This is a genomic window from Sphingobium sp. 22B, from assembly GCF_001580035.1.
Taxonomy (GTDB): Bacteria; Pseudomonadota; Alphaproteobacteria; order Sphingomonadales; family Sphingomonadaceae; genus Sphingobium; species Sphingobium fuliginis.
Window position 1 is genome coordinate 1 of record NZ_LTAB01000004.1, and the last position, 115343, is coordinate 115343.

The following is a 115343-nucleotide window of genomic DNA, read 5'->3' on the forward strand; positions in this document are numbered from 1 at the left end:
AGAGGTGGCCGGGTTGGTCTGAACAGGGATCGGCACTTGATAAGTGGATCGTCTGCCGGTTCTTTGCTCGCACTGCCGATATGGGGCGTCATGTAGGGAGGGCGTAGCCCGACCGGAGTGACGCCCCATATCGGCGGCCAAATTAGCTTCGCTGGCCTTTGGCTCATGCTGCCATCGCCAGCGGCAGGTTGTCAAAATATGCCTGGTCCGGGGTCCGGGCACCAAGGCTCGAATGCGGCCTCCTTGCGTTGTAAAAGTTCAGATAACGACCGATCGATACCCGGGCTTCGCTGACCGCGGCGTAGGCGCGGAGGTAAACCTCCTCGTATTTCACCGAGCGCCACAGGCGCTCGACCACCACATTGTCGCGCCATGCGCCCCGTCCGTCCATGCTGATGGCGATTTCCTCCCGGTGCAGCACGCTGGTGAAGGCGAGCGAAGTGAACTGACTGCCTTGGTCGGTGTTGAAAATCTCCGGTTTTCCGAAGCGCGCGAGCGCTTCCTCCAATGCTTCGACACAGAAGTCGGCCTCCATCGTGATCGACACCCGCCAAGCCAGGACCTTCCGGCTGAACCAATCGACGATGGCCACGAGATAGACGAACCCCCTCGCCATCGGGATGTAGCTGATGTCCGTCGCCCAGACCTGGTTGGGCCGCACAATCGGCAGTTTGCGCAGCAGGTAGGGGTAGATCTTGTGCCCTGGCATCGGCTTCGATGTGTTCGGGCGACGGTAAATCGCCTCGATCGCCATCTTCTTCATCAGCGTGGCGACATGCTGGCGGCCGATCCCGATGCCTTCCTGCCGCAGCAGATCGCGCAGCATCCGACTGCCTGCGAATGGAAATTCGAGGTGCAACTCGTCGATGCGCCGCATGATCGTTAGATCCGCCGCCGAGACCGGCCTGGGCAGGTAATAGACGCTCCCCCGGCTGATCCCCAGTTCCCGCGCCTGCCGGGCCAGCGGCAAACTGTGCGAACGGTCGATCATCGTTTTGCGCTCGGCAACAGACCGGCCTTCCCGAGCGCGCCGGCCAAAAAATCATTCGCCAGCGTCAACTCGCCGATCTTGGCGTGCAGCGTCTTCACGTCGACCGGCGGTTCGCCCGTTTCCGACGCGTTGCCCGAACCAAACACGCCTGCTGCGCCCTCCAGCAACTGGCTACGCCACGTCGTGATCTGGTTCGGATGCACGTCAAATTGCTGCGCCAACTCGGCCAGCGTCTTCTCGCCCTTCACGGCAGCCAATGCCACCTTCGCCTTGAAAGCCGGGCTGTGGTTCCGGCGGGGTCGTTTGCTCATCTCTGCTCCTGTCTCGCGGCCATCCTGGCCGCCGTCAGGCAGAAAATCCACTTAGCTCACTGTCCAGTTTTGCCAGGCCACCTCTGACCGTTTGCTCATCTCTGCTCCTGTCTCGCGGCCATCCTGGCCGCCGTCAGGCAGAAAATCCACTTAGCTCACTGTCCAGTTTTGCCAGGCCACCTCTGAAGAGAGAAGAGGGGGAGGGGCATGAGCAGGAGAAATGCTTATGTCCCTCATTGCGCACAAACCATCCCAGGAACTCGTCGATCTGGTCCAGGCCCTTGGTGGCAGGTGGCACGGTCCCATTGCCATGTGCCGGTGCCCGGCCCATGCCGACAATGATCCGAGTCTATCCCTTCGGCAGGGCGATCGGGGTATATTGGTCACCTGCTTTGCCGGCTGCACCCGTGAGGACGTTCTTCGAGAATTGACCCGGGTTCGCATCACCCAGCGCGGAACGCCACCTGAAACGACAAGCCGGGCTGGCACCGGCAACGCCGTTCGCGTCTGGAACGAGGCCGTGGACGTTCGTAACACGCTTGGCGAACGCCATCTGGCGCGGCGTCACTTCACCACGATTCCGCCGGATGTCCGCTATCATCCGCGCTGTCCCTATTTGCCCAAACCTCACACCCAGTTCCTACCCGCTTTGCTGGTCGCAGTTCGCGAGCGACGGCAACTGACGGCGATTCAGCGAATATTCCTCGACCCGGAAACGGCTGACTACACACACAAGGCGATGCTGGGAACGCCCCGGCACGGTGCGTGGCAGGGTGGATATCCTCGCCGGATTCTGGGGATTGCCGAAGGCTTCGAAGACGCCCGCGCCTTCACATTGCTGCGCAACATTCCCTGCTGGGCGTCCCTCGGCGCGCGCCGATTTGATCAGCTGATCATCCCTGATCATGTCGAGATCCTGATGCTCGCCCACGATAATGATCCTGAGGGCCTCCGTGCCGCCAACGTGGCCGCTCAGCGCTATGCTCGGCCGCGTCTCGCTATCCACCATGCTCCGCCGTCCGTGAATTTCGGTGATTGGGCCGAGCTTCTCGCCGCCCGCATGGAGCAGGGGGCGAACCTTCCTGGCTGATACGGTCCGGGACAGGAAAGGGGAGGGGGATCGGGAGAAGGTGCAGCTGCCAGGAGGGCAGCCAACCTTCGGAGATCTTCATGACCGACCTGTTCGAGGCAACCGCCCGCGCCGACCGCGAGGCCGCTGACTTGCTTTGTCGCCATCTTGACGGCAATGAACCGATAACACGTCGCCACCTCAATGATGCCATGGTGCAGGCCTTCGGCGGAAGCGATGCCGACGGCCGCTGGACCCAGCGCGACAGCTTCGAGATCCTTGAACATGCGCTGGCGCTGCATCTGGTGCGGCAACCGACGCCGCCATCATCGCTGACCGAGGTGCGAGCCGCCATCACCTTGGTTGACCGCTTGCCCACCCAGACGGTGCGCAGCGAGCAACAGATTGCCTGGCAGCAATTCTCCACCCCCGTCGATATCGCTGCGCTGGCTGTGGTGCTCGCAGATGTGCAGCACGATGACATCATCCTGGAACCCAGCGCGGGCAACGGCCTACTGATCGCCCAGTGCGGTCCACATGAATCGTTGCACCTCAACGAACTGGATCCAGCCCGCCGCGCGCGGCTCGCCTCCGCATTCCCTCATGCCAGCATCACCGGCCATGACGGGGCGACGCTCAATTCCACCCTCGCATCAATCGAGCGGCCGACGCTCGTTCTCATGAATCCGCCTTTCGCGCGCTCGTTTGGACGCGGTGCCGATGACTATGCCGCCGTTCGTCATCTCCAGGCCGCGCTCAGGATGCTTCGCCCAGGTGGAAGACTCGTCACTATCATGCCCGACTGGTTCAGCAACAACGGTCGGATGCGCGACCAGTTCGAAACCACCCTGCGCGATACAAGCGTGCGAACCTCGCTGCGCTTGGAAAAATGCTACACCAAGCATGGCACATCGATCGCCGTCAGGTTGTTCGTGATCGACAAAGTGCCGGGCGGCACAGTTCCATCGACGATCCAGCGGGCCTCCGTTGCGGATTTCCTAGATTGCTGCACGGTTGCTGCGCGCTCGGAGGTTCGGACCGTCACGGCCCCCGCGCCCAAACGTAGCGCGGGCATCTCCCTGTTCCGCGCGGTCAAAAGCACCAAGCCCGCGCCACGACCCTGGCATGCGCCGGTGAAAAATGATGTCCTGCCGGTCGATTACACGCCGCTCGATATCCCGGCGCCGCTGCTCGAACAGACCGGCATCTATCTTCCCTATCGGCCCAGCCGTATAGCTTTCACATCCGCCGGCGAACATCCGACCGCACTGGTGGAGTCGATCGCCATGGGGTCGATCCCGGCGCCCATCCCAAGCTACGTCCCGCATTTGCCCGAACGGACCGTCACGGAACGGCTGCTCTCCGCATCCCAGCTCGAAACCGTCGTCTATGCCGGCCACGCCTGGTCGCAATTCCAGCCGGGACGCTCCAGGCCTGACAAGGAGGGCGTTGGCCTTGTCATAGCCGAAGATGGCGACCGTTATCGCAAGGGCTTTTTCCTGGGCGACGGCACCGGGGCAGGGAAGGGGAGGCAGGTCGCCGCCTGCATCCTCGACAATTGGCTCGCCGGCCGTCGCCGCAACATCTGGGTTACCAAGAATGAGCCGCTGCTCGAAGACGCGCGCCGCGACTGGACTGCGCTCGGTGGCGTCGCAGCCGATATCCAGCCGATCAACAACTGGAAGATCGACGAGCCCATCACGCTCCAGGACGGGGTGTTGTTCGTCACCTATCCGACCCTCCGCTCGATGCGATCCGATCATAGCCGCTTGCGGCAGATCATTGAGTGGGCAGGGGCTGATTTCGAAGGCGTGATAGCCTTCGACGAAGCCCATGAGATGGGCGGCGTGGCAGGCGGGGAAGGGGCTCTTGGCGCCAAGGCTGGATCGCAACAGGGTATCTGCGGCGTCCGGCTCCAGAACCATCTTCCGCTCGCTCGCGTCCTCTATGCGTCGGCCACCGGCGCCTCCGAGGTCAACAATCTTGCTTATGCGGTGCGCCTGGGGCTGTGGGGACCAGAAACGGCCTTCGCCGATCGGGAACGGTTCATCACCGACATCCGTCAGGGCGGCATTGCGGCCATGGAATTGGTGGCGCGTGATTTGAAGGCCATGGGCCTCTACCTTTGCCGGGCGCTGAGCTTCGCCGGCGTTGAATATGATGTGCTCAAGCACAGCCTGACCCCGGCACAGATCGAGATCTACGACATCTATAGTTCGGCGTGGTCGGTCATTCATCGCAATATGGAGGCGGCGCTTGAACAGACCGGCGTTGTCGATGGCCTTGAGAACACGACCCTCAATAGCGGCGCCAATGCCGCGGCGCGGTCGCGCCTGCACAGCACGGTGCAGCGCTTCTTCGGCCAAGTGCTTCTCTCGATGAAATTGCCGACAGTGATCGCTGCGGTCGATCACCATTTGCGCGAGGGTCAATCGGTGGTGCTGCAGCTTGTGACCACGGCAGAGTCCATTCTCGATCGTCGCCTTGGAGCGCTCAGTCCTGATGAGCGGGCGGAGCTTAGTTTGGACTTGTCTCCGGTCGATTTCATGGTGGATTATCTCGAACGCGCCTTTCCAACGCGCCAAATGCGGGTCTTCACCGACGATACTGGCACCGCCCGATCGGAGCCGATGACCGATGATCATGGTAATCCTGTCTATAACCCACAGGCCGAAGCGGCGCGCGCCGGGCTCATAGAGCATATCTGCGCGCTACCGCCGATCGCGGCCGCGCTCGATGGGCTGCTGGAGCATTTCGGCCATGACCATGTCGCCGAGGTCACCGGGCGGACCAAAAGGCTGGTATCGACCGGCGGTGGCGCGCAGAAGCTGGAAAGCCGATCCACCCGCTCGTCCCAGGCCGACGCTGCGGCATTCATGGCTGGAACCAAGCGCATCCTGGTCTTTTCCGACGCCGGCGGCACCGGCCGCTCCTATCATGCTTCGCTCGACGTGGTGAACCAGGAGCAGCGCGTTCATTTCCTGCTCGAACCGGGGTGGCGCGCTGACCGGGCGATCCAAGGCCTCGGCCGAACCCACCGTACCCACCAGGCCAGCTCCCCGCTGTTCCGGCCGGTCACGACCGACTGCAAGGGCGAGTTGCGCTTCACCAGCACGATCGCCCGGCGGCTCGATAGCCTGGGTGCGCTCACGCGCGGCCAGCGCCAGACCGGCGGCCAAAACTTGTTCGACCCTGCCGACAATCTGGAGAGCGAATATGCCTGTGCCGCGCTGACCAGCTGGTTCCACCTGCTCGTGAACGGCAAACTTCAGAGCGTCAGCTTTACCGAGTTCGAGGAGCTGACCGGGCTCGAACTGACCGACAAGGACGGCATATTGAAGGAGGACCTGCCGCCGATCCAGCGCTGGCTCAATCGCTTGCTCGCGCTCCCCATCGATCTTCAGAACCGGATTTTCGACGAGTTCCTGACGCTGGTCGAAACCCGTGTCACGGCTGCGCGCGAAGCGGGGCGGCTCGATGTCGGCGTCGAAACCATGTTGGTTGATGATGCGACCATCCTTGATGATACCGTGCTGCGCACCGATCCGCTCAGCGGCGCCACCTCGCATCTTATCACCATCGAGGTTGCCCGACGCCGAACGCCCGTATCGCTGGAACGCATCCTTCGGATCGCCGATGCCGATGATGCGTCGGAGTTTCTGATCAACGGCAAGTCCGGCAAGGTGGCGCTACAGGTGCAGGCACGCTCCCTGATGGAAGAGAATGACGGTACGCCCATTCCCCGCGTCGAGCTGATGCGGCCCACCCGGCGGGAATATCAGCGCGTAGCGGACATGTTTGAAACCGCCTGGAAACCCATCTTGCGCGAGGATTTTGCCGAGCGCTGGGCGGCCGAGGCCGATGAAGCTGCGCAGACGCTGGAACGCGAGACCATCCGGATAGCGACCGGATTGCTGCTGCCCATCTGGTCAGCGCTTCCGAGCGATCATCTGATCGTCAACCGCATTGCCACGGCCGATGGCCGCTCTTGGCTGGGCCGCATGGTCTATGATGAACATGTCGCCCACCTCTACACCAAGCTAGGCGTGGATCGTGCCGACAATCTCCCGGCGGACCAGATTGCGAAATCGGTTCTGTCGGGCCGGAGCGTCGACCTTGTCCGTCCCTTCGCGATCACCGTCAAGCGGGCGATCGTGAACGGCAAGCCGCGTATCGAACTGGTCGGGGCGCCGGCGGCCCAGTTGCCTTGGCTTAAATCGTTGGGCGCCTTCACTGAAATCATCCAGTTTCGGACTCGGGTCTTTTTGCCGGTGGCCGAAGCGGAGTTGATCCTGGGGAAAATCCTCGAACCAACCTGATGCGATGAAAGGGAAGGGGGAGCGGGGAGGGTGTCCGGGCTGAACCGGACGCCAGAAGGAGTTACCCCCGTGATCGATTCCATCAAGCTCTCCAAGCTCCGCCTTTCCCCCATCAACGTCCGCAAGCGGCCCGATGATCAGCTTCAGATCCCGCAATTGGCCGCCGATATTGACGCGCGCGGCGTTCTCCAGAATCTGCTGGTCACGCCGGCGAAGAAGCCACGCGGCACCTTTGAGGTGTTCGACGGCGGCCGCCGGCTGCGCGCGCTCATGCTGCTCGCCGAACAGGGTGACATTGATGCGGGCGCCTATGATGTGCCAGTGAAGGTTCTCCAGGGCGACGAAGCGACACTCACCGAAACCTCGACCGCTGCCAATTTCCAGCAGTTGCGGATGACGCCAGCCGAAGAATGCCGGGCCTTCCAGCATTTCATCGGCACGAGCGGCGATATCGACGGGGTCGCGAAACGCTTCGGTGTCACCCGGCGCTTCGTGGAAGGCCGGCTGCGGCTCGCCTCGCTTGCCGAACCAATCTTCACCGCGCTCAGCGAAGGCGAGATTACGCTCGATATGGCTAAGGCCTTCGCTTCGACCGAAAATCGCGACAAGCAACTGCTCGTCTGGGACAGTTACAATATTTCCTACACCTCGGCCGATACCATCCGCCGTGCCATCAGCAACGAGACGATGAACGCCAGCGACGCGATCGCCATTCTCGTCGGGCACGAGCGCTACGAGGCGGAAGGCGGACGGATCGACCGCGATCTCTTCAGCGAAAATGGCGATCGCTGGATCGACCCGGAAATCGCCCACCGTCTCGCCGGCGAGATCATGGAAGCGGAAGCCGCGCGCCTGGGCGAAGAGAGCGGCCTTGCCTGGATCCGCCCGATTGCCAGCAGCTATACCCATAGCGCGGCGCATGGACTGTACCGCGTCCATCTCCCGCAGCCCGAGCTGACCCTGGAACAGGCCGAGCGTCTTCAGGCGATCGAGGTGCGCCGCGAGGAGATCGAAACCGAGCTCGAAGATGAGGATTTGGCCGAAGAAGCCTACGATACGCTCAACAGCGAAGATGACGCGCTCTTTGCCGAATGGCAGGAAATCGACAATCGCGCTCCCATCCTGCCCGACGCTTATAAGCCGTTGGTCGGCCTTTTCCTCACCCTCCAGCCCGACGGCGCGATGAAGCTCGACAGCTGCTATTATAGCGAGCAGCCCATCCGTACCGAGGCCGAGGAGGGGAGGGGCACTGGCAATGGCAGCGAGGGAACCAGCCTCTCGGGCGGGGGCGGTGCCTCCCCAGCGCCCAGCCTTCCGCCGGAAAATGTCGCGCCCGGCGGCAAGCCACTCAGCGCCCGTCTCTATGATGAACTCGCGATGCAGCGCCGCGACATATTGGCAGCGGCCCTCCTGGCTGAACCAGCGCTTGCGCTCGACTATGCAATCTTCTGCATGGTCGACGAGCGCGGTTACGGCTCGGACCCGGTCGGCTCCACTATCCGGGCCGGCAAGCCGCAGGATCCTGTTTCGGGTGCGGTGCCTGCTTCCCATGCCCGCGATTATCTTGCCGAGGCCCATGATGGCCTCAATGTCGCATGGAAGGATCACAAGTCGGTCATCGATCGCTTCGAGGCATTCCGCGCCCTGGATGATGATAGCAAGGCGGCATGGCTTGCTTTCGCGGTGGCGATGTCGCTGGAGGCCAAGGCCGGATATCGCAACGAGCAGGTGCCTCTCCACGATCGGCTCGGTACCATACTCGAAATCGACTCCGCCCATTGGTGGCGGCCGACGTCGGAAAATTATTTCGATCGCATTCCCAAGGCCTCGACGCTGGCGCTGCTCAATGAGGTTGGGGGACCGGCCGTCATGGCGCGGCATGCGACGCTCAAGAAGCCGGAGATCTCCGCGAGCTGCCATAAACTGTTCGCCGGCGAGTCGATCGTCGAACCGGAGGTGAAGGAAGCGGCTCTCGCCTGGGTTCCGGACATCATGCGCTTCCGCGACACCGCTGCCGACAGCGTCGAGCCAGCGGAATCGGTCGAGGCTCAGGACCCCGAGGCCGGCGAACGGAACGACGAAACCGGACAAGACGATGCGGTCGATGAGACCGCCGAAGAAGAAGCGGTGGATGACGCGGCTGAAGCGGCCTGATCGATCGCCCCTTCTCTCCCGACGACCCGCCGGCACGATCGACCCGTCGGCGGGTCCACGCCTCGCACCTTAGGGGAACGGCCATGGCGTCCAAGAAGACAAGCCGCGAGGTCGCGGCAGAAATCACCGCGCTCATTATCCGCAAGCTGGAAGAAGGTGTGGCGCCCTGGAAACGGCCCTGGGCTGTCACTGGCGCCGGTGGCCGGCCGCTGCGCCATTGCGGCACGCCGTACACCGGCATCAATAATCTTTATCTCTGGGCGATTGCTGACGCCTGCGGCTATCGCTCGCGCTTCTGGATGACCCGCCGGCAAGCCGAGGAGCTTGGTGGCAATGTGCGGTCCGGTGAGTCCGGTTCGCTCTCCGTCTATTATTCGGCCTTTACCAAAAGGAAGAATGATCCAGCGACCGGAGAGGAACGTGATCGCAAGTTTCGCTTCCTGCGCCACTATGTCGTTTATAATTGCGATCAGGTCGATGGCCTGCCCGACTTCTACTATCCACCGGTCCTGCCGGACACACCTATCGACCCATCGGCACGGCAGGCTGAGATCGATCGCTTCTTCAACGCCATACCCGCTGATGTCCGCCATGGCGGCAATGAAGCCTATTATAATCCGTCACGGGATTATATTCAGCTGCCCGCTCCGCGATCATTCAAGTCGATGGATTATTATGCCAGTGTTCGCGCGCATGAAAGCCTGCACTGGTCCGGTTCCGCGTCACGCCTGGCAAGAGTATTCGGCAAGAGATTTGGCGACAAGGCTTATTGCTTCGAAGAACTCGTCGCCGAAATAGGTTCAGGTCTGATTTGTGCTGATCTTGGACTGCCCCATGAACTGCATGATAGTCATGCAAGCTACGTAGGTCAATGGATTTCCGTTTTGAAAGCGGACACGACCGCGATCATCCACGCGGCGTCCAAGGCCGAGCAGGCCTTTACCTATCTGCGACAATTCAGCGAAAGCACAGATGAGGTCAATAAACCTATGCCTGCCGCTGCGGACCACCCGGCCGCGCTGGCCGCCTGATCGGGAGACACATCATGGCCCTGGAAATCTCGAAAATGCTTCACCTCTCGACGGCCCATGTTACGCCAGCTGTCGCCGAGGCCTTGGACCGTCATGTCGAAGTCGTCCATCCTCCCGGTCAGAAATCCGATCCAGGCCTATGGCAAAGTCATCTCGTGCCGAACGCTGGTCGGAATATGGTTGGTTCATCTGGGTCAAGTCGACCAGCCGTGAACTGATGCCAAAGCGGCTGCAGGAATGCCTCGCTTTTGCCGAGGGCATCGGGATAACCTGGATCAGTTCGACCGCGACTGCGAGCCGATTGCCAACCTTCCGACCTATGACTGGCCCTGACCGGCTAACATTCAACACAGGAGATAAGCCATGGGATGGCTCACCATGCCGTTCAGCTCGATGGGCGGTTACAAGACCGCGAGCGCCTATCTGGATGCTCAACTCACCTATGAACGTGAATTGGAAGATGGCACGACGCAGGGTCTTCGGGTTCTGGCTTCTTCCTGTCCAGGGAACCGCGTCTATTATGCAGCGGTGCAGTCCATCACCAACGGTATTCCGGGTGAGGTCTTCGCTGTCGTCTGTCTCGTTAAATGGAGTCCCCGCAGCCCAAGCGGTGAGAATTTCGGATATAAGGATATGAGCGAATCCGCAGGGCCGCACGAAGCAGAATGCCCCGCCGATATTCTGGGCCTGCTGACGACGACTGACAGCGAATATGCGCTCGATTGGCGCCGGCGTTGCCTTGCCCGATTGCGTCTTCGCTCCCGTGCCCTCCGCAGCGGCGACCGGGTGCGCTTGGCATCCCCATTGCGGTTCACCGACGGAGAGACACGCGATCAATTCATCGTCGAAAAGCGTGGCCGCACCATGCGCTTCCGCGACGCCCAAGGTGGCAGCCTTTGCCATATCAACCACTTCATGGATCGGCACTGGCTCATCGTGCCGACGACCCGGGTCCATAAGACGGTCTTCGGATGAAGGGGAGGCCGTCTATCCTGTTGCACCGATGAGGGAATGTCATGTTCGCCAAGGATGAACCCATCTCGCCCAAGCGCCGCGCCCTGTGCAGCCGCGAAAATGCGGAGCGCATCGCATCGCGGATCTTCGATCAGGGCTTCTGCCCCGTGAGCGTCATCCGAACCGGAGATGCGCTCCAACCCTTCAGGGTTTCGACGGCACCGTCGCAGGATGATCATGTTGAATTGCAGATGGTGTCGTGAGGCGACGCCCTTGTTCCTTCAGCCAGTCGGCATAGGAGAGCGGGCTTTGAGCAATGGCTCGAATGGCGCGCAACATTCGACGCCTGACGATCCATTTGAAGGTCCGCTGGCGTCGAGCGATGTCTGCATAGCTCAGTCCCTCGAGCCGGTTCAACAGAAAAGCCTCGCGGACCTGCACTGGCATCGTCGCCAGAACCGCCTGCCTCACGAGCAGGTCGTCATCTTCAGCATCGCCCCATGCTATGATTTCCCGCCTTCCCCGGATGCGCAACGCCTGCTCGCAATAGGCGCGGTGCCGCTGTCGCAGCGCCCGTTCCGCAGGCTCGATATTTGCGTTTTGCGAGCGACTGGGCTTCTCCCCGTCCATCACCGTCGCGACCATGGCCAGCGCTTCGGCGAGGCACGCCTGGACGGCTAAAGCATCGATGGACAGGCGGCCCGCAATTTCCGCGAAGGACAGATCATCATCTCGGCACAGCAGGAAAATCTCGCCCATCAGCGCGGGCAGATCGTTCACGGCGGCGTCGATGGCCACCAGCCTCGCCGCGTCAGGTCGGGTCTTGGCAGTCTCCCGGGGTAATGGGGAGATTGCTGATGTCCGGTGGGTGTGCGGCATCATGCCTGCACCTCACGCTGTTCGCGCCGCCAACCATTCGGGCGGCGATGGCCGGTCACATCATGGACATGGTCGAGCAGCGTGCGAAGCAATGGTGCAACCTTGCTTGTCGTGAAGCCGCCATCGTCCGGTCGCGCTTCAAATCGATGGGCATGGCCCCACTTCCAATATGGCGAAAGGACGGCTGCTAACCGCGCCATGTCCGGGCAGCCATGCCCGAAGCCGGTTGCGTTGGCATAGGCAAGCGACTTGGCGACATCGAGACGGATGTGCCGCGCATTCCATTCGTCGGAAAAGCCGATGTCGAGCAAGTAGGAGGACAGGCCCAGTTGGACGACAATGCCGGATCGATACAGCATTTCGCCGACGTCATTGCCGCAGATGCCCTGGTTCAATCCCCACAAGAAGGACTCTGCATTATGATAGCGGAACCGGCTCAGACTTCGGCCCTCCCTGGTCCGCGCAAGGGTGGCTGGCTGGTCTTCATACTGCGTGTGCAGCACGGCCAGCGCATCGCTTGCGGGCGATACGACTGCCACAACCGGGGCGGCCGTGAGTGCCCGCAAAAGATCGCGGCGTGACGGGCGGGGATCAAACTCATCCATATGCGCCTCCTTTTCCGCATCCGATGCGGTCCTTGCGGAGAAGCCGGGATGGACAGGGCACGGTCCCGGCGCTTTCCACATGATTCGCGGCGATTCCATTGCGATGGGCCAACCAGCGGATTGGCCGAATGGCAATATACGCCACCGTTTATTGCATAAACGACGTCGTATATGTAAATAAACGGTGGCGTCAATAGCTTTGGCTTGGAGATTGCAGATATGACCGTTAGCGACGAAGCAATGGGACGAAGGCCGCTTGGAATGAAGCCGACTACGGTCAGGCTATCGGAAGAGACGATCAGCCGTATCGATGCGCTGGTCGGCAACCGACGCTTCGCGCTATTTGTCCGCGAGGCGGTCGAGAATGAGTTGCGCCGCCGGGAAGAGCCGGAGAAGGCGAAGGATTAAGCCGCTTGATCGGCTGATTGAACCTGCTGGATCCGATGCAGAGTTCCGGCGGGAAGCTGCGAGGCCGGATCGACCCCGCAGCCTGAAAGTGACGCCTAGCGGCGCAACGCCTCGTCCATCCACCAGGATGGACCCTGTCGGAAATCCTCGGCCATTCCGATCATTGGTCCGTCCGGTTCATCGGCGACATAGGGCCGTTTGACCGGCATCGTCGGGATCTTCAGGCGCATCTGTTCACCCGCGACCCGCCCGCGCGGTTCGAGGAGAGTTTCGAGCCATTCGAGATCGTCGAGCATCTCGATCACCCCGCGGCCCGCCAGGCAGAAATAGATGCAGCGCTGGAAATCGTCGCAATTGTCGTTCGACAGGATCGACATCAGCTTCCGCTTTCCCGCTGCGGCGCCATCAAGGACCCACTGCGCGGCTTCCCGCAGTTCCCGCACCGAATAATAGGCGTCCTCCACCGGCATGTTGATGCAGGCGTTGGCGATCATCCGGCGCGTCGGCCGATTTTCCGCGTCGAGCGCGGCATCGCGCAGGCCAATGTCGAGATCAAAATGGCGGCGAATGTCTTTCTCAAGGCTCATGGGCACATCTCCTCGGAAAAGAACATATAGAGAACAATTCGCCGGGTCAAGCTTGGTTCGACCGGCAGAAGGAGAGGGGGAGCGAAGCCGTGAAGCAAAAAGGAGTACAACATGACGATCTTCCTACCCTCAGCCCAGCCGACCATGAGCATTTGGGGCGCCATCCAGAGCGCCGATCAGATCGCGCCCGGCATCTGGCATGTGTCGACCCCGAGCCACGGTGGCATCCTCTTGTCGGAGCAGCGGCAGGCGGCGATGCCCGATGCGCTCCGGCGCGACGAGCCCTTCTACGAGGAGGACGTTAACTGGGCGCTCGTCTATCTGGGTTTCGAGGCCGAACTGCGCCGGGTCGATCGGCCGGCCATGGGCGCGGCAATCCTGCTGGCGCACGACACCGTTCGATCCTGGCGGCCGCAGGCCTACAGTGACTTTACTGGCAAGCCAGTCACGCCCCGCGACAGTCATGTGCTGCGCGCGATCGCGGCCTATGAAGCCGTGATCGGCGAGGTCGTGGTGGTCGCCGCCTTCGGCTCTCATGCCGATTGGGTGCCGGAGGGGAAGACCGGGGTCATCGGCCGACGGGTGCTTAGCGTCGATCATCTGGGACATGCGACCTATGAGATGATCGACCATCGTGCCCTGGTCGATGCCGAGCGCTATGACAGCTGCCAGATCGTCAACAGCTTCACGGCGATCGGCGCCGAACCGTTGCCGTGACGATGGAGATCATCGTCGGGTTGCCGCATCTGGGCAAGGGGCCGATCCTCGACCGCGTGGTTGCGCTACGGCAACCGGCGCTTATTTCGGCCAACTGCCTTTCCAGATATTCCGCGAGCAAGGGATGGCGCGATTGGACGAGATGGAGAACCGGGCAGCTCGCCAACGCTCGTCCGCTGGCATCGCTTCATCTCGACAGCGCGGGTTTCGTCGCGACGGCGCGCTATGGAGCATTCCCCTGGTCGATCGCCCATTATGTGGCGCTTGCCGCCGCCTTTCCATTCCGATGGTGGGCCAGCGCCGACTATTGCGTGGAACAGGAAATTGCCGCTGACCGCGCACAGGTGCTTGAACGGCTGTCACGCACCATCGCGGCCAATTTCGAATGCTGCCGCCGCGCCGATGATCATGGTATCTTGTCGACCATGATGCCGGTGATCCAGGGCCGTCGACCCTGCGATTATGAGCGCTGCCTCGACGCGCTATGGGGATTGATCGAGCGTGCGCCGCTTATCGGTGTCGGCAGCATGTGCCGTCGCGAGGTCGCCGGACCTGAAGGGTTGATCGCGGTGGTCGAGCATCTCGACCGGATCTTGCCGCCGTCAACCCGCCTCCATCTGTTCGGCGTCAAAGGCCCGGCCATTCCCTATCTGCTTCCGTTCGGGAAGCGGATCCGCTCGATTGACAGCCAGGCCTATGGCACCAGCGCGCGTCGCGAGGCCCTGAGCCGGGGCATCTCAAAGACCGACCGCTTCGTTGCGGACCATCTTGAGACCTGGCTGGGCCGTCAGGCCGAGCGGCTTGGCGATGCGCCAAAAGCTCTGCCCATAAACGCTCCCAATATCACGGATGCCCTGCCGGCCGATGGGTGGGAAGCGGCGATCGCGCAGGCGCGGGGCGAGATCCAATCCTTGATCGAACAGGGTGAACTCGACCATGATGCGCTGGTCGAGCCTTGGATCCAAACATGGGCGGCCGAGATCTACCATAGTCGCAGGGATGCGTTCGGAGGAACGGCTATCCGCGCAGCGGCATGATGTCAGCCGTCATTATCATGTCCGTTCGCGCGCTCCCGTTTATCCTGGTCTGAACGATCCGAGGCGATCACGCGCACGCCCAACGCCTGGATGATCTGCATGACGTCAGGAGCGAGCTTCGCATCCTCCCACTCGGCTGCGCCGGACCATGGTTCCTCAGGCGAGACAGGGGTGAGCTCTCCGGACGAAAAGTCCATGAGATGGCCCGACTGAATGAAGTGATTCTGGAAGTCGCACTGATAGTCACCCAGGATCTGAACCGGGATTTGCTCATCGCCGGCCTGTCGCGCCGCAAACACCTCATGTTCACCGGCAAGGACGATATAGAGTGTTGGCAGTCGTGCGCCGCTGACGCGCATCACCTCGATGGGACCCGCGGGCCTTTCCTCGCGCCGCGCCGTGATGGCGCTGACCATGCGATTGTAGTTCCAGGGTTGCGCCAGCACATGGCGCGTTTCGACCTGTTGCGTGACCTGCCCTTCCAGCGATGTGCATTTGCCGGTGGTGGCGATCAGCGCTGCGGCCAAGCGATCGACCTGAAACGCCCCGCCGATCACCGTCAGCACGCCGGTTGAATTGAGCGCGGCGGAGCGATCATCGTCGGAGGCCAAGGGGGATACGCTGGGCAATCGCACGTCGATCGTCCCAGCCTGTATCAAATCGATCAAATTCATAACCACGGCATTGGCCCCCCGGCGCGACGCGGCGATGCTAATGTCGATCGCCCGCGCAAGCCATACTGCCGATGGGGTATGAACCGCAGAAAAACGGCTGCTGGCCCAGATCGGCAAAGAGGAGGGGGATCGAGGTGGAAGGAGCGCGCCCTGCGCTTGAAGCCGGAGACCCCATCATGAGCTACGATGTTGCCTTTCGCCACGCCCAGGCCCTTGATCCGAGCGGATGCACGACCATCGCCGCAACACTTCACGTGCTTGAAGCGGCGATCACCGATTGTCGCAACGCGGGCAAAGACATTGAGTGCGATCCTGCCGTCATTCTGTTGGCCCGCCATTTCAGCACCGTGTGCGCGAGCAAGGCCTCCGAGGCCGAGATGCGGCAGGCGTGCATGACGGAGATCGCCGCCATTCGCGGCAGCCCGACATTGCCCGTCCTTTGTCAGCGCGGCGTCGCGTATGACGCGCCGGCCAAACGCACCTTTCACGCCGAAGGGCGCCGCGCTCTGCTTCGCTTTGCCGATGCGTTGGGGCTTGCACCGGGGGCCTACAGCATTCGTTCCAACCCGGCGGGGCCGGCGGTATCGGGCGACATCACCCTGCATGGCCAAAATCTGTGGATGCAATTGTCGATCTCTCCTTTTGGCCCTGGCCATGAAATCTGCTTTCGTCGCGTGCGGGGCCGCGACGATCACATAGGAGAACGCAACCACTGGGCTTCGGTTCAGGAGCTGCTCACCCCGGACCGATTGGCTGACCGGGTTTGCCGCGACCTCAAGCTGCCCTGCTGCGCCAAGCCGCGTCTCGCCGTTTGACGGCGCCGGTCCGCCAACGCCTTCCCATCCTACGGATGATGGGGCTGCCGCGACCAGCCTGCTGGCGCATGCGACAATCAGGAACGCCACCCATGGACACCAAAAGCTTCATCGCATCCGATCCCGCCTGTTGGATCAGCCGAGGCCGAACCGCCGAGCATGCGGAAATGATCGCTGCCGCTTGGCGTGCCTATCCCGACCTCCCGAACGACGCCCCTCTGGATTTGCGCATGACCCGGACGCGCGAACGGGTGGTCGCCATGCGGCCAGTTACGAACGCGATTGCGCGTCAAACCGAATGCGAACGGCAGGCCCGCAATTTCGCCTTCACGCAAGCGAAGGTGGCACGGGGTGGCGGCACGCGACTTGATCAGGCTATTCTGATCGGCCGCACGGATCATGGCTATGACTGGAACGAGGCCGTGGAATTTGCCAATGGCTGGTATGCTTTATGCCCAGCTGCGCATAAGGCGTACCAGGAACCGATATAGGCCGCATGATCGTCGAGATGGGTGGTTGGGAGACCCACATCGGCGCCAACCAGCGCTGCCGACAGTTCAGCCACCAACTCCTCGAACGCATAGGCCTGATCGCCGAAGCGCTTGCCGAAGGATCGGGCAAGCCGGTCTGGATGACCCGTCCAATGACCAGCCTCATGCGCGAGCGTGGCCGCCCATGCAGCACGCGTGTCGAACTGTTCGACGGGCGGCATCGTGATGAGGTCTGCGCGCAGGTTATAATAGGCGCGATCGCCTCCAGTCCGCAGCCGCGCCGGCAGGCGATCGACGAAGCGTTGTGCCCGCGCACCGAGCCGGTCGCCCGGTGGGACGAGCGATAGCGGTTCTGGATAGAAATCGGACGGCAGCGCGTCGATCTGGTCTGCATTGAAGACCGCATAGGACCGCATCACCCGGCGATGCTCATCGACCAGCTCGCCGGGACGTTCGCTGGAATCGACCTTCTTCGAATAGGCCTTGTAGAAGATTGCAAATTGCGCCTGCTCACCGGCACGGACCTGCCCGCCAAGGGTCTGCGCCTGGCGGTAGGTCATCCAATGCCGTGACCGATAGCCGCATTGCTCGGCAGCCAGCCACAGCCAAAAGGTGTTCATGCCGCGATACGGCTCGCCATTGGCCCGCAGCGGACGCCCCTGCGCCGCACACGAACGCCAGGGCCGCACCCAGGGTCGCACACCGGCCTCGAGCCGGTCGATGATGGCGCACGTGATGGTCTCGGCCGGCGAGGGCCGGCCCGATGATCGAGTCATGGTGGATACTCCACGAAAGAGCGGCGGCCAGCGCCGCCGATGAAGGACTGCGGGCGACGCAAGAGCGCCGCCGGCCATTACGCGTTGGTCTCAGGCCGCCTCGTCGAGGTCATCAGCATCGCCATCGGGGGCGATCTCCCCTGCCCCGCCGTCGCTGTCGTCTTCGTCGCTGAGGAAGGCGGAATAGCTACGGAAGCTTTCGGGCTTCTCCACCGCGCCAAACCGCATCTCATCGGGCAGCCAGCAGAGCGCCTTTTCCCGGACTTCGGCCTCGACGATGCCCTGCCCGGAACAGAGCGCCGCGCAGGCATTGGCAAGGTCACCCTTCTTGGCGTCCTTGTAGCGGCCGCGCAGTACTGGCCCGCCGATCTCTTCAAGCGCTTCGAGCATGACGTCCTTCTTCACGCGTCCGAAAAAGTTCTGGGCATCGGGCCGCCACCATTGCGCGACATCAATGTCGAGCAGACGTCCGAGATGATCGTGGAAGCCGTTGCGGCGCCCGCCATCGTCGACGTTGAGCGTCGGTTCGAGCGTCTGCGCCACGACATGGGCAAGCCAATCGGCGCGCGCCTGTTCATCCAGTTGCCGGAAGGCATCGAAACGCGACGACAGCGTGTTCCCGCCTGCCCAGCTCACATCGAGCCCCTGGCGCTGTTCGGCCAGGACGTTGCTGGCCGCGCTGCCTTCGTCGCGGAAGCCGACGATCGGGAAGCTCGCGGCGGCCGCTTGCAGCGTCGAGTGGTCCCGGACATAGCCGCTGGCGAACACGGTCCGGTGCGCGATCAGGAATATCGCGAGGTCGAGCGCGAACCCCGCGTCCGAGGCGACATGGGACGCCAGGATCTGCCGCCGCTGGGTCGCGAGTTCGTCAACCAGCGTCGCGCTGAGCCGGGAGGCCGCGACCTTGCCGGACGGTGCTTCGGGTTCTGCGTCCGCGCCCGCCTGACGAATGGCGCGCTCGCTGAACATGCGGCTGTGCACCCGCGGACTGCCATCGGGCGCCAGATAGATGAAGGTGCCCAGCTGGTCCTTGATCGCATCGTCGACCATCGTGCGCGCCGCCTCGATCGCATCGAGTTCCCGCTCGATGTCGGCGAGCCGCACCGAAGCCGCCTCGGCCTCTGGTGTGCCGTCCTCAAGTTCGGTTTCCAGTTCACGGATGAGCGCATCGCCCTCATCGGAAAGACTGTCGACGCGATCCTGCTCGTCCTCGCTCAATTCGCGCAGCGCCGGATGATATTCGTAGAGCTGGCACTCCATGTCATAGGGCACATGGGTCGCGAGGACCGGTGTCACGAATGCCAGCTTCTGCTCGGCAGCGAGTATTTGTGCCGCTGCTTCGAGCTTCTGGGCGGCAAGCTGCTCGATGATCTCCACGTCGATCCAGCTCTCGTCCGCATCATCGCCGAACAGGTCGCGCTCGATCCGGCCGCCCGCACCGACATAGGCATCGCGGCCAACGAACCGCGCCTTCGCATCGGTCGCCTTCACCGTCCCATTGAGGAGCGCACGGCGGACATTGTCGGGATTGTCACCATAATAGGACCGGCTCATGCTCTCGAACACGCGCGCCTGGCGATCGACGTCGGGCGTGACGGCATAAGCCTGGGCGACCCCCAGCGTGATCTCGCCCGCCGCCAGCGCCGCGAAGACTACCGGAGCCAGTTCGGCAAGCCGGACCCGCTGCTCGACGAAGCGGGTCGTGACCCCGAAGCGTTTCGCCACATCCTCGGCGCTCGCCCCCCGGTCGAGGAAGTGCTTGAAGGCCGAGCATTCATCCGCCGGGTTCATCGCGACGCGATGGAAATTCTCGGCAAGGCTCGCTTCGGCCGATCCGGCATCATCCTCGAGCACCAGCACCTGAACCTCATGGTCCGCGGCAAGCCGGTTCGTCTCAATCAGGCGTTGGAGCGCCCGCAAGCGGCGGCCGCCCGCCTTGACGGTGAAGTGCCCCGCTTTTTTTAGCGGCGTGACCACGAGATTCTGCAACAGGCCATGCGCAGCGATATTCTCGGCCAGACTGTCGAGGTCGGCATCGCGATTGGATTTGCGGACATTATCCTTGGAGAGCGAGAGGTTCTTGACCTTCACGGACTGGATCATCGGTTGTCTCCTTCGAGGGTTGCGCCGACGTCGTCGGCCGGCTTGAGCCACTCAGGCCCACCCGGCCGAAGGCCCCCTCCCCTCTCTTCGATCGCTTGACGCTGCCGCTGCTCAGCCTGCTATCTCGCCAAGGATCTCGACGGCGCGGCTCGGTGGGACGAAGAGCCGCGTGCGGTGTTGGATGATCTCGGTGAAGCAGCCCGCCGCCTTGAGATGAGGAAGGGCGTCGGACTTCCAGTCGAGCAATTCGAGGCGTTGGTCGCCGGCGACCAAGGCCCGCTTCAGCCGGAGCGACCCGATCGGCATGATCTCGCCCGAGGTGCGAACGTGCTCGACCCGCGCGCCTAGATCGATCGCGACATGGGCGGCGATGCCGAATGCGCTGGCGATCCGCTCCACCAGCGGCGCCGGAATAAGACGCCCGAGAAGCGACTGGCCGTCATCGCTCGTCAACCGCCAGACCTGGACATGATCGTCGGGCAGCTTTCCCCAGACCGGGAGCAGCAGGCCCGTGACCAGATAGATGATCTGCGTACGCGTCTGCGCGGCCATCGCGTCGCATTCGGCCTGCCAGGCTTCGTCGAAGCTCGCGCGGTCCACGTCGGTCCAATGGGTTTCGGCGAAGAGGTCCTGCCGGTGCCGTTCGGTGCGCGTTGGACGCACCAGCTCGTAGCGGCGCACGGTCCGCCCCTCTTCGTCCGTCAGCGAGAAGGTCGGCCGGCAAATGGCGGCCTTGCCGGAACGCGGGTTGATCAACCCGCGCGCTTCCGGGTCGGCCAGAAGCCAATGCGCTCGTTCCAGAGTCAGCGGCCGATATCGTTCCTCGGTTTCGATACGCAGGATCTCGGTTTCGGCGCCGCTCACGGGATCGCGCCGGATCACCGTGCGGTCGAGGATCGAAATTCGGTCGGCCGCGATCGTTTCGACGCCAAGATCGAGGGTGCCAGCCTCGCGGGCCTTTTCCACCCGTGCTTCGATCAAGCCCAGATATTCGTCGAAGATCGCGTTCTGCAGGTCGATGCGCAGTGCCAGGATGCGGTTCAACCACCGCTGGATCGTGGGCAAGGTCTCAGTGAGCCCCCCACCCTCCCCGGCCAGGTTCAAACCGGTGAGCGACTGGAATTGATCAAAGCGCACCGATTGGAGCTTTCCCTGGAACAGTAGGCGAAACCACTGGTCGAGCGATTCCCGCGCGAAGTCGGACTCCAGATTGTCGCGGGGGTCGAAAAGTCCCTGCCCGCCGGTCTGGCGTTGGCCGCGGGTCAGGGCGCCCAAGCTGTCGAGGCGCCGGGCGATGGTCGAGATGAACCGCCGTTCGCCGCGGCAATCGGTGGAAACGGGCCGAAACAGGGGTGGGCTGGCTTGGTGGGTGCGGTGCGTGCGGCCCAGCCCCTGGATCGCCGCGTCAGCACGCCAACCGGGCTCGAGGAGATAGTGAATGCGGCGCCTCTGATTGAGCGCGTCGAGGCTGGCATGATAGCTCCGTCCCGTGCCGCCGGCGTCGGAAAAGATCAGGATACGCTTTTCGCCGCGCATGAAGCTGTCGGTCTCCGCGAGGTTCGTGCGCGCGCTGCGCCGTTCGATCCGCTGACGGCCCTCGGCATCGACGATGATCCGCCGGCTGCGACCCGTCACCTCGGCCACTGCCTCCGTCCCGAAATGCACGATGATATGATCGAGCGCCGAGCCGACCACCGGCAGCGCACAGAGTTGCTCGAGGAGCTGGTCGCGCATGGCCATCGCTTCCCGGCACAGCACGGGCTGCCCAGCCTCGTCGATCATCGGTTCCGAGCGCACCGTGCCGCTATCGTCGGTATAGGTGCGCATCTGGCGCACCGGAAAGGCCGCCGTCAGATAGTCGACCAGGAATTCGCGCGGGGACAGCTCGATGTCGAGCCAGGCGCGCTCCTCAGGGGACAGGTCGGCAAGGGCACGATCGAGCATCGCTTCCGACGTCGACACGAGCTGGACCACGGCGCAGTCGCCCCGCGCGAGATCGGCGGCGATCGCCGGGATCAGCGACGGCAGCTTCATCGACAGCAGGATCTGGCCGAAGAAGCGTTGCTTGGTCGATTCGAAGATCGACAATGCCGCGGCCTTCGCGCCGCTATTGTAGGTGGCACCGCTGAAACCGTCGGTGACGCGCGTGGCGGCGAGCGCGGCCTGCAGATTGTTGTGAATGATCGCCCAGGCATCGGCATAGGCATTGTATACGGCGATCTGTTCTTCGCTGAGCCGATGCTCGAGGATGTCATATTCGACGCCGGCGAAGCTGAGCGCCCGCGCGGCATAGAGGCCCTGCGCCTTGAGGTCGCGGGCGATCAACTCCATCGCTGCGATGCCGCCGCGGCGAAGCGATTCCACGAAGGCCCGCCGGTCGGCGAAGGCCGTCTGCGGTCCCCACAATCCGAGGCGTGTCGCATAAGCGAGGTTGCTGACGTCCGAGGCGCCCGTCGCCGAAGCGTAGAGAATCCGGGCGCGCGGAGCGAGATTTTGGAGGCGGACGCCGGCGATGCCCTGTTCGGATCCTTTCGTGGCGCCGAACCGGCCCTCGCCACCGGCCACCCCGGCCATCTCATGCGCCTCGTCGAAGACGATGACGCCGCTGAAATCCTCACCCATCCATTCGATCAGCTGGCGCAGCCGCGTGCCCCTGTCACCGCGGTTGGAGCGCAGGGTGGCATAGGTCAGGAAGAGGATCCCATCGCCCAGCGCGATCGGGGTGCCGAGCTTCCACTGGTTGAGATGCTGGATGTCGAGCGGCAAGCCGCCAAGCGCCGACCAGTCGCGCCGCGCGTCTTCGATCAGCGTCTCGCTCTTGGATATCCAGAGGTGGCGGCGGTTGCCGCGCAACCACTGGTCGAGGATGACGCCCGCCACCTGCCGCCCCTTGCCGGCGCCCGTGCCATCGCCAAGGAAAAAGCCCGTCCGATAGGCATTGCCGGCCTCTGCCGGCAACAGCGAAAGCCCCTCCTCGCTAGATACGAACCGGCCCGGAAGGTCACGCTCGAACGCCGCGCCAGCGTAGATCAGCGTTTCGAGCTGCGCGTCCGAGAGCAGGCCGTCGTCCAAGATCCTGGCCGGCAGCACGGGTTCATAAGCGACCGAGGGTGCGGCAATCGATCCCATTGCCTGCGATTCGACCAGCGCGCTTGGGTGCTCACGGGCATCGGCAATCAGCAGACGGCTCGGCCGATAGGGCAGGTAAATCCCTTGCGGTTCGCCCGCGGGCGCCGGCGCGTCGAGACGGTGATAGGCGACCGCGCGGATCGTGGGCAGGGTTACCGCCACACGCGAGCTTACGGGGCGGGTCCGCCGCGTAAGGCCCCGGAACAATCCGCTGGGGCGGGAGATCGGTTGCGGCGTGGGGGCGCACGGGGTCGCCATCGCATCGACGGCCGCGAGCGCAGCGCCGAACGTCGTACAGGTCTGGCGTGAGACGCAATCCCCTGCCCCGCCCTTTTCGAGGAGAATGAGCTGAACCGCTTGCCCGGTGCCGTGCTTGGTATAGGCATTGGGCGGCAGGTCGAGATGCAGCCGGAGATGTGCGCCCGCGGTGGCGTGCAGCCAATCCGCGTCCCCTGTCTCGATGCGATCGGGAAGAATGACGGCGCAGCGCCCGCCTGGTGCGAGGCGCAAGAGCGCGGAGCGCAGGTGGCGAAGCGCAGCGTGGCGGTCGCGCCCCCGTCCCTGGCTCCGCGAGAAGGGCGGGTTGATGAGCACGACGCTCGGCACCAGTTGCGGATCGAGCATGTCGTCGATCAATTCGCCGTCATGCGTGCTCAATGTGCCCTCGGGAAGGGCATGACGCAGCAAACGCGCGCGCCAGGCATCGATCTCATTGAGGAGAAGGCGAGCGCCGGCAAAATGACCGTGTACGGCCAAGAGCCCGGTCCCGGCCGAGGGCTCGAGTACGATATCGCTTGCCGTGATCGCGGCTGCCCTGGCGGCAAGGAAGCCGATCGGTGCCGGTGTCGAGAATTGCTGGAACGCGACCTGCGTTTCGCTACGCACGCTGTGCGTCGGAAGCGCCGCCGTCATGGCGATCAGCTGGGCGAGCCGCACATTCGCATCTGCCGGGAGTGTTGTGTTCTTCAGATGGAGTATCTGCGCGAGTTCGAGCACATCATAGGCGTCGCGCAATGACCATGAGCCATCCGCGCTCGAGCCACCGAAGGCGGAGGTCATCCCGGCAAGGAGGTCGTTACGTGCAACCGAACGGCCTTCGGACAGCCGGTCGGCTATGCCTTGAGCAGCGGTCCGGGCGGGATCATCGAGCGGCAGCGTGAGCGCGAGGGGTTGTGTGGCCATGGGGTATCTCCGGGTCTGACACCTGGCATCAGCGCCAGGTCATCAGCCTGAAGGCCCCCTCCCCTCTCAGGCCGCCTCGGTGGCCCGGCGGACACGCCAAGCATCATTCCAGTCCGCGTGCCGTTCCGGGAGGCGGAGCACCAGTTCGCGTCCATGGGCTGTGAGATGCGGCCGAGCTTTTTTGAGCATGGCGGCAGCGGCGGCACCGCGATCGCCATAGACGATGATACGCTTGACCCGTTCGGGGATGGCGACAAGCCCAAGGCGTTCGACCCCGCCCAGTGCCCAGGTCGGCGTTCCGAACCAGGCCATTGCTGAAAGGGCGTCCTCGATGCCTTCGGCAAGGCCAAGCTCCTCGTCGGCCGGCGCCAGACGAATGGCCGCGTCGCCGAGAAGGCCAAGGGCAATCTTCGGTTTTGGCAAGGGTTTGTGCAGGATGTCGGCGAGATCGAGGCAGGTCCGCTGGACGGCGACAACTCCCAGATCATTCTCGACCGCGGCGATCATCGCCGGAAAGTACCGGCGACGCTCACCGGCCCCGACGATGGTGCGCGGATTGTAGCGCAGACAACGCGGATAGGGAGGAGCAAGACCGCGTGCGGCAAGGTAATCGGCCGCTGGCGAGCCGGCTATGGGCTGGCTTGCCTTCCATAGCCGAAGCGCGAGAGCGCGATGGTCGGCCATCGCCTTCGGGCGCGGCATGGTGAGCGGCACCGCATCGTGAAGTTTCCGCCGGCGCAGGGCAGTCAGAACGTCGCGCGTATCGCAGCCAGCAAAGCAGTGGAACAAGATCGCCCGTTCGCCCAGGCGCACTGACAGGCTGGGGCCATGATCGTCATGAGCCGGGCAACGGCATTCGCCGCACGTCCCGCGCCACGTTCCGCCGAGGGCTTCGACAATGGCTTTGGCGCGATGGGAAGCAGCTAGGGGCATCAACTAATCCTTGCAAAGTGGTGGAGCGCCGCTGCCGGTTGCGCCCTCCCCTCTCCGCCAATTCAGCCAGGCATGCCCTTGGCTGCGAGGATACCGAATTCCTCGACGATGCGATCGGTTGTGTAATGGGTCACGCCGTCGCGTTCATAGGAGCTGTCCTTGAGCCGCCCGGCAATCCGCACCAGATCCCCGACTTGGGCTCGGTCGGCGATATGCTTGCGCTGGCCCTCGCTGAAGACGCTCACGCGGTTCCAGTGACTGTCTTCCTGCCATTCGTCATCGTCACCCTTGCGGCGGTAATTCGCGCAGACCGACAGCAGGGTGACTTTCGGTCGCGCATCGATTTCGCCGATCCGGCCGATGATCTCGAACTTGGCGAAGTTGATCATGCACCCTCCATTCGTGACGTCCTTTGGTGAGGAAGCCTATCGTGGACGGCCAACTTCGCGTATCCCTCCAGGCAGGGGGATTGAAGGTTTGCTTCAAGCGCAGCGCCAATCTCTTTCTCAAAATAAAAATATCAAAACGCCGCTGCTCGCAGCGGAAGCTTTTCCGATTCAAAAGGATTCAGATTCGGGAAGCCGAAAGCCCAGCGTTTCTGCGGGCTTGAGCAAGCCTATCCTGACCGGACGGGGGATTTTGCCTGCCCTTGTGGGGGCTCATTCCTGACCGATCGGGGGATGCAACCTGACCGGTTGGGGCTTTCCTGACCGCATGGGGGCCAGGCTCTGTTGGGCGCGATTCGCTCGTCATATCGCTCGTCAGGGACGTTCTTCGCCCTCCCCGCGGCCGTTTGCGAGGGTCAGATCGCTTTGAAACGCGACTCGGCGTACTTCCTTGTGTTTTGTCGTTTCGGGGTGAAGTTCCATCCTGACCTCTTGGGGGCCGAAACCGCCGTCTATCCTGCCCTGACTTGACGCAAGAGGACAGGTCAGGCAGATTTTCTTCCACGCCGGACGAATCGGTCCAGACTTCATGGCATGGATGACGAACAAGCCCTAGACCACGCTGTAACGCCCTCCCCCGCCGGTGATGATGCTTCTCCGGGGCGGGCGATGCGGGTGGCTGCCGCCCTGCAGGCCAAGGGCGGCGACGAGTTCGCCAAGCCCGGCAGCATCGTTGAGGTCAAGTTCGTCAAAGGCCAGTCGCTGAGCCTGACCGCTTCGCGTTTGCTTGCGCTGATGATTTTGACTGCGGGCGGTGATGCCTGGGAGGACCGCCCGCACAAGATGCGAAAGGCGGATATTCGCCGCGGCCACAAGGGCAATGAGCGCATCTCGGATATGCTCGAGGAACTGCATCGCACGCTTTTTGCGGTCGATGATAAGTCCTGGCGCGGCAAGAAGGCGACGCTGCGCTTTTCTCTGATCTCATCATCGCGCGAAGAAGTGGAGGACGAGGAGGGCGCTGAGGCAGGGTGGATCGAGTGGGAGTTCACGCCCGACGCTCGGAAACTGATTCAGGAATCGGAGACCTATGCGGTCCTGAACCGGCAGGCGGTGCTCGGCTTTCGGTCGACCTATGCGCTAAAGCTGTACGAGATCGGGGCATTGCGGTTGCATCGACGCCAGTCGCTATGGAAGGGCGACATGACGGCACTGCGTGCGCTGCTCGGCATCGCGCCAGACGTTTACAAGGACTTTGCGCAGCTGCGCCGCAAGGTTCTCGAAAAGGCGAAGGCCGAAATCGACCAGCTCGCTCATTTCCGTGTGGAGTGGCGGGAAATCCGTCAGGGTCGAACCGTCACCGAGATCGAATTTCGTTTTGAGCCAAAGGATGCGCCTGAGCAGATAGCGACCGTGGATGAAATTGCCCGACACTCTGCGGGGAGGAAGGCGAGGCGCGAGGACGAGGTCGAGACTGTGGCCGTCGAAGCCGTCACGCAGGCGGCGGTGGCGGCCTTGGTGTCAAAGGATAAGACTGGGGCAGGGGAGGTTACCTTCCCAAACGGCACGATCCGATTTGGGTCGGACACGCTCGCGGCCATTGGCCGTTCGGCCGGCGGTGGTTGGGACATCGACCTGATTGCCGACGCCTATCGCGCGCAGATGGGTGAGAGGCTGGCGAAGCTGAAGGGCGCCAAGCTGATCGCGTCCTGGACCGGCTTTTGCGAGAGCTTCCTGGCGCGGCGCGGGCGCCCTTGAGCCGAAATTGCACCGGTGCAATTTCAGGGTGGCTAGCCCCCAAGAGGTCAGGTTGTAGGCGTGCGCACGAAAGGCTGGCGACGCAATTCGAGGCAATTGGGCCGACCGGGCCTACTCACTTGCGAAAATAAGCCTTTCATTGACCTAAAAGTGCAAATTGAGCTATGGCCCCTACAGTTTCGCAAGGGGGCCTATCTTGGCTGCATCACTCGATATTGAGGGCACGCAGGATCTGCTGTCCGTCTCAACGCTTGCACAACGGACCAGCTCTGTTCTCGAGCGGCTCCGCGACTCTGCGCGTAGCGCCCGGGCGGACGAACGGCGCGAGCCCACCTTCCCGATCGGTAAAGCGGCCGAACTGGTCGGCCGGACCGCGGCGGCCATTCGCGAGGCCGAGAAGGACGGCCGCTTGCCGCCGCCTCCGCGAACCGAAAATAATCGGCGCGTCGGTTATACCCTGGCGCAGCTCAACGACATGCGGGGATTGTTCGGCACCCGGCCCTGGCGGGCTGCCACCGACCCCTGTTGCGTCATCGCGGTGCAGAACTTCAAGGGCGGGGTCGGGAAATCGACCCTATCGGTGCACTTGGCTCAATATCTCGCGATCAAGGGCTATCGGGTGGCTCTCATAGATTGCGACAGCCAGGCGTCGGCAACGACGCTCTTCGGCTATGTTCCCGACCTCGACCTGACCGAGGAGGACACGCTCTATCCGTTCCTGCGGCACGACGACATGGAGTCGCTCGACTATGCCTTGCGCAAGACCCACTTCGACGGTCTGGAGCTTGTCCCGGCCAATCTGCGGCTCTTCCAGTCGGAATATGAAATCGCGGCGCGCATGGCGCGGGGGCAGGGGAACCTGATCGACCGCATGGCGCAAGGCATTGCGAGCATTGCCGATCGGTTCGATGTCGTCGTTCTCGATCCGCCGCCTGCGCTCGGTGCGATCTCGCTTTCGGTGCTGCGTGCGGCCAATGCACTGGTCGTGCCAGTGCCGCCGACGGTGATGGACTTCTCGTCGACTGCAGCCTTCCTCGCCATGCTCGACGAGACCATCGAGACCCTGGCTGATCGCGGCTTGGCCCCGTCGCTGCAGTTTCTGCGCTTCGTGGCCTCCAAGGTCGACGAGAACAAGTCGATGCAGAAGGAATTGCTGAACCTGATGCGGACCCTTTTCGGCCACGCGATCGTGCGCACACCGCTCAAGGATTCGGCGGAAATCGACAATGCGACGGCGCGGCTGATGACGGTCTATGAGCTTGACGGACCTGTCACCAGTTCGGCGGTGCGCAACCGCTGCCTCGCCTATCTCGACGGCGTGAACAGTGAAATCGAGGTCGACATCCGGTCGATGTGGCCCAGCCATCTGGCGCGCTTGCGCAAGGAGGGCCTCGCCTGATGCGAGCAAAATTGCACCGGTGCAATTCCGGGTAGAAGGGGTGGATGATGAGCAAGAAAAACGCCAACTTCGCGGCTGATCTGGTCGCCGGAATCGACCCAGGGGCGCAAGCCCCAGCGGCGCGGCGCCCTGGCATCGGTGCGAGCGTCCTGGCGGGTCGAGAAAGCCGGCTCGCCGAATTGGCGACGGGCAGTGTCGTCTCACGCACCCATGAACTCGTTGATCCGGCACGTTGCCGGATGTGGGTCGGCCACAACCGCGAATATGCGCTGCTTAACGAGGAGCGGTGCGCCGATCTCATCGAAAGCATCAAGGCGCAGGGAAAACAGGAAATGCCTGCCATCGTCCGGCGGGTGAAGGACGATCCTGCTGTCGATTTCGAGGTGATCTGCGGCGCGCGCAGGCATTGGACGATCAGCTGGCTTCGTGCCCATAACTATCCGGATTTCCGCTTCCTCGTCGATATCCGTAGCCTTACCGACGAGGAGGCGTTCCGGCTTGCGGACCTGGAAAACCGGGCGCGCGATGATCTTACTGACCTGGAACGGGCGCGCGACTATTTGCGCGCCCTCGACGCCTATTACGAGGGGCGCCAGAAGGTCATGGCCGAGCGAATCAATGTGACGGAAAGCTGGCTTAGCCGTTATCTCGACCTTGCTCGGCTGCCGGCGGAACTGATGGCGGCCTTCGCCCTCCCGCAGGATCTGAGGATCAAGCATGTCACGGCGATCAAACCGCTTCTGAAACCGGAGGACCGGCGTCAGCGTGTATTTACTGAGGCGACGCGGCTCGCGGAGGCGCAGGCCAATCGCGGGATGCCGATGCCGGTTCCTGAGGTCATCCGCGCGCTCGCTCTGGCCGCCGATCCCCCCAAGAGGTCAGGTTCCCCCAAGAAGTCAGGAAAGCCGGAAACGATCGTGTCCGAAGGGGGAAAACCGCTGCTGAAAGTGGAGGCGGTGGATCGCAAGGGTCTCAAGCTAATCCTGCTTCCGCATGCCGGTGGTACGCGGGCTGAAGCGGAGGCCGCGTTGAAAGCCCTGCTCGATCAGCATTGGAGCTAGGACAATCTTCAGCGGTTCTGAGATGTGAGAGTTTTGTCTTCACATGTTAAATATGGACTGCCCAATGACTGCGGCCTTCCAGGATGACATTCGCGAGAATGAGATCATCGCGCCCCGTCGTCTGGCGGAGCGCCTGCGCTTCTCCATGGCGCATTTGGCTCGCGTTGCTCGCCTGGATCGTAAGGCCATGACTCTGTATCCCTCCGCCCCGACCGTGCAGATTAAACTGGAGGAAATAGCCCGAGTTATAACGCGAGCGGCAGAACTTGCAGGCGAAGAAGGCAAGGCGGTTATCTGGTTCAAGCATCAACCCCTTTCTGGAGTTGGGAAAACGGCTGCGGAATTGGTTGCGAATGGCGATATCGATATCGTCATGGAAGATCTCGATCGTATGGCTGCCGGGGTCTATTCCTGACAGGCGTCACTCGATGCCGAAAGGCTAGCTTGTCCGCAGGACCTTTAGGTGAATGTCTTCTTCTCGTAGACGGTGACAATCGCCCGGCCATCCCAAACGTAGCACAGGTGCCGCTCCTGTCGGCAGTTTGCGAGTAGGCGAGGGCGGAACACCGCGGCGCACTCGCCGTCGGTGTCGCGCACGCTTTGGTATACGATGCCATCCGAACCTTGCTCACGCAGGTGTCGGCCAAGCGCCTGACCGGCGGCATAGCTGTCCGGGGCATAGAGGGCAGGGCGTTCATCCCGCAGGCCGCGAATATCGTGGAGCATGGCGTCCAAGTCGACCGCGTAGACGCGCATGTCGAGTTCCTGCGCCGGTTCGTGGGTGTACGCCATGAAGCGGGTTCGGTGATGGCTCGTCTCGGCAACCGCAGTCTCGATGGTGTTGGCAGCATAGAACAACCCGAAACTGCCGTCACAGAATCGGCTGCCATCTGGATTGAGGTGGGTGAAGGCTGCCATGATTGCCGATGTCCCGGGTCCCGATACGCGGTCCTCCGATGGGACGAGCGCGAGGTCCCCGACCTCGTCGCGAAGCCGGTCGTTGGTCATCGCCTCGATCGCATAGACCGCTTCTAAATCGGCCGGATCCGCTACGTCTTCAAACAGCGATATGGGCGGGAACCGGCTTGCGACGATCCGATAGCACGGTTGCCACCGCACTTGCGTCGTCGCAATAGCATCCATCAGCCGCGCTGCGCGTCGATATATTGGCGCACCACGTAGAGATCGGCGACATTGCCCGAGGCCATCCGCTCGATCGCCGGGCGTCCGGCGAACAGCGGCGCCTCATTGGGTTTGCGTACCCATTCGTTGGCGGTACGGGGCAGGAGCATCTTCAGCCCCTTGTAGATCCCCATGACATAGGAGATGCGCTCCAGCGCATCCTTGGGAATCGCCGCGACGGCGCCGCGCTTCCAGGTCTGGAAGGTCGAGCGGCTTTCGAGCCCGAGAAGCTTCATCTGCTCGGCTTCCTTAAGGCCCCAGGCGTCGGCAATGCGGAAAAAGGTGCGCAGCGCCGGACCGCTCAGATCCTTGCGGCTAGGCGCTTTGGCGGGGACGCCGGAATGGGCAGCTGTGGCCATTGGCCATCTCCTTCTTTCTCTGTCTATGTATGATATCTGTACATAACGTCAAGAGGAGATCAGTTTTCATACACGCCTAATGCGCGCGAGGCCGCGTCAGGGATGGCCAGAACTGCCGGCGAGCAACCGGTCGATCTCGCCCATCGCCGCGTCGAACTCGGCGAGGGCCGGATGGGGGAGCGCGAGAGCGTGGTCCAGGGGTGCCGACAACCGATCCCTTCGCGGAGCTTCGGCGACCAGCAGAACCTTGCCCTTGATGCTCGCGCGCCGCGCGAGGCCCGCTGTGACTAGCGCGTCGCCGATCGCATAGGTGCCGCGCCGGCTGATCCCGAACGCCGAGGTCATCTGATCGAGCCCGAGCGGCGCAAAACCAGCGAGCAGGATCCACACCTGCGGTGCCCGCGCGCTCGAGCGCAGGTGCCCCAGCTGCTCGCGCATCAGCGCCGCGCGCCGTCGCGCTTTCGCGACCAGCTCTGCAAGCCGGGTAGCGCTGGCGTGGAGAGTTCGCGCTGAGACAATGGCGCGTTCGCCAGGCCAGAGCTGCGGCTGAAGCGTTTCGGCGGTCACCGCGCCGGGGCAGGGGAGGGCAAGCTGCCACGCGCCGCACGCGGTCAGCAGCCGCCCCAGCGAGGCATCGACCGCCCAGAGCGGTGTGCGCGGGGCGGCCTGCTCGATCGCCACCGCGCGGTTCCCAAGCGAACGGATGTGCACGGTGCGCTCCAGCAGCGCGAACAGCGGATCGGCGCGCAGCAGCGCGTACAGGTGGCCCAGACCCGCGAAGGGCAGGGGAATCTCGTCATCCGCGCCGGCCTGTTTCACCAGCGTGAGCGCTCTGCCGATCGCCTCCTCCGCCAGCGCATCTTCGGCTTGCATCGGGCGGTCGGCCCCGAAGCGAGCGGCCAGAGCGATGGTCTGCGCGGCGTCGGCAAGCGGTTCCCACGGATGATGGCTGAGTTCGCCCAGCAGGGCGCGGACCACGGCATAGGCGGAGCAGGCGGTGAGGGGCGTCTCTTGGGGGGCGCGATCGAGCCCGGCGAACCAGGCGTTGAACCGGTGTTCGGCGTCAGCAAATCCCGCCTGCGCCAAGGCCGAGAGGAGCACCTCGCGCAGCAGCCCTACGCAGAACAGCCGCTTTTCGGTATCGGTGAGGCCGGTGAGGAGCCCGTCGAGGCGGCCGAGCGCGAGCGCGCATTCCGCCTGCGCCTGGCCAAGCGCCTCGGGCGGAGCGTCGGTGTCGGCGGCGAGGGGATGGAAGCGCTCCATGCCGAATGTGTAGTGAATGCCAAAACACTGCACAACTGCTCGGAGGGTCCGTAAATGAACATGTGATAATTGCAGTTATCACATAAGCAGATTTGACCGTTCTTTATAAGGTGGGCTACAAGCGCGGCTGAGGAGCGAGGCGCGTCGTGAGCACCGAAACCGCCCGGGAAGGGCCAGAAATCCCCGTAGCGCCGCCTGAGGCTGTCCTGCCGGCCGTCAGGGCGCCGGCCGACCTTGCGTGGACGATCGTGCAGATGCGCGCCGGCGAGCGCATCACCGTCAACGAGGGCCTGATCGCCGCCTATCAGGCCGCTTCATCGCCCCATAGCATCCGTGCGCTCAAGTCCGACGTCGAGGCGTTCGATGCGTGGTGTAGGCGCAACAACCGGATCGCGCTGCCGGCCACGCCCGAGACCGTGGCCGATTATCTCGACGCGCGGGCCGGGAAGGGGAGCCGGCCGGCCTCGCTATCCCGCTACAAGGCGTCGATCGCCAAGATCCACCAGCTGCTCGAGCTCAAGGATCCGACGCCGGCGCCGCTGGTGAAGCTGCGGCTCCAGACGGTGCGCCGCGAGAAGGGGGCTGCGCAGAAGCAGGCGCGGCCGCTGCGGTTCAAGGGCCCGGTGCGCGACGTCGAGCGCGACAAGGCGCGGGGGCTCAACATCCGCGCGCTGCTCGAGAGTTGTGGCGAGGATCTGCCGGGGCTGCGTGATCGGGCGCTGCTATCGGCCGCTTATGACACCGGGCTGCGCGCCTCCGAACTGGTGGCGGTCGCCATTGAGCATATTGAGGAGGCGATCGATCCCGAAGCGCGGCTGCTGCAGATTCTGCGTCATAAGGGCGATCAAGACGGGGAGGGGGCGACCGCCTACCTCAGCCCGCGCACCGTCGCGGCGATCGCGGCGTGGACCGAAGCGGCGGGGATCACGACAGGGCCGCTGTTCCGGCGGGTGCAGGTGCGGCGCTACAAGGCGCGGGCAGCCGTGCGCGGTCGGCCGATCGACAGCATCTCGGGCCGGGAGACGTGGGATCTGCGCAAGACGCTGTCCAAGCCGGCGGTGAAGGCGCGCGTCGAATATGACATCGGCACCGTGGCGCTGCACCCGGGCTCGATCGGACCAATCTTTCGGTCGATCATCGGCCGCGCGTTCGACCGTGGCGCGCTGCCCGATTTGACGGCGGACGATCTGGCGCGGTTGCTGAAGGGGATCAGTGCGCACTCGACGCGGATCGGGCTCAATCAGGACCTGTTCGCCAGCGGGGAGGATTTGGCCGGCATCATGGACGCGCTGCGGTGGAAGTCGCCGCGGATGCCGCTCGCTTATAATCGCAATCTCGCGGCAGAGCAGGGGGCGGCGGGGCGCCTTATGGCGAAGATTGGCTAGTCATGACGGCCTAAATAGGTCTTTGGATGATGCCGTGCGACCACACGACGGCGGCAGGTAGATCGAGGGATTTGCGCAGCGGCAAGAACCGGAGAAGGGAGGCTGAGCCCCCGGGGTCTTGAGCTACAACGTTAAGCCTAAGAAACGGGCAGGGGCCTGGTAGCGCGTAGTGTATGAGCGAAGCCACCATCGCTCAAACTCATCAGCACAGTCCAATTTCGAAGAGGAAACAAGAAAGTGGTTCCGGAAACGGTATGGATCTTATCCTGTGTAAACGCTCGCGCTAAATGGCGGCGTTCTGATCGCGCTATTTGTCAGTTGCCGGGTCCGATGACGAGGCAATCGCGCGCGGCCTGAACGATGTCAGCGGTGACCTCCTCGACGCGGTTGAGGGTCATGATCCGCCGCATCTGCGCGAACAGGCGCTCCATGAGCCGGAAGTTGCCGCGCGTGATGCGGATCACGGCTGCCTGCGCTTCGATCGCGTCGAGTTGGGCCGGGTCGAAGCTGATCCCGAAATCGCCGGCGTGGGTCGCGAGCAGCAGCCGCATTTCGGTCTCGGTAAGCGGTTTGAACTCGTGGACGAAGCCGATCCGCGAGTAGAGCTGGGCATAGCGGGCGAGGCGCTTCTCCAAGCCCGGCATACCCATCAGGATCAGCCCGAAGCCGTGGCGATCGGCCATGTCGCGGAGATGTTCGAGCGACTTTATGGTCAGGCGGTCGGCCTCGTCGACGATGACGAGGGGGCAGGCGATGCGGGCGGCGTCATGGGTGATTTCGTCCTGCGAGCCGCCCGCGACCGTCAGCCGGGCATAGCCCAGCTTAATGAGGTTGAGGCCCAACACCGCGTCGATCGTCTTGGGCGTGTTGCTGACCGACACGGTGTAGAAGACGGCGCGGCAGCGAGCGACCTTTTCGCCAAGGAGCGCGGCAATGGGACGGAGCGCGGCATATTCCCCCAGGTCGGGGAAGCTGGAAAACTCGCGCGCCGATCGCGTCTTTCCGACGCCCGGCCGGCCATGACACACGCCGATATAGCGGTAGTGCGCGCAGGCTTCGGCAAACTCGACGAACCGGGCATGTTCGCGGGTCGCCAGGAACGGCTGCTCGACCAGGAACTCAATCGTCAGCGGCGTAGAGCCGGAGCCCTCGGTAGGTGGTGGGCCGGGAAGCCGTATCCTCTTGGTCGCCATCGAAGGTCTCCGTGGGGGCAGGCACCTGCTTGTCGCGCTCCTTCGCGCCGCGCCGGGCGCGCTGGATCGCGCGCAACGACGGGTGCCCAGCGTGCTCGGAGCTGAGCGCACGGCAGACGAACCGGCCCTGGTGGTAGACGTGGATCTCGGTCAGGTCGCGGGGGTCATAGACCGCCTCGACCTGCTCGCCGACGAAGGCCGCGAGCGTGGGTTCGACATAGCGCCTGCCCATCAGACGGATGCCGTCGCGCAGCACTTTACGGGGCTTGGGCACGTGCACGAGCAGCATGTCGAGCTGTTCAAGGCTGTCGGGCATTGCGGGCAGGAACCCGCCCTTCTGCCAGCGCGTGATCGGCGGTTCGCCGGTGCTGCCATGCGGGCGACGATGATAGACGCCGCACACGAACGCCTCGAAGCGGGCGCGCAGCTCGTCGAGCGTGAGCACTGGCGCCGACAGCGGCTTGCCCGCGATCAGGTGGCCGGGCAGGTCGGGCAGGAACATGTCGTTGATGGTGCGGAACAGCCGCTCGATCTTGCCGCGCCCGCGAGGACGCCCCGGCAGCGAATGGATGAGGCGGATTTTGAGGGCGATGCACGCCTGCTCGATATGCTCGGAGATGAAATCCGAGCCGTTGTCGACGTAAAGCTGTTCGGGAATGCCGCTGACGATCCATTCGGGATTGGGCTTGCGCCAGATCGCCTGCCGCAAGGCGAGCGCCGTGTTGAGGGCACTGGGGGCATCGAGGCTGAGGAAGTAACCGGCGATGGCTCGGCTGTGATCGTCAACGATGACGGTCAGCCAAGGACGCACCGGGGTTCCGGCATCATCGAGCACGAGAATGTCGAGAACGGTATGATCGGCCTGCCACATCTCGTTCGAGGTCGCGGCTTCGCGCCGATGCACTAGCTCGTGCTGGTCGCGGTAGACGGCCGGATCGGAGGCTGCGGCGATCTGGCTTGCCGGTATCGCCCTGACGACACGCGCGACGGCCGCATAGCTGGGGGTTCGGTGTCCATGCGCGATGGCGAGTTCCTGCACCTTTCGGTGAATGGCGGCGACCGGGGGTCGCGGGCGCTTGGTGGCGAGAGTGCGGGTCAGTTCGACCAGATGTTCCGGCAGGTGCAGCCTGCCCCGATCGTTGCGCGGCAGACGCGCGAGACCGGCAAGTCCTTCGGCACGGTAGCGCCCGAGCCAGCGCTGCAACGTCCGCTCGCTCAGCGTGCCGGTGCGGGCGAGGTCCGCGAGCGGGATGCCATCGGCGAGGTGCGGTTCAAGGACGCGGTAGCGCTCGATCGCCAGCGGCGGGACAAGCGCCGGATGCGTCACCGCCGACGGTCCGTGTCGCAGGTAAGGAAAACGGAGATTTGCCTGCCCATCGCCATGCGAGTCCGCTCGCGTTGCCAAACCGGCCTGTTCGACGTAAATCTACCCGGTAAAGAAAACTAGGGCAACATAGACCTGCCGATGACGACTTTCTTCCCAAACCGCGCCCGATCGGGGCGCCACCGGCCCTACGCATGAAAATCGGTTACGCCCGCGTATCGACCGCCGAGCAGAACCTGGACCTCCAGCGTGATGCGCTGAAGGCTGCCGGCTGCGAGAAGGTCATCACCGACAAGGCCTCCGGGGCGACTGCCGCTCGCCCTGGATTGGAAAAGGTGAAGGAGCTGCTTCGCGCCGGCGACACACTGGTGGTCTGGCGCCTCGACAGGCTCGGCCGCTCGCTCCGTGATCTGATCGGATGGATGACCTACCTCGACGAGGAAAAGGTCGGGCTGCTGAGCCTGCACGAGGCGATCGACACGACCACCACGTCGGGCAAGCTTACCTTCCACCTGTTCGGGGCATTGGCGGAGTTCGAGCGCAACCTGATCCGCGAGCGGACCCAGGCCGGTCTCACCGCAGCCCGCGCTCGCGGCAAGAAGGGTGGCCGGCCGGCCGCACTCGGCAAGGACAAGCGCGACCTGCCCGTCAGGCTCTACCACGAGAACACGATGCCGATCGCCAAGATTTGCTCGATGCTCGGCATCTCCAAGCCAAAACTCTACGCCTATGTGCGATCGGCCGAGACCAAGCCGGTAGCCGCGTAGCGACGCTCGCCGACAAATAGCGCGATCAGAATGCCGCCACTTAGCGCGAGCGTTTACACCGTTCGCGGTCCCGATCGGCCCAGCGTCCCCCGGAACCGTTCGTTATCGGGAAGGCATCTAAGCGGTCTGCACCATCCTTCATCTAAAGTTCTCCAAGCGCTTCTGAGGATTTTCGGGCGCACCAAAAGCACTTGCTCCTCCAGTGGCTGGAGCATGTAACCGCAATTTGCTCTCCTGCGGACGGGGGGCTGGAGGTGGCTTTTTGACGGCCCGTGTTGAAGCAATCGGTATGTCTCGACGCTCATTAGTGGCGCGGCTGGTGGCCTGTGGAACCGGCTTGGTGCTCGGTTCTCCAACGCTCGCGCGACAGACTTCCCGGTCTGCGGGCTCGTGGAACTTCGGTGCGGCTCACCTCGAATGGGAGCCGCTGGAAGTCGGCACGGGTGATACCCTCCTTGTTTCGGCACAAGTGCGCGGAGTGCCGGTGCGGGCGGTGCTCGACAGTGGCAGCGGCGCGTCGATCATGAGCACGGCGCTCGCGGCGAAGCTCGGCTTGAACGATGGTGAGCGGCGCATGATTAGCGGGCTGAGCGCCAAGGCCCCGGTGCTGCTGGTCCGCGACATCGACGTACAGCTCGCCCGCGAAACCCGTCGCTTACCCTTTGCCGTCGTTGGTGATCTGAGTTCAGTGTCGGCGGCCTTCGGACGACCGATCGATATCCTCCTCGGTGCCGATATGTTCACGGGTAGCTGCATCGCGCTCGATTTCGCGAAAAGGCGTATGGCGGTCGTCAAGTCAGGCACGTTTCTCGCCGGTCCCGACTGGCGCGCTGTCGCGCTCGGGCGCGGTGCCAAGCAGGAGCTGTTCATTCGAGCTTCCGTCTCGGGTTTGCCTCCCGTGCCCTTGATGATCGATCTTGGCAGCTCGGCCGCGCTGATGCTCTCGTCGGCCTATGCCCGCGATCAAGGGCTGTTGAACGGGAAGCTCGTCTCGACCGCGGCGATCGGCGGCGTCGATGGTGTGCGTATCAACGATGCTTTCACGATCCAGAACATCAACATCGAAGGGCTTGGCGTCTCGAACGTCCCCACACTCGGGATGAGAGCTTGGCTCTCCACCAGCACGGTTGGCAATGTCGGCCTACCGCTGATCGCTCAATTCGACGTGGTGTTCGACGTGACCGCCGGATTCGTGTGGCTCCGGCCACTCGGTCCTCGTCGTCGCCTGCCGATGCTGAAGGACCGTAGCGGCCTTGGCCTCGCAGCCTCACCAACGGCGCTCACCGTTGTTCATGTGGCGGCGAACAGTCCCGCGGAAAAGGCTGGCTGGGCGGTCGGCGACCGGATCGTGGCGGTGAACGGCCATTCGATCGATGCGAACTATACGCGTGGGGAGCTCTGGCAAGTGCGCTCCCGGCCTGCTGGCACCCTCGTAAAGCTGACGATGGCCTCGGGTGATGTGCGCGAGCTCAGGCTGGCCGATTATTATTGATCGGCTTGAGGGTGGCCTTTGCCGATCGCCTTCATGATCCGACAATCGGCCATGCGCGCCTTGGTGCAGCTCTGGCTGAGCATTGCCAACTCATCCCGCAACACCGCGAGTTGCGCCAGTCTCTCCTCCACATCCTTGAGGTGCTGAGCAGCGATAGCTGAGGCGGCACCACAATCCTGGTCCGGGTTCTGCGCCAGCCCCATCAACGAACGGATCTCGTCGACGGAGAAGCCAAGCCGGCGACCGTTGCGGATGAAGTGCAAACGCTCAATGTCACTGGCATCGTAGGTTCTGCGACCCGACGCCGTGCGAGGGGCGGATCGGAGCAACCCGATCGACTCATAAAAGCGGATCGTCGTCACCTTCGTCGAGGTCTCGCTGGCGAGCTGCCCAATCATCACCGGCTTCATCATGCCATCCTTGCTTATGCGAACGTGTCGCACATTTCGCTTGCTTCTACAGCGACTGGAGGTGGTAAGGAAGGCCGCATGAATGCTTCTACCGAAAGCTGCGGGTGCCACGGGGAGCCCGCGCGCGCGCAAACCGATCCGGCCTATCGCCGTGCGCTGCTGACCGTCGTGGTGCTCAACCTCGGCTTCGGAGTCGCCGAGCTGTTCGGCGGGTTCATCGCCGATAGCCAAGCGCTGAAAGCGGATTCCCTCGATTTTCTCGGGGACGGGTCGATCAGCCTTATCGGTCTTCTCGCGCTTGCCTGGTCCGCACGGGCGAGGGCAAAGGTCGCGCTGACGCAGGGGTTGTTTCTCGGTGCGCTTGGCGTGGGCGTAATCGGTTTCGCGATTTGGCGCGCCCTGAACGCAACCGCGCCCGATGCCGAACTGATGGGCACAATCGGCGTTGTCGCGCTCGCGATCAATGTCGTGTCCGCCTTGGTGCTTGCGCGTTTCCGGGAAGGGGACGCCAATGTTCGCGCGATCTGGCTGTTCAGCCGCAACGACGCGCTCGCCAACGTGGCGGTGATCGCCGCGGCCGGTCTGGTGGCGTGGACAGGAAGCGCCTGGCCGGACCTCGCCGTCGCCGGCCTCATCGCCCTCCTGTTCCTCCACTCCGCTTATGAAATCGTCACTGGCGCTCGGCGCGAATTGGGAGAGCGGTAGTGCGTCTGCTCGCGTTGATCCGGGCAATGCTCTCGTTGCGGCTGCTCTCCGCGCTCGCGGCGCTGCTGATCCCTGCTGCGGCAATCGCCGAACCCGGCGACGTGCAAACCGCATGGCGGCTGCTCGACTATATGGCCGTCGATTATGGCGGCGCGGTCGCCAACGGTCGGATCAAGAGCACGTCGGAATATGCCGAGATGACGGAGTTCGCCGCGTCGGTCTCGACACGGCTTCAGGGCCTGCCGGCGAAGCCGGAGCGTCAAGCCCTCATCCAGCGGGCTGCCAACCTCCAGGCGGTGATCGCGGAAAAGGGACCGACTGAACAGGTGGCAACATTGGCGCACGGGCTCGCGGCCGATCTGTTGCGCGCCTACCCGGTGCCGCTCGCGCCCGATAAGGCTCCGAACCTCGTCTCCAGCGATGCACTGTTCCGACAATCCTGCGCGTCCTGCCACGGGATGACGGGCAACGGCCGTGGCCCTGACGCCGCCAAGCTCGCTACGCCCCCGATTGCTTTCACCGATGCCGAGCGCGCGCGCCAGCGCAGCGTGTTCGCGCTCTATCAGGTGGTGACGCAAGGCATCGACGGGACCGCGATGCAGAGCTTCGCCGATCTGCCCAACGATCAGCGCTGGGCGTTAGCATTCCGAGCCGGGAGCTTCGCCTTCACGGATGCGCAGGCGCGCGAAGGCGAGCGGCTTTGGAAATCCGACCCGACCCTTCGCCGGCGCATTCCGGACCTGAAAACCCTGGTCGCGCTCACCCCGGCCGCGCTCGGCGCGGCGATCGGCGACGCCAAGGCTGACCCAGTGCTCGCGTTCCTGCGTCGTCATCCCGAACAGGTGATACAACAGGCTCCCGGCTCGCTCGCGGTCGCCCGCGCCAAACTCGCCGAAAGCGTGGCGGCTGCGCGGCGCGGCGATGCGCGCATGGCGAAAGAGCTGGCGCTGTCGGCCTATCTCGATGGGTTCGAGCCGATCGAGCCAACACTCACCGCGCGCGACGCGACGCTGATGGGTCGAATCGAGGGCGCGATGGGGGAGTTCCGCGCCTCGATCGACCGGGGCGCGTCGCCCGATGATCTCGCGGAGAAGGTCGCAGTACTGGGCGGCCTTTTCGACGATGCGGAAGCGGCGCTCGCGCCTGATGCCGCCACCGAAGCGTCCACGTTCCTGGGCGCGTTCACGATCCTGCTGCGTGAAGGGCTCGAAGCCCTGCTCATCGTTGTCGCCATGATCGCGTTCCTGCGTAAAGCCGAGCGCGGCGAGGCGCTGCGGTACGTGCATGGCGGCTGGGTCAGCGCGATCATCGCGGGCGGGATCACCTGGGCGGTCGCCACCTATGCGATCGGGATCAGCGGTGCGAGCCGGGAGCTGACGGAAGGGTTTGGCTCGCTGTTCGCCGCGGTCGTGCTGCTCTCGGTCGGGATTTGGATGCACGGCAAGGCGCAGGCCGATCAGTGGCAGCGCTATATTCGCGCGAAGATGTCGCGGGCGCTCTCGGGCGGGTCGGGCTGGTTCCTGTTCGGGCTGGCGTTCGTCGTAGTTTATCGCGAGGTCTTCGAGACGATCCTGTTCTATGCCGCGCTTTCGGCGCAAGGTGACAACGGGATGCTTCTCGCGGGGGCCGGGTCGGCGATTGGACTGCTCAGCCTGATCGCTTGGGCCATGCTTCGCTACAGTCGCAAGCTGCCGATCGCGCAGTTCTTCCGCTATAGCTCCTGGCTCATGGCGGTCCTGACCGTCGTGCTGGCGGGTAAAGGCGTCGCCGCGCTCCAGGAAGCCGGCCTTATCAACATCGCACCGCTCGCGGACGTGCCACGGCTGTCGATGCTCGGCGTGTTTCCCACTTGGCAATCGGTGCTGGCGCAACTCCTGATGGCGGTCGCCATTGCGGTCGGGTTCGCCTGGAACGGGCGCGACCGATCCCGCTCGGGTTCCGGCTCAGTGACCCTTGGTTCGAATTAGTGCAATGACATGAAAACCCTTCCGTGATAGAGGCAAGCTAGTGCGAGCCTTTTTGCCTTTCCTGACATGCCTGATGCTGGTCCTGACCAGCTTCTCCGGCATGGCCCATGCCGCCGATCTGGCGGGGGGAAGCATCGCGGGCGTTGAGTTCACGGTCCATACCGCCGGTGACATCGATCAGGTGCCATCGGACTCGGACAAGAATGTCCCGCATCATCACAATTATTGTCACGGACACGACGTCGGCGCGCCTGCGCGCACGACGATGGAATATACCCCCGTCCTCACAGTGCCCAAGCCGACAATCTCCGCCTCTGCGTCGCTCGACGGCCGCACCGGCATGGTCCATTTGAGGCCCCCCCAAGCCTGACGTCCGATTTGGGCGTGCGTTGGCGCGCCCCTGTCGATCATCGTCAGGAGTCCTATTTTCATGAATCGTATCCTCGCGGCCATGCTGGCCGCAGCGTCTTGCGCCACGATGGCGCAGGCGCAGGTCGGACCGTCCGCGCCTGTTGCGCAGGATGCGCCGGTCTACACGCTTGACCAAGCGGTCAGTGCAGCGGGCGGTTCGGCCCCTGCTGCGGAAGCGGCGACAGCTGGAATCGACGCGGCCCGTGCAGGTCGCACAGTCGCCGGCTTGCGGCCCAATCCGGTGGTTCAAGGCCAAGTCGAGAATGTCATCGGCTCCGGGCCGTATCGGGGGGTCCGCAGCGCGGAAACCACGGTCGGCTTTGCGATCCCGATCGAGCTAGGCGGCAAGCGCGGCGCCCGCGTCGCGGTCGCCAATGCGCAATTGTCCCGGGCCGAGATCCAGGCCGCGATCATCGCGGCGGATGTCCGGCTTCAGGTAACGCAGCTCTATGTCGAAGCGGTCGCGGCCGATCGCCGGGTAATGACAGCCCGCGATCAGGCCCGGATCGCCAGCGATGCGCTGCGGGCCGCGAGCGTTCGCGTGCAGGCAGGGCGGGCATCGCCACTCGAGCAACAGCGCGCGGATGTCGCGCGTATCAATGCCGACGCCAATGTGGAGCGGCAGCTTCGCTTGGCCGAGGCGGCCCGCGCCAATCTGGCGCGTCGGATCGGACGGCCGATCGACGGCCTGCTCGATGACACGCTGCTCGATCGCCTTCCCGATGTGAACGTCTATGGGCCGTTGGCACCGGTCAACACGACCGGCACACTCGCGCTGGCGGCAGCCAACGCGGATTTCTCCATTGCCGAAGCCGGCGTGCGGCTCGCGCGCGCCAATCGCGTGCCTGACCTGAACGTCGGGCCGTCGATCCGCCGCCTGGAAGCGACCAACGACATGGCGGCGGTGTTCAGCGTGTCGATCCCGATCCCGGTGTTCAACAATGGTCGCGCCGCGATTGCGCAGGCGACCGCGCAGCGGACCCAGGCGGATGCGCAGCGCCGCGTGACCGCGCTCGACATCGAACAGGCGATCACGGACGCGCAGGCGCAGGCGGCCAATGCCGCAACGACGGCTCGTGCGGCGTCGGGGCCGGCGCTGGCGGCTGCACAGGAGGCCGCCCGCATCGCGCGGATCGGCTATCGCGAGGGCAAGTTCGGCCAGCTCGAATTGCTCGATGCTGAACGCACGCTCGCCGAAACGCGGGTCGCCGCGATCGACGCGCTTGCCAATTACCAGAATGCCCGCGCGCAAGTGGAGCGACTGACCGCTCGTGCGCCCAATGGGGGGAATCAGTGATGAAGAGCTTTTATCTCGCGGGCGCGGCGTCGCTCGCCCTGCTCTTGGCTGCCTGCGGCGGCAAGGATGGCGGAAACGAGGCAACTGCCGAAGGCGCAGCTGCCAATGAGACGGCAGCGGGCACGGAAAAGGGCGGTGCTGAAGGCGGTCATGCCGGTGAAGGCGTCGTCACATTGGGTGCCGACCAGATCGCCACAGCGGGCGTCCAGGTCGGACGGCCGATCATCGGCGGGGCCGGGACGATCGAGCTGCCCGCGATCATCGAGGGCGACCCACAGGGAACGCAGGTCGTCTCGGCCGCAATTGCGGGACGCGTGGTCGCGCTCACCCGTAACCTCGGCCAATCGGTCGGACGCGGCCAGACCATTGCGGTCATCGAAAGCCGCGAGGCGGCGCAGATCAAGGGCGAGGTCGAGGCGGCGCGGGCGCGGCTTCAGCTCGCTAATTCGAACCTCGCGCGCGAACAGCGGCTGTTCGCGCAGAGAGTCTCCCCTGAACAGGATCTGATCGCCGCCCGCACAGCGGCGACGGAGGCGCGGATCGCCCTGACGCAGGCGCAGAGCATGGTTTCGGCGGCGGGTGTCGGCGGCGGCGGGCTCAACCGGCTCGGCATTGCCGCGCCGATCTCGGGCCAGATCATTGCGCGCCCCGTGACGCTGGGACAAACGGTCGCGGCGGATGCCGAACTCTATCGCATCGCCAACCTGAGCCAGGTGTCGATCGCGCTTAATCTCAAGCCCGAGGATGCGGGCCGGGTGCGTCCCGGCAATACGGTGCTGGTGAAGGCGGCAGGCCGTCAGGCGACCGCCCGCGTGACCTTCGTGTCGCCGGCGCTTGATCCGCAGACGCGGCTCGTGCCTGCGCTCGCCACCCTCGACAATCGCGGTGGCGAATGGCGGGTCGGCGAGCCTGTGACGGCAGCCGTGCAGCTCACGGGCAGCGGCGGGAGCGGGGCGGTCCGCGTGCCGACGACGGCGGTCCAGAGTTTCGAGGGCAAGTCGGTCGTGTTCGTGCGCACGCCCACCGGCTTCAAGGCGACCCCGGTCCAGCTCGGCGATGCGTCGGGCGACACGGTGATCGTCCGGTCGGGCCTGACCGGCAACGAACAGATCGCCACCACCGGAAGTTTCACGCTCAAGGCCGAGATCGGCAAGGGCGAAGCGAGCCACGAGGATTAAGCCATGATCGCCCGTATCGTAACCTGGGCGGTCGAGAAGCGCTGGCTAGTCCTGCTCCTCACCGTCATCGTCGCCGCCATCGGCGCCTTTTCCCTCTACCGGCTACCGATCGACGCGGTGCCGGACATCACCAACAATCAGGTCCAGATCAACGTCCGCGCGCCTGCCCTCTCGCCCGAGCTGGTCGAGAAGCAGGTGTCGTTTCCAATCGAAACCGCGCTCGCCGGCACCCCCGGCCTGGAATATACGCGCTCGTTGAGCCGCAACGGCTTCGCGCAGATCACGGCGGTCTTTTCGGACGCGACGGACATCTATTTCGCCCGCCAGCAGGTGGGCGAGCGTCTGCGGGGCGTGCAAGAGAATCTGCCCGACGGCGTGAACCCTGAAATGGGTCCGATCGCGACAGGCCTGGGCGAGGTGTACATGTACACCGTTCGTCTCGATCATCGCGAGGACGACAAGCACAAGCCCGGTGAACCGGGCCAACAGCCCGATGGCAGCTACATCACGCCAGAGGGCGAGCGACTGACGACCGAAGAGGACAAGGCGACCTACCTGCGCACCGCGCAGGACTGGATCGTGACGCCGCTTCTGAAGACCACACCGGGCCTCGCCGGTGTCGACTCGATTGGCGGTTACGCCAAGCAGTTCCTCGTCGTGCCCGACGTGCAGAAGCTGGCCTCGCTCGGCATCACGCTGACGGACCTGGGAAATGCGCTGGAGCGCAATAACACCAGCGTCGGCGGTGGCTTCGTCAATCGCAATGGCGAAGGTCTGGCTGTTCGCTCGGATGCGCTCGTTCGCAATGCCAGCGAGTTGGCCAGGACCGTGATCGCGACACGTAACGGCGTGCCGATCACGGTCGAACAAGTTGCGACTGTGAAGACGGGTCAGGCGATCCGCATGGGTTCGGCATCGGAGAACGGTACCGAAGTCGTCGTCGGCACGGCGATCATGCGGATCGGCGAGAACAGCCGCATCGTGTCGACCGCGGTCGCTGAGAAACTGAAGACGATCAACGCTTCGCTGCCTCCTGACGTCGTAATTCAGCCGGTGCTGAACCGCACCGAGCTGGTCAATTCGACGATCAAGACGGTCGCGAAAAACCTGTCCGAAGGCGCGGTGCTGGTCATCGTCGTGCTCTTCCTGCTGCTCGGCAACTTCCGTGCGGCCCTGATCGCGGCGTTGGTCATCCCGATCACCATGATGCTGACAGGCTTTGGTATGCTGCGCGCTGGGGTCTCGGCCAATCTGATGAGCCTTGGGGCTTTGGACTTCGGTCTGATCGTCGACGGCGCCGTCATCATTGTCGAAAACGCGCTGCGCCGGCTTGCCGAGCAACAGCATCATGAAGGCCGATTGCTCAGCGTCAAGGAACGGCTCGCGACCGTGGCAGCCGCTGCGCGTGAGATGATCCGTCCCTCTGTGTACGGGCAGGCAATCATCATCCTCGTCTACGTACCGCTGCTCACGCTGACCGGCGTGGAGGGTAAAACGTTCGGACCGATGGCGCTGACCGTCATCATCGCGCTCGCCTTCGCCTTCATCCTCTCTCTCACCTTCGTGCCGGCGATGATTGCGATCTGGCTGTCGAAGAAGGTCGAGGAGAAGGACGGCCGCATCATCACGTGGCTGAAGAAGCGCTACGAACCCGGTCTCGACCGGGCCATGAAGCGCCCGACGCTGACGATCGGTGCGGGTGTGGGAAGCCTTGTGGTGGCGGCGCTTGCTTTCACTACGCTCGGCTCGGTGTTCCTGCCGCAGCTCGACGAAGGCGATTTGCTGATCCAGTCGCTCCGCATTCCGGCAACGTCGGTCCAGCAGAGCCAGGCGATGCAGGTGCCGATCGAGCGGATGATGTCGAAGCAGCCGGAGGTGCAATTCGTCTATTCCAAGACGGGCACCGCCGAGCTGGCGGCCGACCCGATGCCGCCGAACGCGACCGACATGTTCGTCATCCTGAAGCCGCGCAAGGATTGGCCGGATCCTGAGCTTCCCAAGGAGGAGCTGGTCAGCCGGATCGAGGGTAATCTCGCGAAGATTCCGGGAAATGCCTACGAGATCACCCAGCCCATCCAGATGCGCTTCAACGAGCTGATCGCCGGCGTGCGCGGCGACATCGCGGTGAAGGTGTTCGGGGACGACTTCAACCAGATGAACCGGACGGCCGAGCAAATCGCGGCGGTGCTGCGCAGAACGCAAGGCGCAGCGGACGTGAAGGTGGAGCAGACGACCGGTCTTCCCATGCTCGACATTCGCGTCAACCGCGACGCGATGGCGCGGTTGGGCGTTACGGCTCAGGATGTGCAGGACACCGTGACTGCGACGATCGGCGGGCGAACATCGGGCCAGATCTTCGAGGGCGACCGTCGCTTCCCCGTGGTGATCCGCCTGTCGGAGGCGCAGCGTGCCGACATCGGCCTGCTCCAACAGGTGCAGGTGCCGGTGGCAGGCGGCGGCTATGTACCGCTGTCCAGCGTCGCCGAGATCAAGGTGGTCGATGGTCCGAACCAGATCAGCCGCGAGAACGGCAAGCGGCGCGTGGTGGTGCAAGCCAACGTGCGTGGCCGCGACGTCGGATCCGTCGTGGCGGATGCGCAGGCGGCGATCGGCAGCCAACTCCGGCTGCCTGCCGGCACCTATCTCGAATGGGGCGGCCAGTTCGAGAACCTCCAATCGGCAAGCGAACGGCTGAAGCTGGTCATTCCGGCTTGCTTCATCTTGATCCTGCTGCTCCTCTACGGGGCGTTGGGATCGGTCCGCGACGCCGCGATCGTGTTCACCGGCGTGCCTTTCGCGCTGGTGGGCGGCGTCCTGTTGCTGTTCCTGCGGGGCATGTACTTCTCGATCTCGGCGGCAGTGGGCTTCATCGCCCTCTCGGGCATCGCGGTCCTCAACGGCCTCGTCATGGTCAGCTCGATCCAAGATCTGATCCGATCAGGGATGAGCCGCGAGGAAGCCGCGCATGTTGGCGCGATGCAGCGTCTGCGACCCGTCATCATGACCGCGCTAGTCGCCAGCCTCGGCTTCGTGCCGATGGCGCTGGGCGAAGGCGCCGGCGCAGAGGTTCAAAAGCCTTTGGCGACGGTCGTCATCGGCGGTCTGATCTCGGCGACGCTTCTTACGCTGTTCGTGCTGCCGACACTCTATGCCCGGTTCGGGCAGAAAGTGATCGAGAAACCCGAGCACTACAATGAGGAGCATGAAGGGGACGACCACGGTCAGACCTTCGTGAACAACTTGGCCTGATGGATGGGCGGGGCGATCCGCGATCGCCCCGCCCATCTCTGGGAGATGGGGATATGCCTCGCACCATAACCAGCTCGATGCTTCACGGCGGGCCACTGCGCATCTGGTCGGCACTCACCGATCCGGATCATCGCCGGGCGTGGAGTCCGCTCGTATTTCTCGATGATCCGTCCCGGCTCGGCGACACAGAATGCACCTTTGCGATCCAGGGCATCACCCGGCCAATTCGGACGCCAGCACGGATTGATCGATTCGATAAACCGCACGCCTTCGCTTGGTCCTGCGGCATCCCCTATCTGTTCACGCTCGAAGAGCGGTACGAGCTGGCGGGGGACGATGGCGGCACCAGGCTAACGCATAGCTGCACGCTGCGCGGGGCGCTCTCCCTGCCGTTCGCGGCGATGATGTTGCGCCGCCTGCGATCCCTGATGGTCGAATCTGACGATCGCCTCGCAACCTATCTCCGCTGGCGGGTAGGTCAGCCTGCCCGGGCTATCAATCGTCAGCGCGTCCCCTTCCGCTACAGGAGGAAGGCGCGATGATGATGCACTGTAAGCGGGTGCTGCCCGCCGTCATCCTCGTTGTCGGGCTCGCGGCGTGCTCGGAAAGAAAGCCGCCAGCCCCGCCAACGGAGCAGCAGATCCATTCGTCCGACAGCGCCGTGACGACCGGGGAAATGGGGCGGCATAGATATCGCTGTTCCGACGGGGAACCGCTGTTCGTCGATTACAAGGACAACGGCCTGCAGATCGATTTGCGGCGCTCCAACGGGGGACCGCCGATGATGCTGACCGCGCCAGCGCAGGGCCTGCAATATGTCGGCGAAACAGCCACCGCGACCTTCAAGGGGTCGCAGCTCACCATCGTGGAAGGCGATGGCCGTACCCGGATCTGCGAGCAGGAAGGCACGCGATGAACTGCCCTGCCTTCGAACGCCACAGGGCGCTTCGTCGGAAGAGACCGATGTCTGACACGTCGATTTCAAATGTGACAACCTTGTGCGGCCTGAATCGGGCCGGTCTGGCGATCGCGCGCCTCGGCGTCGTTCTCGTCTCCGGGGCGGTTATAGGGGCGTGTAATCCAGCGCCGACCCAGCCTACCGAGCCGGCGCATGAAAAGCATCTGACGTCGAAACTAATCGCGCAGCGCATCATGTACTGCGACGACGGCACACGCGCCGATGTCGACTTCATCGATGAAGGCTTGAAAATGGCCGTCACCTGGCTGCCGAAGGGCAGGACCGAGATCCTGCGCGCGCAGCGAACCGGTGACGAGTTTCGCGGCGACCATTCGCGGGCTGTCGTGGCGGGCGGATCGATCGCGTTCACGCGACGCGGGAAGATCCGCGTCTGCCACCGAACCCCGGAGGAGTCCTAGGAAATGCAGGCACTGCTCTATACGCTTGCGCCTGTGCTGGCGGTCGTGCTCGGCGCGATTGTCGCGAGCCGCACCAAGTTGAAACCTGGCCTCGTGGCGGGCCTACAGCATCTCGCTGCCGGCGTCGTGTTCGCGGCGGCAGCGACCGAAATCCTGCCGCAGGTCAAGCATGAGGCATCGCCCAGCGCGACGTTGATCGGCGGGGCGGCGGGCGTCGCGACCATGCTGGGGCTCAAGGCTCTTGAGGCCCGCTTCAAGGGGCCGATGGCGCTACTCGCCGCGATCGGCATCGACATTCTGGTGGACGGCCTGGTGCTCGGCCTCGCTTTCGTGGCGGGCGAGAAGGCAGGTCTCCTGCTGACGATCGCGCTCACTCTGGAAGTGTTATTTCTGGGACTGACGCTGACCGACGAGCTGGCGGAAACCTATCGCTCGCGCTTGCGCATCATCGTGATCGTCTCGGCATTGGCCCTGCTGCTGCCGATCGGCGCGCTCGCTGCCGTGCCGGTCGCCGCGCTGTCGCCGGTGATGATCGCCGGCTTCCTCAGCTTCGGGCTGATGGCGCTGCTCTACCTCGTCACGGAGGAGTTGCTGGTCGAGGCGCACGAGAAACCCGACACCCCGCTCATCAGCTCGATGTTTTTCGTCGGCTTCCTGGCCCTGCTGACACTTGAGGAGATGATGGGATGATCCCGGGCAACGACAACAATGGCGGGCAGGAGCGCCGCACACTGTGGATCGTCCTGCTGCTGAACGCGGCGATCGCTGCGGGCTTCTTCGTTTCCGGCTTCTTCGCGGACTCGAGCGCGCTGATCGCCAACGGCGTCGACAACCTGTCCGATACGGCTGTGTATGCGCTGAGCCTTGTGGCGCTCACCCGGGGCCAGACATGGAAGACACGCGCCGCGGTCGCTTCGGGCGTCATGCTGCTGATCTTCGCGGGCGGCATCTTGATCGATGTCGGACGGCGCTACGTGCAGGGCAGCGAGCCCATCGGACCTACCATGATGGTCATGTCCGCGATCGCCGGCGTCGTGAATTACCTCTGCCTGCGGCTGCTCCAGCGCCTCAAGGATCCGGACGTCAATCTCCGGGCCGCAACCACCTTCAGCTTCAACGACTTCATTTCCAACGGCGGCATCCTGATCGCCGGCGTGCTGGTGCTGTGGTTGGGTACCAATTGGCCGGACCTGCTGGTCGGCTTCGCCACCGCCATCATCGCCATCAAGGGCGGTGTCGAAATCCTGCGCGACGCGCGCGCCGAAACCAAGAAAAGCGAAAGGAGGTCGTCATGAACGACAAGCTCGAACTCGACATTCCAGTGTTGTTGCCGGACCTTCCTGACGCGGCCGATGCCTGCCTGGACCGTCTCGTATCAACCCTGTCAAAGCGCGAAGGTGTCGAGCGGGCGCATGTGATCTGTCTCGACGGCAACACGCCAGCGGCGCTGTGCATCCATTTCGATGCCGCCAAGCTGCCGCTGCCACGGTTGCGCGAAATGGTGCGCGCCGCAGGTGCCGAAATCACCGAGCGCTACGGCCATGCGATCTGGCAGGTGACGGGGATCAACCACGAACGTCGGGCGCGCACGGTCAGCGATGCGCTGTGCGCCTTGCCCGGCGTGGTCCAGGCAAGCGCCAGCACCAGCGGGTCTGTCCGGGTCGAATATGATCGCCGCGAAACCACCGAAGAGGAGGTGCGCGCTGCGCTTCGCAAGCTGAAGGTGAGGGTGGGCAAGCGGGTCGCTGCCGATGAACATGCCGGCCACGACCACGGCCCCGGGGGCCACGGCGCGGGCGAAGAGAAGCACGGCCCCGGCGATGGCCACGACCATAGCCACGCCGAATTTCTCGGCCCCAATACCGAGCTGATCTTCGCGCTCGCCTGTGGCGCGCTGCTGGGGATCGGCTACGCGATCGAGAGGCTGGTCGCTGGCGCGCCCGAATGGCTGCCGACCGCCTGCTATATCGCAGCCTATTTCTTCGGCGGATTCTTCACGCTGCGCGAGGCGATCGACAACCTCCGGATGAAGAAGTTCGAGATCGACACGCTGATGTTGGTCGCTGCGGCCGGCGCCGCTGCGCTGGGCGCATGGGCCGAAGGTGCGCTGCTGCTGTTCCTGTTCAGCCTCGGCCATGCGCTTGAGCATTATGCAATGGGCCGCGCCAAGAAGGCGATCGAGGCGCTGGCGAAGCTCGCGCCCGAAACCGCGACCGTGCGACGCGGCGGGCAGACCAGCGAAATCCCGGTCGAGCAGATGGTCGTCGGGGACATTGCCATCGTCCGCCCGAACGAGCGCCTGCCTGCCGACGGCTTCGTCATCAAGGGCACCAGCGCGATCAACCAGGCCCCGGTCACGGGTGAAAGCATCCCGGTCGACAAGGTGCCGGTCGCAGATGCCGCAGCGGCACGCGCCAAGCCCGATGCAGTCGACGCGGAAAGCCGGGTTTTTGCTGGTACGATCAACGGCGGCGGCGCGATCGAGATCGAGGTGACACGCCGTTCCAATGAAAGCGCGCTTGCCAAGGTCGTGAAGATGGTGAGCGAAGCGGAGACGCAGAAGTCGCCGACGCAGCGCTTCACCGACCGGTTCGAACGGATCTTCGTGCCCGCCGTCCTGGTCCTGTCAGTGCTCCTGCTGTTCGCATGGGTGGTCGTCGACGAGCCGTTCCGCGACAGCTTCTATCGCGCGATGGCGGTGCTGGTGGCGGCAAGCCCGTGCGCGCTCGCGATCGCAACGCCGAGCGCGGTCCTGTCGGGCGTTGCCCGTGCAGCGCGGGGCGGCGTGCTCGTGAAGGGCGGTGCACCGCTCGAAAACCTCGGGTCGCTCAAAGCGATCGCTTTCGACAAGACGGGCACGCTGACCGAAGGTCGTCCGCGCATCACTGATGTCGTGCCCGTCGATGGCGCCGATGAAGGCGAGTTGCTGGCGCTGGCTGTCGCCGTCGAAGCGTTGAGCGACCATCCCCTGGCCCAAGCGATCGTCAAGGACGGCCGCGAACGTCTGAACGATCGTGCCGTGCCGACTGCCGGCGACCTCAAGAGCCTGACCGGTCGGGGCGTCACCGCGAGCGTGGATGGCGAGACGGTGTGGATCGGCAAGGCCGAGATGTTCGGAAGTGAGGGCATTCCGGCGCTGGGGCAGGGCGCGCAGGACGCAATCGCGAAGCTGCGCGAGAACGGCCGCACGACAATGGTGGTCCGCAAGGGGGACCGCGACCTGGGCGCGATCGGCCTGATGGACACGCCTCGCGAAGCTGCCAAGACCGCGTTGCGTCGGCTGCACGAGATGGGCGTGTCGCGGATGATAATGATCTCCGGCGATCACCAGAAAGTCGCCGAAGCGATCGCCGACGAAGTCGGGATCGACGAAGCGTGGGGCGACCTCATGCCCGAAGACAAGGTTGCCGCGATCAAGAAGCTCGCCGGCGAAGACAAGGTCGCGATGGTGGGCGACGGCGTGAACGATGCGCCGGCGATGGCAAGCGCCACGGTCGGCATCGCGATGGGCGCGGCGGGGTCGGACGTTGCGCTGGAGACAGCCGACGTGGCGCTGATGGCCGACGATCTGGCGCACCTGCCATTCGCAGTCGGTCTTAGCCGCCATACCCGTGGAATCATCCGGCAGAACGTCTTCGTCAGCCTGGGTGTCGTCGCCTTCCTGGTGCCTGCTACCATCCTCGGCCTCGGCATTGGGCCAGCGGTGGCGGTTCATGAGGGATCGACGCTGCTCGTCGTCATCAATGCGCTCAGGCTGCTCGCCTACCGCGATCCGGCAGGGAAGGCGGCATGAAGTGGCTGATCGCCTTCGACCTCGACGGCACGCTTGCCGAGAGCAAGCGGCCGTTATCGGAGGATATGGCCGCAATCCTCGCCCGATTGCTCGCCATCACGGATGTGGCGGTGATCTCGGGCGGGGACTGGCCGCAGTTCGAAAAGCAGATCGCCTCGCGCCTTCCTGCCGGCGTCGCGCTCGACCGTCTCTGGTTGATGCCGACCACAGGCACGAAACTCTATCGGTTCATCAATGGCGCTTGGCGCGCGGTCTATGCCGAACTGTTCGACGACGCGGAGAAGGCGAAGATCCGCACGGCCTTCGATCAGGCGCTGACCGATGCCGGTCTCGCCGACGAACGTATCTGGGGCGAACGGATCGAGGACCGGGGCAGCCAGATCACCTTTTCGGGCCTGGGGCAGGCAGCGCCGCTGAAGGAAAAGGAAGCGTGGGATCCTGACCGAAAGAAGAGGACCGCGTTGCAGGCCACGTTGCGCGCGAAGCTGCCGGAGCTCTCGATCAATCTCGGTGGCACGACATCGATCGACGTGACCAGAGCAGGGATCGACAAGGGCTATGGCCTGAAGCGCCTGAGTGCCGAGAGCGGTGTCCCGCTCGACGGGATGCTGTTCATTGGGGATGCGATATTCCCCGGTGGGAATGACTATCCCGCTGCTGAAATCGGCCTCGACACAGTGAGGGTGCGCGACGTCGCGGAAACCACCGCCGTCGTGACCGCCATCATCGCGTGTCTGCACCGATAGGATCAAGATACATGGTCGGCTCCATCGCGGAATGCCGCATTGTCAAAGCTCTGGCTTCTGTCGCTTAGGGCAGCGCTTCCTAAAACGAAAAGAAGGCAATGTGCGCGTCTCCGCGAACAAAGCCTCCAGCGATCAATCTAAGAGATTCCGCCGCGCTTCTCAATCGTAGGGGGCGTTTGCGGGAGGGGGCGGAATCCTACGCTAAGGATTTGGGCCAGCGATATTCCCCGGTTAGATTGATGTGTTCCTATCCCAACGGCGAGACGTGGGCGAGTAGATCAGGCGCGATATGGGTACCGCTGGCGGCCCGGGTATTGACGACCTCGCCGAGCTTCATGGTGTTCCAGAATATGATGATGGCGGCGAGCAGGTTCATTCCGGCGATGCGATAGTGCTGGCCTTCGCCGGATCGATCCCGGATTTCACCTCGGCGGTGGAAGCTGATGGCGCGCTTTAGGGCGTGGTGGGCCTCACCCTTGTTGAGGCCGATCTGAGCCTGGCGCTGGAGGCCGGCATCAAGAATCCAGTCGATCATGAACAGGGTTCGCTCGATGCGGCCCACCTCTCGCAATGCGAGGGCCAGCTCATTCTGGCGCGGGTAAGAGGCGAGCTTGCGAAGAATCTGGCTGGGGGCGACGATCCCCGCTGCGATCGTCGCCATGATGCGCAGGATGTCGGGCCAGTTGCGCTCGATGAGCGGTTCATTGATCTTACCTCCGACCAGCGCTCGCACATTGGCCGGCGTCGCGTTGGGCGTGAAGGCATAGAGTCTTTTCTGAGGGAGATCGCGGATACGGGGGGCGAACCTGTAGCCGAGCAAGGCGTCACCTCAAGGTTTGTTCGCCAGACAACGATTTCTCGGACATAAGCGGAACATGGGCTACGCTACACGCTTCAACCGCGCCATTGGCTCGTTGAGTGGGTGGAATTCACCTGCTGGAAGTCGCCTGGCCTGCTCCCAGAGGTAATCGCCGGTCAGACTGATGTGCGCCCAGCCCATCGGAGAAAGGTGCGCAAGCAGTGCCGCATCGAACGTCGTGCCGACAGCGTTGAGGTGCTGGGCGGCCCGGTCGAGATAGACCGTGTTCCAGTAGGAAATCGCCGCAATCAGCAGGTTCAGCCCAGATGCGCGAAATTCCTGATTTTCCAGCGAGCGATCGGTGAACCGACCCTGCCGGTTGGTATAGATGGCGGCGGCAAGCGTGTGCCTCGCCTCGCCTTTGTTGAGACCGGCCTGACAGGCACGTCGCAGTTCCGGTTGTTCAAGCCAATCGAGCGTGAACAAAGTGCGCTCGATACGGCCCAGTTCAGCCAATGCAAAATCCAGCCTGTTCTGGCGTTTGTAGGCGGCAAGTTTTCGCAAGATTACTGACGGCGCCACCGTGCCATCCTTGATTGAGGCGACAATCCTGACGATGTCATCCCAATCGGCCTCGATCGCTGCCGTTTTGATGGTGCGGCCCATCAGATTTTCGATGCCCTTGTATGTCGATGGCGCAGCGATCGAACCCAGCTTGCGGTCGCCAATATCGCGCAGCCGTGGCGCGAAGCGGAACCCGAGTAGGTGGCAGAGTGCGAAAACATGATCGGTGGCGCCGCCGGTATCGGTATAGTGCTCATGCAACGGAAGGTTGCCGGCGCCCAGGACAAGCCCGTCGAGCACGTAAGGCGCTTCACCTGCCGTCGCGGACATGATCCGTGATCCGAATGATGCGAAGTGATCGGAAAGGTGAGAATAGATTTTCACGCCAGGTTCGGCGCCATATTTGGCATTGACGTCCGCCGCCCCTGAACGGCTCCGCCCCGACCGGAAGAACTGGCCATCGGACGACGAACTGGTGCCAGCGCCCCAATGCCGCGCGAAGGGTAATTCGTGATGGGCTGAGATGATCATGGCCAGCGCGGCCTGATAGTTCTCGGGTGAAAGATACCAGTTGTGGGTCCATGCGAGTTGGGCATAGCTGACGCCTTCGCTGGCATTGGCCATCCGCTCCAGCCCGAGGTTGGTGCCATCAGCCAGAATTGCGGCGAGTACCGTGCTGGGGTTGTCGTGCTCCTTGCCTGAGCGCAGGTCACGGAATGCGTTCAAAAAACCAGTGCGTTCGGCGACTTCAAGCAGCAGCTCGGTGATGCGCACGCGGGGAAGCAGGGTATCGAGCTTGCGATCGAGGGCTTCAGCTTCCGGTGGGGTGACAGGCGGCATTTGCTGAAGCTTGAGCCGGTCTCGTTCGAGCGACACTCCCTCAAGCTTGTTTGTTTTCAACTGCTTGGCAAATCGGCGCAGCCGCCAGTCAAGATTTCGTGCCCGGTCAGCGAGGTAGGATGCAGCATTTGAATCGAACGGAAGCACATCCGCCACTTTGGCGGCGTCGCGCCGACCCAGCAAATAGGCATCGAAGCGCTGATAGTTGCGGGTTCCCTCGATCCATACATCACCGGCGCGCAAACGATCACGCAAGGTTGCCATGATCGCAATTTCATAACGTCGGCGGTCGATACGGCCGCTTTCGGTGATGAGACGCTTCCACTGCCGATTGGGGAATGGCAGTGGAACGCCATCGGGAAGGTCGCGCGACTTTCGTGTGTTCGCATCGCGAATGACATCGATGGCTTTGATCAGTGCCGTCCCTGTTCCAGACGCCTTGAAGGTGAAGGCGTCCAGAAATGCCGGGCTGAAACGCCGTAGCGTGGCGTAACGCTCGGTTGCCGTTACCAGTGCGTCCTCGCCGGCAAGATCAGCAAGGGCATCTACTTGGGCCTTTGCCGCAACAAGCCGGTGCCAGCCCACCGCTTCGTCAATCAATTCGAGCGGATCGCCGCCATTCTGGACAGCCTCATCAAGTGCTGTAATCGTGGCGCCAAACAGCCGCATGAGTTGCCCCACCGACTGAATACTATCTTGGTAGCGACGCTCGCGCCCACGCCGCGCGCGCGTGAACATGCCGCCGATAAGTCGGTCAAACATTTGGATCGCGGCATCGGCAAGTCTGGCCTCAAGGTCGATCACTGCGGCCGTCAACGTCGCCCGCCTGCGATTGACGCTGTAATCCGAAAGCAGGAATGCCGGTGCCACGCCGCCCTCGCGGACAAATTGGGCAAAGCGGAATTCCGGAATGGCGCCCCCAACTACCGGGTGGATACCTATGCCGCGAACATAGCGCAGGCGCTCAAGCAAGCCATTGATATTGGCCGCAGTCGGGGCTTCTTCGAAATTACGCAACCACGCCAGCGGTGTCATGCCGAAATCCGGGTTGTTGATTACGAGTTCGTCTAGCCGTGTCAGTTCAGCAGAGCTGAGGCCTTCGACGATTGCGGCTGCGGCAGCTTTGCGTGCGCGTGCCCGGCCAGCAAGACCGGCGCGTTCCAGTGTGTCGCCTGACGGAAGAATGAACCGCTCACCCTTCAGGCCAACCATGAGGGCGCGAACAATCGGTTCACCTCTGTCTGTATACTCGGCGGCTTGCGCGGCAAGATTCAGGGCAAGTGCCAGGTCGCCGCGTCGAAACGGGCGTATGCCAAGATAACGCGCCACGAGATCGGCATGATCGGTACGGGTTTGCGCGCGCTGACCATATGCAGAGAAGGAGGAAGGATCGACGAATAACTGTGCCGCGAGGTACTGAAGAATGACGTCGGGAAGCCCGATCTCGGGTTGCAGACCAAAGCCGGGATGTCGCATCAAAGCGATTTGTGCAGCCAGACCGAGGCGATTTGCTGGACCATAGCGGCGCCCAACCAATTCAACATCTTCCGCAGAAAGGGTATAATGCCCAATGATCGCGGTTTCTTGGACAGGAGGATCGAACAGGCGCCGGCGCTCGTCTCCGGTCAGAAGTCGGCGTCGTGCCATTTTGCTCTCCCGCTGAGGCGAATAACAAAATTGACACCAAAGCGGCTTGCACTGGAGGGAGGCCATTCGTTGCCGGTTGATCCCCGAGCAATCACCCGGCGCAGCAAGACAGTTTGGCGACATCCTTATCAAACGTTTGGGCCGCCAGTTTGAGGCCTTCCACAGTGGTCAGGTAAGGAAATATCGTTGCACCCAATTCCAGGGTGGTCATGCCGTGTTTGATCGCCAGCACCAGTGTCTGGATCGAATCCGCGCCTTCGGGTGCCATGATCTGGCCGCCCAGCAAACGGTCGTTCGCCTTGTCGGCAATCAGTTTGATGAGACCCCGCGTATCGCGTGCTGCCAGTGCCCTTGGCACAGCATCGAGCGGGAGCAGCGAAACCTTGATGTCCAGGCCTTGCGCCCGTGCTGTCGTTTCAGTGAGGCCGGCGCTGGCGACTTGCGGGTCGGTGAAGACGACGGATGGCATGGAGGAATTGTCGTAGCGGTATTGGTTGCCCGTCACCGCGTTGCGCGCGGCCAGTTTTGCGCCATAGGCGGCCATGTAGACGAACTGGTCCCGTCCCGTTACATCGCCCGCCGCGTAAATGCCTGGAACCGACGTTTCGAGGTGGTCATCGACGACGATTCCACCATTACGGGCAAGCACTATGCCGCGCTCCTCCAGCCCAAGCCCGTCGCTATTGGGTCGGCGTCCGGTGGCGATGAGCACCTGTTCCGCCGCGACGGTGTCACAATGCCCCTCGCAGGTCAATTCGACCCCGCTCTGTGTTTGGGCGATACGCTGATAGCCGACACCTGCGCAAACCCGCACGCCCTCGGCTTCCAAATAGTTTTTCAGCGCGGCACTCACTTCCGGGTCCATTTCGGGGAGCAGGCGGCTTCGGCAGCAGATGGTGACATCAACGCCCAGACGCGAAAACATCTGTCCCAGTTCTACCCCGATCACCCCGCCACCGATCACCAGCAGCGATTTGGGCAAGCGATCCAGCGCCAGCGCCGATGTGCTGGTTAGGTAGGGCACGCTGTCCATCCCCGGAATCGGCGGCACGGCGGCGTGCGCACCCATCACCAATATGACCTTGCCGACCTTCATGGGCGCATCGCCGACAATCAGCGCACCATCGGCAAAGCGTGCCTTGCCCTCGATATAGCTCACACCGTCATAGGCGGGCAGCAGATCGACATATTTTTTTTGGCGCAGCGTCGTGACAAGATCGTCCTTCGACGCCGCCAATACGGACCAGTCATCCATCTGGACAGCGCCCCCAAGGCCGGGAAAGCGCGCGGCGGCAAGCCCACCATGCACCGCTTCGGCGGCGCGGATCAGCGTCTTGGAAGGAACGCAGCCAACATTGACACAGGTGCCGCCAATCGTGCCGTGACCGACGAGCGCCACTTTCGCGCCCAGATCGGCAGCGGCGATCGCGGCGGAGAACCCGGCAGAACCCGCGCCGATGACGGCCACGTCAAATCCTTCCTGCCCGGGGCGGTTGCAACAGTCGTTCATTGCTTATCGCTTTCTTGAGGCGCTGGCGGCGCCCCGCTCAGTTTTGAATAGCGCGCGCCGGATAACCCGCGTTGGTTGATGCAGCGGCAATCGCAGCAGCATTGGTGCGGCGCGGGTTATAGGTTGCGCGCGCGGTCTTGGCTGCGAAATCGACCGTGACCGCCGTTACCCCGGCGACGCCTTCCATCGCCTTCTTCACGGTGATCGGGCAGGTGGCGCAGGTCATGTTCTCTATGGCAAAGGTGGTTTGCTTCTGAGCGGTTGCGGTAGCCGCGGGGCGATCTTGCGCCGTGCCACTAACTGCATAGGCGACCCCGCCGCCAGCCATAGCCAGCACGGCCATAGCGATACATACTGTCTTTTTCATGGGTATTTCCTTTCAATAGAACCAGGGTGCCCACCAGTCGATGGTGAGCGCCAGGATGGCGACGGCAAGGCCCAGCCACAGCACCGCCTTGGTGGTCCAAGCCGATTGTGGACGAGCGCAGTAGGAACCGTCTTCACAGGGCGGTTTCGGCTTGAAATAGACATGCCAGAAGCCGTAGCCGAGCAGCGCGAGCGTTACGCCTGCGACATAGGGCTTGTAAGGTTCGAGCGCCGTCAGGTTGGCGATCCACGCGCCGGAAATTCCGAGCATAACCAACAGTAGCGGGACGACGCAGCAAGCCGAGGCGAGCCCCGCGCCGATCAATGCGCCCGCCGCAACCCAGTTTGCCTGCTTCGGCTCGTGGTTTTCGGTGAGGGCTGGCTGTCCCGCTTCCGGCGTTGAGACCATGGCTTGAATCCCTTGTTCCAACTGAGTGATTCGCAGTGTAGGCTCTGTAGCCACTACAGACTCAAGAGGTATTTTCATGGAGCAACAGGTCGGCATCTTGCGTGCCCAGCTTGCCCGGAAAACAGGCTGCAATCTCGAAACCATCCGCTATTACGAGAAGGTGGGATTGCTGCCGGGGCCGCCTCGCAGTTCCAACGGCTACCGCGTCTATTCGCCGGAACTGGTGCAAAGGTTGCAGTTCATCCTGCGCGCGCGCGACCTTGGCTATGCAATGGATGAGATACGGTCATTGTTGTCGCTCACCGATACCGGTGCACAAACCTGCGCGGAGGTTATGGCGAGAACCGAACTCCACCTTGAAGATGTCCGCCGCCGCATTGCAGATTTGCAGAAGATAGAGGTGACGCTGGCGACCACGTTAGCCAGATGCACTGGAGATGACGTTGCCGAATGTCCCATCCTGGAAGCACTCCAGTTTTTACCCCATCAAGGCAATTGACGCCATCTTTGAGGGATTTGATTTTGTGATGTCAGCTTGGAGTATAGCCTAACCGGACGTCAGGGCGCTACCGCGGTTTCTGTCAGATTAGGGTACTAAACGGAATTTGTTGACGAATGTCGTTGCGTATCATAGATTTCAACCTGACATTTTGATGGAGAGAGTGCGCAGTGAAGGGGCAACGGATCGGCTATGTCCGGGTCAGCACGTTCGATCAGAATGTGGATCGCCAATTGGAAGGTCAGTCGCTCGATCGGACCTTCACCGACAAGGCATCGGGCAAGGACGTCAACCGCCCCCAGCTTGAGGCTCTGCTCACTTTCGCCCGCGAAGGCGATACCGTCGTCGTCCACAGCATGGATCGGTTGGCCCGCAATCTGGATGACCTGCGCAAGCTGGTCCAGGGCCTCACCAAGCGAGGTATCCGGATCGAGTTTGAGAAGGAAAGCCTGTCCTTCTCGGGGGAGGACTCCCCGATGGCCAATCTGATGCTCTCGGTCATGGGTGCGTTTGCTGAGTTCGAGCGCGCCCTGATCCGCGAACGGCAACGCGAAGGCATTGCGATCGCTCGGCAGCGCGGCGCCTATCGGGGGCGGAAACGGTCGCTCTCGGATGAGATGATTGCCGATCTGCACCGCCGCGTTGCCGCCGGTGAACGCAAGGCGACCATCGCGCGCGACATGGGCATCAGCCGCGAAACCCTCTACCAGTACCTTCGCGCCGCTGCCTGACACCAATGTTCACATTATGTCCGGAAAATCGTTGTTCAGCGTACAAAGCTTGAGGTGACGCCAGCAAGGCGCAGGCGGCGAACACATGATCGGTGAAGCCGCCCGTGTCGGCAAAATGCTGGCGAACGCGGCGGCCCGCGTCATTCATGAGCAGCCCGTCCAGGATATAGGGAGCCTCGCTGACCGTTGCCGGGATCACCTGGGTTGCGAACGGCGCATATTGATCGGACACATGGCTGTATCCCTTGAGGCCCGGGACGTTGCCATATTTCGCGTTGATCAGATTCATCGCCTCGCCCTGCTCGGTAGCAAGGAAGAACTGCCCGTCGCTGGATGCCGATTGCCCTTGTCCCCAGAAGGCGGCCATGGGCAGGGCGGCGTGGGCCTCCACGATCATGGCGAGCGCCCGATCATAGGCGCTGCCTTCGACATGCCAGCGCGCGATCCGCAGCAATTCCCAGAAGCTGTGCGTGTTGGTCGCCGCCGCCATCTTGCGCAAACCGAGATTGACGCCTTCCGCCAGCAACACGTTCATCAGGCCGATCCGGTCGCTGCAGGGCGCGCCGGTGCGCAGATGCGTGAACGCCTCGGAAAATCCGGTTCGCTCATCGACTTCCAGCAACAGATCGGTGATCCTCGCGGGCGGGAGCTGTTGATAGAGATCGAGCACGAGATCCTCGGCCCTTCGGGCGTGTCGGCCCTCAGCTTGTCGATGTGCAGCTTGCCGTTCTCGATGATGCCGCCTGGGATCGTGCCGGTTCGCGCCGCGCGGCCAAACTCCTTCAGCCGTGTATCCAGTCGAGCCCTGCGCTCGGCCAGCCATTCGCCGGGTCGCAGCGGCTCGGCGAGCCGCGCGGTCTGCTCTATCGCCTGTGGCGGGACCAGAAGCTGCTTGAGGTCGCCATAGCGGCGCGATCCCGCCAACCATATGTCACCGGACCGGAAGGCGTCGCGGATGTGGAACAGCACCGCGATTTCCCAAAGCCGGTGGTCGCCGCTGGGCTCAGCGCGAAGATGACGATGCCATTTCGAGTTGGGACGTAGAAAATCCACCGGCGGATCGACCTTGATCCCGTTACGCAGCATCGCAACGGCCGCCAGAAGAGGCGTGGCGATCGGCGCCGCCTGCATGTCGAGCAGGCGCAGCATCCTGGGCGCGTAGAGGCGGAAACGGTGATAGCCGTCCAGCACACGGCTGAGCGGGTCGGCCGCGAGCACGTTGGTCAGCGCGGAGGCCGTGGCGACAAGGGTTCTGAACCGTTCCCAGCCAGGCCCGGTGGCGATTATCCCGTCCAGGGCCGTGCCATCGTCCTGCGCTCCAAGCAAAGCACCACCGATTTCGGCAAAGGACTTCAGCGTGTCCCGAACGGCCGCCTTTTCGTCGGCGATCCTGGTGTTGCAAAGGCGTTCGGAGGCCCGATAGAGACGGCCTACGATGCGATCGTGGGTCTCCACGATGACATCGGCCAGCGATGACCGCCATTCCAGGGTGCAGACAGCGAGGATCGCAAGCCGCCTGTCTTCGGGCAGATCACGCATGCCGTCGGCGTAATAGCGCTCGCCCTGCCGGCGAAGCCGGGTCACACGATGCGCCGGCACGCCGTCCAGCAAATCCGCCGGAAGATCGAACCTTTGAAGATATTCCAGTCGATCCATCAGCCGGTTAGCGGCTGCTGAATTTGCGCCAACCTCGAACTGTCGCAGCCATACGAAGCGCGTGACGCGACCATCCACCGTATCCTCCAACAGGTGAGCCAAATTCTCGCTCAGGGTTGGCGTGATGCGATGGGCGATAAGATCCTCGATCCGGCGCTCGGCCTCAACCAGCGCATCGGCGCAAAGGCGCTCGATCGTCGAGGAGCCGGGAAGGATCGTGCGGGTGCGGCGACACTCCGCAACGAAGCGACGGGCAAGATCCTCATTCGATGTCGCCGCCTCGGCTTCCCGAGCGATCCATTCGCGCAAATCCCGTGCGCCCCGCCCCGAAAAGGAGCGATAGCCGTAGATTCGGCGAAGGTCCGCCAGATGCTCGTGCCGGGTCTCCTCGCGCGCGGCATAGAGGAGTAGATCGTCGCTGGTCAGGCCGAGCTGGGCCGCGATGAAATCCGATACCTGCGCCGGGATCAACTCGCCAGGAGCGAGCACCCGGCCCGGGTAGCGCAGGACGCACAGTTGCAGCGCGAAGCCAAAACGATTGTGGGCGCGCCGGCGCTGGCGGATATGCCCGAGATCCTCATCGCTGAGGGTATAGTGCCGCAGCAGCTCACCTTGATCGACCGGCAAGTGAAGCAGCGCCTCGCGCTGTCGATCGGTCAGGGTCACGCGACGCGGCATACATGCTCCTTATTCTTTCCGAGCTACGGTTTGAGATAGCTTGATTGAGATGCTGGTTAAGATACACAATAGCCCAATCTTATGTGCTCATGTTCGTCACCGCCTCAAACCTTCGTTTGTGATCCATGCTGATCGGCTACGCCCGCGTGTCCAAAGCCGACGGCTCGCAGTCGCTCGACCTGCAGCACGATGCCCTTCGCGCTGCCGGTGTCGAGCCAGGCAATATCTATGATGATCGTGCATCCGGTAGCCGTGATGATCGCCCCGGTCTTGCCGCCTGCCTGAAATCGTTGCGCGACGGCGATGTCCTCATCGTTTGGAAGCTCGACCGGCTCGGCCGAACGCTCACCCACCTGGTCAGCACGGTGCAGAATCTGTCGGATCGCGGTATCGGTCTGCGGGTGCTCACCGGCAAGGGCGCGCAGATCGACACCACGACGCCATCGGGCCGGATGGTGTTCGGCATTTTTGCCACACTGGCGGAGTTTGAGCGGGATATGATCCGCGAGCGCACCATGGCTGGCCTGGCCGCTGCCCGCGCGCGGGGACGCAAGGGTGGCCGCAAGTTCGCCCTCTCCAAGGCCCAGGTGCGGCTCGCTCAGGCTGCTATGGCCCAACGCGACACGTCCGTTTCCGACCTCTGCAAGGAACTCGGGATCGAGCGCGTCACTCTCTACCGCTATGTCGGTCCCAACGGGGAACTCCGGGATTACGGTCAGCGCGTGCTTGCTGCCAAAACGCGATGATGATGACGGGAGCCCCGATCAAACTTACCCAAGCGGACGCCGCAGACGTTGCAGACCTGTACAACCGTTGCAGCGACTATTTCCTGTTGCAGGACGGGGCCGCGCCCACGCTGGACGATGCTCGCGAGCTTTTCTCCGATGTGCCGCCCGAAAAGAGCGCCCACAATCAAGCTGTCCTGGGATGGAAGGGGCCTGGCGGCCTATATGCAATCGCGGCCATCCTCCGCGATTATCCGCGTGATGGCACATGGTATCTCGGCTTCATGATCGTAGATGCCGCACAGCGTGGTCGTGGCGTCGGACGCTCAATTTACTCGACGGTCGAAAGCTGGGCCGCTGCGAGAGGTGCCACAGAGATTCGGTTGGCCGTGCTGGAAGCGAATGAAGCGGCAGAGCGATTTTGGCGTTCTCTCGGCTTCATTGAGTATCGGCGCGTTGGGCCAGACACCTTCAAAATGCGTAGCCATCGCCGGATAGAACTGAGCCGTCGCCTTTCTGGCGCGACCGTAGAAGGCAGCAACAAGTAAGATCTCGCGCCGGCTATCTGGGCGAGCTTGGCGTAGGATTCCGCCCCCTCCCGCAAACGCCCCCTTTCAGGGAAGGGGGCTTGAGATCGCCTTGATGGCCTTCAATCCCGTTCCAAAACGAGCGATCGCGTCCCTGTTTCTCTCCAGCTCGCCATAGGGCAGATAGGCGAAGTCGAGATCGGCAATACGGCTGAAAGCCGGGCGACGGAGTTGCGCGCGAACGTCCTGCTCGCGCGCATTCGGTGCGACCAGGAATAGCCCGGCGGCAGCGTGCAGATCGCTCCCCGACAGCGCCAGATCGAGCATGCGCACGATCCCCGAGTAGATCGAGGTCGAATGTTCAACCTCGAACGCGGCGGCGACGCCGTCGCCACCCTTCGCCAGCCACAACACGTCGATGAGGCGGATCGAGTCCGCTCCGGGAGAGGTCGCAATGGCGTCTGGAAGGCGCTCGAGGCATCCCTGTCCAAGCGGGCAGCCAGCGTGAAGTCGACCGCGGTCATTGGCGGCGATCCACACATCGTAACCGAGGGCATGGCCGAGGTCGCGCAGCCAGGCCTGGATTTCGGCGTGCGTGCGATCGGTTTCGCCCTGCGCGGCGGCTGTCTTGTCGAGCCGGCTTGCCTCCGCTCTGGCATGTTCCAATCTGCCGAGCCAGTCGTCGGCCGCCGTTGCGTCATCCTCCAGCGGTGGCGCGGGATAGCGGCCCGAGCCAATGTCGAACAACAGTCCGCCGATCGCGCCGAGATCGTTGGAGAGCAACTCGCGGTAACGGTCGTTGAGGTCGAGGATGCCGGCGCGCATGGCGAGAAAATGATCCCATGACCCGAGCTTCACCTTGGCGCCGGTGACGGCATTGTAGCCCTTGACGATCGCGGTATTGAAGGGCGGCACCAGCGTCGGGTGAAGGAAATAGAGCAGGTTGGCCGCCGCCGGCCCCAGCCCCTTGATCTTGAGCGCGTCTATGCTGCGGATGTGGCTGATGATCTCCTCGGCGGTATCGCAGCACGAGCAATTGTCGAGCAGGCGACCGAACGCCCGCTGATTGTCCGGGCTTTCGTAAATGTCGGGAATGCGCAGCTTGGGCTTCCACAGCCAGGCATGGTCGGCGCCCTTGAAGATCTGCCGCTGTTCGGCGATCGAGTGGACAACCGTTTCCAGTGACGAGCCGCGATAGGCGACGCCGAACCGCCCACTTTCGATTTCCACGACCACCTGCTGCAGCCCCCGACGGATGGAGCGGAAGTTTTTCAGGCGTTCGTCCCAAAGAAACCAGGAGCGATAGGTGGCGCCCGGATCGTCTCGCCAACGACGGACAAGCTCGCTCAAGAGATCATGATGTGTCGTGGGTAACAAGGTCATACTGGCTCGGTCATCCTGAACTGGCTCCTTGCCGCTCAGGCTATCGCGGGCAAGGGCGGCTTGCACGTTCAATGTGCGATCCGCGAAGCTTGCTCAAACTGCCTGTGATCGCGCAGGGAAACGCGGCTGGCGTTGGGCGTTGCCGATCGCATCCGTAGACCGGGCGCACGGCCAGGCAGACGGCCGGCAGGGGCGTCGCCGCCCCGGAGCGGCGACGCAACCAGCTTCTTTTGGTCGAACTTAGCGGATCATTGCTTTGTGATCGCGGTGACCTCGCCATCGCTGCCCTTGAGCGAGAGGTCGAAATCGACCTTGTCGCCGACCTTGACCGCATCGGTGATCGCGGGCGCCGCCTTGAACGCCATCGTCATCGCCGGCCACTTGGCTTCGGGGATCGGGCCGTGGTTGAGCGTGATCGTGCCCGCCGTCTTGTCGATCGCGGTGACGGTGCCATGGCCCTTGGCCTTGATTGCGGCGTTCGCGTCAGGCGCCATCGACATGTTGCCCATGTCGCCGCTCATGGTCGCGGCAGGCGCCGCCTGGTTGGTTTCGGTTGTAACCGGGGTCTCGCCCTTCTTGCCGCACGCGGCGGTCAGGACGGCAAGGCCGAGGGCGAGGGTCAGTCGTGCATGTCTCATAATCGTCTCCTTCATGATGAAGCGGGTTGATGGATGGGGTCGGTCTTCGGCCGGCGCAGCAGCAGATAGGCGGCGGGCAGGACGAACATCGACAGCAGCGGCGCGCTCAGCATGCCGCCGATCATCGGCGCCGCGATCCGGCTCATCACCTCCGAGCCCGCGCCCGATCCCAGCAGGATCGGCAGCAGGCCGGCGAGGATCACCGCGACCGTCATCGCCTTGGGCCGGACGCGCAGCAGCGCGCCTTCGCGCACCGCGGCCTTCACCTCGGCGGCGTCCGGATTAGCCGTGCGCTCGGCCAGCGCATTCTTGAGATAGATCAGCATCACCACCCCGAACTCGGCGGAGACGCCGGCGAGCGCGATGAACCCGACCCCGGTGGCAACCGACTGGTTGAACCCCAGCAGATAGAGCGTCCAGATGCCGCCGGTCAGCGCGAACGGCAGCGTGCCCATGATCAGCGCAGCCTCGTCGAAGCGGCCGAAGATGAGGTAGAGCAGCACGAAGATGATCAGCAGCGTCGCGGGCACGACCAGCTTCAAGCGGTCGACCGCGCGCTCGAGATATTCGAACTGGCCCGAATAGGCGATGCTGACCCCCGGCGAGAGCCGAACCTGTCTCGCCACCGCGCGTTGCAGATCGCCAACCACCGAGGCGAGATCGCGCCCGCGCACATCGACATAGACCCAGGTCGAGGGCCGGGCATTCTCGGTCTTGAGCATCGGCGGCCCTTCGGCGATCGTGACATTGGCGACCGTGCCGAGGGTGATCTGCTGGCCCGCGGGCGTCAGGATCGGTAGCCCCCGCAGCCCGTCGAGGCTGTCGCGCAATTCGCGCGGATAGCGCACGCTGATCGGATAGCGGGCGAGGCCCTCGACCGTCTCGCCGATCGTCTCGCCGCCGATCGCGCCCGAGACGATGGCCTGCACGTCGGCGATGTTGAGTCCGAACCGCGCAGCGGCGGCGCGGTCGATGTCGACATCGACATAGCGTCCGCCGGTCAGCCGCTCGGCGAGCGCCGAGCTGACGCCCGGCACGGTCCTGGCCACGGTCTCGACATCATGGGCGATGCGGTCGAGCTCGGCGAGATCACTGCCCGACACCTTGACCCCGATCGGGCTCTTGATGCCCGTCGCGAGCATGTCGATGCGGTTGCGGATCGGCGGCACCCAGATATTGGCGAGCCCCGGAAGCCTCACCCGGCGATCGAGCTCGTCGATCAGCTTCTCGGGCGTCATGCCTGGTCGCCACTGGTCGCGGGGCTTGAACTGGATCGTCGTCTCGAACATCTCGAGCGGGGCGGGGTCGGTCGCGGTCTCGGCACGCCCCGCCTTGCCGAACACGCTTTCGACCTCGGGCACCGTCCTGATCAGCCGGTCGGTCTGCTGGAGCAGTTCGCTCGCCTTGGCGGCCGAGAGACCGGGCAGGGCCGAGGGCATGTAGAGCAGGTCGCCCTCGTCGAGGTTGGGCATGAATTCGCCGCCGAGCCGGCTGAGCGGCCAGGCCGTGGTCGCGAACACCAAAGCCGCGATCAGCAGCACGGTCTTGGGCCGCTTCATCGTCCAGTCGATCGCAGGCCGGTAGAGATCGGTCAGCCAGCGATTGACCGGATTGGCCTGCTCAGGCGGGATCCGCCCCCGGATCAGCCAGCCCATCAGGATCGGCACCAATGTCACCGACAGGATCGCGGCGGCGGCCATCGCATAGGTCTTGGTGAAGGCGAGCGGCGCGAACAGCCGGCCCTCCTGCGCCTCCAGTGTAAACACCGGGATGAACGACAGCGTGATGATCAGCAGGCTGAAGAACAGCGCCGGCCCGACCTCGGCCGCCGCCTCGGTGACGAGGATCCAGCGCGTCTCGCCGTCGAGATGCGTGCCCGGATGGTCCTGCTCCCAGCGCTCGATCTTCTTGTGGGCGTTCTCGATCATGACCACGGCCGCATCGACCATGGCACCGATCGCGATGGCGATGCCGCCGAGCGACATGATGTTGGCGTTGACGCCCTGGTAGCGCATCACGACGAAGGCGGCGAGCACGCCCAAGGGAAGGGTGAGGATCGCGACGAGCGCCGAGCGGACATGCCAGAGGAAGAGCGCACAGACCAGGGCCACGACGACGAACTCCTCGACCAGCTTGTGGGTGAGGTTCTCGACAGCACGGTCGATCAGCTGCGAGCGGTCATAGACCGTCACCACCTCGACGCCCGGCGGCAGGCTCCTCTTGAGGTCCGCGAGCTTGTCCTTGACCGCCGCGATCGTCTCCCGCGCATTCTTGCCCGAGCGCAGGATCACGACCCCGCCTGCGACCTCGCCTTCACCGTTCAGCTCGGCGATGCCGCGCCGCATCTCGGGGCCGATCTGGATCGTGGCGACGTCGCCGAGGCGGATCGGCACGCCGCCGGCCGCCGTCTTCAGCGGGATCGCGCGGAAATCGTCGAGCGTCTTCAGATAGCCTGAGGCGCGCACCATATATTCGGCTTCGGCCAGCTCGAGCACCGACCCGCCCGCTTCTTGATTGGCCTGCCGGATCGCCTCGACCGCCTGGGCGTGGGTCACCCCGTAGGCCGCGAGCTTCACCGGATCGAGCAGTATCTGATACTGCTTGACCATGCCGCCGATGCTGGCGACCTCGGCGACGCCGGTCACGGTCTTGAGCTCATAGCGCAGGAACCAGTCCTGCAGACCGCGCAGCTGCGACAGGTCATGCCGGCCGGTGCGGTCGACCAGCGCATATTCATAGACCCAGCCAACCCCGGTCGCGTCGGGCCCGAGCGCGCTGCGCGCGCTCGCCGGCAGGCGCCCCTGCACCTGGTTCAGATATTCGAGCACGCGGCTGCGCGCCCAATAGAGATCGGTGCCGTCCTCGAAGATCACATAGACGAAGCTGTCGCCGAAGAAGGAATAGCCGCGCACCGTCTTGGCGCCTGGCACCGACAGCATGGTGGTGGTGAGCGGATAGGTGACCTGGTTTTCGACGATCTGCGGCGCCTGACCCGGGTAGCTGGTACGAATGACGACCTGCACGTCGGACAGATCGGGGAGGGCGTCGATCGGGGTGGATCGTACCGCCCAGAGGCCCGCGCCGACCAGCGCCAGCATGCCGATCAGAACGAAGAAGCGGTTCTTGACCGACCAGCGGATGAGATGGGCGATCATCGGCCCGCCACCTTCGCCATACGCCGCAGCGTCGGTCCCGCCGGGGGCCGGTCGAACCCGAACCGAACCCGGTCGCCCGCCTTGAAGCCGCGCGCGATGCCCGGATCGGCGAGCGCGAAGGTCATCGTCATCGCGGGCCAGTCGAGCGCGGGGACCGGTTCGTGGCTGAGCGTCACCGCATTGGCCGTGAGCCGCTCGATCTTGCCCGTCGTCTCGTACAGCGTGGCTTTCGACCTCGGCGCGGCGATGGTCGCCGATGCCGCACCGCCGCCGATCGGCCGCGCCTCGATTCCCGACAGGCTCGCCTCGGAGTCGATCAGGAACTGCCCCGAGGCGACGACTTTCTCGCCGGGCGACAGGCCGGCAAGGATCTCGGTTTCACCGCCCGCCTCGCGGCCGATGCGGACCTCGGCGGGATGATAGCGCCCGTCGCCTGCGGCGAGCATGACGAGCGTGCGCTTGCCCGTGCGGATCACCGCCTCGCTCGGCACCAGCAGCGCCGGCTTGGCATCGCCGCCAAGCACGACGCTGGCGAACATGCCCGGCCGTAACCGCCCGTCCCGGTTGGGCAGCTCGATCCGCACGGTGAGCGTGCGGCTGTCGGCCTGCGTCGTCGGCAGGATCGCGATCACCCGGCCGGCGAAGCGCTCGCCGGGGAAGCTCGCCAGCGTGGCGCTGGCATTCTGGCCGACCCGGACATCGCCCGCGCGCGCTTCGGGCACCGCGGCATTGAGCCAGACGGTGCCGAGCCCGCTTACCTGGGCGAGCGTCTGGCCCATGGCGAGCGTCACGCCGGCACGGGCGTCGAGCGTCTGGATCGTGCCCGAGATCGGCGTCGTGATGGTCACCACGCCGTTCGGCCGACCGCTCCGCTCGACGCTGGCGATGAGGCCGTCGGACATGCCCATCAGCCGCAGCCGCTGGCGCGCGGCCGCGGTGAGATCGGGCTTGCCGAGCCGCCTGACGCTCAGATATTCGGTCTGCGCGCCGCCCCATTCGGGCAGGAGCAGGTCCGCGATCGGCGCGCCGGCGCGGACCACGTCCCCGGGCGCTCGCGCATAGACGCGGCTCACGAACCCGCCCGAACGCGCCTGGATGACGGCGACGTCGCGCTGGTTGAAGTCGATCGTGCCGGTGACCTCGAGGGCCGAGGCAAGGCTGCCCATCTTCGCCGCGACGACCCGCAATCCCAGGCTCTGCCGCGCGGCGGGATCGACGGCGACCGTGGGGGCCGCGCCGGCGCTTCCTCCGTCCGCGTATCGCGGCACGAGCTGCATATCCATGAAGGGCGACTTGCCGGGCTTGTCGAACTTCTGGTTGGGGAACATCGGATCGTACCAGTAAAGGACTTTGCCTGCCCCGGCGGGCGTGGTCGCCTCCGATTGCGGTGCCTGGCGATGGCCAGCCCAATAGCCTGTGCCGCCGGCCAGCAGCGCGACAGCCAGGATCGATGCGCCCCAGCGCAGCGCGGATTTATCGAGCGTCATGGCCGCTCCTCCCCATAGGTGATAGTGATGCGGACCGCGTCGCGCGCGACGTCGGCTTCGCGGTTGAGCGCCTCGACCTCGGCCTCCGCGAGCCCGAGCGTCGTGAGCAGCGCGGCGCCAAGGTCGAGCTTGCCGGCGCCATAGCTGTCGCGGTCGAGCTCGGCGCGGTGCCTGGCGAGTGGCACCAGCGTCTCGCGGGCATTGCGCAACCGGGAGAGATGCATGGCATGGTCTGCGAGATCGGCGTCGAGCTGCGCCACCAGCTCGCGGCGGATCGCCTCGCGGTCGAACCGACCCCCTTGCGCAAGGCTCTCGCTTGCAGCGATCCTGGGGTTCTGGCGCTTGCCGGCGAACAGCGGCAGGTCGATCGACACGCCGACCGAGGCCATGTCGCCGTACATGGGATCGCGCCGGCCATAGGTGACGCCGACCTTCCAGTCGGGGCGCTTGTCGGCGCGCGCGAGACGCACGTCCGCTTCGGCGACTGCGATCCGCGCGTCCTGCGCGCGCAGGGCGGGAAGCGCATCGATCCCGGCCCGCAGCCGGATCGGATCGACATCGAGCATCGGCGGGTCGCCCGTCGCCTGCGGGTCGGGGTCGCCGGTATAGCGCGCGAGCCGGGCCCGCGCCTGCGCCACCACCGCAGCCATCTCGGCGCGGCGATCGGCGATGGCGGCGCGGAGCTGGTCGGGCTCGAGCGCCTGGCTCGGGCGCGCGCTGCCCGACGCCAGGCGTGCGGTCACGGTCTTCTGCAGGTCGTCGAGGCTGGCATCGAGCAGGTCGAGCTGCCGGAGCCGGCGTTCTCCATAATAGAGATCGACCCAGGCGAGGGCGGTCTCGAGCCGCACGTTGCGGCCTTCGACCAGCTCGCCCGCCTCGGCGATACCGATATCGGCCGCGGCGCGCGCGGCGCGTGCATGGCGCTTGGCGAGATTGGGGAAGGTCTGGCTGAACCCGATCGTCGCCATGGTGAAATCGTCGCGCGTGAAGCTGCCGGCATTGGGGCCGCTCACCGGGAAGTTCTGCAGGCCCAGGTCGAGCGTCGGATCGGGCAGGCGATCGGCCGCGACCGCCGAAGAGCGGGCGCCGGCTGTCGCCGCCGCGCGCGCCTTGAGGCTTGGCGCGTTGGCGGCAGCGAGCCTCACTGCCTGCTCGTAGGTGAGCGGGCCGGCCGACACCGGCACGGCCCAGGCGCTCGCAAGCGTCGCACCGATAGAGAGCAACAGGCGTCGCACAGCGCGCCTCGGCATCATGATCATGGATATCATCCCCTCATGACAGAGGCGGCGCGCCAAGATGTGACGCGCCGCTCCGGAGCGGGTTTAGCCCTTGTCCGACCTGACTGCGCCGCGCATGCAGTCGGCGGCGCTTGCCTGCATCATCGCGCAATCGCAGCTGGCCATGTCCCGGCTGTCGGGCACCCATATGCGGACACGCGCAGGGCCAGTCGCCCGCGGACCATATTGCGGCGCCGACCGCCATTCCCAATGGCCTTGCGGCGTGCGGCTCGCGTCGGTTGCAAGCGCAGGCGCGGCGAGACTGAGGGCCGCCACAAGGGCGGCCGGAAGCAGTTTGATCATCACGAAAACCTTTGACTGAAAAGAAGGAAACCGGGCGCGCACGCATCGATCGATGCGCGCAGCCCGTGCTCGTTCAATCAGGCAAGGCTGGTGGGAGGATCCGGCTCGGGCGCAACCGCCTTGCCGGTCAATATCGTGTCGGTCGTCCAGAAGCTGGGCGCGTCGTAGAGACGCGCAGGCGCAACGCCGCCTGCCAGGTCCGCTGCGACCAGCGGGATCACGCACCCCATCGCGGCGATGCAATCGAGCGTCAGGCCCTTGCAGGGCTTTTCGCTGGGCGCAGGCTGCTGCTTGGCCATCATCGCCATGCAGTCCGCATCCATGCCCTTGGCCAGCGGCGCGCCTGCCGCCTGCGGCACGCTGTGCGCGGCCGCCATCTGGGCTCCGAAGAGACCGGACAGCGCTCCGATGACGAGCAGGAGGGCGAGCAGGCGTTTCACGGGCCTCGATATCTAGCGGGTTTCGCGGGCGCAGCCAACCAAAGTCTCGCGCCGCGCGGATTTTGAAGTGCTGACGGCTGATTCCGTCAACTCCGCGTCAATAAAGATCCGGCCCGGGGAAGAAGATCGGCTGCGGCCTCTACGTATATCGAGGCTGGACCCGGGACCGTAGTCCCAAGCCTGAAGAGACGCTCTTCCCCTCGGCAAAGTCCGGGCGGTGGCTTACCATCCAAGGAGGTGAATATGGTCAGAAAAACTCTCATGGTCGCGCTTGCCGGCATTTCGATGCTTGCTGCCGTCCCCGCTATGGCCCAGGGCATCGGGCACAGCCTGTTCATGCGCGGCTCGATCGTCGACACGGGCAGCAACGGCACGGTCGTCTGCATCGGCAAGGCCGATGGCGCCGAGGTCGGCCAGAAGCTCGAGGTCTATCGCGTCGTGACCCATCCGGGTCCGTCCAAGGGCGTGGCGCCGACCTATCACCGCCAGCTCGTCGGCCATGTGACAATCGACCATATCTTTGACGATCACTTCGCGCACGTGTCCGTCGCCGACGGCACGCCTGCCAAGCACGACATCGTCGAGCTTCGCAAGAACTGACAAGCCGGTGGCCCGGCGGCACGGGCTGCCCTGATGCGACGCGTCGGGGCAGCGGGCCGCCGGCGACGAGGAGACCGTTCGGGGTCAAAGCGAAACCGCTTGACCCTGGACCATGGTCCAACCGGCATGATCGAGCGGATGACATGGGCAATTTCAAGATCGGCGAACTGGCCGCGGCCGCAGGCGTGGGCCGCGATACGATCCGCTATTATGAGCGGATGGGCCTGCTGCGCGAGCCCGCGCGCACGGCAGCGGGCTACAGGCTCTACGACGCGACGGACCTCGAGCGCGTCAACTTCATCCGCTCGGCGCAGGAGCTTGGCTTCACCCTCGATCAGGCCCGGCAGCTGCTGGCGCTCAGGGCATCGGACACCGCGCATGCGCAGGCCGTGCTCGATATCACGCTCGCCAAGATCACGGACGCCGAAGTCCGGCTCAAGCGCCTGTCCGATATTCGCGACATGCTTCGATTGCTTGCCGATGAGTGCCCGGGCGAAGTTCCTGTTTCCGATTGCCCTATTCTCACGTTCCTCACGGAAAGGCGGAGATCTGATCACCGAAAGATATAAGAGCAAGCCTCGCAGGAAGAACAAACACCATTATTAAAAGGGGATTTATCATGACACGAATGCATATAGTGGCTGGGATTGTTCCAGCATTGCTTCTGGGCGCCTGTGCGACGACGCCGCCTACCTCCGCACAGGTCGAAAGCTGTAGGGCCATGGAGGGCGATATGGGTCTCCAGACACGTCATGACCATGGCGAGATGAAACAGCAGGGTCGTAATCCCATGAACCTGTCGCACGATCAGTGCCGCAAGATTCTTCGCCAAGCACAATGATTCCTGCTCCGGGTGGCTCGGGCCCACCCGGAGATTCCTCCAGTACGAAAGGAAGAAGCAATGGTCGGAAATCGAAAAGTCATACTGTCGCTAATCAGCGTTAGCCTGCTCTCGATGGCGGCGCTTTCGGGCTGTGAGCGCAAGACCGATCAGACGGTGCCGGCTGCGGCCAACAGCGCCGCACCCGCGGCTGGCGCTGATAGCGTAAATCCCGCCGGCATGGATCATTCGGACGCCATGGCCAATGAACAGGAGATGGAGCGGCATCACCAGCAGGCCATGGACCATGATGCGATGCGCCAGGGAGGCATGAACAGCAGCGCTCCGAAGACCGAGCCTGCGCCTGCGGATTCGGCGATGCCGATGAAGGACATGTAAGGGCGCGAAGGGGGTCGACATGTGCGTTTGGACCAGCCTTCGCCTTTCGGGTCTGGGGTTGTTGCTCGCTTTCAGCCTTCCCTCTGCGAGCGTGCACGCTCAGGAGGGCGAAGACCATTCGGCACATCATGGGGATACTTCGGGCGGTGCGGGGATGGCCGATGGCGCAATGTCCGCAAAGCCCGAGGTCGGCACCTCCGATATGGCCTCGATGATGAACTCTATGATGGAGCGCATGATCAACGGCGAAGGCGAGAATGAACATGGGCACGATTCCCGCCGCACCGCATTTTTTTCGCAGTTGCTCGCCTTTCCCGCGCTCGACGAAGCGGCCCGGCAGCGGGTCGCTGCGCAGGCCGGGGAACGGGTAAGCACGGGCCTGTCGATGGTCAACGCCGCCTCGGCCGACGGCGCGCGTGCGACAACGGTCTCGGCCCGGCTCGATGCGGCGCGCCGGATGCGCGAAGGGACCGACCTGTTCCGCTCCGGTACCGCCGCGCAGGGCGCGATCGGAGGCTTGCAGCCGCCCCGGGAGGTCGGGCTTGCCTGGCTGCGCGATCAGCTCGACATCGACCAGGCCGCGCCCGGCCATGCCGATCACTGGTTCGGCATCTCGCCCTCGCACCTCCTTCTCATGCTGTTCCTGGGGCTGGTGAGCGCCACGCTTATCGCGCTGCAGATCTTCCGCCTGCGGCGGATCGGGGCGATCGCCGGCGGTGTCGCCACCGCCAAGGTTCCAGCAAAGCCGGAGCCGAAGGCTGCCCCTCCCGCTACCAGGGTTGCGCCCGCGCCTGCACCCGTTGCCGACAGCGCCGGGCTCGCGCCGAGCAATGCGGCCGCACCCGCTGGGGCGTCGCTGCGCAAGCCCAAAAGCTGGGCGGGGCAGCTGCGCGTGGTCCAGATCGTGCGAGAGACGCCGAGCGTGCTGACCTTCCGGCTCGCGGACCCGACCGCCGACCGGCTGCCGTTCGACTTCCTGCCGGGCCAGTTCCTGCAGGTCGAGGTAGAGCCCGAAGCGGGCAAGACCGCGCGCCGTTCCTACACGATCGCCTCTTCGCCGACCCAGCGGGCCTATGTCGAACTGACGGTCAAGCGCGAGGAGCAGGGCGTGGTCTCGCGATACCTGCACGACAAGGTCGTCGCCGACGATCTGCTGAAGGTCAGCGGACCGTTCGGCGCCTTCACCTTCACGGGAACGGATGCCCAGAGCATCGTGCTGATCGCGGGCGGGGTCGGCATCACCCCGATGATGTCGGTGCTGCGCTATCTCACCGACACCGCGTGGAAGGGTGATATCTTCTTCTTCTACGGCGCACGGTCGACCGAGGAATTCGTGTTCCGCGACGAGCTCGAGCGGCTCGAACGCCGTTTTCCCAACCTCCATGTCGTCGCCGCGATGCAGCGCGCGCCCGGCACCGTCTGGATGGGCCCCGAAGGGCCGATCACCCGCGAGATGATCCTGGCCGCGGTGCCGGAGATCGCGAGCCGGCGGATCCATATGTGCGGCCCGCCGGCGATGATGGGCGCGATGCGCGGCGTGCTGGCGGAACTTGGCGTCCCCGAAGCGCAGCTGCACACCGAGGCGTTCGGTCCGGCCTCGCTGCCGGCCGACCACGAGGATCTCGAGGTCAAACCCGCGCCCGCGCCAGCGGATAAGCCGGCCCCGAGCGCCGAGGTGGCGCCGAGCACGGTGACCTTCTCCGTGTCGGGGGTGTCGGCGGCCTTGCCCGCGGACGAGACCGTGCTCGAGGCGGCCGAGGGCGCGGGCGTCGAGATCTCCTATGCCTGCCGTGCGGGCACATGCGGCGCCTGCGTGGTCAAGCTGCTGCAGGGCGAGGTAACGATGGAGGTCGAGTCCGGCCTCGCGCCCGCCGACAAGGCGCAGGGCTATGTGCTCGCGTGCCAGGCGAAGGGCACGGGCACGCCGCTCGTGGTCGAAGCCTGATGCGCGAACGCAGCGACATCGCCGTCGGCCTGCTGGTCGCATTCCTGCTGCTGTTCCCGTTCGGCTACCTCGTGCATGTGTCACCGCGCTTTCCGGGCAGCCTCGCTGGCGGGATCATCGGGATCGCAGCGCTCGTGCTGATGCTGCTGACGCTTCCCTATGTCGCGGCCAAGCACATCGCCTGGGTCGACAAAGTGCTCTCCCGGCTCGTCAGCAAGCCTACCCTGCTCGCCATCCACATCTATGCCGGCGTGCTGGCGCCGATCCTGGGTCTGGTCCACGCCGCGCACAAGCTCGAAAGCCCGGTCGGACTGCTTCTGACCGTCCTCCTGCTGATGACGGTCATCACCGGCTTCATCGGCCGCTACCTGCTTGCCCAGCTTGGTCGGGCGCTGCGCGGACGCAGGTCGGAACTGGCCTCGCTTCGCGCCGCCTTCCTTGAGGAGCCGGCGGCGCCGGCGCAGGCCGATACCGCAGCCGCGCCGCTGTCGGGCTGGAGGCGCTATCTGTTCGTCGCCGGGGATGCGCCCGCGGGCCAGCACCCCCAGAACAGGGCGGGGATCGCCGCGGCGCTGGCCGATACCGAATTCGCGATCCGCGCCGAAGAGGCGACCAACACCCTGTTCGCGCGATGGCGGTTCCTGCACATCCTGCTGGGCTGTCTCATCTTCGCGCTGCTCGCGCTCCACGTCGGCGCGGCGATCTATTACGGGCTGCGCTGGCTATGAGCTGGCAGCGTCTTTCCTATGCCGTCTTCATCGCAGCCCTGCTGGTGATGGTCGCCGCGGTCGCGATCCGGATGCGATCGGACGCGCCGAGGGATGCCGGCCTGGTGGCGCAGCTCGTAGCGCCCGGCCCGCTCTCGAGCGCCCACCAGTCCTTCGCCGGCCAATGCACGGCCTGCCACACGCCGGGCAAGGGCGTCGAAACCCGGACCTGTCTCACCTGCCATGCGGGCACGGATTTCGGGACGAAGCAGTCGACGCAGTTCCACGCGAAAGCGACGCAGTGCACCTCCTGCCACGTCGAACATGAGGGAGAGCGCGGCATCATCCGCATGGATCACGCCGCCTTGCTCGACATGGCAAAGTGGCGGCAGCCTTCGGCGGGCATGTCGACAAACACTCGAAGCCTGACCCCCGAGACCGCGCTCAATTGCGCGAGCTGCCATGCGTTCCGCGATCCGCACCAGGGCCTGTTCGGCACCGACTGCGCGAGCTGTCACAAGACCGACAGCTGGAAGATCGCCAATTACCGCCATCCATCGGTCAATTCGACGCAGTGCGCCGAGTGCCACAAGGCGCCGCCCAGTCACTTCATGGAGCATTTCAGCATGGTCTCGCAGCGCGCAGCCGGATCGAAAGCGCGCGTCGACCAATGCTATGCCTGTCACGCCACCGACAGCTTCAACAATATCCGCAAGCGAGGCTGGTATGATCACCATTGAGGCCGACTGGCTGAGCGCCTTCTTCCGGCTTGCGGTGATCGGCCTGGAACTGGCGGGCACGCTGACCATCCTGGTCGGCGCGGGGCTCGCAACCTTTCTGTTTGCGCGGCGGGCGAGGGCGGGCGACCGAACCGAGGCCTATAGCGCGTTCCGATCGGCGCTCGGCCGCAGCATCCTGCTCGGCCTGGAATTTCTGGTCGCCGGCGACATCGTCAAGTCGCTGGTGATCAACCCGACGCTCGACGATCTCATCGTGCTGGCCGGGCTTGTGCTGGTGCGGACCTTCCTGAGCATCTCGCTCGGGGTCGAGATCAACGGCCACTGGCCCTGGGAGGAAACCCGGATGGCGCGGGAGAAGGCGCGTGCGGCGTCGGATGGGTCGCCGGCTACGGCTGAGGCCGCCGGATGCGGCACAGCGCTCAAGCGATAGCAGATGGAAGGCGCATCATGATCGAGAGACGCGAATTGCTGATGGCGGGCGCCGGCCTTGCCGCCGCCGGAACGCTGGCTGCGCCGGCGGCGGCGCAGCAGCATCGAATGGAAGGGATGGCGATGTCGATGACGGACTGCATCGACGATTGCGTGGCTTCGCACCGCATGTGCCTGGAAACCGCCGCTTGGCTGACGAAGCAAGGCGGCGCGTCAGCTACGGCGTCGCTGATCGCCATGCTGAACGACTGTGCGGAACTGTGCCAGGCGACTGCCAACTCGATGCTGCGGGAATCTGCCCTGCACCGCATCGTCTGCCGCGCCTGCGCCGACGCTTGCGAGCGCTGCGCCGAGGAATGCGGACGCCATAGCGCGGACCAGCGGATCGCGCGTTGCTCGGCCACCTGCAAGAAATGCGCGGCGAGCTGCCGAACGATGGCGGACATGTCGAGCTGAGCGGCGCGCTTCGCACGTGCCCCACATAGTCACGTTCAGGCCAGAGCCCCCGGTCACAGCTTGTGTGTCCGACAACTACGCCAGGACAGCGATCATGGCACGTGGCACAAAGTCCGAGTATCCGGCAACGGCGGAAATCATCGCACCCGCCATCGCCGGAGCCTTCCGTGCCGCCACCCGATAGTCGGGTAATGCCGAGCACCATCTTTACGATTGCGTGAACGCTCCACGGTCGATCTGTATTGGAGAAGTCAGTGTCAACCGCCGAATTTGTCAACCGGCTACCCGAATTGCTCCGCCCCAATCCAGCAAGGGTAGTGATCAGACCCTATATGCCGTCGACGGAAACCTATAAATATGCGGTACCGGATCAGCCACGTGCGCAGCGCATCGCCGACCGCGTCCTGGCGCTCGACCCAGCATCGCTCCACGATGAGTTGCAACGCATTCTTGATGATTTCTCGGGAAGGCATCGTGAGGTTCCGTCCCTGTTTTTGCGGCGGTTCCACGAGGTTGATGGCATCATCGTCTGTGATTGCGAGGTCACCCATGAACAGGCGCTCTTGATCGGTGCCCATTTTTGCAACGAATATTCCTATGAGGCAGCAGCGCTTTTCAATCCGAGCATCGTCCTGCATCCTGACCAGTCTGCTGTACCTGAAAACTCTCTCCGATTCATTCTTTCCCTGCGAGGCGTGGGCGAGGGGCATATCTCCTCCGTCACCTTTCGCACCGGGTTTTGCGCCGCGGACGGAACCATAGCAATCAATCCTCCGAGCCCCATGCCGCTCGTGCTGGAGACTGAAAACATCTCCGGCGAGGACGGGCCGGACGCGGGCATTCGGATCAAGTGCGATGGCAGCCACGATCTCTCGGAGATCGTGATCTTTCCGACAACCCCCAGCCAGCGTGGTGGCATCGAAGACCTTCGCTTGGTCCGCTTCCTGGACGACGATGGCCGAGCCACCTATTTCGGTACATATACGGCATTTAGCGGCCAGTCCGTCCGGCAGGAGTTGTTGTCCACGCCGGACTTCCGGACATTCGAACTCAGACCGCTGCGTGGGGATGCCACCGGTAGCAAGGGCATGGCGCTTTTCCCCCGACGCATTGCCGGGCACTTTGCCATGCTTGGGCGCGAGGATAACGAAAATATCTGGTTCCTGACGTCCGCGGACATTCACGACTGGAGTGGCGGAGCGAAAGCCATCGAACCTCGCTGGCCTTGGGAGTTTGTCCAGATCGGTAATTGCGGATCGCCGATCGAGATCGACGAAGGCTGGCTGGTCGTAACTCATGGAGTCGGCGCCGTTCGGAACTATTGCATCGGGGCGTGCCTGCTGGACCGTGACGATCCCTCGAAGCTGCTGGCGCGGACGAAGCTACCGCTTTTGCGGTCGGACATGGATGAGCGCGAAGGTTATGTGCCAAACGTAGCCTACAGCTGCGGCGCGATGGTACATAATCGGGTGCTGGTACTGCCTTATGCCATTGCTGACAGCTTCACCACTTTTGCCACTATTCCTCTCGAGCGTCTGCTGGCCGCCATGGATTAGTCACTGTTGCCGACCTGTCCTGCTCTCGAGTCCGAACCATAGTTACACATCGGCACAACAACGATGCCAGTGCGATAATTTATGGCCATCTCAGAGACGGACTTCGCACATTACGTATACAGCAAGGCGGAAGGTGACACCATTTCACGGGCAAGCTCCGGAAGGGGCGACAATCGACCGGGCATATGCTCGATCGAACGAGAAACCCAGACTTGAAGGAATGGATACTTGCGCAAGAAGACGGCAATGATCGCTTCGCTCGCAGCTCTCGGCTTCCTCGCCGTCAGTGCCGGACCGGTGCTGGCGGACGGGATGCCGCCGGGCATGCCCGATCTTGAGGAGACCCTCAAGGCCAGGCCGGCGCCTGCCCAGCCCGATCCTGCCCACATGCAGGGCATGGCTCACGGTAAGGAGCAGATGCACGGCCAGATGATGCAGGGCCATCGAATGGCGATGCGGGATTCGCAGGACCAGGACGGCGCCTCCGGCATGTCACACAGGTCGGACGGTGGTTGCTGACCCTGCCATCATTCCATCAGACGACAAGGTTGACGGACAAGATCATGGCCGCTTTCAACCGAAGCCTTGGTCCGCCGTTCCCACGGCGGGCCAATCGCTTTTCTGGCCGGTCTCAGGACGAGAAAACCAGGCCGGGTCACATTTTTGATCGATCCCGGATCATCATTTTACGCGCCTGCTCCAGCAGGCACACGGCCGATCGGATTTCGATTCGTAAGTTACGTATACAGACTGCGTCTCGCTAGCAGCATTGAAGCTTCGGAATTGCCGGGATCGGAACGTCGATCGGGCAACAGGACGAACACTCGGAGACCCTCAATGCGACAGACGACATTTCTAGCGGCGACCGTCAGCCTCTTCGCGACGCTAACCTTCGCCGCCGGCACCGCTCTCGCCCAGTCGACGCCCGCGCCCGCGCAGACTGCGCCGGCCCATGCCCACCAGCAGGGCATGGATCATGGCGGGCAGCAGATGCACGATCAGATGATGAAGGATCATCAGGCCGGCGCGCAGAAGCAGCAGGGGCAACCGGCCCAGCAGGATCAACAGGGCATGTCGGGGATGGCCGGCATGTCCGGCGGCTCGCCTGCATCGAACGGCTCGGGCATGGCCGGTAAGGCGAAGAGTGGCTGCTGCAAGATGCCGATGAAGAAGGCCAAGCCGGCGGCGAAGAAGAAGACCGCCAAGCCCATGGCCGACAAGCCGATGAGCGACATGTGAAGTTTCCAGCCCCGATAAAACACCCCCCGGGGCTGAGGGCCCGCCGCCGCCCCCGCGGCGGGCCAGTTCTTTGACGATGCCCAGCGTCGCCCGTGCTCCCGGCCTTCAAAACCGGGTCCGAGCGTCTGACGTGACAGAGGAAACAGCGATGCGAAATCATCTTGGCGTCGGTGCTGCTATTGGCTTTCTGCTCTTTGGCAGCACGCCGCTCCTCGCACAGGGTATCGGCCATAGCTTGTTCATGCGCGGCAAGATCGTCCGTATGGATGCGGGCGGCACAGTGGCCTGCCTGGGCAAGGCCGATGGCGCGCACATCGGGCAGATACTCGAAGTCTATCACGCAACGCCGCGCCACCGCCGCCTTGTCGGTCATGTCGAAGTCGACCAGATTTTCGACGACCATTACGCTCATTTCCGCGTGAGGGACGGGACGTTTCAGAAAGGCGATTGGGTGAGCCTAAAGCGCGCCCGGGCGTAACGCCAGAATTGGAATGCCAATCGCCGCCCTCGCCAAAAGAAGACTCGGCCGAGTAACGCCTGTCTCGGCATAATTCCGATCAGGCGTGCGCGAATAGGTTCAGGAGTCGATGAATATTCATCGGCTCCGTTGGCGTGTCCGACCCTTAAAGCCCGCGACACCGATACCAGACTACCTTCTGCGGAACTTACTTATAGGCCGCCCGGGCAAAGAGACTACTCCGTCAGGCCATCGATAGAGATGGAGTCAGGTTATGTTCGAGAAGGCGATCGGGACCATTAACGCGGCGGCCTCCTTCCGACACCGCTATGATAATTTCATCGGAGGCCGCTGGAGCGCTCCTGCGAGCGGCGAGTATTTCGCCGACAAGAGCCCGATCAATGGCGCCCAGATCGCCGAGTTCGCGCTGTCGACGCCGGAAGATGTCGAGCGCGCGCTCGATGCGGCGCACGCCGCCAAGGATCAATGGGCAAGGATCGCGCCCGCCGAGCGCGCCAGGATTCTCAATCGCGTCGCCGACCGGCTCGAGGATAATCTGGAGCTGCTGGCGCTTGCCGAGACGATCGACAATGGCAAGCCGATCCGCGAGACCCGCGCTGCCGACGTGCCGCTTGCAATCGACCATTTCCGCTACTTCGCCGGCTGCATCCGGGCGGAGGAAGGCGGCATCTCGACGATCGATGCCGACACCATCGCCTATCATTTCCGCGAGCCGCTCGGCGTCGTCGGCCAGATCATCCCGTGGAACTTCCCGCTGCTGATGGCGGCGTGGAAGATCGCCCCGGCGCTGGCGGCGGGCAACTGCACCGTCATCAAGCCCGCATCCCAGACGCCGCTCACCTTGCTGATGTTCGCCGAGCTCACCGCCGACATCCTGCCGCCCGGCGTGCTCAATGTCGTCACCGGCCCGGGACGGACCGTCGGCCAGGCGATCGCCGCCAATCCGCGCATCGCCAAGGTCTCGTTCACCGGCGAGACCGTCACCGGCAAGCAGATCATGCACGCCGCGGCGGACCATCTGATCCCCCAGACGATGGAGCTTGGCGGCAAGTCGCCCAACATCTTCATGGCGGACGTGCTCGACGAGGACGATGCCTTCTTCGACAAGGCGCTCGAAGGCTTTACTTTGTTCGCCTTCAACAAGGGCGAGGTCTGTACCTGCCCGTCGCGCGCCCTGATCCATGAGTCGATCTTCGACCGCTTCATCGAGCGCGCCGTGGCGCGCGTCGCCGCGATCCGCCAGGGCGATCCGCTCGACCCGTCGGTCCAGGTCGGCGCGCAGGCGTCGGAGGACCAGCTCCACAAGATCCTGGGCTATATCGATATCGGCAAGGCCGAGGGCGCGCAGTGTCTGGTCGGTGGCGCCAGGGCGCTGCCGGGCGGTGCGCTCGACCAGGGCTATTTCGTACAGCCGACCGTGTTCGTGGGTCAGAACCACATGCGCATCTTCCAGGAGGAGATCTTCGGTCCCGTCCTGGCGGTCACCACCTTCAAGACGGTCGAGGAGGCGATCGCACTTGCCAACGACACCGCCTACGGTCTTGGCGCGGGCGTCTGGACCCGGAGCGGCAACACCGCCTACCGGCTCGGCCGCGCGATCGAGGCCGGGCGGGTCTGGACCAACTGCTATCACCAGTACCCCGCCCATGCCGCCTTCGGCGGATACAAGGCGTCGGGCTTCGGGCGTGAAAATCACCGGATGATGCTCGACCATTATCAGCAGACCAAGAACCTGCTCGTCTCCTATGACGAGCACGCGCTCGGCCTGTTCTGACCCCTCGCTCAAAAGGAGAAACGGACATGGCGAAAACCATGAAGGCGGCGGTCGTCCGCGAATTCGGCAAGCCCCTGGTCATCGAGGACGCGCCGATCCCGACGGTCGGCCCCGGGCAGATCCTGGTCAAGATTGCGGCAACCGGCGTGTGCCATACCGACCTGCACGCGGCAGAAGGGGACTGGCCGGTCAAACCCAACCCGCCCTTCATTCCTGGCCATGAAGGCGTCGGGCATGTCGCCGCCGTCGGTGCGGGCGTCACCCATGTGAAGGAAGGCGACCGGGTCGGTGTGCCCTGGCTCTACACCGCCTGCGGGCATTGCGTGCATTGCCTGGGTGGCTGGGAGACGCTTTGCCACGAACAGCAGAACACCGGCTATTCGGTCAATGGCAGCTTTGCCGAATATGTCCTCGCCGATCCCAACTATGTTGGTCACCTTCCCGACAATGTCGACTTCCTCGACATTGCGCCGATCCTCTGCGCGGGCGTCACCGTCTACAAGGGATTGAAGGCCACCGAGGCCCGACCCGGCGAGTGGGTGGTCGTCTCAGGGATCGGCGGGCTCGGCCACATGGCGGTGCAATATGCCCGTGCCATGGGTCTCAATGTGGCCGCGGTCGACATCGACGATAGCAAGCTCGACCTCGCTACACGCCTTGGCGCCACACTGACGGTCAACGCGCACAGCGAGGACCCTTCGGCAGCGCTCAAGAAGGCGATAGGCGGCGCGCACGGAGCGCTCGTCACCGCCGTTTCGCCCAAGGCGTTCCAGCAGGCGCTCGGCATGGTCCGGCGCGGCGGCACGGTCGCGCTCAATGGTCTGCCGCCGGGCGACTTCCCGCTGTCGATCTTCGACACCGTGCTGAACGGCATTACCGTGCGAGGCTCGATCGTCGGCACGCGGCTCGATCTGCTCGAGGCACTGGCGTTCGCCGGCGACGGCAAGGTCAAGGCCACGGTCCATGCAGACAAGCTGGAGAACATCAACGACGTCTTCTCCCGCATGCACCATGGCGACATCGAGGGCCGGATCGTCCTCGACCTCGCCTGAACCCGACTTCGCGAAAGTACAGTTCATGTCTCCCTTACATATCCGGCCGATCGCACGGCGCCGTTTCGTCCAGGGGCTGGCGATCGGCGGCGCGGTTGCCGGCTTCGCCCCGGCGCTTCTCGCGCGATCCGCCCCAGTCTCGCCCGCCGAGCTTAGCGGGACCGAGTTCGACCTCGAGATCGCCGAGCTGCCAGTCAACTTCACCGGCAAACGCCGTATCGCGACCGCCGTGAACGGCAGCGTGCCCGCGCCGGTCCTGCGCCTGCGCGAAGGCGACACGGTCACGCTCCGTGTGCGCAACGGCCTCAAGGAGATGTCGAGCATCCATTGGCACGGCATCATCGTGCCGGCGGAGATGGACGGCGTGCCCGGCATCAGCTTTGCCGGCATCGCGCCGGGCGAGACCTTCACCTATCGCTTCGAGGTCCGCCAGAGCGGAACCTACTGGTATCACGCTCACACGCTCGCCGAGCAGACGGGACTCTATGGAGCGATCATCGTGGAGCCAAAACAGGTGCCGACGGCGCGGGCGCCCGATCGCGACTATTGCATCGTGCTCAGCGACTGGTCGGACGAGCCGCCGTTGCAGATCTTCCTCAATCTCAAGAAGCAGAGCAGCTACTATAATTTTGCGCAGCCGACCGCCGGCGATTTCCTCAAGGATGTCGGCACCATGGGCTTGGGCAAGGCGCTCGAGCGGCGGCGGATGTGGAACAGCTCGCGGATGAACCCGACCGACTACAGCGATGTCTCTGCCGCGACCTACACCTATCTGATGAACGGCGCGCCGCCCGCCGGCAACTGGACCGGTATCGCCGCGCCCGGCGAGCGCGTGCGCCTGCGCTTCGTCGGCGCGGGGACGGCGACGTTCTTCGACGTGCGGATCCCCGGGGTCGAGCTGACGGTCGTATCGACCGACGGGCAGCCGGTCGAGCCGGTCACGGTCGAGGAATTCCGGATCGGCCCGGGCGAGACCTACGACGTCGAGTTCACCATGCCCGAGGGCGGCGCCCGCACCATCTTCGCGCAGGCGATCGATCGGAGCGGCTATGCGCGTGGCACGATCGCACCGGCCCCGGGCATGGCGGCAGCCGTGCCGCCGCTCGATGCCCGGACCTGGCTCGAGCCGGTCGACATGATGGGCGCGATGGCGACGATGGGCGCAATGGGAGGCGACGCGCATGCCGGGCACGGCATGACCGAGATGCCGGCCAGGGCACGGCACGCCCGCACCGAATATGGCGCCAATACCGACATGCGCGTCGACTATCCGCGCACCAATCTCGACGATCCCGGCGCCGGGCTGCGCGGGCGCGGCTGGCGCGTGCTGACGCTGGCCGATCTGCGCACGCCGGGCGGCGATCCCGACCCGCGCGAGCCCGAGCGCGACATCGAGCTGCATCTGACGGGCAATATGGAACGGTTCATCTGGTCGCTCGACGGCATCAAGCTCAACGATTCCAGGCCGCTTCATTTCAAGCCAAACGAGCGGCTGCGCGTCACCTTCGTCAACGACACGATGATGGCGCATCCGATGCATCTGCACGGCATGTGGAGCGATGTCGAAGGCCCGGACGGCGCCTTCCAGGTCCGCAAGCATACGGTCGTGGTCCAGCCCGCCCAGCGGGTGAGCTTCCGCGTCACCGCCGACGCCATGGGCCGATGGGCCTTCCACTGCCATCTGCTCTATCACATGGCGGCCGGCATGTTCCGGGAGGTGGTGGTCGCATGATCCGGATTTTCCCCTCGCGCGGCATCGCTCTTGGCGCTGCCCTCTTCCTGGCGCCGGCGATCACGGCTCCCGCCCTCGCGCAGGATGCCTCGCCCCCGTCGCCCGCCGCCACCCCTGCCCAAACGGCCACTCCCGCTCAGCACACCCCTTCCGCGCAAGGCTCTCAGGACCATGCGGGCATGGACATGCCGGGCATGGATATGACCGACACGAAGGCGTCCGGTAACGGCGCCACGATGGACATGGGCTCGATGCAGGGTGGCAAGGCCCCGCCGGACGCGCGCAACTCGGACGATTATGCCGACGGCTATCGCAACTCGACGCTGCCGGGCTATGAGATGGCCGACAAGCTCTCGATCCCCAAGATACTTGTCGATGAGCTCGAATTCGCCAGCGGCAACGAGGGTCAGGGCGTGGGTTGGACCGTGCTCGTCACCAAGGGTCAGGACAATGACAAGCTCTGGCTGCGCAGCCAGGGCCTCAAGAACTCCCGCGACCAACGTCTCGATCCGGAGAGCAGCGTCGAGGCGCTGTGGTGGCACAGCAAGAACCCGTTCTGGGGCACGCTGCTCGGGGTCAGGCAGGATCTCGGCAAGGGCGCGACGACATGGCTGGCCGCCGGCGTCGAGGGACTGGCGCCTTATTGGTTCGACGTCCAGCTCACCGGCTATGTAGGGACCGATGGGCGTCTCGCGGCGCGCGCCAAGGCCTCCTATGAGGTCCTGTTCACCAATCGGTTGATCCTCACACCGCAGGTAGAGACCAATATCTATTCGAAGCGGTCGAGCGATCGGCAGCTCGGCAGCGGCTTCAGCAATGTCGAGCTGAGCGGACGGTTGCGCTACGAGGTGTCGCGCAAGTTCGCGCCCTATATCGGCTTCGTCTGGGAGCGCGCATTTGACGGCACGGCCGATTTCCGTCGCCTGCGCAGGGAAGGGCCTTCCGAACACAGGCTGGTGATCGGCTTGCGCGCCTGGTGGTGATCCGCGGATGGCCACTCGAGGGATCGACCGCGAACGCGCCGCGTGACAAGGCTGGATCGCAAGCCAACGGTCGCTGGCCGGCCTCCTTTTTCGTCTTGTTGCTCGCGGCGGCTGCGGCGTCGGCGGGACAGACGGCCATTCTCGCCTTCCTTCCGGCACTGGTCGACCCGGCTCGTGGCGCGCTATCGTCAAGCGCTCATGATTTTCACGTCGCGAGCCTGACCGCGGTCCATCCCCTGGCAGCCTTGCTGGCGGCGCCGCTCTGGGGCTGGATCGCGGACCGGGTCGACTATCGGGCGATGTTGCGCGCAGCGCTGGTCATCCTCGCGCTGGTGACCGCGCCGATCGGCCTCGTCGGGTTGCCTGAGCTTTATGCATTGCGTCTGGTGGCGGGGATGGCGTCGGCCGCCATCATACCGTTGGGCTTGCTCTGCGCGAGCTTTGCCGCAAGCGGGCGCGCGGACCAGGCGCGCCGCTTCACCTGGCTGACCGCCTTCGTGTTTCTGGGCGATCTCGCCGGTCCGCTGGTGGCGGAGGTCTCGGCCGCGATCCTGCCCCGCGCTCCCCTCATGATCCTCGCTCTCGGCATCGGTGCCGTCGGGGCGGCGCTTTGCGCCGTGCGTCTGCCGCGCTGGTGTGCACCTTGCATCGATGGCGGAGACCTGCCCGCGCCTACGCTCGGCGCGACGTTGATCCTGCTTTTTATCACGATCGTCGCGGGCGGCGGGCTGGCGGCGATGCATGTCAATCTCCTGGTGACGCGGAGCGCCATTTCGCTGAGCCGCGAAGAGATCGCCTGGATGCTCAGTCTCTGCGGATTGGGCATGCTGGCGGCACAGATCTTCCATGCAAAGCTGGATTGGCTGGTCACTGTGCCGAGGCGGCTTGCCGGATTGACGCTGGGCCTGCTGGCTGTGGCACTTTTCATGTTTCCTGTCGCCGCGAGTATGGCCGAGCTCAGTGGGATCATCGTTGCTGCCGGCTGGAGCTCGGCAACCCTTCGATTGGTCACCAGCTTCTGGATCAGCGGCGGCGGGGCCCCTTCAGGCGTGAAGCTCGGTTTCCAGCATTCCGCCGCCAGCATCGGGCAGGCGCTCGCGCCGCTGGCGATAGCCATCGTCGCTCCCGGGGCGCAGCCGCTCGTTCTGTGGGGGATTGGTGGTCTATCGCTAGCGCTGCTTGTGTCCCTGCCGCTAGCCTGGAGGCCGCCCGCCATCGTAAAATCATCTGCGTGATGAGGGGAGGGGCGCATTGATGCGTATAGAAAAGAAGGGGCCTCTGCCCCATGCTTATCGTTCTTCCGGGAGTCATTTCATGAAGACCCGCCTATTCGTCGCCTTGCTGTTCCTCGCCATGCCCGGCGTAGCGCTTGCGGCCAGTGATATCGTCGTCCACCGGGATCCGGGATGTGGATGTTGCGAGAAGTGGGCGCAGGCCGTGCGCGCGAAGCTGGGACGCAAGGTCGTCATGCGTGACGATGCGTCGCGCAGCGAGCTTCAGCGCAAGGCCGGCATGCCCCGGACGCTGGCATCTTGCCACAGCGCGATCGTCGATGGCTATATGATCGAGGGCCATGTCCCGATATCCGACGTCAAGCGCTTGCTGGCGACCCGTCCTGCGGGCGTCAAAGGCATTGCGGTTGCGGGGATGCCGATCGGTTCGGAGGGCATGGAAGTGGCAGGCGCTGCCCGCCAACCCTATACGGTGGTGGCCTTCGGCAGCGCCGGTCAGCGAATTTTCGCCCGCCATTGATATCGCGCGGTTTGCAGCATCCTGCAGAATTGCCCGGTGGTAGAGGACCCCGCTGTCGAGTGTAGAACCTTGTGTCAAGCGAGCTGATGGCGTCCCTACCCCTACCTACACTGAAAAAGCAACGATTTGTCTTGTAAGTTGTTCGCGGTCGTCTCCCTGATTTGCCTGAATTTGGCCCAAAATGTGGAACGATTGTGGGACCGTTTGCCCACCGAAAGTGTGAGAACGGCCCCAACATTCCCGATCAGGGCCCCGAACCGATGGCACTCACAGCATTGAAGGTGAAAAACGCGAAGCCCGGTCGCCATGTCGATAGCCGGGGCTTTGCCTGATTGCACTTTGCGTTCGCTTGCATTACATCGTCATGCAGAAAGGAAATCGACATGGCCGCAAACGCTCTTGTGCAGACCCGGATCGACGGAGCGGTGAAGGAGGAAGCCGCGACCGTGCTGGCTGCTATGGGGCTGACCGTCTCCGATGCCGTGCGCCTGATGCTGACCCGCGTTGCCCGCGACAAGGCCTTGCCGTTTGAACCGCTGGTGCCCAATGCCGAGACGATCGAGGCCATGAAGGAAGCGCGCGAGGGAAAGGGCAAGCGGTTCGCCACGGTGGTCGACCTGATGGCCGACCTCAATGCGGACGATTGAACGCTTCGGGCGGTTCAAGCGCGACTACAAGCGGGAGAAGAAGGGGCAGCACGCCAAGACGCTGGACGCTGACCTGATCCCGATCATCGAGGCGCTGGCATCCGACGAGCCGCTTGAACCGCGCCACCGCGACCATGCGCTGACCGGCGACTGGCGCGACCATCGCGATTGCCACATAAAGCCCGACCTCGTGCTGATTTACCGCAAGCCCGATGACGACACCTTGCAGCTTGTGCGCTTGGGATCGCACGCGGAATTGGGTTGGTGACGCCCGCGCATGGCGAGCTTATACGTTTGTCGGGTATGTCAGCCAGAGGCACGATTACGGGTTAGGTGTGATCAGCGAGCATCCGATGCCAACAAGCTTTTGCAGAAGACATCAATCGCAGAGATGCATTCGGCAGGCGCTGCTTGAAACAAAAATGAGGGCCATAAATCACTTTCACCCTCAAATTCTGACAAATTTGCCGTTAGTTCACGACTGGTGAGCGAGAAATGAGCCGATCGCGTTGGGCTTGAAGAGCCGACCGCTCGCTCCACCGTCGTGACCCCTACGTTGATGACCGGCGGATGCTGGCCCGGTAGACGATGCTGCCGAGAGCGACGACGACGCCCATGATGGCAAAAGATTCCATGCTCGAATGGCTCAAAAGCCAGATCGTGAGAAGGAAGGCGGAGTGCCGGCGCTGGGCCGAGCACCACACCCATCCCGAGCGCGGCGATATCACCGTGGCCTAGGCGCTGGAGATGGAGCGGCCTGTCCTGCAGCCGATCCTGGCGCCCTTCGATGGCTTCCATGAGAGCGAGCATGCCGTCACCGGCACCTGCCTCATCAGCTTCGACCGCAACCGCTACTCGGTCATGTCCAGGGCGGCGCGGCGCACGGTGCAGGTGCGCGCCTATGCGGGCCGGATGGTCATCCGCTGCGGCGAAGAGATCGTCGGGGAACATGAGCGTCACTTCGGGCGGAACCGCACCATTTACGATCCCTGGCATTATCTGCCGGTTCTGGCCCACAAGCCCGGTGCCCTGCGCAACGGCGCGCCGTTCCAGGACTGGGAGTTGCCGCCATCCCTCCATCGCCTGCGACGCAGGCTGGGGCACGGGGATGAGGCGGATCGCAGGTTCGTGCGGGTGCTCTCGGCCGTGCTCACCGATGGCTGGAGCAGGTCGAGGCGGCGGTGCGCGAAGCGCTGGCGAGCGGAACGGTCAGCGACGACCTGATCCTCAACATCCTCTCCCGTCGCCGCGAGCCGGCGACGCCCCATAGCATCGTCACTTCGGAAGACCGGATGCTGAGTCACCCGCCGATCGCCGACTGTGCCAGCTATGACCGACTGCGAGGCTATGATGCAGCGGCATGAGATGATCGACACAATGCGCGGCCTGGGCCTCAAGGGCATGGTGGCCGCGTTCGACGAGGCCGTCACCACCGGCCTCCAGCGCCAGCGCACCACCATGGAGATCCTGACCGATCTGCTCCGCGCGGAAGCCACCCATCGCGACGCCGCCTCGATCCGATATCGCATGACGGCCGCGCGGCTGCCGGTGGTGAAGGACCTGGAGCGGTTCAGCTTCGAAGGGACGCCGATCAACGAGGGACTGATCCGCTCCCTGCATGATGGCTCCTTCCTACCGGCGCGTCGCAACATCGTGCTCGTCGGCGGCACGGGCACCGGCAAGACCCACCTCGCCATCGCGATTACCGCCAACGTCGTGCGCAAAGGGGCTCGGGCACGATACTTCAACACCGTCGATCTGGTGACACGCCTCGAAGAGGAGGCCCGGATCGGCAAGGGCGGGACCCTGGCGGGACAGCTCTCACGGCTCGACCTGGTGGTGCTCGATGAGTTGGGATATCTGCCGTTCGCGCGCTCTGGTGGCCAGCTCCTGTTCCACCTGATCAGCAAGCTCTACGAACGCACCAGCGTCGTTATCACGACCAACCTCGCCTTCGGCGAATGGCCTACCGTGTTCGGGGATCCCAAAATGACCACGGCTCTGCTCGACCGCGTCACTCATCACTGCGATATCGTCGAGACCGGCAACGACAGCTGGCGCTTCAAAAACCGCAGTTAGCCGCCACTCTCACCCCAGCTTCAAAACGAACTTGCGCTGTGTACGCCTCCGGCCGGGCTACGCCCGACCTCCGCCGCACACAGCGCAGGGCATCAACCCTCCGCTCAATCTCGAAAAGGGGGTCCCCCTTCAACGCCTATACGGGGTCCCGTTTGCGCGCCGTTTGACAAAGTGAATGGCAGACTGCCGATCACCCCGGCATTGCTGCTGACCGCGAATTATACCTACACCGATTCCGTCCGGAAGGGTGGCGGCGAGCCCGCTTTCGACGGCAGTTCGCTTGACGGAACGCCGCTCGACAAGACGCCCAGGCACATGGCCAACGTTCGCCTGGACTGGCAAGCGACCGAGCAGATCGCGGCCTATGTGCTCGGCTACTACTCGGGCAAGCAGACTTTCAGCGGGTTCCGCAACGGCGCGCTCAACACCCGCACCCGTGAAGGGAGCACGACCTTCGATGTCGGCATCAATTTCACGATCAATGAGAATTTCGCGCTGAGGGCGGCGGTGCTCAACGTCACCGACAAGATCGTGCCGGTCGATGACCGCGGCCGGTTTGATGGTCTCGACGGCAACTGGATGCTCGATGAAGGGCGCCGCTTTTGGGGCACGGCAACGATCAGCTTCTGATCGATCAGGCCGGCCTTCTGCCTTCGCGTTCGAATATTCGCTGAATGCAGAGAGTCGGCCCCTTTTCATCCATGGATCCCGATTCAAGAAACGTTTCTAAAGTCAGAATTCAGTGATCAGTGGATTCGATCTCCGTAAGGAGCGGGGTGGGAGCACATAACCCTGACCGGCGAAGAATATCGCTGGCCAAAATTCTTAGCGTAGGATTTGGTCCCCTCCTGGAAACGCACCATGATCGCCATGTGCGGCATCGAGCGCGTCAGTCGCATTTGCGCCCGATGCCAACTGTCATGGATCCGTCCAAGCTGGTGACGGGGCGCGAAACGGCGCGGCAGTTTTTGCCCTTGCGGGGACGCCGGAGGGCTTTGCGCTCAGAGGCTGTCATGCACACCTGTTCATACAGCCATTATCAGCAAAAGCTTGCCCATCGACGCGCACGCGGCGCCGGTAACGGGATTGGTACCGAGACTTTTCCTCCGGCGATAGCGACTGGAATGAACAGTCCCGTGAGCCGGGCGGCATCTGAGCAATCGCGGGCGAGGATAGAGCAGCCATCGACCCGGCTGCCAGACCTGCGAACAGAAGTTTGGTGCGCATGGACAAAAGGTTCACCGAAACTCGCATCCAAGTGTGGCGTTTGTCGACAGAACGTGGCTAGCCCACGAGCAAGGGTTGGCTGGGACTGCGCGGCATCGGACTCCTCGATCGATCACTGTGCAATTTGCGCCTCGCTGTCGTCAGACCGGGGTCTGAGCCAAAGACTGGCGACAAACCAGGCGAGCGCTACCGCCCCGGCAGAAAAGACGATATCTCCAGGAACCCTCAGCCACACCAGCAGATCGACCACCGGTTGCTGCATGAACTCGGCCGAGCGAGCGTACCAGTAGCCCTTGTCAATCGCGGCGGTCAGCTGAAGCGTACCAAGTGGCAGCAAGGTCAGGAGCGCCATCAACGCAAGGCCGATGTTGAAGCACCAAAAGCTCGTCTTCAGCACGCCTTCGTTCCAGATCAGGTTCGGCAACATGCCACGCAGGCAGAACAGGACGAGCCCGACGCCCAACATGCCGTATACGCCGAACAATGCGGTGTGTCCGTGCAGCGGCGTCAGATTGAGACCCTGCATGTAATAGAGCGACAGCGGCGGATTGATGAGGAAGCCGAACAGGCCTGCTCCGACGAGATTCCAGAAGGATACCGCCAGGAAGAACATGACGGGCCATTTATAACGCTGCATCCAGGGTGTCGCGCTGCTCAGCTTCCAGTGTTCATAAGCTTCGAAGCCAATATAGGCGAGCGGCACGACCTCGAGCGCTGAGAAGCTCGCGCCAAGCGCCAGCACCGCGATCGAGGTTCCCGCGAAGTAGAGATGGTGCAACGTTCCCAGCACTCCGCCTGCCATGAAGATGATCGTGGCAAACAAGACGGCGACCGTGGCGGTGGGTGTCGGAATGAGGCCGAGGCGCGTGAAGAGGAAGGCGATGACCGCGGTGGCGAACACCTCGAAAAAGCCTTCGACCCACAGATGGACCACCCACCAACGCCAATATTCAATCATGGAGAGCGCTGTATGCTCATTCCAGAACAGCCCGGCACCGTAGAAGAGTCCGATGGCTACGGCGGATAGGAAAAACAGCATCGTGATGTGGCGGGATTCGGACTTCTCTTTGAGCGCAGGCCAGAGCGCCCGGCCGACGAGCACAAGCCAGAGCATCAGGCCGATGAAGAGAAACCACTGCCAGAAGCGCCCCATATCGACATATTCCCAGCCCTGGTGTCCGAACCAGAAGTTCCTCTCCAGTCCCAGTTTCTGCATCACCGCGAGCCATTGCCCGGCAAAGGAGCCCACGACGATAATCAGGAGGCAGGCCCAGAGGATGTTGGCACCCAGAGCCTGGAACCTCGGTTCATGGCCCGAGATCGCAGGAGCTATGTAGAGGCCCGTTCCCAGCCAGGCTGTCGCGATCCACAGCACGGCAAGCTGCGTGTGCCAGGTGCGGGTGATCGAATAAGGCAGGATCTCGGCCGCTTCATAGCCATAAACCAGCTGCCCCTCGACCTGATAGTGGGCCGTCATTGCACCCAGCATGATCTGCGCGAGAAACAGTGCGAGAACGACCCAGAAATATTTGGCTGTCGCCCGCATCGAAGGCGTCACCGCGATCTCGCGCAGCGGATCTTTCGCGGGGAGGTCGTGCTCCTTCTCCCTTCGTCCGTGCGTCACCGCATGGTGCCAACCCAACAGCGCGATGCCGGCAAGCAGGAAGGTGACGCTGAAGGCCGACCAGATGAATGTACTTGATGGTGGGCGATTCCCGACCAGCGGCTCGCTCGGCCAGTTGTTCGTATACGTTGTCGTCCGCCCTTGTCGTTCCGTTGTGGCCGCCCAGGCCGTCCACCAGAAGAAGGAGGTCATGGCGGCTCGGTGCCCTGCGTCGGGGACCGTATCGTTCTTCATGGCATAGTTTTCGCGCAGCTCGGCCGTGGCGGGGTCGTTGCCGAACAGATTGACGTAGTGCTTTGCCACCCGCTCGATTGCCACCGCGCGATCGTTGCTGATCGTGATGGTATCCGTGCTCGCTTCAAACGTGTTTCGGCGCATTTCCGTTTGCAGCCGCCGCTGGAGGAGCGCCTTGTGTTCCTCGTTTAAACTCTCAAAGGCGCCGCCCAGATCCCGCTGTGCCCAGAGATCGAGAAGTGCCAGTGATTCCCGGTGCAACCAGTCGGCTGACCAATCGGGCGCTACGTAGCCGCCGTGTCCCCAGATCGAGCCCAGTTGCATGCCGCCCATAGATTGCCAGACCTGGCGGCCACGCTGCATCTCGGCACGGGTGAAGACGGTTTCGCCGTTTGCGGTCACGACCTTGGCGGGAAGCGGCGGCGCCTGAATGCTGATGTCGCGGCCAACCAGAAGCAGGACGGCAAAAGAGACTGCCAGCAATGATAGAAGCCAAATCCAGAGCTGACGTGTTCGATCCATGGTTCTCCCCTATGGGCTACGAGGCGGTACAGCAAAGCGACTAGCGCGCTGCGCGCCGTGCCATCATGCCGCCCGTGATCAATTCTTCCTGGGGGCAGGCTGATCCGATTGAACGACCGGACCGCCTTCCGCTTCCCACCGGTCGACACAGTCGCAATCGTCATAGGCATCGACCGCCAAGGTCTCGGCGCCGGCTTTTGCCTGTGATCCTTCTACAGGCGGAAAGAGGATCGTCAGAAGCAGCACAGAGTTTTCCGCGCCCTTGACCGAGTGCGGCGCGCCTCCTTCGAGATAGACCCACTGGTTACGCCGCAGTTCGATCGAGCTTGCGCTGAGCTCGACTTTCACATGGCCCTCGAGGCAATGCAGCATGATGCTGCCCGGCACCTGATGCTGGCGCATTTCGGTGCCGCTCGGGATCACCAGCCGGATGGTTTCGAAATGGTCCGCCTTCACGATCGCTGTGGAATGTTCTTCATGTGTCGTCACGTTCTCGGGCAAGAGATCGACGACTTCTCCGGGCGCTGCGTGGTGAAGGGCCATATCGTTCAATTCCTTTCCGTGTTCGTGGTTTTATGATTGGAGCAAGACGGGCAAGCGGACTGCCGCGTGCGGTCCGGCTTGGAGCGTCCAGCGCGCAATACCTTTACCCATCGCGCGCCGATTTGGAGTCCTGCGGCGATCCATGACCGCGACGCGCGGCGACGACCGTCAAAGGGAGCGGGATCGACCGGTTCACCACATTCTGGACAGAACATGTCACGTTCCTCCTTTTCGGCTTCGATGCGCCAAGACGTCAATCATCCATCTGGCGCCGCAGGGGTTTCGAACCGATCGGCCGCGTTACGCTCGAAGAGCGACGCGAGATCTCGCCGCTTCGTCAGCAGGTCGGCAAGCGTATAGCGGTCAAGTACCGCCAGGAACGCGCCGAGCGCCTCCTTCAGCACGCCCGTCAGCCCACATGCAGGCGCGACCACGCATCCGCCGCAGTCAACGAGATCGAAGCCGTCCTCGGTCTGGCGTATGAGTGCGCCGATGTTGATCTCTTCGGGCGGCCGCCCCAGGCGGATGCCGCCCGACCGTCCACGCACACTCTCCACATCACCACTGCGTGCGAGTTGGTTCACCACCTTCATCAAGTGATTCTGCGAGATTCCGTAGGCCTGCGCGACCTCACCGATCGAGCACAGGCGGTCAGGCCGCGCGCCCAGATAGAGCAGCACGCGCATCGAATAGTCGGTGAACAGGGTCAGTTTCATGGGGCGTTCCCACTCTCTTCCTCAGCTCGTCGCATTAAGATGTATTCATCTTGCATGTTTTCAGGGAAAAGTATAGATGCATTCGGGATACATGATTGGAGTCGGGCGAATGACCGAGCTGGAACTGAAGGATGAGGCGCTCAAGCAGCTTGTCGACGCCTTCTACGCGCGCGTTCGCGCAGATGCCGACCTGGGGCCGATTTTCAACGACGCGATCGATGACTGGCCGGAACATCTCGAAAAGCTGGCGGCGTTCTGGTCATCCGTCATGCTCGCCAGTGGCCGATACAAGGGCCAGCCCGTGCCAGCGCACCTGAAGCACAGGTCGAGGATAACGCCAGCGCTTTTCGACCGCTGGCTCGCGCTGTGGGACTGTACGACAAACGAGATGATGGCGCCCGACGCAGCTGCGGCTCTGCAGGCGAAAGCGAAGCGGATTGCCGAGAGCCTGCAGCTTGCCATGTTTTTTCGGCTCGATCGGCCAAGCGTCGCTGACGGCGAGGCCGGGTCCATTCATTGCGAACGGCGAGTACCCACCCATGCCTGACATTCTACCCTATCGTTCGACGCCGGTGTTCGATCAGGACACGCTCCCGGCCGCCCTGCGGGCACGCCATGATACCAAGGCGGGTGTCTGGGGTTTGATCCGCGTTCTGGAGGGTGAGCTTCGGCTGACCTATCTCGATCCACCGTCGGAGGTTGTCCTGACGCCCGAACGGCCCGGATTGATCTTGCCGCAGCAGCCGCACTTCGTGACGCCCATCGGCGCCATGAAAATGCGGGTCGATTTCTATGATCAGCCGCCCGGCGCCTGATCGCCGGGAAACTCGAATCCCTTCCAACAAGGAGAAGTTTATGTCGCAGCCCCTCAGCGATCAGACCATCGCGCTCGTCAAGGCGACGGTCCCCGCGCTCGAAGCGCATGGTCTGGATATCGTGCATGAAATGTATTCCAGGATGTTCCAGAACCCGGACATTCGCGATCTTTTCAACCAGTCGCATCATGGTGACGCCGGTTCGCAGCCGCGCGCGCTCACCGGCGCCATTCTCGCCTATGCCAGCAATATCGACAATCTCGGCGCGCTGGCTCCCGCGGTCGAGCGCATCGCGCAAAAGCATGTCGGTCTCCAGATACTGCCGGAGCACTATCCGCACGTCGCCGAAGCACTGCTCGGTGCGATCAAGGCGGTGCTGGGCGATGCGGCGACCGACGAAATCCTCGGGGCCTGGGGGGAAGCTTACTGGTTTCTCGCCAATATCCTGATCGCGCGGGAACAGCGCGTCTACACCGAACAGAAGGACGCGGCCGGCGGCTGGAACGGCTGGCGCGATTTCCGCGTCGAAGACGTTGTGCGCGAAAGCAGCGTCATCAATTCCTTTGTCCTTCGCCCCGTCGACGGCGGCCCCGTCATGCGCCACAAGCCGGGCCAGTATCTTACCTTCTGGCTCGAAATTCCCGGACATCCGCCGGTCAAGCGCAACTACTCGATTTCGGCCGCCGCCAATGGCGAAACCTATCGCATTTCGGTCAAGCGCGAGCCGCAAGGGCTCGCGTCGGGCTGGTTGCACGACGAGGCGAAACCCGGGACGATCCTGAAGGTGGCCGCGCCTGCTGGCGAATTCTTCCTCGCCGATCATGTCGAACGGCCGGTCGTACTGCTGTCGGGCGGCGTGGGCCTGACGCCGATGGTGGCGATGCTCGAAGCCCTCGTTCAGAACGGCGCCGAAGTGCCGGTTCATTACATCCACGGCACGCATGACCGCGACACCCATGCGATGCGCGACCATGTCCGCGCTGTGGCGAGCCATGGCCAATCGATCGCGATCACCGATTTTCACCAGACCCCGCTCGAGGATGAAACAGAGGGCAGCGACTACGATGTGGCCGGCATAATTACCGATGAATGGTTGGTCGCCAGCACACCGGTCGCACAAGCGGACTATTACATCTGCGGGCCGCGTCCGTTCCTGCGTCATGCGGTCTCGACCCTGTCGCTGGCGGGTGTGCCGTCGGACAGGATCCACTATGAGTTCTTCGGCCCGGCCGACGAACTGCTCGCGGCCTGAGGGAGCGGAGGCATGGACGACATCATCCTGGCCCGGGCCGTTCATGTCCTGGCGGTCCTTGTCTGGATCGGCGGCGTGGCGTTCGTGACGCTTGTGGTGATGCCGTCCGTGCGCGCCGCCAATCCGCCGGCGGAGCGGCTGGCGGCCTTTCATCGACTGGAGGGGCGCTTTGCGGCGCAGGCGCGCATCTGGGTGCTATTGGCAGGACTGAGCGGCTTCTGGATGATCTATCGCGCGCAGATGTGGGACCGCTTTTTCGATCTTCGCTTCTGGTGGATGCATGCGATGGTAGGGCTGTGGGCCGTGTTCGCCGCGATGCTTTTCGTGATCGAGCCGCTGTTTCTCCACCGCCGAATGATGACATCGGTCAAGCCCGCCGCAGATTTTGCCCGAATGGAGACACTTCACCGAATATTGCTGGGTATCGCGGCTGTCACGGTTCTCGGCGCAGTGGCGGGAAGCCACGGGTTCTAGACTGCGCTTTTCGTGTGGTTCCAAAATTCAGTGGCTGTCTCCCAAGAGGGGATCAGATATCCGCCGGGGCCGCCCGCGCCAATCCAGCCCAATCTTCCGCCCGCCATCGGACGTTCGTGGTTCGGAACCATCCTATGCGAAGTCGATTCCCACAGGACTGCCGCTCGAAGCCCTCCCATTATTGCCGATGCCATGGGTTCCGCCTGACCTGCTCTCTTCCGCTCCAATCGCACAGCAAAGTGAAACGCCATGTTCAACAAGCCATTCACAGCCGTACTGGCGATGACCATGCTCGCGCTCGGCGGCTGCGCGACAGGCGCGCGATACGTCGATCCCCAAGCCCCCATTGCGGAGCTGAGAGACAAGGTCGTAACCGGCAACGCATCCTATCGACAGCGCATCGCTCTGCCCGCCCGCGCGAAATTCAACGTGAGACTGCTGGACGTTTCGCGCGCCGATGCGAGATCGGTGATCATTGCCAAGGAAACGCGCGAGACAGCAGGGCAGCAGGTTCCTTTGCCATTTTCGATTAGGGTGAAGGAACAGGACTTGAAGACCAACATGCGTTACGCAGTCCGTGCGACGATTACCGATCCCGAGGGCAACCCGATATGGACCACGGATACGGTTCATTCGGTCGATCCCACGCGGTTCGAGCAGGATCTGGGGACGCTCAATATGGTTCGCGTTGGTGACCGCCCGGCGGCTTCAGGCTTGATCGGCCCGCAATTCAAGGTGGAGGACATCAATCAGACCGGTCTGATCGACAAATCCAATGTGACGGTGCAGTTTTCGCAAGACGGCCGAGTGAGCGGATCGGCCGGCTGCAACAGGTTCACCGGCGACTATTCGATCGAGGAACAGTCGCTTCGGATCGGACGGCTCGCCGTGACGCGCCGGGCTTGCGTGCCGGCGCTCGGGAACCAGGAAACCAGGTTCCTGGCCATTCTGCAGGATGTGACCTCATGGTCCGTCAACAGCAATGGGTCAGTGCTCTTCCGTGCCGACGACGGACGATACCTGGCGGCGATACGCTGATTCGACCGCAGTATGCTGAAGAGCGGCTGCCGCTCAGTCCTGACCGATCGGAGACGGAGGTCGAGCCAGTCTTGGACACAGGCTTAACGGTCCAAGAGCTTGATCGGCAAAAGTCCATTGCGCCGTCGCCAAACACAGGTTCAAATTCGGCCGCGATGCGTGGCGAGCGACGCTGACCACTGATTTTTTGGTGTTTACCGCGGGAGACGGCAGGGCAATAGTTGGGAACTTCCGTCCGACCCGCGTGTTGCTGGTTCGGCGCGAGCTGTGTTCCCATCGGGAGCGAACCTGCTGCTGCGCTGTCAGCCCGTGGCGATGACCGATGAGGGGGGAAATAGATCGGCCATGATACTGACCTTGACCGAGACCGAACGCCAGATCGCGCTCGCCATTTCCGTTGCCGTCGGTCTGTGCGGCCTCGTTCTCGCAGCGGCAGGCAATCAGGACACAATGGAAATCCACGGCTGGCTGATCCTGGCCATTGCCGCCATTTGCGCCATCATCGTAATCCGCGGCATCTGGGGACCGGAACCGCCAAAATCCCGTTTGCAAAGCTACTATGACGAGCCCATCAAGGCCGGCATCATCGCCAGCATGGCTTGGGCGGTGGTGGCGATGTTCGTGGGGGTCTGGGTCGCCGCGCTGCTGGCATTCCCTGACCTGACGTTTGACAGTGCCTGGGCGAGCTTCGGCCGCTTGCGACCGGTGCACACCAGCGGCGTGATCTTCGGCTTTGGCGGCAACGCGCTCATCGCCACCTCGCTGCATGTCGTGCAGCGGACCTCGCGGGCGCGTCTTCCCGATCAGCTTTCGGCCTGGTTCGTGCTGGTGGGCTACAACCTGTTCTGCATCCTCGCGGCCAGCGGTTATCTGCTCGGGGTTACCCAATCGAAGGAATATGCCGAGGCCGAATGGTATGCCGACATCTGGCTGGTGATCGTCTGGGTGACCTACTTCATCCTCTACATCCGGACGCTCGCACGCCGCAAGGAACCACACATTTATGTGGCCAACTGGTACTTCATGGCCTTCATTCTCGTCGTCGCGATACTCCATATCATCAACAATCTCGCGATTCCGGTCTCGCTGGGCCATGCGAAGAGCTACACCATCTGGTCGGGCGTCCAGGATGCTATGGTGCAGTGGTGGTATGGTCATAACGCCGTCGCCTTCTTCCTGACGGCGGGCTTCCTGGGCATGCTCTATTACTACCTGCCCATCCGGGCCCAGCGGCCGATCTTCTCCTACCGTCTCTCGATCCTGAGCTTTTGGGGCATTACCTTCTTCTACATGTGGGCGGGTTCCCACCACCTTCATTATACCGCCCTACCGCACTGGGTTCAGACGCTGGGCATGACCTTCTCGGTGATGCTCCTCGTGCCGTCATGGGCTTCGGCTGGCAACGCCTTGCTAACATTGAACGGCGCCTGGCACCGCGTGCGCGATGATGCGACGCTCCGCTTCATGATGGTCGCGGCGGTGTTTTATGGCATCTCGACCTTTGAAGGTTCGTTCCTCGCCATCCGGCCCGTCAATTCGCTTTCGCATTACACCGACTGGACGGTTGGCCATGTTCACGCCGGCGCGCTCGGCTGGGTGGCGCTCATCACCTTCGGCTCGCTCTACACGCTGGTGCCGTCCTTGTGGAAGCGCGAGGCGATGTATTCGCCCGCCTTGGTCGAGTGGCACTTCTGGCTCTCGCTTGCCGGCACTCTTGTCTACATTTTTGCCATGTGGAACTCGGGCATCATCCAGGGCCTGATGTGGCGGACCTATACGGAGGAAGGCACGCTAGCCTACTCCTTCCTGGATTCGCTCAGAGCCATGTATCCCTATTACATCGCGCGTACGCTCGGCGGCCTTCTGTTCCTGATCGGTGCTGTGATCGGCGCCTACAATATGTGGAGGACCATTCGCGCCGCCTCGGCCCAGGCGCCGTTCGAAGGCGACGTCCCGCTACAGGCCGCGACGGCGGCGGGGAGGGCCTGAGCCGTGGCGGAACTGTTTCATCGCAAGCTCGAACGTTCGGCGATCGGCTTCGTGCTCGCCATCATCGCGGCTGCCAGTGTCGGCGGCCTCGTCGAGATCGCTCCGCTTTTCACGATCGACGAGACGGTCGAGGAGGCGCCAGACATGCGGCTCTACACGCCGCTCGAACTGGCGGGGCGAAACATCTATGTGCGCGAAGGATGCTATGCCTGTCACAGCCAGATGATCCGGACGCTGCAGGACGAAGTTGAGCGCTATGGTCCCTATTCGCTCGCGGTCGAATCCAAATATGACCATCCGATGCTCTGGGGTTCGAAGCGCACCGGACCCGACCTCGCCCGCGTTGGCGGCAAATATTCCGATTTCTGGCACGTCGCCCATCTGACCAATCCGCGCGATGTGGTGCCCGATTCCAATATGCCGGCCTATCCCTGGCTGGCGCGGACGCCCTTGCGCCTCGCTGATCTGCCCTTGCACCTCAAGGCGCTGCGGGCCGCGGGGGTGCCCTACACCGATGCCATGATCGAGAATGCGAGCGTCGATGCCTTCGACCAGGCGACACCGGAAAGCTCGACCTCGTCCGGTATCACCGAGCGGTATGGCGAAGAAACGCAGGTTCGCGTGTTCGACGATGTGGCGACCGAGGTCACCGAGATGGACGCGCTCGTCGCCTATCTTCAGGTTCTCGGCCGGCTGACCGACGTGCCGTACAAGAATACGGCCGCGCCGCAGAAGCCGCCAGAGCCGGTGAAATGACATGAGGAGGCAGGCATGGACATAAGCCACGAGGCTCTTGTTGCATTCTCGAAAAGCTGGGGGCTGTTCTACCTCATCGGTCTGATGATCGGTGTCCTCATTTATACGTTCCGGCCGTCCAATCGTGGCAAGTTCAACCGAGCCAAACAAAGCGTTCTCGATCAGGACGACAAGCCATGGACGTAGAGCGCGATCCCGTCAGCGGTCATGAAACGACCGGCCATGTCTGGAATGGCATCAAGGAGCTCGATACGCCGGTCCCCAAGGGTGTGCTGATTTTTCTGATCGTCACCCATCTCTTCGCTTTCGCCTGGTGGATTCTCATGCCGACTTGGCCCTTGGGCGACACCTACACCAAGGGAATTCTCAACATCGACCAGCGCACCTCGGTCGAAAAGCACCTGGTCGATTCGCAGGCGGGACGGGCCGACTGGATAAAGCGGATCGAAAGCGAGAACCTCGAGCAGATCGCGGCCGACCCCCGGCTCATGACCATCGTGCGTAGCACCGGCCACCGGTTGTTCGGCGACAACTGCGCCGCCTGCCACGGCATTAATGCCAAGGGGGGTTATGGTTATCCCGATCTGACCGATGACGACTGGATCTGGGGCGGCGACCTTGAGACGATCGCGCAGACCATGCGCGTTGGGGTCAATGTGGAGCATCCGCAGGGGCGCGTCTCGCAGATGCCCTCGTTCGGACGCGACGGGATACTCGATGCCGATCAGGTCAGTCTGGCGGCCAACTATGTCTACGCCTTGTCGCATCCCAAGTTCGTGACGAATGCCAATCGGACGTCGATTGTATCGGGGCGCGAGGTCTTCATGGCCAATTGCGCGATTTGCCATGGCGAGGATGCGCGCGGGAAGCGCGATGTCGGCGCTCCCAATCTGACGGACGCGCGTTGGATCTATGGAGGAGACATCGATCAGATCGTGGAGACCGTCCATGGCGGACGCCAGGGGCATATGCCGACATGGGACGAGCGGCTTACGGACTCGGATATCAAGATATTGGCGCTCTATGTTCATTCGCTGAGCGCGCCTCAGCGATGACGGCCATGCGATCCCGATCCCGGTGGCTGGTCTGGACGCTGGTGGCAGCAGGCCTTTTGCTGTTCGTTCTTGCGAACGCGCATTTTTTCTACGTCGCCTTTCGCTCGCAGCCCGAATGCGTGGGACATTTGAAGGAACGCGCGAACGGGAGCGGGCAGTATCGCGCGGCGAAATCGGCATGCTGAAAGGTAGCGGGACATGAGCGATAAAAGCCCCTCTTATGGCTTGCTGAGCCAGACCTCGGGCATCGAGGAGACGAAGAGCGCGCGGTTTCAGCGCCATCTTCCCGCTTCCATCGGCTTCCAATGGCTCAAGGCCGGATGGCAGGATCTTTTCCATCGGCCGATGCCGAGCCTGGCCTACGGTCTGGGCATTTTCCTTCTGTCTCTCGCTGCTGTCGCGATGCTCGCGCTGTATGGCCGCGACTATATTCTTTTTCCCGCGCTCGCCGGCTTCATGATCATTGCCCCGCTGCTGGCCATCGGACTCTATGAGAAAAGCCGCAACCGAGAAGCGGGACGCGATACGTCGCTGCGCGAAATGCTCCTGGTGAAACCGGCGGCGGGCCCGCAGGTGCTTTTCACCGGGGTCCTGCTCAGCCTGCTGATGCTACTGTGGATGCGATCCGCGGTGCTCATCTATGCGTTGTTCTTCGGCGTGCGCCCCTTTCCCGGCCTGCCTCACATAACCGCCTTCCTGCTGACCGAGCCGGTGGGATGGATTATTCTCGGCGTCGGCACGGCGGTGGGCGGCCTGTTCGCCTCATTCGCTTTTGCGATCAGTGTTTTTGCCATTCCGATGCTCCTCGATCGCAAGGTCGATGCGCTCACGGCGATGGGAACAAGCACGGCGCTCGTCTGGAACAACCTTGCGCCGATGATCGTCTGGGGCGCCATCGTCCTTGCGCTTTTCATACTCTGCGCGGCTACGGGCTTGATCGGCCTCATCGTCATCTTCCCGTGGCTTGGACATGCCACATGGCATGCCTATCGCGCGGTCTCAGACACGCAGGCCTAGACATGGCCAGCCATGCCATGCCTGCCGTCCAGGCGCCGACATCATTGACCGGGCAATCGGTCGATGAACTCATCTTCGCCAGCCAATCGCTGGATGACGGAACGATGAGGACGCAACTGTCGGTCCCGACCGCGCATTGCGGCGGATGCATGGCGAAGATCGAGCGCATCCTTGGTAACCTCGAGGGCGTCGTAGCGGCTCGGGTCAATCTATCGACGCGGCGTGTGACCGTCACATGGCGGCAAGCGCAAACCGCGAGTGCACCGCCTTTGCTGGCAACGCTGAACGAGGCGGGCTTCGAGGCAAATCTTCTCAGCCAACCGGACGAACGCGCCGATCCCGAAAAGCGCCGGCTGATCGTCGCGACAGCGGTCGCCGGCTTCGCGGCGATGAACATCATGCTGCTTTCGGTGTCGGTCTGGTCAGGCGCCGACCCCGCTACGCGGCAGCTGTTCCATCTCATCTCGGCGCTGCTCGCGCTTCCCGCGGTATTCTTTTCGGGGCGCATCTTCTTCTTGTCGGCATGGTCGGCATTGCGCGCGGGACGCACCAATATGGATGTGCCCATCTCGATCGGCATCGTCCTGACACTGGGTCTCAGCATCTACGACACGCTGCATTTCGGACGCCATGCCTATTTCGACGCGGTCGTGACGCTGATCTTTTTCCTGCTTGTCGGACGAACGCTCGACCATGCCATGCGTGACAAGGCCCGTTCGGCCGTGCTCGGGCTGACGCGAATGACGCCTGCGGGCGCGAATGTAATCGGCACGGATGGATCGCGCGCTTTTAGACCGCTCGAGGATGTCTCGGTGGGTGATGTCATCCTCGTCGCGCCAGGCGAGCGTGTTCCGCTGGATGGTCTTGTCCTTGCGGGCGAGGGCGATCTCGACACTGCCGCGGTCACGGGCGAGGCGATGCCGGTGCCGGTACGACCGGGAAGCACGCTCGTTTCGGGCATGCTGAATCTCAATGGTTCGCTCAAGGTGCGTGTGACCAACAGCCACGCGCGGTCCTTTCTATCCGAAATGGTGCGAATGATGGAAGCGGCCGAGCAGGGCAGAGCACGCTATCGCCGTCTCGCCGACCGTGTTGCGGCCTATTACTCGCCGATCATCCATTCGCTGGCCTTGGCCGTGTTTGCCGGGTGGTTCCTTGACACAGGCGATTGGCATCGGGCGCTGACCATTGCCATTTCGGTGCTCATTGTGACCTGTCCCTGCGCGCTTGGTCTCGCCATACCCATGGTTCAGGTCGCCGCGGCGAAGCGCTTGTTCGAGCACGGCATCGCGCTCAAGGATGGAAGCGCGCTCGAGCGGCTTGCACAGGTCGATACCGTGATTTTCGACAAGACCGGCACGCTCACTCATGGCGATTTGCGAGTGAGCAAGATCGCCATCGATGAACCCTATCGCGCAATCGTGATGGCGCTGGCGTCGCGTTCCAACCATCCCGTCGCACGCGCGATTGCCGCCAACGGCGGCGCCTTGTCCGGCCTCGATCTGGACAGTTTTTCCGAGCTGCCGGGCCGGGGTTTGGAGGGCCAGCGGAACGGCCATCTGTTTCGCCTGGGGCGTGCCGATTGGGCTTTGAATCCAGGCACGGGCGAGAGTGGCGGTTTCCAGACCGTGTTCTCGGTCGATGGTGAGCTTGCCGGCCATTTTGCCTTCTTGGACGTTGAAAAGACGAGTGCGCGGGAAGCGGTGGCCAAGCTTGACGCGCTTGGGCTGCCTATCGAACTGCTTTCGGGCGATCACATTGCTTCTGTGTCGGGGTTCGCGAACGCGATCGGTATCGCCCACTGGCGTGCCGGATTGCTGCCGCAGCATAAGGTGGAGCGGCTTCAGGCGCTGGCGGACAGTCAGCGCCTGACCTTGATGGTGGGTGATGGGCTGAACGATGGACCGGCACTGGCGGCGGCGCACGTTTCGATGGCTCCTTCCAATGCCGCCGACATCGGTCGGGCGGCCGCGGATATTGTTTATCTCGGCCAGGATCTCGATGCGGTTCCGCGCGCTGTGCAGATCGCGCGCGCGGCCCGGCAACGTGTCCGCCAGAACCTGGCGCTTTCCGTCGGTTATAACCTTTTGGTGATTCCTGTGGCCATGGCGGGCTATGTCACCCCACTGCTTGCTGCCGTCGCCATGTCGCTTTCGTCGATTTCGGTCGTTGCGAACTCTCTGCGAATTCCCGCAGCACGCGGATCACGGCTTAGCAGGCGAGCGCCGGCACCGACCCTCGTTCCCCTGGCCGCTACCCGATGAGCGGGATCCTGTGGCTGGTGCCGGTCGCGCTGCTGATGGGCCTTGCTGGGCTGGGCGCCTTTCTTTGGTCGATGCGCACCGGGCAGTATGATGATCTGGATGGAGCGGCCGAGCGAGTCGTGACCGACGCCAAGTCAGACCAGCCTCTTGTCGAACCTGATGATTGGCGACCCGAAACCGAGGGCGAGGCAAATCGTTTGCGATAAGGATGGTGGTGTGGACACCATTGGGCAAAGGACGAAGTGATGATGCAGGCACCGAGTTGGAATTGGGTGGGCGTCCTTGCCTTCATCTGCGGGGCGGCGGTCATCATTCCCAGCCTTGTCGCGCTTGCACTCAGTCTTGCCGCTGTTGCCCGAAACCTCCTGTGAGGCTGGCATCGGTCTGACGGAGGGATAGTGGTCTACCTTGGAAAAACTGGTCCAATTCTGAAGAGAGCCCATTTGGGCATGAGAATTGGAGAAATGTATGGGACGTCAGAGGTTTACGCCGGAGCAGATCATAGCGAAGCTGCGTGAAGTAGAGGTGATTGTGGGGCGAGGCGGCACAGCGGTGGAGGCTTGCCGCCAGATCGGGATCGCGGAGCAGACGCTATATCGGTGGCGCAAGGAATATGGCGGGCTGAAGGTCGACCAGGCGCGGCGAATGAAGGATCTGGAGCGCCAGAATGCGCGGCTGAAGAAGCTGGTGGCCGACCTCGCGCTCGACAAGGCGATCCTGCAAGAGGCGTCGAAGCTGACTTTTTGAGTCCCTCCCGTCGCCGTGAGGCGATCGAGCAGATCCGTCGCGCGTTGCCGGTATCGGAGCGACGGACCTGCCGTGTTCTGGGCCAGCATCGTTCGACACAGCGCCATCCACCGAAGGATGATGCCGACGAGCGGCGGCTAACAGCCGACATCATCGCGCTGGCCAAGGACTATGGCCGGTATGGCTATCGCCGCATCCATGTCTTGCTGGGCCAGGCGGGCTGGCAGGTCAGCCTGTCAGTGGTTGAGCGTATCTGGCGGCGGGAGGGTCTTAAAGTGCCGAAGCGGCAACCGAAACGGCGGCGGCTCTGGCTCGGCGACGGATCGTGCATCCGGCTGCGCCCGGAGCATCGCGGCATGTGTGGTCCTACGACTTCGTCGAGGATCAGACGCACAACGGTCGCAAGTTCCGAATGCTCAACATTATCGACGAGTTCAGCCGGGAATGCCTGGCGATGGTGCCGCTGCGGCGCTTCCGGTCGAACGACGTGATTGACGTGCTGACCGATCTGTTCATCGAGCATGGGCCGCCCGAGCATATCAGATCCGATAACGGCCCCGAGTTCGTCGCTAATGCGGTGCGCGAGTGACTCGGCAGGCTTGGCGTCATTACCCTCTATATCGAGCCCGGCAGCCCATGGGAGAACGGCTATATCGAAAGCTTCAATGCCCGTCTGCGAGATGAACTGCTCAACGGCGAAATCTTCTACAGCCTTGAGGAGGTGCGGATCGTCACCGGCTGGTGGCGCGATCATTACAACCGAGCACGGCCCCACAGCAGTCTCGGATATCGACCACCGGCCCCGGAGACGATCAAGATGCCAGCCTGGCCGCTCGGCTCCGCTACGCTCCGCCTCCCGCCCAGGCTGGTATCAGAGGCGCAGATCAACTAACTACACAACCGGACCAGTCATTGCGGGCAGTCCATGTCCTGAGCTCGGCCCATCGCGATGTTGCGACATGGCTCTGCCGTTGCCTGGCGCCGAGGGAAAGCGCCCTCCGCCTGACTGATCCCCTAAGCCCGGACGGTTGCCGTGGGGCAACCCCCGCGGTGCCGGACCGGGTTGTCGCTCGCGCGCCTGCCCGCACCACTCCGGCCCTTGTGGGTCGGGTCGCCGCTTGCGCGTCGATGCCCTCGTCTCCCGCCGGTCTTGGCCGGGTCTCGTCGGAGGGACGGTCCCTCGGACGGAAGCAACGGAGATTTGATCATGCAGAACATCGTCATTCTTGCCGGCAATATCGGCATGGATCCGGAGAGCCGCACCACCCAGGGCGGGACCCGCATCACCCACTTCACCCTGGCGACCTCGCGTCCCCGCTATTCGGAAGGCAAGGTCGTTCGCGATGAGAAAGGCTACCGCGTCCAGGACACCGAATGGCATCGGATCACCGCGTTCAATGGCCTCGGCAAGACCGTGCAGGAGCATTGCACCAAGGGCATGAAGCTGCTGGTGCGCGGCCGCATCCATTACAGCGAATGGACCGATGGCGACGGCGTCGAGCGCTACGGCACCGAGATCATCGCCGAGACGATCGACTTCCTCAGCCGGGCGAAATCGAAGTCCGACGAGGCCGGCGACCCTGATCCTGAGCTCGACGACGACGTGCCCTTCTGACCCCCGGATCCCCGCGCGCTTGTGGCGCGCGGGGGCATCCAGCGGCGAGCCGGATTTGCCATAGCTCGCGAGGGATTTTGCAGGCGGGGGCGTCTGCACTATCCGCTTTCCGTCGCATGGGATCGAAGATCGCATGCCACACCGACCTCAACGAGGCCACGCTCAAAAATACGCCGCGCGGTCCGATATGGGTCCTCAAGGCGCGGGGCGGAAGCGAAAGCTGGTGGAACGCCTACACTGGCGAAAATGTCGATGAGATCAGTCTGGCAGACGCTCGGCGCTATGCTCTGATGTCCTACAAAGGATCCGGCAGGCTGCAGGCGGTCGACTATCAGGAAACGGCGCCCGAGGAAGCGCAGGTCGGCGGGCCGCTGTGGCGCGCCAGCTTCGCCGACAAGGAGCATAGTCGCCTCTATCTGGATCCGTTCACCGGAGAGGTGCTCAGTCGCCGTTCGGACCTGTGGGACTTCTATGATTTCTTTTACAAAATCCATATCATGAACCTTGGCGCCTCGCGCAGTTACAACCATCCACTGATCGTTGTCGCTGCATCGGCGACGTTGCTCATCGTGGTCACCGGGATCGTCATTCTGTTTTATCGCCTTGCGAAGGATCTCAAACGACTGCTGACGAAACGTCGCGCATCAAGGCCTGCGACCTGAGGTCATCGCGCTGCGACGGGCTCACTTGCCGATCCACTCCGGTTCGGCTGTGGCCGCGCAATTCTGATCGTCGCTCGGCCCGCCGTGCCCACGGGCAGCGCGAGCAGATGAGCCGCCGTATCTTAGCGGTCGGGTAATGTCGCGGGGTGCGATGGAGCTTGCTGTGTCCTGATCGGCGCGCGGGCGGGCAACGCGCGCCTCGCACGATCACACGCGCAGCAGTCGCCCCACCGCCCGCATGATCGTCGCCCTGCGCGCCGCATGCTCGGTAGCGTCGCGTGCGGCTCCGGTCATGCACCAGAGCTGGGTGAGGGCGGCGACAAGCCGGACGACGTCCATGGGCGTGAAGTCGGCGACGATCCGCCCCTCGGCCTGCGCCGCTGCGATCCCGTCCAGCTTCTCCCCGAGAAGGACCTCGCCGGCCGGGAGCATCAGAACATCCTGGCCACGCTCCAAATGATGCCAGGTCAGCAGCCTCCACAAGCGCGGGCGCTCGACCAGCAAGTCATAGGTGCGCCCCGCATAACCCTCAAGATCATTGGGATCGAAGCGATCGGCCTGCGCCGCGTCCATCACTTCCTGCGTCAGCGCGGCATCGAAGAGCGCCTCCTTGTCCCCGAAATAGGTGTAGAGCATCGGCTTGCTGATACCCGCCGCCTGCGCAATGCGATCGATCCGCGCGCCCGCCAGCCCATGGGACGCGAACTCCTCGGTCGCTGCAGCCAGGAGCGTCTCGCGGCTCTGTGCGGCATTCCGCCTGGTTCGTTCCTTCATCACACCTCCCGGCATTGACGCATTCCACATATGAAGTTACCTACCAGTTGGTAATATATGGAGCAGCATATGTCCAATCACTGGTTTCTCACGGGCGCGTCCAGCGGCATTGGCCGCCATCTGGCCGAACTGATCCTGGCCGCGGGCGACGACCTTACCGCGACGGCTCGCAGGCCCGAAAGCCTCGACGACCTTGCGGCGAAATATCCGAGCCAGCTGCGCGTCGAAGCGCTCGACGTCACGGTCAAGGACGATATTGCTGCGGTCGTGGCCCGGGCGCAGGCGCGTCGACCCGTCGATATTCTGGTCAACAACGCCGGCGGCGGCGTGATCGGCGCCACCGAAGAGATGTCGGACGCCGAGGTCGAAGGCCAGATCGCGCTCAATCTCATGGCGCCCATCCACATCACCCGCGCCTTTGTCCCCGCGATGCGCCTGCGCGGGAGCGGCCGGATCATCCAGATCTCCAGCGCCAGCGGTCAGGGCTCGCTTCCGACGAGCAGTCTCTATCATGCGGCCAAATGGGGCCTGGAGGGCTTCAGCGAATGCCTCCGCCAGGAGCTTGAACCCTTCAACCTGTTCGTGACGCTGATCGAGCCGGGTGGCGCGCGCACCAGCTTCAGCCACAACCTGCAATTCGCCAGCGAGATCGCCGCCTATCGCGATACGCCCGCCGGCGATATCCGCAAGATGTTCGAGACCGCCGGAAACGAGCTCTACACGCTCGACCCGCAAAAGATCGCGCAAGCGATCGTCGATGTCGCAACCAGCGACCATCCGCCGCTGCGCGTGACTCTGGGGGGTGACGCTTTCGGCGTTGTCCAGGCGGCGCTGCAATCGCGGCTCGCCTTTCTGCAGTCCCAGGAAGCGCTCGCGCGCTCGGTCGCTTTCGACAGTTGAGCTTTCCCGTCTTCCAGCTTTCGTCTCCGCGCGGTGCGATGCGCCTCACCGGGGCCCGGCAACCCCTGTCGTCAGCGCCGCTATCCGATACTTAGGTATAGCCATCCGACACGATTGCCGAAGCGCCAAACGGGCAATCGCTTGGTACCATCGCAAGAGAGGAAAACCTTCGCGGTCGCCAATCAAGGGTGCGCGGACCTTCGCAGTCTGCGTGCCCTTGATGTGGCAGCGCGCCGCCCAGCCACGCGCGTCATGAACGGGAGCGGCCTTCTGCGAAACCCAACGCTCCGCCGCATCTTCTATAAGCTCTCGCTCGAATTGCTGCGCGCCGCCTTCGTCTTCCTGCGACTGGGGTTAAAGGGCGAGGCGCGCCTGCTTGTGCACGCGTCTCAATGGGCGAGGCACACGGCTTCCGGTCGCCGCCGCAGGTGGCGGCACCGGAAAGTGCCATGAGCGTCGTCGCCGCCTTTCTTTATCACGAGGGCAAACGGCTGCGGCCGGTGACCCTGATCGATCCGGCGTGCGAGCATATCGCCAAGGATGACTTTGTGTGGATCGGCCTCTCCCAGCCCAGCGAAACAGAACTTGCCGACATCGCCGGAAATTACGGCCTTCACCCGCTTGCCGTGGAAGATGCCGGCAACGGCCACCAGATTTCCAAGCTCGACGTCTACGGTGACCAGTTGTTCATCGTCGCCAGGACGGCACATCTTGAAGGCGATCATATCGCCTACGGCTCCACCGCGATTTTCCTGGGCAAGAATTTCCTCATCACCGTTCGGCAGGGTTCGGCACGCTCGCACAGCGAGCTTCGCGCGCATCTCGAAATCACGCCGGACCTGCTGCGCGAGGGCCCGGACTATGTGCTCCATGCCATTCTGGACTTCATCGTCGATGGCTATTTCCCGATCGTCGAGGCGATCGAGGAGGACGTCCTCAAGATGGAGCAGCGCATGCTTGCAGCCTTTCTCACCCGCGAGGAGGTGACCCGGATTTTCACGCTGCGGCGTGAGCTCGTCCGCTTCCAACGCGTGCTCGGACCCATGCTCGAGGTCGGTCGCAAGCTGGTGAACCTGCAGCTTCCGCGGCTTGATGAGGCCTCCAAACCCTATTTCCGTGATTTGCTCGATCACATGCTCCGGGTTGAGAGCGCCATCACCGGCATCCGCGACATCCTGATCTCGGTGTTCGAGGCGAGTCACCTGCTCGAACAGCAGCGCCAGGGTGCGATCACGCGTCAGCTCGCCGCCTGGGCCGCGATCCTCGCGGTGCCTACCGCGATTGCCGGGATCTACGGGATGAACTTCGAGAATATGCCCGAACTGAAGACGCAGTGGGGATATTTCGTCATCCTCGGCGTCATCGCTGCGGTCTGCATCGGACTCTACATCCGGTTCAAACGCAACCACTGGCTTTGACGTCGCTGACCGCTGTCCACATCGCGCAGGGCTGAGGCCGCCGGGGGCAGGTTGCCACAGTTCAATGCTTTCGAAGCGTCTCGGCGCGGTGCCGGTCCAACGCATCGAGCAAAGCCCTGCCGATCAACGGCTTTGCGAGAACGTGATCGAAGCCCGCCTCGGCGGCCCGCGAGGCCAGCAGCGTGTCGTGAAAGCCTGAGATCATGATGGCCCGTCCCGACCATCCGATCTCGCGAAGGTGACGCAGCATCGCGAATCCGTCGATGTCGGGCATGCGATAGTCGAGGATGACGCAGTCCGCCTCCTTCGCGCGGGGGTCGGCCAACAGCGCGCGGCCGGTCGTATATCCCCACACGGCATAGCCGCGCGATCTCAGCAGCAGCTGGAGGCCACGCCGCACGCCGGGATCGTCGTCGGAGACGAGGATGGTGTATCTGCCATCATGCTGGGTGGAACGGACCGATGGCATTGCGAGAAGCGGACACCCGTGTGACGATTGCACCATCGATCGCATATCGCGCCTCGTCCCGTCGCTACGTAGAGGTCGCAGTCACTTCGGCTTGCGGCCCATGCCCGCGGCAAAGGCGATCCGCAGGGCTTCGGACAGATTGCGGACCTCGAGCTTGGCCATCAGGCTCGCGCGATGGACCTCGACCGTTCGCGATGAACAGCCCAGGTCATAGGCGATCGTCTTGTTGGGCAGGCCGTTGGCCAGCCTTTCGAGCACTTCCCGCTCCCGGGGCGTCAGTGCAGCGACCCGCACCCCTGCTTCGGACGTTTCCAGGGTACGAAGGTCGACATCGTCGAGACGC

Annotated in this window: 107 protein-coding genes and 4 pseudogenes (1 of these 111 running past the window's edge); 76 read left to right on the plus strand and 35 right to left on the minus strand. The window is 63.6% G+C overall.

Annotated features, from left to right (window positions below; genetic code table 11):
- Positions 1 to 163: 163 nt before the first annotated feature.
- Positions 164 to 1302, minus strand: a protein-coding gene (locus A0J57_RS05545; protein ID WP_099187111.1) for an IS3 family transposase whose coding sequence is annotated in 2 segments (ribosomal slippage) — positions 164 to 1035 and positions 1035 to 1302 — 1140 coding nt in all. Because the reading frame shifts where the segments join, the coding sequence is not laid out codon by codon here.
- Between the two features lie 226 nt (positions 1303 to 1528).
- Here A0J57_RS05545 and A0J57_RS05555 point away from each other — a divergent pair.
- The 5 genes from A0J57_RS05555 to A0J57_RS05575 all read left to right on the plus strand — a co-directional run bounded on the left by A0J57_RS05555 (position 1529) and on the right by A0J57_RS05575 (position 10850).
- Entirely contained in the window at positions 1529 to 2392 is an 864-nt protein-coding gene (locus A0J57_RS05555; RefSeq protein WP_062017059.1) for a toprim domain-containing protein, read from the plus strand.
- Between the two features lie 80 nt (positions 2393 to 2472).
- Positions 2473 to 6690, plus strand: coding sequence for a strawberry notch-like NTP hydrolase domain-containing protein (locus A0J57_RS05560; protein ID WP_061934253.1), 4218 nt, complete (start codon positions 2473 to 2475; stop codon positions 6688 to 6690).
- A 69-nt stretch (positions 6691 to 6759) separates the two neighbouring features.
- Complete coding sequence (locus A0J57_RS05565) at positions 6760 to 8844, plus strand: ParB/RepB/Spo0J family partition protein (protein WP_061934255.1); 2085 nt, start codon at positions 6760 to 6762, stop codon at positions 8842 to 8844.
- Between the two features lie 83 nt (positions 8845 to 8927).
- The gene (locus A0J57_RS05570; RefSeq protein WP_061934257.1) at positions 8928 to 9875 is read left to right on the plus strand and encodes an ArdC family protein; all 948 of its coding nucleotides are present in this window, start codon (positions 8928 to 8930) and stop codon (positions 9873 to 9875) included.
- 363 nt (positions 9876 to 10238) lie between these two features.
- Entirely contained in the window at positions 10239 to 10850 is a 612-nt protein-coding gene (locus A0J57_RS05575) for a hypothetical protein (protein ID WP_061934259.1), read from the plus strand.
- 183 nt (positions 10851 to 11033) lie between these two features.
- Here A0J57_RS05575 and A0J57_RS05580 read toward each other — a convergent pair whose 3' ends face one another.
- Entirely contained in the window at positions 11034 to 11627 is a 594-nt protein-coding gene (locus A0J57_RS05580; protein WP_061934261.1) for a sigma factor-like helix-turn-helix DNA-binding protein, read from the minus strand.
- Positions 11628 to 11707: 80 nt separating this feature from the next.
- Positions 11708 to 12313 (minus strand): twin-arginine translocation signal domain-containing protein, encoded by a 606-nt coding sequence (locus A0J57_RS05585; protein ID WP_061934263.1) that lies wholly within the window; start codon positions 12311 to 12313, stop codon positions 11708 to 11710.
- Positions 12314 to 12574: 261 nt separating this feature from the next.
- On the opposite strand from A0J57_RS05585, the gene A0J57_RS26525 reads away from it, so the two are divergent.
- On the plus strand, positions 12575 to 12721 hold the full coding sequence (locus A0J57_RS26525; RefSeq protein ID WP_162492717.1) for a hypothetical protein: 147 nt from the start codon (positions 12575 to 12577) through the stop codon (positions 12719 to 12721).
- Between the two features lie 95 nt (positions 12722 to 12816).
- Here A0J57_RS26525 and A0J57_RS05595 read toward each other — a convergent pair whose 3' ends face one another.
- Positions 12817 to 13308 carry a hypothetical protein gene (locus A0J57_RS05595; protein WP_061934265.1) on the minus strand — a complete coding sequence of 164 codons (492 nt, stop codon included), beginning with the start codon at positions 13306 to 13308 and terminating at the stop codon, positions 12817 to 12819.
- A gap of 111 nt (positions 13309 to 13419) precedes the next feature.
- On the opposite strand from A0J57_RS05595, the gene A0J57_RS05600 reads away from it, so the two are divergent.
- Together A0J57_RS05600 and A0J57_RS05605 are read left to right on the plus strand one after the other, a co-directional pair.
- Positions 13420 to 14025, plus strand: a complete 606-nt coding sequence (locus A0J57_RS05600; RefSeq protein WP_139111423.1) for a hypothetical protein — start codon at positions 13420 to 13422, stop codon at positions 14023 to 14025.
- 257 nt (positions 14026 to 14282) lie between these two features.
- Positions 14283 to 15062, plus strand: coding sequence for a hypothetical protein (locus tag A0J57_RS05605; RefSeq protein ID WP_319024349.1), 780 nt, complete (start codon positions 14283 to 14285; stop codon positions 15060 to 15062).
- A gap of 2 nt (positions 15063 to 15064) precedes the next feature.
- Here A0J57_RS05605 and A0J57_RS05610 read toward each other — a convergent pair whose 3' ends face one another.
- The gene (locus A0J57_RS05610) at positions 15065 to 15853 is read right to left on the minus strand and encodes a hypothetical protein (protein ID WP_062017056.1); all 789 of its coding nucleotides are present in this window, start codon (positions 15851 to 15853) and stop codon (positions 15065 to 15067) included.
- Positions 15854 to 15912: 59 nt separating this feature from the next.
- On the opposite strand from A0J57_RS05610, the gene A0J57_RS05615 reads away from it, so the two are divergent.
- Positions 15913 to 16551 carry a hypothetical protein gene (locus A0J57_RS05615; protein WP_061934272.1) on the plus strand — a complete coding sequence of 213 codons (639 nt, stop codon included), beginning with the start codon at positions 15913 to 15915 and terminating at the stop codon, positions 16549 to 16551.
- A 92-nt stretch (positions 16552 to 16643) separates the two neighbouring features.
- Positions 16644 to 17042 (plus strand): hypothetical protein, encoded by a 399-nt coding sequence (locus A0J57_RS25890; RefSeq protein ID WP_153017804.1) that lies wholly within the window; start codon positions 16644 to 16646, stop codon positions 17040 to 17042.
- On the opposite strand, the gene A0J57_RS05625 is transcribed toward A0J57_RS25890, so the two are convergent.
- The 5 genes from A0J57_RS05625 to A0J57_RS05645 form a co-directional block, all read right to left on the minus strand.
- Positions 16955 to 17896 carry an ArdC family protein gene (locus A0J57_RS05625; protein ID WP_235600799.1) on the minus strand — a complete coding sequence of 314 codons (942 nt, stop codon included), beginning with the start codon at positions 17894 to 17896 and terminating at the stop codon, positions 16955 to 16957. The two genes, A0J57_RS25890 and A0J57_RS05625, sit on opposite strands and share 88 nt — an antisense overlap.
- A gap of 12 nt (positions 17897 to 17908) precedes the next feature.
- The gene (locus A0J57_RS05630; RefSeq protein WP_022684360.1) at positions 17909 to 19921 is read right to left on the minus strand and encodes a ParB/RepB/Spo0J family partition protein; all 2013 of its coding nucleotides are present in this window, start codon (positions 19919 to 19921) and stop codon (positions 17909 to 17911) included.
- Positions 19922 to 20032: 111 nt separating this feature from the next.
- Complete coding sequence (locus A0J57_RS05635) at positions 20033 to 24064, minus strand: strawberry notch-like NTP hydrolase domain-containing protein (RefSeq protein ID WP_369118711.1); 4032 nt, start codon at positions 24062 to 24064, stop codon at positions 20033 to 20035.
- Positions 24065 to 24298: 234 nt separating this feature from the next.
- Positions 24299 to 25165, minus strand: a complete 867-nt coding sequence (locus A0J57_RS05640; RefSeq protein WP_022684358.1) for a toprim domain-containing protein — start codon at positions 25163 to 25165, stop codon at positions 24299 to 24301.
- A gap of 62 nt (positions 25166 to 25227) precedes the next feature.
- Entirely contained in the window at positions 25228 to 25554 is a 327-nt protein-coding gene (locus tag A0J57_RS05645; protein ID WP_017183648.1) for a single-stranded DNA-binding protein, read from the minus strand.
- Here A0J57_RS05645 and A0J57_RS25895 point away from each other — a divergent pair.
- The 5 genes from A0J57_RS25895 to A0J57_RS05670 all read left to right on the plus strand — a co-directional run bounded on the left by A0J57_RS25895 (position 25538) and on the right by A0J57_RS05670 (position 30184).
- A complete protein-coding gene (locus tag A0J57_RS25895; RefSeq protein ID WP_128830639.1) occupies positions 25538 to 25834 on the plus strand; it encodes a hypothetical protein in 297 nt (98 codons plus the stop codon). The two genes, A0J57_RS05645 and A0J57_RS25895, sit on opposite strands and share 17 nt — an antisense overlap.
- A gap of 386 nt (positions 25835 to 26220) precedes the next feature.
- On the plus strand, positions 26221 to 27309 hold the full coding sequence (locus tag A0J57_RS05655) for a replication initiation protein (RefSeq protein WP_017183650.1): 1089 nt from the start codon (positions 26221 to 26223) through the stop codon (positions 27307 to 27309).
- A 196-nt stretch (positions 27310 to 27505) separates the two neighbouring features.
- Positions 27506 to 28708, plus strand: a complete 1203-nt coding sequence (locus A0J57_RS05660) for an AAA family ATPase (protein ID WP_017183651.1) — start codon at positions 27506 to 27508, stop codon at positions 28706 to 28708.
- Between the two features lie 47 nt (positions 28709 to 28755).
- Positions 28756 to 29769 (plus strand): ParB/RepB/Spo0J family partition protein, encoded by a 1014-nt coding sequence (locus A0J57_RS05665; RefSeq protein ID WP_017183652.1) that lies wholly within the window; start codon positions 28756 to 28758, stop codon positions 29767 to 29769.
- A gap of 64 nt (positions 29770 to 29833) precedes the next feature.
- Positions 29834 to 30184 (plus strand): hypothetical protein, encoded by a 351-nt coding sequence (locus tag A0J57_RS05670; protein WP_017183653.1) that lies wholly within the window; start codon positions 29834 to 29836, stop codon positions 30182 to 30184.
- 44 nt (positions 30185 to 30228) lie between these two features.
- Here the strand turns inward: A0J57_RS05670 and A0J57_RS05675 are convergent, their stop codons facing one another.
- The 3 genes from A0J57_RS05675 to A0J57_RS05685 form a co-directional block, all read right to left on the minus strand.
- Positions 30229 to 30912 carry an RES family NAD+ phosphorylase gene (locus A0J57_RS05675; RefSeq protein WP_017183654.1) on the minus strand — a complete coding sequence of 228 codons (684 nt, stop codon included), beginning with the start codon at positions 30910 to 30912 and terminating at the stop codon, positions 30229 to 30231.
- Positions 30912 to 31310, minus strand: a complete 399-nt coding sequence (locus A0J57_RS05680) for an antitoxin Xre-like helix-turn-helix domain-containing protein (RefSeq protein ID WP_017183655.1) — start codon at positions 31308 to 31310, stop codon at positions 30912 to 30914. The genes A0J57_RS05675 and A0J57_RS05680 overlap by 1 nt, the downstream gene beginning before the upstream one ends.
- A 96-nt stretch (positions 31311 to 31406) precedes the next feature.
- Positions 31407 to 32573, minus strand: coding sequence for a hypothetical protein (locus A0J57_RS05685; protein WP_017183656.1), 1167 nt, complete (start codon positions 32571 to 32573; stop codon positions 31407 to 31409).
- A 146-nt stretch (positions 32574 to 32719) separates the two neighbouring features.
- On the opposite strand from A0J57_RS05685, the gene A0J57_RS05690 reads away from it, so the two are divergent.
- The gene (locus tag A0J57_RS05690) at positions 32720 to 33958 is read left to right on the plus strand and encodes a site-specific integrase (RefSeq protein WP_013039113.1); all 1239 of its coding nucleotides are present in this window, start codon (positions 32720 to 32722) and stop codon (positions 33956 to 33958) included.
- A 314-nt stretch (positions 33959 to 34272) separates the two neighbouring features.
- On the opposite strand, the gene A0J57_RS25195 is transcribed toward A0J57_RS05690, so the two are convergent.
- Together A0J57_RS25195 and A0J57_RS05700 are read right to left on the minus strand one after the other, a co-directional pair.
- Entirely contained in the window at positions 34273 to 35151 is an 879-nt protein-coding gene (locus A0J57_RS25195; RefSeq protein WP_009824028.1) for an AAA family ATPase, read from the minus strand.
- On the minus strand, positions 35078 to 36478 hold the full coding sequence (locus tag A0J57_RS05700) for a Mu transposase C-terminal domain-containing protein (protein ID WP_004212864.1): 1401 nt from the start codon (positions 36476 to 36478) through the stop codon (positions 35078 to 35080). Before A0J57_RS05700 ends, A0J57_RS25195 begins: the two co-directional genes overlap by 74 nt.
- 191 nt (positions 36479 to 36669) lie before the next feature.
- On the opposite strand from A0J57_RS05700, the gene A0J57_RS05705 reads away from it, so the two are divergent.
- Together A0J57_RS05705 and A0J57_RS05710 are read left to right on the plus strand one after the other, a co-directional pair.
- Positions 36670 to 37242 carry a recombinase family protein gene (locus A0J57_RS05705; RefSeq protein ID WP_009824027.1) on the plus strand — a complete coding sequence of 191 codons (573 nt, stop codon included), beginning with the start codon at positions 36670 to 36672 and terminating at the stop codon, positions 37240 to 37242.
- A gap of 289 nt (positions 37243 to 37531) precedes the next feature.
- Positions 37532 to 38734, plus strand: a complete 1203-nt coding sequence (locus tag A0J57_RS05710; RefSeq protein WP_013039112.1) for an aspartyl protease family protein — start codon at positions 37532 to 37534, stop codon at positions 38732 to 38734.
- Here the strand turns inward: A0J57_RS05710 and A0J57_RS05715 are convergent.
- A complete protein-coding gene (locus A0J57_RS05715) occupies positions 38728 to 39147 on the minus strand; it encodes a helix-turn-helix domain-containing protein (protein WP_007406847.1) in 420 nt (139 codons plus the stop codon). The two genes, A0J57_RS05710 and A0J57_RS05715, sit on opposite strands and share 7 nt — an antisense overlap.
- A 75-nt stretch (positions 39148 to 39222) precedes the next feature.
- Between A0J57_RS05715 and A0J57_RS05720 the strand changes: the two genes are divergently transcribed.
- From A0J57_RS05720 to A0J57_RS05780, 13 genes are all read left to right on the plus strand, one after another.
- On the plus strand, positions 39223 to 39849 hold the full coding sequence (locus tag A0J57_RS05720; protein ID WP_004212870.1) for a cation transporter: 627 nt from the start codon (positions 39223 to 39225) through the stop codon (positions 39847 to 39849).
- Positions 39849 to 41816, plus strand: a complete 1968-nt coding sequence (locus A0J57_RS05725; RefSeq protein ID WP_017183571.1) for a cytochrome c/FTR1 family iron permease — start codon at positions 39849 to 39851, stop codon at positions 41814 to 41816. The genes A0J57_RS05720 and A0J57_RS05725 overlap by 1 nt, the downstream gene beginning before the upstream one ends.
- A 73-nt stretch (positions 41817 to 41889) precedes the next feature.
- A complete protein-coding gene (locus A0J57_RS05730) occupies positions 41890 to 42186 on the plus strand; it encodes a hypothetical protein (protein WP_007406840.1) in 297 nt (98 codons plus the stop codon).
- A 60-nt stretch (positions 42187 to 42246) separates the two neighbouring features.
- Positions 42247 to 43524, plus strand: coding sequence for a TolC family protein (locus tag A0J57_RS05735; RefSeq protein WP_013039111.1), 1278 nt, complete (start codon positions 42247 to 42249; stop codon positions 43522 to 43524).
- Entirely contained in the window at positions 43524 to 44702 is a 1179-nt protein-coding gene (locus tag A0J57_RS05740) for an efflux RND transporter periplasmic adaptor subunit (protein ID WP_004212877.1), read from the plus strand. Before A0J57_RS05735 ends, A0J57_RS05740 begins: the two co-directional genes overlap by 1 nt.
- A 3-nt stretch (positions 44703 to 44705) precedes the next feature.
- Entirely contained in the window at positions 44706 to 47951 is a 3246-nt protein-coding gene (locus tag A0J57_RS05745) for an efflux RND transporter permease subunit (protein ID WP_061934278.1), read from the plus strand.
- 53 nt (positions 47952 to 48004) lie between these two features.
- Positions 48005 to 48493 (plus strand): SRPBCC domain-containing protein, encoded by a 489-nt coding sequence (locus A0J57_RS05750; RefSeq protein ID WP_004212879.1) that lies wholly within the window; start codon positions 48005 to 48007, stop codon positions 48491 to 48493.
- The gene (locus tag A0J57_RS05755; protein WP_021238674.1) at positions 48490 to 48867 is read left to right on the plus strand and encodes a hypothetical protein; all 378 of its coding nucleotides are present in this window, start codon (positions 48490 to 48492) and stop codon (positions 48865 to 48867) included. The genes A0J57_RS05750 and A0J57_RS05755 overlap by 4 nt, the downstream gene beginning before the upstream one ends.
- Before the next feature lie 47 nt (positions 48868 to 48914).
- Positions 48915 to 49328 carry a hypothetical protein gene (locus A0J57_RS05760; RefSeq protein ID WP_017183574.1) on the plus strand — a complete coding sequence of 138 codons (414 nt, stop codon included), beginning with the start codon at positions 48915 to 48917 and terminating at the stop codon, positions 49326 to 49328.
- Positions 49329 to 49331: 3 nt separating this feature from the next.
- A complete protein-coding gene (locus A0J57_RS05765) occupies positions 49332 to 50018 on the plus strand; it encodes a ZIP family metal transporter (RefSeq protein WP_004212882.1) in 687 nt (228 codons plus the stop codon).
- The gene (locus A0J57_RS05770; protein ID WP_004212885.1) at positions 50015 to 50623 is read left to right on the plus strand and encodes a cation transporter; all 609 of its coding nucleotides are present in this window, start codon (positions 50015 to 50017) and stop codon (positions 50621 to 50623) included. The genes A0J57_RS05765 and A0J57_RS05770 overlap by 4 nt, the downstream gene beginning before the upstream one ends.
- Entirely contained in the window at positions 50620 to 53121 is a 2502-nt protein-coding gene (locus A0J57_RS05775; protein WP_004212886.1) for a heavy metal translocating P-type ATPase, read from the plus strand. The genes A0J57_RS05770 and A0J57_RS05775 overlap by 4 nt, the downstream gene beginning before the upstream one ends.
- Complete coding sequence (locus tag A0J57_RS05780) at positions 53118 to 53867, plus strand: HAD-IIB family hydrolase (protein WP_004212890.1); 750 nt, start codon at positions 53118 to 53120, stop codon at positions 53865 to 53867. Before A0J57_RS05775 ends, A0J57_RS05780 begins: the two co-directional genes overlap by 4 nt.
- Before the next feature lie 247 nt (positions 53868 to 54114).
- Here A0J57_RS05780 and A0J57_RS05785 read toward each other — a convergent pair.
- The 5 genes and pseudogenes from A0J57_RS05785 to A0J57_RS05805 form a co-directional block, all read right to left on the minus strand.
- Positions 54115 to 54690: pseudogene (locus A0J57_RS05785) on the minus strand (Tn3 family transposase); the annotation flags it as partial.
- A 57-nt stretch (positions 54691 to 54747) separates the two neighbouring features.
- Positions 54748 to 57717: a Tn3 family transposase gene (locus A0J57_RS05790; RefSeq protein ID WP_014072601.1), complete on the minus strand. Its 2970-nt coding sequence runs from the start codon at positions 57715 to 57717 to the stop codon at positions 54748 to 54750.
- 91 nt (positions 57718 to 57808) lie between these two features.
- On the minus strand, positions 57809 to 59227 hold the full coding sequence (gene merA / locus A0J57_RS05795; RefSeq protein WP_046765853.1) for a mercury(II) reductase: 1419 nt from the start codon (positions 59225 to 59227) through the stop codon (positions 57809 to 57811).
- A 37-nt stretch (positions 59228 to 59264) separates the two neighbouring features.
- Positions 59265 to 59594, minus strand: coding sequence for a heavy-metal-associated domain-containing protein (locus tag A0J57_RS25200; RefSeq protein WP_004213249.1), 330 nt, complete (start codon positions 59592 to 59594; stop codon positions 59265 to 59267).
- A gap of 12 nt (positions 59595 to 59606) precedes the next feature.
- Complete coding sequence (locus tag A0J57_RS05805; RefSeq protein ID WP_014072602.1) at positions 59607 to 60002, minus strand: mercuric transporter MerT family protein; 396 nt, start codon at positions 60000 to 60002, stop codon at positions 59607 to 59609.
- Positions 60003 to 60078: 76 nt separating this feature from the next.
- Here A0J57_RS05805 and A0J57_RS05810 point away from each other — a divergent pair, with 76 nt between their 5' ends.
- Positions 60079 to 60501: a helix-turn-helix domain-containing protein gene (locus A0J57_RS05810; RefSeq protein ID WP_014072603.1), complete on the plus strand. Its 423-nt coding sequence runs from the start codon at positions 60079 to 60081 to the stop codon at positions 60499 to 60501.
- A 170-nt stretch (positions 60502 to 60671) separates the two neighbouring features.
- Positions 60672 to 61232, plus strand: coding sequence for a recombinase family protein (locus tag A0J57_RS05815; protein WP_004213255.1), 561 nt, complete (start codon positions 60672 to 60674; stop codon positions 61230 to 61232).
- Positions 61233 to 61293: 61 nt separating this feature from the next.
- Here A0J57_RS05815 and A0J57_RS05820 read toward each other — a convergent pair.
- Positions 61294 to 63566, minus strand: a pseudogene (locus A0J57_RS05820) (Tn3 family transposase); the annotation flags it as partial.
- A gap of 125 nt (positions 63567 to 63691) precedes the next feature.
- Between A0J57_RS05820 and A0J57_RS05825 the strand changes: the two are divergent.
- Both A0J57_RS05825 and A0J57_RS05830 read left to right on the plus strand, forming a co-directional pair.
- Positions 63692 to 64312: a recombinase family protein gene (locus tag A0J57_RS05825; protein ID WP_008832583.1), complete on the plus strand. Its 621-nt coding sequence runs from the start codon at positions 63692 to 63694 to the stop codon at positions 64310 to 64312.
- Positions 64309 to 64839, plus strand: coding sequence for a GNAT family N-acetyltransferase (locus A0J57_RS05830; RefSeq protein ID WP_007686150.1), 531 nt, complete (start codon positions 64309 to 64311; stop codon positions 64837 to 64839). The genes A0J57_RS05825 and A0J57_RS05830 overlap by 4 nt, the downstream gene beginning before the upstream one ends.
- A gap of 66 nt (positions 64840 to 64905) precedes the next feature.
- Here the strand turns inward: A0J57_RS05830 and A0J57_RS05835 are convergent, their stop codons facing one another.
- The 7 genes from A0J57_RS05835 to A0J57_RS05865 all read right to left on the minus strand — a co-directional run bounded on the left by A0J57_RS05835 (position 64906) and on the right by A0J57_RS05865 (position 73501).
- Positions 64906 to 66201 carry a hypothetical protein gene (locus A0J57_RS05835; protein ID WP_021247421.1) on the minus strand — a complete coding sequence of 432 codons (1296 nt, stop codon included), beginning with the start codon at positions 66199 to 66201 and terminating at the stop codon, positions 64906 to 64908.
- A 248-nt stretch (positions 66202 to 66449) separates the two neighbouring features.
- The gene (locus tag A0J57_RS05840) at positions 66450 to 66839 is read right to left on the minus strand and encodes a copper-binding protein (protein ID WP_021245555.1); all 390 of its coding nucleotides are present in this window, start codon (positions 66837 to 66839) and stop codon (positions 66450 to 66452) included.
- Between the two features lie 11 nt (positions 66840 to 66850).
- A complete protein-coding gene (locus tag A0J57_RS05845) occupies positions 66851 to 69994 on the minus strand; it encodes an efflux RND transporter permease subunit (protein WP_025549154.1) in 3144 nt (1047 codons plus the stop codon).
- A complete protein-coding gene (locus A0J57_RS05850; RefSeq protein ID WP_021243085.1) occupies positions 69991 to 71481 on the minus strand; it encodes an efflux RND transporter periplasmic adaptor subunit in 1491 nt (496 codons plus the stop codon). The genes A0J57_RS05845 and A0J57_RS05850 overlap by 4 nt, the downstream gene beginning before the upstream one ends.
- Positions 71478 to 72740 (minus strand): TolC family protein, encoded by a 1263-nt coding sequence (locus tag A0J57_RS05855; protein WP_013039107.1) that lies wholly within the window; start codon positions 72738 to 72740, stop codon positions 71478 to 71480. The genes A0J57_RS05850 and A0J57_RS05855 overlap by 4 nt, the downstream gene beginning before the upstream one ends.
- A 63-nt stretch (positions 72741 to 72803) precedes the next feature.
- Positions 72804 to 73061, minus strand: a complete 258-nt coding sequence (locus tag A0J57_RS05860) for a hypothetical protein (RefSeq protein WP_007683334.1) — start codon at positions 73059 to 73061, stop codon at positions 72804 to 72806.
- Positions 73062 to 73138: 77 nt separating this feature from the next.
- A complete protein-coding gene (locus tag A0J57_RS05865) occupies positions 73139 to 73501 on the minus strand; it encodes a hypothetical protein (RefSeq protein ID WP_007406428.1) in 363 nt (120 codons plus the stop codon).
- Positions 73502 to 73744: 243 nt separating this feature from the next.
- On the opposite strand from A0J57_RS05865, the gene A0J57_RS05870 reads away from it, so the two are divergent.
- The 23 genes and pseudogenes from A0J57_RS05870 (at position 73745) to A0J57_RS05980 (ending at position 93519) form a co-directional block, all read left to right on the plus strand.
- Complete coding sequence (locus A0J57_RS05870) at positions 73745 to 74101, plus strand: hypothetical protein (RefSeq protein ID WP_025549152.1); 357 nt, start codon at positions 73745 to 73747, stop codon at positions 74099 to 74101.
- 143 nt (positions 74102 to 74244) lie between these two features.
- Entirely contained in the window at positions 74245 to 74670 is a 426-nt protein-coding gene (locus tag A0J57_RS05875) for a heavy metal-responsive transcriptional regulator (protein ID WP_021243089.1), read from the plus strand.
- Between the two features lie 332 nt (positions 74671 to 75002).
- Positions 75003 to 75320 (plus strand): hypothetical protein, encoded by a 318-nt coding sequence (locus A0J57_RS05880; protein WP_021243090.1) that lies wholly within the window; start codon positions 75003 to 75005, stop codon positions 75318 to 75320.
- Between the two features lie 19 nt (positions 75321 to 75339).
- Positions 75340 to 77265, plus strand: a complete 1926-nt coding sequence (locus tag A0J57_RS05885; RefSeq protein WP_021243091.1) for a 2Fe-2S iron-sulfur cluster-binding protein — start codon at positions 75340 to 75342, stop codon at positions 77263 to 77265.
- A complete protein-coding gene (locus A0J57_RS05890; protein WP_009824015.1) occupies positions 77265 to 77993 on the plus strand; it encodes a hypothetical protein in 729 nt (242 codons plus the stop codon). The genes A0J57_RS05885 and A0J57_RS05890 overlap by 1 nt, the downstream gene beginning before the upstream one ends.
- On the plus strand, positions 77990 to 78712 hold the full coding sequence (locus A0J57_RS05895) for a hypothetical protein (protein ID WP_025549149.1): 723 nt from the start codon (positions 77990 to 77992) through the stop codon (positions 78710 to 78712). Before A0J57_RS05890 ends, A0J57_RS05895 begins: the two co-directional genes overlap by 4 nt.
- The gene (locus tag A0J57_RS05900) at positions 78699 to 79142 is read left to right on the plus strand and encodes a DUF1622 domain-containing protein (protein WP_004212663.1); all 444 of its coding nucleotides are present in this window, start codon (positions 78699 to 78701) and stop codon (positions 79140 to 79142) included. Before A0J57_RS05895 ends, A0J57_RS05900 begins: the two co-directional genes overlap by 14 nt.
- A gap of 14 nt (positions 79143 to 79156) precedes the next feature.
- Positions 79157 to 79597 (plus strand): four-helix bundle copper-binding protein, encoded by a 441-nt coding sequence (locus A0J57_RS05905; protein WP_025549148.1) that lies wholly within the window; start codon positions 79157 to 79159, stop codon positions 79595 to 79597.
- A 332-nt stretch (positions 79598 to 79929) separates the two neighbouring features.
- Entirely contained in the window at positions 79930 to 81153 is a 1224-nt protein-coding gene (locus A0J57_RS05910) for a glycoside hydrolase family 130 protein (RefSeq protein ID WP_016743863.1), read from the plus strand.
- 228 nt (positions 81154 to 81381) lie between these two features.
- On the plus strand, positions 81382 to 81672 hold the full coding sequence (locus A0J57_RS05915) for a hypothetical protein (RefSeq protein WP_007406388.1): 291 nt from the start codon (positions 81382 to 81384) through the stop codon (positions 81670 to 81672).
- Positions 81673 to 81990: 318 nt separating this feature from the next.
- A complete protein-coding gene (locus A0J57_RS26530; RefSeq protein ID WP_061934281.1) occupies positions 81991 to 82392 on the plus strand; it encodes a hypothetical protein in 402 nt (133 codons plus the stop codon).
- 148 nt (positions 82393 to 82540) lie between these two features.
- On the plus strand, positions 82541 to 82870 hold the full coding sequence (locus A0J57_RS05925; protein ID WP_025549143.1) for a hypothetical protein: 330 nt from the start codon (positions 82541 to 82543) through the stop codon (positions 82868 to 82870).
- 253 nt (positions 82871 to 83123) lie between these two features.
- Entirely contained in the window at positions 83124 to 84644 is a 1521-nt protein-coding gene (locus A0J57_RS05930; RefSeq protein ID WP_025549141.1) for an aldehyde dehydrogenase family protein, read from the plus strand.
- Positions 84645 to 84670: 26 nt separating this feature from the next.
- On the plus strand, positions 84671 to 85696 hold the full coding sequence (gene adhP / locus A0J57_RS05935) for an alcohol dehydrogenase AdhP (protein WP_007683342.1): 1026 nt from the start codon (positions 84671 to 84673) through the stop codon (positions 85694 to 85696).
- 25 nt (positions 85697 to 85721) lie between these two features.
- Entirely contained in the window at positions 85722 to 87428 is a 1707-nt protein-coding gene (locus tag A0J57_RS05940; protein WP_021238859.1) for a copper resistance system multicopper oxidase, read from the plus strand.
- Entirely contained in the window at positions 87425 to 88411 is a 987-nt protein-coding gene (locus tag A0J57_RS05945; RefSeq protein WP_004212678.1) for a copper resistance protein B, read from the plus strand. The genes A0J57_RS05940 and A0J57_RS05945 overlap by 4 nt, the downstream gene beginning before the upstream one ends.
- Complete coding sequence (locus A0J57_RS05950) at positions 88405 to 89646, plus strand: MFS transporter (protein ID WP_007683345.1); 1242 nt, start codon at positions 88405 to 88407, stop codon at positions 89644 to 89646. The genes A0J57_RS05945 and A0J57_RS05950 overlap by 7 nt, the downstream gene beginning before the upstream one ends.
- Positions 89647 to 89725: 79 nt before the next feature.
- Positions 89726 to 90163: a DUF411 domain-containing protein gene (locus tag A0J57_RS05955; protein ID WP_007683347.1), complete on the plus strand. Its 438-nt coding sequence runs from the start codon at positions 89726 to 89728 to the stop codon at positions 90161 to 90163.
- 383 nt (positions 90164 to 90546) lie between these two features.
- Positions 90547 to 90810: a type II toxin-antitoxin system RelB/DinJ family antitoxin gene (locus tag A0J57_RS05960; RefSeq protein WP_004212689.1), complete on the plus strand. Its 264-nt coding sequence runs from the start codon at positions 90547 to 90549 to the stop codon at positions 90808 to 90810.
- On the plus strand, positions 90797 to 91078 hold the full coding sequence (locus A0J57_RS05965) for a type II toxin-antitoxin system YafQ family toxin (protein ID WP_004212690.1): 282 nt from the start codon (positions 90797 to 90799) through the stop codon (positions 91076 to 91078). Before A0J57_RS05960 ends, A0J57_RS05965 begins: the two co-directional genes overlap by 14 nt.
- A gap of 401 nt (positions 91079 to 91479) precedes the next feature.
- Positions 91480 to 92174: pseudogene (locus A0J57_RS05970) on the plus strand (IS21 family transposase); the annotation flags it as partial.
- Positions 92161 to 92889, plus strand: a complete 729-nt coding sequence (istB, locus tag A0J57_RS05975; RefSeq protein WP_025549137.1) for an IS21-like element helper ATPase IstB — start codon at positions 92161 to 92163, stop codon at positions 92887 to 92889. The pseudogene A0J57_RS05970 and the gene istB, both read left to right, overlap by 14 nt.
- Before the next feature lie 201 nt (positions 92890 to 93090).
- Entirely contained in the window at positions 93091 to 93519 is a 429-nt protein-coding gene (locus A0J57_RS05980; protein ID WP_021245211.1) for a TonB-dependent receptor, read from the plus strand.
- A gap of 709 nt (positions 93520 to 94228) precedes the next feature.
- On the opposite strand, the gene A0J57_RS05985 is transcribed toward A0J57_RS05980, so the two are convergent.
- The 3 genes from A0J57_RS05985 to A0J57_RS05995 form a co-directional block, all read right to left on the minus strand.
- Positions 94229 to 96496 carry a nitric-oxide reductase large subunit gene (locus A0J57_RS05985; protein WP_025549136.1) on the minus strand — a complete coding sequence of 756 codons (2268 nt, stop codon included), beginning with the start codon at positions 96494 to 96496 and terminating at the stop codon, positions 94229 to 94231.
- Positions 96497 to 96574: 78 nt separating this feature from the next.
- Complete coding sequence (locus A0J57_RS05990) at positions 96575 to 97039, minus strand: cupin domain-containing protein (RefSeq protein ID WP_004212697.1); 465 nt, start codon at positions 97037 to 97039, stop codon at positions 96575 to 96577.
- Positions 97040 to 97296: 257 nt separating this feature from the next.
- Entirely contained in the window at positions 97297 to 97755 is a 459-nt protein-coding gene (locus A0J57_RS05995; RefSeq protein WP_004212699.1) for an Rrf2 family transcriptional regulator, read from the minus strand.
- A gap of 109 nt (positions 97756 to 97864) precedes the next feature.
- On the opposite strand from A0J57_RS05995, the gene A0J57_RS06000 reads away from it, so the two are divergent.
- From A0J57_RS06000 to A0J57_RS06080, 16 genes and pseudogenes are all read left to right on the plus strand, one after another.
- Entirely contained in the window at positions 97865 to 98302 is a 438-nt protein-coding gene (locus A0J57_RS06000; protein ID WP_004212701.1) for a group III truncated hemoglobin, read from the plus strand.
- The gene (locus A0J57_RS06005; RefSeq protein ID WP_004212703.1) at positions 98295 to 98570 is read left to right on the plus strand and encodes a DUF1971 domain-containing protein; all 276 of its coding nucleotides are present in this window, start codon (positions 98295 to 98297) and stop codon (positions 98568 to 98570) included. Before A0J57_RS06000 ends, A0J57_RS06005 begins: the two co-directional genes overlap by 8 nt.
- 40 nt (positions 98571 to 98610) lie before the next feature.
- Positions 98611 to 99822: an NO-inducible flavohemoprotein gene (gene hmpA, locus A0J57_RS06010; RefSeq protein WP_004212704.1), complete on the plus strand. Its 1212-nt coding sequence runs from the start codon at positions 98611 to 98613 to the stop codon at positions 99820 to 99822.
- Positions 99823 to 99834: 12 nt separating this feature from the next.
- On the plus strand, positions 99835 to 100296 hold the full coding sequence (locus A0J57_RS06015) for a hypothetical protein (RefSeq protein WP_004212706.1): 462 nt from the start codon (positions 99835 to 99837) through the stop codon (positions 100294 to 100296).
- Between the two features lie 249 nt (positions 100297 to 100545).
- The gene (locus A0J57_RS26830; protein ID WP_025549134.1) at positions 100546 to 101334 is read left to right on the plus strand and encodes a YbaY family lipoprotein; all 789 of its coding nucleotides are present in this window, start codon (positions 100546 to 100548) and stop codon (positions 101332 to 101334) included.
- A 345-nt stretch (positions 101335 to 101679) separates the two neighbouring features.
- Positions 101680 to 103323, plus strand: a complete 1644-nt coding sequence (gene ccoN, locus A0J57_RS06025) for a cytochrome-c oxidase, cbb3-type subunit I (RefSeq protein WP_004212708.1) — start codon at positions 101680 to 101682, stop codon at positions 103321 to 103323.
- 3 nt (positions 103324 to 103326) lie between these two features.
- Positions 103327 to 104079, plus strand: coding sequence for a cytochrome-c oxidase, cbb3-type subunit II (gene ccoO, locus A0J57_RS06030; protein ID WP_004212709.1), 753 nt, complete (start codon positions 103327 to 103329; stop codon positions 104077 to 104079).
- 15 nt (positions 104080 to 104094) lie between these two features.
- A complete protein-coding gene (locus A0J57_RS06035; protein WP_004212711.1) occupies positions 104095 to 104265 on the plus strand; it encodes a cbb3-type cytochrome c oxidase subunit 3 in 171 nt (56 codons plus the stop codon).
- Positions 104256 to 105134, plus strand: coding sequence for a cytochrome-c oxidase, cbb3-type subunit III (gene ccoP, locus A0J57_RS06040; protein ID WP_004212713.1), 879 nt, complete (start codon positions 104256 to 104258; stop codon positions 105132 to 105134). The genes A0J57_RS06035 and ccoP overlap by 10 nt, the downstream gene beginning before the upstream one ends.
- Positions 105135 to 105332: 198 nt before the next feature.
- Positions 105333 to 106151: a DUF2189 domain-containing protein gene (locus A0J57_RS06050; RefSeq protein WP_004212715.1), complete on the plus strand. Its 819-nt coding sequence runs from the start codon at positions 105333 to 105335 to the stop codon at positions 106149 to 106151.
- Between the two features lie 2 nt (positions 106152 to 106153).
- Entirely contained in the window at positions 106154 to 108415 is a 2262-nt protein-coding gene (locus A0J57_RS06055) for a heavy metal translocating P-type ATPase (protein ID WP_004212717.1), read from the plus strand.
- On the plus strand, positions 108412 to 108621 hold the full coding sequence (gene ccoS, locus A0J57_RS06060; protein WP_004212718.1) for a cbb3-type cytochrome oxidase assembly protein CcoS: 210 nt from the start codon (positions 108412 to 108414) through the stop codon (positions 108619 to 108621). Before A0J57_RS06055 ends, ccoS begins: the two co-directional genes overlap by 4 nt.
- Positions 108622 to 108660: 39 nt before the next feature.
- Complete coding sequence (locus A0J57_RS27135; protein WP_004212719.1) at positions 108661 to 108786, plus strand: hypothetical protein; 126 nt, start codon at positions 108661 to 108663, stop codon at positions 108784 to 108786.
- Positions 108787 to 108883: 97 nt separating this feature from the next.
- A pseudogene (locus tag A0J57_RS06070) lies at positions 108884 to 110054 on the plus strand (IS3 family transposase).
- 315 nt (positions 110055 to 110369) lie between these two features.
- Positions 110370 to 110777 carry a single-stranded DNA-binding protein gene (locus A0J57_RS06075; RefSeq protein WP_004212722.1) on the plus strand — a complete coding sequence of 136 codons (408 nt, stop codon included), beginning with the start codon at positions 110370 to 110372 and terminating at the stop codon, positions 110775 to 110777.
- Positions 110778 to 110893: 116 nt separating this feature from the next.
- Positions 110894 to 111439 carry a PepSY-associated TM helix domain-containing protein gene (locus tag A0J57_RS06080; protein ID WP_004212723.1) on the plus strand — a complete coding sequence of 182 codons (546 nt, stop codon included), beginning with the start codon at positions 110894 to 110896 and terminating at the stop codon, positions 111437 to 111439.
- A 207-nt stretch (positions 111440 to 111646) separates the two neighbouring features.
- Here the strand turns inward: A0J57_RS06080 and A0J57_RS06085 are convergent, their stop codons facing one another.
- Complete coding sequence (locus A0J57_RS06085) at positions 111647 to 112213, minus strand: TetR family transcriptional regulator (RefSeq protein ID WP_004212724.1); 567 nt, start codon at positions 112211 to 112213, stop codon at positions 111647 to 111649.
- 69 nt (positions 112214 to 112282) lie between these two features.
- Here A0J57_RS06085 and A0J57_RS06090 point away from each other — a divergent pair, with 69 nt between their 5' ends.
- Both A0J57_RS06090 and corA read left to right on the plus strand, forming a co-directional pair.
- A complete protein-coding gene (locus A0J57_RS06090) occupies positions 112283 to 113113 on the plus strand; it encodes an SDR family oxidoreductase (RefSeq protein WP_021245217.1) in 831 nt (276 codons plus the stop codon).
- A 449-nt stretch (positions 113114 to 113562) separates the two neighbouring features.
- Positions 113563 to 114531, plus strand: a complete 969-nt coding sequence (gene corA, locus A0J57_RS06095) for a magnesium/cobalt transporter CorA (RefSeq protein WP_004212726.1) — start codon at positions 113563 to 113565, stop codon at positions 114529 to 114531.
- 61 nt (positions 114532 to 114592) lie between these two features.
- On the opposite strand, the gene A0J57_RS06100 is transcribed toward corA, so the two are convergent.
- A complete protein-coding gene (locus tag A0J57_RS06100; protein WP_021245219.1) occupies positions 114593 to 115000 on the minus strand; it encodes a response regulator in 408 nt (135 codons plus the stop codon).
- An 81-nt stretch (positions 115001 to 115081) separates the two neighbouring features.
- On the minus strand, positions 115082 to 115343 hold the end of the coding sequence (locus A0J57_RS06105) for a response regulator transcription factor (RefSeq protein WP_013039093.1). It continues 362 nt past the right edge of the window; 262 of the gene's 624 nt are visible here — the last part of the coding sequence; its start codon lies beyond the right edge, outside the window; it ends in the stop codon at positions 115082 to 115084.

Coding starts and splice junctions, on each gene's coding strand:
- A0J57_RS25200 (WP_004213249.1), bottom strand. CDS start 59,594: ATGAAAAAGACAGTATGTATCGCTATGGCCGTGCTGGCTATGGCTGGC.
- A0J57_RS06050 (WP_004212715.1), top strand. CDS start 105,333: ATGAGCGATAAAAGCCCCTCTTATGGCTTGCTGAGCCAGACCTCGGGC.
- A0J57_RS06075 (WP_004212722.1), top strand. CDS start 110,370: ATGCAGAACATCGTCATTCTTGCCGGCAATATCGGCATGGATCCGGAG.
- A0J57_RS25890 (WP_153017804.1), top strand. CDS start 16,644: ATGGACACCAAAAGCTTCATCGCATCCGATCCCGCCTGTTGGATCAGC.
- ccoS (WP_004212718.1), top strand. CDS start 108,412: ATGAGCGGGATCCTGTGGCTGGTGCCGGTCGCGCTGCTGATGGGCCTT.
- A0J57_RS05630 (WP_022684360.1), bottom strand. CDS start 19,921: ATGATCCAGTCCGTGAAGGTCAAGAACCTCTCGCTCTCCAAGGATAAT.
- A0J57_RS26530 (WP_061934281.1), top strand. CDS start 81,991: ATGCGACAGACGACATTTCTAGCGGCGACCGTCAGCCTCTTCGCGACG.
- A0J57_RS05895 (WP_025549149.1), top strand. CDS start 77,990: ATGAGCTGGCAGCGTCTTTCCTATGCCGTCTTCATCGCAGCCCTGCTG.
- A0J57_RS05930 (WP_025549141.1), top strand. CDS start 83,124: ATGTTCGAGAAGGCGATCGGGACCATTAACGCGGCGGCCTCCTTCCGA.
- A0J57_RS05805 (WP_014072602.1), bottom strand. CDS start 60,002: ATGGTCTCAACGCCGGAAGCGGGACAGCCAGCCCTCACCGAAAACCAC.
- A0J57_RS26830 (WP_025549134.1), top strand. CDS start 100,546: ATGTTCAACAAGCCATTCACAGCCGTACTGGCGATGACCATGCTCGCG.
- A0J57_RS05585 (WP_061934263.1), bottom strand. CDS start 12,313: ATGGATGAGTTTGATCCCCGCCCGTCACGCCGCGATCTTTTGCGGGCA.
- A0J57_RS05685 (WP_017183656.1), bottom strand. CDS start 32,573: ATGGAGCGCTTCCATCCCCTCGCCGCCGACACCGACGCTCCGCCCGAG.
- A0J57_RS05875 (WP_021243089.1), top strand. CDS start 74,245: ATGGGCAATTTCAAGATCGGCGAACTGGCCGCGGCCGCAGGCGTGGGC.
- istB (WP_025549137.1), top strand. CDS start 92,161: ATGCAGCGGCATGAGATGATCGACACAATGCGCGGCCTGGGCCTCAAG.
- ccoN (WP_004212708.1), top strand. CDS start 101,680: ATGATACTGACCTTGACCGAGACCGAACGCCAGATCGCGCTCGCCATT.
- A0J57_RS06055 (WP_004212717.1), top strand. CDS start 106,154: ATGGCCAGCCATGCCATGCCTGCCGTCCAGGCGCCGACATCATTGACC.
- A0J57_RS05860 (WP_007683334.1), bottom strand. CDS start 73,061: ATGATCAAACTGCTTCCGGCCGCCCTTGTGGCGGCCCTCAGTCTCGCC.
- A0J57_RS05845 (WP_025549154.1), bottom strand. CDS start 69,994: ATGATCGCCCATCTCATCCGCTGGTCGGTCAAGAACCGCTTCTTCGTT.
- A0J57_RS06015 (WP_004212706.1), top strand. CDS start 99,835: ATGGACGACATCATCCTGGCCCGGGCCGTTCATGTCCTGGCGGTCCTT.
- A0J57_RS05810 (WP_014072603.1), top strand. CDS start 60,079: ATGGAGCAACAGGTCGGCATCTTGCGTGCCCAGCTTGCCCGGAAAACA.
- A0J57_RS05830 (WP_007686150.1), top strand. CDS start 64,309: ATGATGATGACGGGAGCCCCGATCAAACTTACCCAAGCGGACGCCGCA.
- A0J57_RS05840 (WP_021245555.1), bottom strand. CDS start 66,839: ATGAGACATGCACGACTGACCCTCGCCCTCGGCCTTGCCGTCCTGACC.
- A0J57_RS05560 (WP_061934253.1), top strand. CDS start 2,473: ATGACCGACCTGTTCGAGGCAACCGCCCGCGCCGACCGCGAGGCCGCT.
- A0J57_RS05955 (WP_007683347.1), top strand. CDS start 89,726: ATGAAGACCCGCCTATTCGTCGCCTTGCTGTTCCTCGCCATGCCCGGC.
- A0J57_RS05760 (WP_017183574.1), top strand. CDS start 48,915: ATGTCTGACACGTCGATTTCAAATGTGACAACCTTGTGCGGCCTGAAT.
- A0J57_RS06005 (WP_004212703.1), top strand. CDS start 98,295: ATGCCTGACATTCTACCCTATCGTTCGACGCCGGTGTTCGATCAGGAC.
- A0J57_RS05675 (WP_017183654.1), bottom strand. CDS start 30,912: ATGGATGCTATTGCGACGACGCAAGTGCGGTGGCAACCGTGCTATCGG.
- A0J57_RS06080 (WP_004212723.1), top strand. CDS start 110,894: ATGGGATCGAAGATCGCATGCCACACCGACCTCAACGAGGCCACGCTC.
- A0J57_RS05900 (WP_004212663.1), top strand. CDS start 78,699: ATGATCACCATTGAGGCCGACTGGCTGAGCGCCTTCTTCCGGCTTGCG.
- A0J57_RS05780 (WP_004212890.1), top strand. CDS start 53,118: ATGAAGTGGCTGATCGCCTTCGACCTCGACGGCACGCTTGCCGAGAGC.
- A0J57_RS05890 (WP_009824015.1), top strand. CDS start 77,265: ATGCGCGAACGCAGCGACATCGCCGTCGGCCTGCTGGTCGCATTCCTG.
- A0J57_RS05880 (WP_021243090.1), top strand. CDS start 75,003: ATGGTCGGAAATCGAAAAGTCATACTGTCGCTAATCAGCGTTAGCCTG.
- A0J57_RS06090 (WP_021245217.1), top strand. CDS start 112,283: ATGTCCAATCACTGGTTTCTCACGGGCGCGTCCAGCGGCATTGGCCGC.
- A0J57_RS26525 (WP_162492717.1), top strand. CDS start 12,575: ATGAAGCCGACTACGGTCAGGCTATCGGAAGAGACGATCAGCCGTATC.
- A0J57_RS05775 (WP_004212886.1), top strand. CDS start 50,620: ATGAACGACAAGCTCGAACTCGACATTCCAGTGTTGTTGCCGGACCTT.
- A0J57_RS05595 (WP_061934265.1), bottom strand. CDS start 13,308: ATGAGCCTTGAGAAAGACATTCGCCGCCATTTTGATCTCGACATTGGC.
- A0J57_RS05665 (WP_017183652.1), top strand. CDS start 28,756: ATGAGCAAGAAAAACGCCAACTTCGCGGCTGATCTGGTCGCCGGAATC.
- A0J57_RS05625 (WP_235600799.1), bottom strand. CDS start 17,896: ATGGCCGGCGGCGCTCTTGCGTCGCCCGCAGTCCTTCATCGGCGGCGC.
- A0J57_RS05825 (WP_008832583.1), top strand. CDS start 63,692: ATGCTGATCGGCTACGCCCGCGTGTCCAAAGCCGACGGCTCGCAGTCG.
- A0J57_RS05645 (WP_017183648.1), bottom strand. CDS start 25,554: ATGATCAACTTCGCCAAGTTCGAGATCATCGGCCGGATCGGCGAAATC.
- A0J57_RS05715 (WP_007406847.1), bottom strand. CDS start 39,147: ATGATGAAGCCGGTGATGATTGGGCAGCTCGCCAGCGAGACCTCGACG.
- A0J57_RS05670 (WP_017183653.1), top strand. CDS start 29,834: ATGACTGCGGCCTTCCAGGATGACATTCGCGAGAATGAGATCATCGCG.
- A0J57_RS05555 (WP_062017059.1), top strand. CDS start 1,529: ATGTCCCTCATTGCGCACAAACCATCCCAGGAACTCGTCGATCTGGTC.
- A0J57_RS05855 (WP_013039107.1), bottom strand. CDS start 72,740: ATGATCATGATGCCGAGGCGCGCTGTGCGACGCCTGTTGCTCTCTATC.
- A0J57_RS05655 (WP_017183650.1), top strand. CDS start 26,221: ATGCGGGTGGCTGCCGCCCTGCAGGCCAAGGGCGGCGACGAGTTCGCC.
- A0J57_RS05925 (WP_025549143.1), top strand. CDS start 82,541: ATGCGAAATCATCTTGGCGTCGGTGCTGCTATTGGCTTTCTGCTCTTT.
- A0J57_RS05870 (WP_025549152.1), top strand. CDS start 73,745: ATGGTCAGAAAAACTCTCATGGTCGCGCTTGCCGGCATTTCGATGCTT.
- A0J57_RS05640 (WP_022684358.1), bottom strand. CDS start 25,165: ATGCCCCTAGCTGCTTCCCATCGCGCCAAAGCCATTGTCGAAGCCCTC.
- A0J57_RS05790 (WP_014072601.1), bottom strand. CDS start 57,717: ATGGCACGACGCCGACTTCTGACCGGAGACGAGCGCCGGCGCCTGTTC.
- A0J57_RS06035 (WP_004212711.1), top strand. CDS start 104,095: ATGGACATAAGCCACGAGGCTCTTGTTGCATTCTCGAAAAGCTGGGGG.
- A0J57_RS05965 (WP_004212690.1), top strand. CDS start 90,797: ATGCGGACGATTGAACGCTTCGGGCGGTTCAAGCGCGACTACAAGCGG.
- A0J57_RS05615 (WP_061934272.1), top strand. CDS start 15,913: ATGAGCTACGATGTTGCCTTTCGCCACGCCCAGGCCCTTGATCCGAGC.
- A0J57_RS05995 (WP_004212699.1), bottom strand. CDS start 97,755: ATGAAACTGACCCTGTTCACCGACTATTCGATGCGCGTGCTGCTCTAT.
- A0J57_RS05735 (WP_013039111.1), top strand. CDS start 42,247: ATGAATCGTATCCTCGCGGCCATGCTGGCCGCAGCGTCTTGCGCCACG.
- adhP (WP_007683342.1), top strand. CDS start 84,671: ATGGCGAAAACCATGAAGGCGGCGGTCGTCCGCGAATTCGGCAAGCCC.
- A0J57_RS05720 (WP_004212870.1), top strand. CDS start 39,223: ATGAATGCTTCTACCGAAAGCTGCGGGTGCCACGGGGAGCCCGCGCGC.
- A0J57_RS05710 (WP_013039112.1), top strand. CDS start 37,532: ATGTCTCGACGCTCATTAGTGGCGCGGCTGGTGGCCTGTGGAACCGGC.
- A0J57_RS05765 (WP_004212882.1), top strand. CDS start 49,332: ATGCAGGCACTGCTCTATACGCTTGCGCCTGTGCTGGCGGTCGTGCTC.
- A0J57_RS05940 (WP_021238859.1), top strand. CDS start 85,722: ATGTCTCCCTTACATATCCGGCCGATCGCACGGCGCCGTTTCGTCCAG.
- A0J57_RS05990 (WP_004212697.1), bottom strand. CDS start 97,039: ATGGCCCTTCACCACGCAGCGCCCGGAGAAGTCGTCGATCTCTTGCCC.
- hmpA (WP_004212704.1), top strand. CDS start 98,611: ATGTCGCAGCCCCTCAGCGATCAGACCATCGCGCTCGTCAAGGCGACG.
- A0J57_RS05680 (WP_017183655.1), bottom strand. CDS start 31,310: ATGGCCACAGCTGCCCATTCCGGCGTCCCCGCCAAAGCGCCTAGCCGC.
- A0J57_RS27135 (WP_004212719.1), top strand. CDS start 108,661: ATGATGCAGGCACCGAGTTGGAATTGGGTGGGCGTCCTTGCCTTCATC.
- A0J57_RS05910 (WP_016743863.1), top strand. CDS start 79,930: ATGCCGTCGACGGAAACCTATAAATATGCGGTACCGGATCAGCCACGT.
- A0J57_RS05750 (WP_004212879.1), top strand. CDS start 48,005: ATGCCTCGCACCATAACCAGCTCGATGCTTCACGGCGGGCCACTGCGC.
- A0J57_RS05835 (WP_021247421.1), bottom strand. CDS start 66,201: ATGACCTTGTTACCCACGACACATCATGATCTCTTGAGCGAGCTTGTC.
- corA (WP_004212726.1), top strand. CDS start 113,563: ATGAGCGTCGTCGCCGCCTTTCTTTATCACGAGGGCAAACGGCTGCGG.
- A0J57_RS05705 (WP_009824027.1), top strand. CDS start 36,670: ATGAAAATCGGTTACGCCCGCGTATCGACCGCCGAGCAGAACCTGGAC.
- A0J57_RS06085 (WP_004212724.1), bottom strand. CDS start 112,213: ATGAAGGAACGAACCAGGCGGAATGCCGCACAGAGCCGCGAGACGCTC.
- A0J57_RS06000 (WP_004212701.1), top strand. CDS start 97,865: ATGACCGAGCTGGAACTGAAGGATGAGGCGCTCAAGCAGCTTGTCGAC.
- A0J57_RS05755 (WP_021238674.1), top strand. CDS start 48,490: ATGATGATGCACTGTAAGCGGGTGCTGCCCGCCGTCATCCTCGTTGTC.
- ccoP (WP_004212713.1), top strand. CDS start 104,256: ATGGACGTAGAGCGCGATCCCGTCAGCGGTCATGAAACGACCGGCCAT.
- A0J57_RS25195 (WP_009824028.1), bottom strand. CDS start 35,151: ATGGCGACCAAGAGGATACGGCTTCCCGGCCCACCACCTACCGAGGGC.
- A0J57_RS05945 (WP_004212678.1), top strand. CDS start 87,425: ATGATCCGGATTTTCCCCTCGCGCGGCATCGCTCTTGGCGCTGCCCTC.
- A0J57_RS05600 (WP_139111423.1), top strand. CDS start 13,420: ATGACGATCTTCCTACCCTCAGCCCAGCCGACCATGAGCATTTGGGGC.
- A0J57_RS05730 (WP_007406840.1), top strand. CDS start 41,890: ATGCTGGTCCTGACCAGCTTCTCCGGCATGGCCCATGCCGCCGATCTG.
- A0J57_RS05960 (WP_004212689.1), top strand. CDS start 90,547: ATGGCCGCAAACGCTCTTGTGCAGACCCGGATCGACGGAGCGGTGAAG.
- A0J57_RS05575 (WP_061934259.1), top strand. CDS start 10,239: ATGGGATGGCTCACCATGCCGTTCAGCTCGATGGGCGGTTACAAGACC.
- A0J57_RS05850 (WP_021243085.1), bottom strand. CDS start 71,481: ATGACGCTCGATAAATCCGCGCTGCGCTGGGGCGCATCGATCCTGGCT.
- A0J57_RS05570 (WP_061934257.1), top strand. CDS start 8,928: ATGGCGTCCAAGAAGACAAGCCGCGAGGTCGCGGCAGAAATCACCGCG.
- A0J57_RS06100 (WP_021245219.1), bottom strand. CDS start 115,000: ATGCCATCGGTCCGTTCCACCCAGCATGATGGCAGATACACCATCCTC.
- A0J57_RS05740 (WP_004212877.1), top strand. CDS start 43,524: ATGAAGAGCTTTTATCTCGCGGGCGCGGCGTCGCTCGCCCTGCTCTTG.
- A0J57_RS05770 (WP_004212885.1), top strand. CDS start 50,015: ATGATCCCGGGCAACGACAACAATGGCGGGCAGGAGCGCCGCACACTG.
- A0J57_RS05885 (WP_021243091.1), top strand. CDS start 75,340: ATGTGCGTTTGGACCAGCCTTCGCCTTTCGGGTCTGGGGTTGTTGCTC.
- merA (WP_046765853.1), bottom strand. CDS start 59,227: ATGAACGACTGTTGCAACCGCCCCGGGCAGGAAGGATTTGACGTGGCC.
- A0J57_RS05985 (WP_025549136.1), bottom strand. CDS start 96,496: ATGGATCGAACACGTCAGCTCTGGATTTGGCTTCTATCATTGCTGGCA.
- A0J57_RS05745 (WP_061934278.1), top strand. CDS start 44,706: ATGATCGCCCGTATCGTAACCTGGGCGGTCGAGAAGCGCTGGCTAGTC.